The 114509-nt window shown below is 68.0% G+C and carries 103 protein-coding genes and 2 pseudogenes; 29 read left to right on the top strand and 76 right to left on the bottom strand.

Annotated elements, in window-relative coordinates:
- Positions 1–255: 255 nt before the first annotated feature.
- From HNQ52_RS15935 to HNQ52_RS15900, 8 genes are all read right to left on the bottom strand, one after another.
- The gene (locus HNQ52_RS15935) at positions 256–666 is read right to left on the bottom strand and encodes a hypothetical protein (RefSeq protein WP_183962178.1); all 411 of its coding nucleotides are present in this window, start codon (positions 664–666) and stop codon (positions 256–258) included.
- 102 nt (positions 667–768) lie between these two features.
- Positions 769–1308 carry an anthrone oxygenase family protein gene (locus HNQ52_RS15930; RefSeq protein ID WP_183962177.1) on the bottom strand — a complete coding sequence of 180 codons (540 nt, stop codon included), beginning with the start codon at positions 1306–1308 and terminating at the stop codon, positions 769–771.
- A gap of 297 nt (positions 1309–1605) precedes the next feature.
- Positions 1606–1920, bottom strand: a complete 315-nt coding sequence (locus HNQ52_RS15925) for a hypothetical protein (RefSeq protein ID WP_183962176.1) — start codon at positions 1918–1920, stop codon at positions 1606–1608.
- 197 nt (positions 1921–2117) lie between these two features.
- The gene (locus tag HNQ52_RS15920; RefSeq protein ID WP_183962175.1) at positions 2118–2627 is read right to left on the bottom strand and encodes a hypothetical protein; all 510 of its coding nucleotides are present in this window, start codon (positions 2625–2627) and stop codon (positions 2118–2120) included.
- Positions 2628–3182: 555 nt separating this feature from the next.
- Positions 3183–6362: an anti-phage protein gene (locus tag HNQ52_RS15915; protein ID WP_183962174.1), complete on the bottom strand. Its 3180-nt coding sequence runs from the start codon at positions 6360–6362 to the stop codon at positions 3183–3185.
- On the bottom strand, positions 6287–7153 hold the full coding sequence (locus tag HNQ52_RS15910) for a TSCPD domain-containing protein (RefSeq protein WP_183962173.1): 867 nt from the start codon (positions 7151–7153) through the stop codon (positions 6287–6289). The genes HNQ52_RS15915 and HNQ52_RS15910 overlap by 76 nt, the downstream gene beginning before the upstream one ends.
- Positions 7154–7602: 449 nt before the next feature.
- Positions 7603–8199 carry a hypothetical protein gene (locus HNQ52_RS15905; RefSeq protein WP_246387901.1) on the bottom strand — a complete coding sequence of 199 codons (597 nt, stop codon included), beginning with the start codon at positions 8197–8199 and terminating at the stop codon, positions 7603–7605.
- Between the two features lie 200 nt (positions 8200–8399).
- Positions 8400–10547 carry an adenosylcobalamin-dependent ribonucleoside-diphosphate reductase gene (locus HNQ52_RS15900; protein ID WP_183962172.1) on the bottom strand — a complete coding sequence of 716 codons (2148 nt, stop codon included), beginning with the start codon at positions 10545–10547 and terminating at the stop codon, positions 8400–8402.
- A 1192-nt stretch (positions 10548–11739) separates the two neighbouring features.
- On the opposite strand from HNQ52_RS15900, the gene HNQ52_RS15895 reads away from it, so the two are divergent.
- From HNQ52_RS15895 to HNQ52_RS15845, 11 genes are all read left to right on the top strand, one after another.
- On the top strand, positions 11740–13167 hold the full coding sequence (locus HNQ52_RS15895; RefSeq protein ID WP_183962171.1) for a Do family serine endopeptidase: 1428 nt from the start codon (positions 11740–11742) through the stop codon (positions 13165–13167).
- A gap of 242 nt (positions 13168–13409) precedes the next feature.
- A complete protein-coding gene (locus tag HNQ52_RS15890; protein WP_246387888.1) occupies positions 13410–13805 on the top strand; it encodes a hypothetical protein in 396 nt (131 codons plus the stop codon).
- Positions 13806–13819: 14 nt separating this feature from the next.
- Positions 13820–14335 (top strand): phage holin family protein, encoded by a 516-nt coding sequence (locus HNQ52_RS15885; RefSeq protein ID WP_183962170.1) that lies wholly within the window; start codon positions 13820–13822, stop codon positions 14333–14335.
- A complete protein-coding gene (locus HNQ52_RS15880; protein ID WP_183962169.1) occupies positions 14332–14676 on the top strand; it encodes a hypothetical protein in 345 nt (114 codons plus the stop codon). Before HNQ52_RS15885 ends, HNQ52_RS15880 begins: the two co-directional genes overlap by 4 nt.
- Before the next feature lie 6 nt (positions 14677–14682).
- Positions 14683–15843 (top strand): AI-2E family transporter, encoded by a 1161-nt coding sequence (locus HNQ52_RS15875; RefSeq protein WP_183962168.1) that lies wholly within the window; start codon positions 14683–14685, stop codon positions 15841–15843.
- Positions 15844–15855: 12 nt separating this feature from the next.
- Positions 15856–16599: an HAD family hydrolase gene (locus HNQ52_RS15870; protein ID WP_425486511.1), complete on the top strand. Its 744-nt coding sequence runs from the start codon at positions 15856–15858 to the stop codon at positions 16597–16599.
- A complete protein-coding gene (locus HNQ52_RS15865; RefSeq protein ID WP_183962167.1) occupies positions 16596–17993 on the top strand; it encodes a leucyl aminopeptidase family protein in 1398 nt (465 codons plus the stop codon). Before HNQ52_RS15870 ends, HNQ52_RS15865 begins: the two co-directional genes overlap by 4 nt.
- A gap of 186 nt (positions 17994–18179) precedes the next feature.
- Positions 18180–19424, top strand: coding sequence for an efflux RND transporter periplasmic adaptor subunit (locus HNQ52_RS15860; protein ID WP_183962166.1), 1245 nt, complete (start codon positions 18180–18182; stop codon positions 19422–19424).
- Positions 19425–19728: 304 nt separating this feature from the next.
- Positions 19729–20418, top strand: coding sequence for an ABC transporter ATP-binding protein (locus HNQ52_RS15855; RefSeq protein ID WP_221282121.1), 690 nt, complete (start codon positions 19729–19731; stop codon positions 20416–20418).
- 28 nt (positions 20419–20446) lie between these two features.
- Entirely contained in the window at positions 20447–21610 is a 1164-nt protein-coding gene (locus tag HNQ52_RS15850; RefSeq protein ID WP_183962165.1) for an ABC transporter permease, read from the top strand.
- A 19-nt stretch (positions 21611–21629) separates the two neighbouring features.
- A complete protein-coding gene (locus HNQ52_RS15845; protein ID WP_183962164.1) occupies positions 21630–22811 on the top strand; it encodes an ABC transporter permease in 1182 nt (393 codons plus the stop codon).
- Between the two features lie 23 nt (positions 22812–22834).
- Here the strand turns inward: HNQ52_RS15845 and yedA are convergent, their stop codons facing one another.
- The 24 genes from yedA to HNQ52_RS15725 all read right to left on the bottom strand — a co-directional run bounded on the left by yedA (position 22835) and on the right by HNQ52_RS15725 (position 43859).
- Positions 22835–23719: a drug/metabolite exporter YedA gene (gene yedA / locus HNQ52_RS15840; protein ID WP_183962163.1), complete on the bottom strand. Its 885-nt coding sequence runs from the start codon at positions 23717–23719 to the stop codon at positions 22835–22837.
- A gap of 370 nt (positions 23720–24089) precedes the next feature.
- A complete protein-coding gene (locus HNQ52_RS15835) occupies positions 24090–26267 on the bottom strand; it encodes a carboxy terminal-processing peptidase (RefSeq protein ID WP_183962162.1) in 2178 nt (725 codons plus the stop codon).
- A gap of 159 nt (positions 26268–26426) precedes the next feature.
- Entirely contained in the window at positions 26427–27440 is a 1014-nt protein-coding gene (lipA, locus tag HNQ52_RS15830) for a lipoyl synthase (protein ID WP_183962161.1), read from the bottom strand.
- Between the two features lie 5 nt (positions 27441–27445).
- Positions 27446–28228: a lipoyl(octanoyl) transferase LipB gene (gene lipB / locus HNQ52_RS15825; RefSeq protein WP_183962160.1), complete on the bottom strand. Its 783-nt coding sequence runs from the start codon at positions 28226–28228 to the stop codon at positions 27446–27448.
- Positions 28216–28506, bottom strand: coding sequence for a DUF493 family protein (locus HNQ52_RS15820; RefSeq protein ID WP_183962159.1), 291 nt, complete (start codon positions 28504–28506; stop codon positions 28216–28218). The genes lipB and HNQ52_RS15820 overlap by 13 nt, the downstream gene beginning before the upstream one ends.
- Positions 28507–28568: 62 nt before the next feature.
- Entirely contained in the window at positions 28569–28973 is a 405-nt protein-coding gene (locus tag HNQ52_RS15815) for a PIN domain-containing protein (RefSeq protein WP_183962158.1), read from the bottom strand.
- Complete coding sequence (locus tag HNQ52_RS15810) at positions 28973–29200, bottom strand: CopG family transcriptional regulator (RefSeq protein WP_183962157.1); 228 nt, start codon at positions 29198–29200, stop codon at positions 28973–28975. Before HNQ52_RS15810 ends, HNQ52_RS15815 begins: the two co-directional genes overlap by 1 nt.
- 77 nt (positions 29201–29277) lie before the next feature.
- Complete coding sequence (locus tag HNQ52_RS15805) at positions 29278–31224, bottom strand: MacB family efflux pump subunit (RefSeq protein WP_183962156.1); 1947 nt, start codon at positions 31222–31224, stop codon at positions 29278–29280.
- Complete coding sequence (locus HNQ52_RS15800; RefSeq protein ID WP_183962155.1) at positions 31221–32393, bottom strand: efflux RND transporter periplasmic adaptor subunit; 1173 nt, start codon at positions 32391–32393, stop codon at positions 31221–31223. Before HNQ52_RS15800 ends, HNQ52_RS15805 begins: the two co-directional genes overlap by 4 nt.
- An 89-nt stretch (positions 32394–32482) precedes the next feature.
- Entirely contained in the window at positions 32483–33001 is a 519-nt protein-coding gene (locus tag HNQ52_RS15795) for a periplasmic heavy metal sensor (RefSeq protein WP_183962154.1), read from the bottom strand.
- Positions 32998–33456, bottom strand: a complete 459-nt coding sequence (locus HNQ52_RS15790) for a hypothetical protein (RefSeq protein WP_183962153.1) — start codon at positions 33454–33456, stop codon at positions 32998–33000. The genes HNQ52_RS15795 and HNQ52_RS15790 overlap by 4 nt, the downstream gene beginning before the upstream one ends.
- A gap of 61 nt (positions 33457–33517) precedes the next feature.
- Entirely contained in the window at positions 33518–34084 is a 567-nt protein-coding gene (locus HNQ52_RS15785; protein WP_183962152.1) for an RNA polymerase sigma factor, read from the bottom strand.
- Between the two features lie 58 nt (positions 34085–34142).
- Positions 34143–34604 (bottom strand): EF-hand domain-containing protein, encoded by a 462-nt coding sequence (locus HNQ52_RS15780; protein WP_183962285.1) that lies wholly within the window; start codon positions 34602–34604, stop codon positions 34143–34145.
- A gap of 115 nt (positions 34605–34719) precedes the next feature.
- Complete coding sequence (locus tag HNQ52_RS15775) at positions 34720–35919, bottom strand: D-alanyl-D-alanine carboxypeptidase family protein (RefSeq protein WP_183962151.1); 1200 nt, start codon at positions 35917–35919, stop codon at positions 34720–34722.
- A 92-nt stretch (positions 35920–36011) separates the two neighbouring features.
- Positions 36012–36974: a septal ring lytic transglycosylase RlpA family protein gene (locus tag HNQ52_RS17495; RefSeq protein WP_183962150.1), complete on the bottom strand. Its 963-nt coding sequence runs from the start codon at positions 36972–36974 to the stop codon at positions 36012–36014.
- Positions 36971–37966 carry a lytic murein transglycosylase B gene (mltB, locus tag HNQ52_RS15765; protein ID WP_183962149.1) on the bottom strand — a complete coding sequence of 332 codons (996 nt, stop codon included), beginning with the start codon at positions 37964–37966 and terminating at the stop codon, positions 36971–36973. The genes HNQ52_RS17495 and mltB overlap by 4 nt, the downstream gene beginning before the upstream one ends.
- A gap of 59 nt (positions 37967–38025) precedes the next feature.
- A complete protein-coding gene (locus tag HNQ52_RS15760; protein ID WP_183962148.1) occupies positions 38026–38325 on the bottom strand; it encodes a hypothetical protein in 300 nt (99 codons plus the stop codon).
- Between the two features lie 280 nt (positions 38326–38605).
- Positions 38606–39535, bottom strand: coding sequence for a patatin-like phospholipase family protein (locus tag HNQ52_RS15755; protein ID WP_183962147.1), 930 nt, complete (start codon positions 39533–39535; stop codon positions 38606–38608).
- Complete coding sequence (locus HNQ52_RS15750) at positions 39519–40496, bottom strand: helix-turn-helix transcriptional regulator (protein WP_183962146.1); 978 nt, start codon at positions 40494–40496, stop codon at positions 39519–39521. Before HNQ52_RS15750 ends, HNQ52_RS15755 begins: the two co-directional genes overlap by 17 nt.
- 77 nt (positions 40497–40573) lie before the next feature.
- Positions 40574–41359 (bottom strand): twin-arginine translocase subunit TatC, encoded by a 786-nt coding sequence (tatC, locus tag HNQ52_RS15745; protein WP_183962145.1) that lies wholly within the window; start codon positions 41357–41359, stop codon positions 40574–40576.
- On the bottom strand, positions 41356–41754 hold the full coding sequence (gene tatB, locus HNQ52_RS15740; protein WP_183962144.1) for a Sec-independent protein translocase protein TatB: 399 nt from the start codon (positions 41752–41754) through the stop codon (positions 41356–41358). The genes tatC and tatB overlap by 4 nt, the downstream gene beginning before the upstream one ends.
- A 15-nt stretch (positions 41755–41769) precedes the next feature.
- The gene (gene tatA / locus HNQ52_RS15735; RefSeq protein WP_183962143.1) at positions 41770–41991 is read right to left on the bottom strand and encodes a Sec-independent protein translocase subunit TatA; all 222 of its coding nucleotides are present in this window, start codon (positions 41989–41991) and stop codon (positions 41770–41772) included.
- 141 nt (positions 41992–42132) lie between these two features.
- On the bottom strand, positions 42133–42816 hold the full coding sequence (locus tag HNQ52_RS15730; protein ID WP_183962142.1) for a lipid-binding SYLF domain-containing protein: 684 nt from the start codon (positions 42814–42816) through the stop codon (positions 42133–42135).
- A 116-nt stretch (positions 42817–42932) separates the two neighbouring features.
- Entirely contained in the window at positions 42933–43859 is a 927-nt protein-coding gene (locus HNQ52_RS15725; protein ID WP_183962141.1) for a DUF6923 family protein, read from the bottom strand.
- A 138-nt stretch (positions 43860–43997) separates the two neighbouring features.
- Between HNQ52_RS15725 and hemH the strand changes: the two genes are divergently transcribed.
- Both hemH and HNQ52_RS15715 read left to right on the top strand, forming a co-directional pair.
- Entirely contained in the window at positions 43998–45050 is a 1053-nt protein-coding gene (gene hemH, locus HNQ52_RS15720) for a ferrochelatase (protein ID WP_183962140.1), read from the top strand.
- Positions 45047–45892 (top strand): alpha/beta fold hydrolase, encoded by an 846-nt coding sequence (locus tag HNQ52_RS15715; protein WP_183962139.1) that lies wholly within the window; start codon positions 45047–45049, stop codon positions 45890–45892. Before hemH ends, HNQ52_RS15715 begins: the two co-directional genes overlap by 4 nt.
- A gap of 2 nt (positions 45893–45894) precedes the next feature.
- On the opposite strand, the gene HNQ52_RS15710 is transcribed toward HNQ52_RS15715, so the two are convergent.
- The 3 genes from HNQ52_RS15710 to ttcA form a co-directional block, all read right to left on the bottom strand.
- The gene (locus tag HNQ52_RS15710) at positions 45895–46683 is read right to left on the bottom strand and encodes a M48 family metallopeptidase (RefSeq protein WP_183962138.1); all 789 of its coding nucleotides are present in this window, start codon (positions 46681–46683) and stop codon (positions 45895–45897) included.
- Positions 46684–46777: 94 nt separating this feature from the next.
- Positions 46778–47689 (bottom strand): recombination-associated protein RdgC, encoded by a 912-nt coding sequence (locus HNQ52_RS15705; RefSeq protein WP_183962137.1) that lies wholly within the window; start codon positions 47687–47689, stop codon positions 46778–46780.
- Positions 47690–47791: 102 nt separating this feature from the next.
- Complete coding sequence (gene ttcA / locus HNQ52_RS15700) at positions 47792–48709, bottom strand: tRNA 2-thiocytidine(32) synthetase TtcA (protein ID WP_183962136.1); 918 nt, start codon at positions 48707–48709, stop codon at positions 47792–47794.
- Between the two features lie 99 nt (positions 48710–48808).
- Here ttcA and HNQ52_RS15695 point away from each other — a divergent pair, with 99 nt between their 5' ends.
- Positions 48809–49015 carry a DUF465 domain-containing protein gene (locus HNQ52_RS15695; RefSeq protein ID WP_183962135.1) on the top strand — a complete coding sequence of 69 codons (207 nt, stop codon included), beginning with the start codon at positions 48809–48811 and terminating at the stop codon, positions 49013–49015.
- A gap of 219 nt (positions 49016–49234) precedes the next feature.
- Here the strand turns inward: HNQ52_RS15695 and plsB are convergent.
- From plsB to HNQ52_RS15670, 5 genes and pseudogenes are all read right to left on the bottom strand, one after another.
- Positions 49235–51742 (bottom strand): annotated as a pseudogene (plsB, locus tag HNQ52_RS15690) (glycerol-3-phosphate 1-O-acyltransferase PlsB); the annotation flags it as partial.
- Positions 51743–51855: 113 nt separating this feature from the next.
- Entirely contained in the window at positions 51856–52836 is a 981-nt protein-coding gene (locus tag HNQ52_RS15685) for a hypothetical protein (protein ID WP_183962133.1), read from the bottom strand.
- A gap of 189 nt (positions 52837–53025) precedes the next feature.
- On the bottom strand, positions 53026–54486 hold the full coding sequence (gene wsfD, locus HNQ52_RS15680; RefSeq protein WP_183962132.1) for a glycan biosynthesis hexose transferase WsfD: 1461 nt from the start codon (positions 54484–54486) through the stop codon (positions 53026–53028).
- Between the two features lie 4 nt (positions 54487–54490).
- Positions 54491–55366 carry a 5'-nucleotidase, lipoprotein e(P4) family gene (locus HNQ52_RS15675; RefSeq protein WP_183962131.1) on the bottom strand — a complete coding sequence of 292 codons (876 nt, stop codon included), beginning with the start codon at positions 55364–55366 and terminating at the stop codon, positions 54491–54493.
- Between the two features lie 68 nt (positions 55367–55434).
- Positions 55435–57411, bottom strand: a complete 1977-nt coding sequence (locus tag HNQ52_RS15670) for a UvrD-helicase domain-containing protein (protein WP_183962130.1) — start codon at positions 57409–57411, stop codon at positions 55435–55437.
- A gap of 225 nt (positions 57412–57636) precedes the next feature.
- Between HNQ52_RS15670 and HNQ52_RS15665 the strand changes: the two genes are divergently transcribed.
- The 5 genes from HNQ52_RS15665 to HNQ52_RS15645 all read left to right on the top strand — a co-directional run bounded on the left by HNQ52_RS15665 (position 57637) and on the right by HNQ52_RS15645 (position 62301).
- Positions 57637–58374, top strand: coding sequence for a sel1 repeat family protein (locus HNQ52_RS15665; RefSeq protein ID WP_183962129.1), 738 nt, complete (start codon positions 57637–57639; stop codon positions 58372–58374).
- A 134-nt stretch (positions 58375–58508) separates the two neighbouring features.
- Positions 58509–59135, top strand: coding sequence for a thymidine kinase (locus tag HNQ52_RS15660; RefSeq protein WP_183962128.1), 627 nt, complete (start codon positions 58509–58511; stop codon positions 59133–59135).
- 93 nt (positions 59136–59228) lie between these two features.
- Entirely contained in the window at positions 59229–60836 is a 1608-nt protein-coding gene (locus HNQ52_RS15655) for an ExeA family protein (RefSeq protein WP_183962127.1), read from the top strand.
- Positions 60837–60846: 10 nt separating this feature from the next.
- Positions 60847–61599 carry a general secretion pathway protein GspB gene (locus HNQ52_RS15650; protein WP_183962126.1) on the top strand — a complete coding sequence of 251 codons (753 nt, stop codon included), beginning with the start codon at positions 60847–60849 and terminating at the stop codon, positions 61597–61599.
- An 18-nt stretch (positions 61600–61617) separates the two neighbouring features.
- Entirely contained in the window at positions 61618–62301 is a 684-nt protein-coding gene (locus tag HNQ52_RS15645) for a rhomboid family intramembrane serine protease (RefSeq protein WP_183962125.1), read from the top strand.
- A gap of 42 nt (positions 62302–62343) precedes the next feature.
- On the opposite strand, the gene HNQ52_RS15640 is transcribed toward HNQ52_RS15645, so the two are convergent.
- Positions 62344–63813: a S41 family peptidase gene (locus HNQ52_RS15640; protein WP_183962124.1), complete on the bottom strand. Its 1470-nt coding sequence runs from the start codon at positions 63811–63813 to the stop codon at positions 62344–62346.
- 131 nt (positions 63814–63944) lie between these two features.
- Here HNQ52_RS15640 and queD point away from each other — a divergent pair, with 131 nt between their 5' ends.
- Together queD and HNQ52_RS15630 are read left to right on the top strand one after the other, a co-directional pair.
- Positions 63945–64313, top strand: coding sequence for a 6-carboxytetrahydropterin synthase QueD (gene queD / locus HNQ52_RS15635; protein ID WP_183962123.1), 369 nt, complete (start codon positions 63945–63947; stop codon positions 64311–64313).
- 161 nt (positions 64314–64474) lie between these two features.
- On the top strand, positions 64475–64858 hold the full coding sequence (locus tag HNQ52_RS15630; protein ID WP_183962122.1) for a phasin family protein: 384 nt from the start codon (positions 64475–64477) through the stop codon (positions 64856–64858).
- A gap of 214 nt (positions 64859–65072) precedes the next feature.
- Here HNQ52_RS15630 and HNQ52_RS15625 read toward each other — a convergent pair whose 3' ends face one another.
- The 20 genes from HNQ52_RS15625 to HNQ52_RS15530 all read right to left on the bottom strand — a co-directional run bounded on the left by HNQ52_RS15625 (position 65073) and on the right by HNQ52_RS15530 (position 84764).
- Positions 65073–65363 (bottom strand): hypothetical protein, encoded by a 291-nt coding sequence (locus HNQ52_RS15625; protein WP_183962121.1) that lies wholly within the window; start codon positions 65361–65363, stop codon positions 65073–65075.
- The gene (locus HNQ52_RS15620; protein ID WP_183962120.1) at positions 65363–66313 is read right to left on the bottom strand and encodes an FHA domain-containing protein; all 951 of its coding nucleotides are present in this window, start codon (positions 66311–66313) and stop codon (positions 65363–65365) included. The genes HNQ52_RS15625 and HNQ52_RS15620 overlap by 1 nt, the downstream gene beginning before the upstream one ends.
- A gap of 26 nt (positions 66314–66339) precedes the next feature.
- On the bottom strand, positions 66340–67128 hold the full coding sequence (locus HNQ52_RS15615; RefSeq protein ID WP_183962119.1) for a cyclic nucleotide-binding domain-containing protein: 789 nt from the start codon (positions 67126–67128) through the stop codon (positions 66340–66342).
- Positions 67129–67214: 86 nt separating this feature from the next.
- A complete protein-coding gene (glmU, locus tag HNQ52_RS15610) occupies positions 67215–68612 on the bottom strand; it encodes a bifunctional UDP-N-acetylglucosamine diphosphorylase/glucosamine-1-phosphate N-acetyltransferase GlmU (protein WP_183962118.1) in 1398 nt (465 codons plus the stop codon).
- A 408-nt stretch (positions 68613–69020) separates the two neighbouring features.
- Positions 69021–69443 (bottom strand): F0F1 ATP synthase subunit epsilon, encoded by a 423-nt coding sequence (locus HNQ52_RS15605; protein WP_183962117.1) that lies wholly within the window; start codon positions 69441–69443, stop codon positions 69021–69023.
- A gap of 128 nt (positions 69444–69571) precedes the next feature.
- The gene (gene atpD / locus HNQ52_RS15600; RefSeq protein ID WP_183962116.1) at positions 69572–71005 is read right to left on the bottom strand and encodes a F0F1 ATP synthase subunit beta; all 1434 of its coding nucleotides are present in this window, start codon (positions 71003–71005) and stop codon (positions 69572–69574) included.
- Between the two features lie 87 nt (positions 71006–71092).
- Positions 71093–71530: a DUF5339 family protein gene (locus tag HNQ52_RS15595; RefSeq protein ID WP_183962115.1), complete on the bottom strand. Its 438-nt coding sequence runs from the start codon at positions 71528–71530 to the stop codon at positions 71093–71095.
- 85 nt (positions 71531–71615) lie between these two features.
- A complete protein-coding gene (gene atpG, locus HNQ52_RS15590; protein WP_183962114.1) occupies positions 71616–72479 on the bottom strand; it encodes a F0F1 ATP synthase subunit gamma in 864 nt (287 codons plus the stop codon).
- Between the two features lie 118 nt (positions 72480–72597).
- The gene (gene atpA / locus HNQ52_RS15585; protein ID WP_183962113.1) at positions 72598–74145 is read right to left on the bottom strand and encodes a F0F1 ATP synthase subunit alpha; all 1548 of its coding nucleotides are present in this window, start codon (positions 74143–74145) and stop codon (positions 72598–72600) included.
- A gap of 54 nt (positions 74146–74199) precedes the next feature.
- Positions 74200–74730 (bottom strand): F0F1 ATP synthase subunit delta, encoded by a 531-nt coding sequence (locus tag HNQ52_RS15580; RefSeq protein WP_183962112.1) that lies wholly within the window; start codon positions 74728–74730, stop codon positions 74200–74202.
- A 10-nt stretch (positions 74731–74740) separates the two neighbouring features.
- Positions 74741–75211: a F0F1 ATP synthase subunit B gene (locus HNQ52_RS15575; RefSeq protein WP_183962111.1), complete on the bottom strand. Its 471-nt coding sequence runs from the start codon at positions 75209–75211 to the stop codon at positions 74741–74743.
- A 106-nt stretch (positions 75212–75317) separates the two neighbouring features.
- On the bottom strand, positions 75318–75590 hold the full coding sequence (gene atpE / locus HNQ52_RS15570) for a F0F1 ATP synthase subunit C (protein ID WP_183962110.1): 273 nt from the start codon (positions 75588–75590) through the stop codon (positions 75318–75320).
- Positions 75591–75669: 79 nt separating this feature from the next.
- Entirely contained in the window at positions 75670–76512 is an 843-nt protein-coding gene (gene atpB, locus HNQ52_RS15565; RefSeq protein WP_183962109.1) for a F0F1 ATP synthase subunit A, read from the bottom strand.
- Positions 76513–76527: 15 nt separating this feature from the next.
- On the bottom strand, positions 76528–76893 hold the full coding sequence (locus HNQ52_RS15560; RefSeq protein WP_183962108.1) for an ATP synthase subunit I: 366 nt from the start codon (positions 76891–76893) through the stop codon (positions 76528–76530).
- A 349-nt stretch (positions 76894–77242) separates the two neighbouring features.
- On the bottom strand, positions 77243–78553 hold the full coding sequence (locus tag HNQ52_RS15555) for a sensor histidine kinase (RefSeq protein ID WP_183962107.1): 1311 nt from the start codon (positions 78551–78553) through the stop codon (positions 77243–77245).
- Positions 78554–78599: 46 nt separating this feature from the next.
- The gene (locus HNQ52_RS15550) at positions 78600–79949 is read right to left on the bottom strand and encodes a sigma-54-dependent transcriptional regulator (RefSeq protein WP_183962106.1); all 1350 of its coding nucleotides are present in this window, start codon (positions 79947–79949) and stop codon (positions 78600–78602) included.
- Between the two features lie 99 nt (positions 79950–80048).
- On the bottom strand, positions 80049–81272 hold the full coding sequence (locus tag HNQ52_RS15545; RefSeq protein WP_183962105.1) for an ABC transporter permease: 1224 nt from the start codon (positions 81270–81272) through the stop codon (positions 80049–80051).
- 18 nt (positions 81273–81290) lie between these two features.
- Complete coding sequence (locus HNQ52_RS15540; RefSeq protein ID WP_183962104.1) at positions 81291–82604, bottom strand: ABC transporter permease; 1314 nt, start codon at positions 82602–82604, stop codon at positions 81291–81293.
- Positions 82605–82615: 11 nt separating this feature from the next.
- On the bottom strand, positions 82616–83341 hold the full coding sequence (locus HNQ52_RS15535) for an ABC transporter ATP-binding protein (protein ID WP_183962103.1): 726 nt from the start codon (positions 83339–83341) through the stop codon (positions 82616–82618).
- Between the two features lie 148 nt (positions 83342–83489).
- Positions 83490–84764, bottom strand: a complete 1275-nt coding sequence (locus HNQ52_RS15530) for an efflux RND transporter periplasmic adaptor subunit (RefSeq protein WP_183962102.1) — start codon at positions 84762–84764, stop codon at positions 83490–83492.
- Between the two features lie 291 nt (positions 84765–85055).
- On the opposite strand from HNQ52_RS15530, the gene azu reads away from it, so the two are divergent.
- Positions 85056–85505 carry an azurin gene (azu, locus tag HNQ52_RS15525; RefSeq protein ID WP_183962101.1) on the top strand — a complete coding sequence of 150 codons (450 nt, stop codon included), beginning with the start codon at positions 85056–85058 and terminating at the stop codon, positions 85503–85505.
- A gap of 133 nt (positions 85506–85638) precedes the next feature.
- Positions 85639–86271, top strand: coding sequence for a 2-hydroxychromene-2-carboxylate isomerase (locus HNQ52_RS15520; protein WP_183962100.1), 633 nt, complete (start codon positions 85639–85641; stop codon positions 86269–86271).
- Positions 86272–86277: 6 nt separating this feature from the next.
- On the opposite strand, the gene HNQ52_RS15515 is transcribed toward HNQ52_RS15520, so the two are convergent.
- Both HNQ52_RS15515 and HNQ52_RS15510 read right to left on the bottom strand, forming a co-directional pair.
- Entirely contained in the window at positions 86278–88161 is a 1884-nt protein-coding gene (locus tag HNQ52_RS15515; RefSeq protein ID WP_183962099.1) for a GAF domain-containing protein, read from the bottom strand.
- Positions 88158–88727: a biliverdin-producing heme oxygenase gene (locus tag HNQ52_RS15510; RefSeq protein WP_183962098.1), complete on the bottom strand. Its 570-nt coding sequence runs from the start codon at positions 88725–88727 to the stop codon at positions 88158–88160. The genes HNQ52_RS15515 and HNQ52_RS15510 overlap by 4 nt, the downstream gene beginning before the upstream one ends.
- A gap of 571 nt (positions 88728–89298) precedes the next feature.
- Here HNQ52_RS15510 and HNQ52_RS15505 point away from each other — a divergent pair.
- Complete coding sequence (locus HNQ52_RS15505; RefSeq protein WP_183962097.1) at positions 89299–90672, top strand: NHL repeat-containing protein; 1374 nt, start codon at positions 89299–89301, stop codon at positions 90670–90672.
- 60 nt (positions 90673–90732) lie between these two features.
- Here the strand turns inward: HNQ52_RS15505 and HNQ52_RS15500 are convergent, their stop codons facing one another.
- Together HNQ52_RS15500 and HNQ52_RS15495 are read right to left on the bottom strand one after the other, a co-directional pair.
- Positions 90733–91398 (bottom strand): SGNH/GDSL hydrolase family protein, encoded by a 666-nt coding sequence (locus HNQ52_RS15500; RefSeq protein ID WP_183962096.1) that lies wholly within the window; start codon positions 91396–91398, stop codon positions 90733–90735.
- A complete protein-coding gene (locus HNQ52_RS15495; RefSeq protein ID WP_183962095.1) occupies positions 91398–92483 on the bottom strand; it encodes an ABC transporter ATP-binding protein in 1086 nt (361 codons plus the stop codon). Before HNQ52_RS15495 ends, HNQ52_RS15500 begins: the two co-directional genes overlap by 1 nt.
- Before the next feature lie 167 nt (positions 92484–92650).
- Here HNQ52_RS15495 and HNQ52_RS15490 point away from each other — a divergent pair, with 167 nt between their 5' ends.
- The 5 genes from HNQ52_RS15490 (at position 92651) to HNQ52_RS15470 (ending at position 98537) form a co-directional block, all read left to right on the top strand.
- Positions 92651–94003, top strand: a complete 1353-nt coding sequence (locus tag HNQ52_RS15490; protein WP_183962094.1) for a GH1 family beta-glucosidase — start codon at positions 92651–92653, stop codon at positions 94001–94003.
- 176 nt (positions 94004–94179) lie between these two features.
- Positions 94180–95217 carry a glucokinase gene (glk, locus tag HNQ52_RS15485; protein ID WP_183962093.1) on the top strand — a complete coding sequence of 346 codons (1038 nt, stop codon included), beginning with the start codon at positions 94180–94182 and terminating at the stop codon, positions 95215–95217.
- Positions 95217–95969: a 6-phosphogluconolactonase gene (pgl, locus tag HNQ52_RS15480; protein ID WP_183962092.1), complete on the top strand. Its 753-nt coding sequence runs from the start codon at positions 95217–95219 to the stop codon at positions 95967–95969. The genes glk and pgl overlap by 1 nt, the downstream gene beginning before the upstream one ends.
- A 113-nt stretch (positions 95970–96082) precedes the next feature.
- Positions 96083–98002, top strand: a complete 1920-nt coding sequence (edd, locus tag HNQ52_RS15475) for a phosphogluconate dehydratase (protein ID WP_183962091.1) — start codon at positions 96083–96085, stop codon at positions 98000–98002.
- Positions 97995–98537 carry a DNA-deoxyinosine glycosylase gene (locus HNQ52_RS15470; protein WP_183962090.1) on the top strand — a complete coding sequence of 181 codons (543 nt, stop codon included), beginning with the start codon at positions 97995–97997 and terminating at the stop codon, positions 98535–98537. Before edd ends, HNQ52_RS15470 begins: the two co-directional genes overlap by 8 nt.
- Here the strand turns inward: HNQ52_RS15470 and HNQ52_RS15465 are convergent.
- The 11 genes and pseudogenes from HNQ52_RS15465 to HNQ52_RS15415 form a co-directional block, all read right to left on the bottom strand.
- Positions 98500–100041, bottom strand: coding sequence for a cryptochrome/photolyase family protein (locus HNQ52_RS15465; RefSeq protein ID WP_183962089.1), 1542 nt, complete (start codon positions 100039–100041; stop codon positions 98500–98502). The two genes, HNQ52_RS15470 and HNQ52_RS15465, sit on opposite strands and share 38 nt — an antisense overlap.
- A gap of 475 nt (positions 100042–100516) precedes the next feature.
- A complete protein-coding gene (locus tag HNQ52_RS15460) occupies positions 100517–100663 on the bottom strand; it encodes a DUF2256 domain-containing protein (RefSeq protein ID WP_343059391.1) in 147 nt (48 codons plus the stop codon).
- A 5-nt stretch (positions 100664–100668) separates the two neighbouring features.
- Positions 100669–103875, bottom strand: coding sequence for a discoidin domain-containing protein (locus tag HNQ52_RS15455; RefSeq protein WP_183962087.1), 3207 nt, complete (start codon positions 103873–103875; stop codon positions 100669–100671).
- Between the two features lie 261 nt (positions 103876–104136).
- Positions 104137–104970, bottom strand: coding sequence for a carbohydrate ABC transporter permease (locus HNQ52_RS15450; protein WP_183962086.1), 834 nt, complete (start codon positions 104968–104970; stop codon positions 104137–104139).
- Entirely contained in the window at positions 104967–105845 is an 879-nt protein-coding gene (locus tag HNQ52_RS15445; RefSeq protein ID WP_183962085.1) for a carbohydrate ABC transporter permease, read from the bottom strand. The genes HNQ52_RS15450 and HNQ52_RS15445 overlap by 4 nt, the downstream gene beginning before the upstream one ends.
- 6 nt (positions 105846–105851) lie before the next feature.
- A complete protein-coding gene (locus tag HNQ52_RS15440; RefSeq protein ID WP_425486510.1) occupies positions 105852–107135 on the bottom strand; it encodes a sugar ABC transporter substrate-binding protein in 1284 nt (427 codons plus the stop codon).
- A gap of 22 nt (positions 107136–107157) precedes the next feature.
- Complete coding sequence (locus HNQ52_RS15435; protein ID WP_183962084.1) at positions 107158–108699, bottom strand: glucoamylase family protein; 1542 nt, start codon at positions 108697–108699, stop codon at positions 107158–107160.
- 150 nt (positions 108700–108849) lie between these two features.
- The gene (locus HNQ52_RS15430) at positions 108850–111828 is read right to left on the bottom strand and encodes a TonB-dependent receptor (protein ID WP_183962083.1); all 2979 of its coding nucleotides are present in this window, start codon (positions 111826–111828) and stop codon (positions 108850–108852) included.
- A 93-nt stretch (positions 111829–111921) separates the two neighbouring features.
- A complete protein-coding gene (locus tag HNQ52_RS15425) occupies positions 111922–112962 on the bottom strand; it encodes a LacI family DNA-binding transcriptional regulator (protein WP_183962082.1) in 1041 nt (346 codons plus the stop codon).
- A gap of 112 nt (positions 112963–113074) precedes the next feature.
- A pseudogene (locus HNQ52_RS15420) lies at positions 113075–113251 on the bottom strand (IS3 family transposase); the annotation flags it as partial.
- Positions 113252–113307: 56 nt separating this feature from the next.
- Positions 113308–114509, bottom strand: a 1202-nt coding sequence (locus tag HNQ52_RS15415) for an RHS repeat-associated core domain-containing protein (protein WP_221282120.1), incomplete at its 5' end; no start/stop codon positions are given.

The raw sequence follows: 114509 nt of genomic DNA, 5'->3' as shown, positions 1-114509 counted from the left end.
GGCGCGGCGTAGAAGCTTGCGTATGGCTTGGCGAATTCGAGTGCGCGCGAATCGATCCCCACGATCAAGACAGCGCTGATCGCGAATCCTACATGCGGCAGTCGCCTCCAGATCCGATGCAGCCTCCATGCTCGCGAGTATGCATCCATGAGGTCTAACACCTTGGTTGAGCCACGCCGAAGGGAAACGGGGACCGTTCGCTTGCCAGCGCCGGAGAGCGGTCCGACCCCGATACTCGATTGACCCGGCTTTTTTTTAAAGGAGATCCATGAGGTCGGGTGGCGGAGGTGGTGGCGGGTTCTTTTCCAAGCTCTGTCTGTGCCAGGCCTCCAAATGGTCGCACCAAGATTCGGGTCCGTGACACATGATCCTGTAAAAGTCAGCGATCTCTCCTTCCACGAGGCCCGTGCGGCTGCGAATGATGGCGCGCCTGGCTCCGCCTGGCTCCTCAAGCAGCAGCCATGTGTGAATCTTCTCATCGTCAAAGTAGGCGGTTATGCCATCTGCAGCGGACTCGCCTTCGAATCGCTCCGCCAAGTATTCCTTTCCGCGGTCGACATCCTCAAAGGGAAACGGTGCATCATCTCGCACCGGATTCCCTGATCCGCCCGCGTGAACTGAGGTGGGCAAGAACACGATCAGGGCAACAATTTTGCTGAAGCGCATCGAATTCTCCTCCCTGTCAAGCCGCGTCTGCATCAATTACGCAGCCATTATTCACTCTGTCACAGCATTCGGCTCGAATCGATGGCATCCAGATCAACGTCTTCATTCCGGCAAAGTTGAACTGACCCCGATTTCGTTTTGATGCAACGCCGTACCGAGCGAGATTGCCCGCACGGACGCGACGAATCCGAGCGCGATCAGGCACACGCGGAACCAGTCCCACGCATACCAGCGGGCGGTGAGCGCCGTCGCTTCGGCGACGCTCGCCGTGAGCTTGCCGGTCGCAATGTCGTACTGCTGGTTGATCATGGGCCAGAACACGGTTGGGGTGATTGCCCAGATGGCCACGAAGGACAACGTTCCGATCCACAGCCACACCCGCATCGGTCGCGAATGCCCCCAGCCCGCAATCAGCGCGCCGACGATGCTCACCGCCATCACGATGGACAGCGGCTGGAAGAAGGCGCCCGGATTCAACGGATAGGCCGGTCCGTACGGCAGGAGCGCGAACGACGCCGGCGGCGAAGCGCCCCATGCACCAGCCACCACCAGCAGATCGAAGAGCTTGGCGCCCAGGCCAACGCCCCACGACAGCGTTGCGATCCACAGCAGCCACGTGAAGGCAAACATTCTCAAGGCCATGGCAGTCTCCATGCGGGGGCGGTCGTCGACGAGAGGCGCAAGGTAACCCATCTGAACGCAGCGTCCACGCGGATGTTGCGTCGCAGGAAATGCGCCTCCCAACTGCGACGGCATGTGCCGGGAACGGGTTCGGGTCCACTTTCGAGCACCGCCGCGCGGACCTGCCCCCGTTTCCGAGGGGATCAGGTTGATCCAAAACTGCCTCTGGATGCAAAACCGGGGTCAGAGTGGAATTCTGGCTGGTCGCCGAAACTGAAATTCGACTCTAAACCCGGTTTCGGTTTTGGCTGTGAAATGTCACTCTGACCCGGGTTTTGACCCGGGTTTTCTTCGCGCCGTGCTCAAAAACCTTACTCTGACCCGGGTTTTCGGATTTTGGAGAGGCTGACGGTCAATAAATCTTACTCTGACCCCAGTTTCGTCCGGCTTGTCCGAGATGAAGAACGCGAGGAACGCCGCCTTGTCCTTCTTGAGGATCGACAGGCGGTAGGCCTCCACGACCTCACGCAGTGCCGCCACGTCGTCGGGGGCGCTCCTGGCGGCGAGCACAGGTTGCGGATTGGCAGACAGCACAAGGATGGATACGAGTGCGAGCGTTTTCAGAAGTGCCATGTCGAGTCTCCTTGAATCTTCGGCGGACGTTGCACGAGCGCGGCGAAAGGTTAGATGCGCGCTTTCCTGCTGTGAAAACCTACACTGACTCGCGTTCTGCAAATAGTTGTCGAAAAATTACGGGATAAACTTACTCTGACCCGGGCTTTGGACGTGGGTTTTGCTCAGACCCGGGTTTTGGTCTTCAATCCCGAAGTCTACGTCCGACGAATCCGCGATGCCGCCGCGACTGCAATGAGAACGATCATCCCCAACAGCCAGGATGTGCCCGACGCCGGGATGACCGCCGGGGTCGGCACTGGGATCGAAGGCGCGATCGTGACTTCGCCCGACGCGATGGGAAAGGAATTCGCCGGACCGCCTTGCTCGTTGTACCCACGCAATTCCACTTGGTAGATTCCGGAATTCAGCGGCCCTATGCGCCATCGATAGGATGGCGCATAGGGCTGACCGCCGAGGCAGAGTTGCGAGGCATAGAGTGCGGTGACGCGAATCGCATTCCCCACCACTTCCACCGTCCTATTCGATGGAGTGTCTGCTGCGAAAATGTCTCCGCAGGATTCGAGGGTATAGACCAGGTCAAACTGCTGGTGGGCGCGTGGCTCCGCCGGATCGGTGGACAGTAAATCGGGAGTGGGAATCCCGGCCCGGACGCTCGACGCCACCGCGAGCAGCATTACTGGGAGAAAAATTCCAAAGCGGTTCACTCGAATCCATCCTTAAACCCGACGGGGTCAGGTTGATTTAAATACTGCTGCTGAATTAACCCGCACCCTTCGCGTCGGAACCGTTCTTCCCACGCGAAGAGCGGCTAACTCAAAAATAATCGCACTCTGACCCGGGTTTCTCTTGTACATCCTAGGGCTCGACACTTCGGACAAGCGCAGATTTATTTCACTCTGACCCGGGTTTTCGACTCTAAACCCGGTTTCGGTTTTGGCTGTGAAATGTCACTCTGACCCGGGTTTTGACCCGGGTTTTCTTCGCGCCGTGCTCAAAAACCTTACTCTGACCCGGGTTTTCGGATTTTGGAGAGGCTGACGGTCAATAAATCTTACTCTGACCCCAGTTTCGGGCAGGTCAGCTATGCAACAAAAGCCCAACGCATTGAATTTAATTTGTACTCATGAACCAAAAACCGAGATCAGAAGTGAACCCTTGCTAGTAAACTTAGTTCGATTCTCGCCCGAGTTCTGTTACTCTGACCCGGGTTCTTGGCGAAATGCCACTCTGACCCGGGTTTTCTGACCCGGGTTTTCTCGTTAACCACGATAAGACAACCCTTCTAAGCCCTTCCGCCCATGCGGAATGTATCGAATCTCCAGCCCAAGCAGGTCGCAGTACTTGCGCTTGATCGAAGGCTCCGGTGGAGATAGGTAGAATCGGCGCTTGACTAACTCACGCACCACAATACGGGGCAGCACCTCCCCTTCTTTAGTCTCATGCAAGAATTTGTCTACGGCCGCAACGGGAAAATCCTTATCGGCGAGGATGGATGCACCAAGCCAAAAAAGACCCTCCGTAACTCCTTTTTTCAATTGGCGCATCTCATTAACTAATGGTCTAAGTTCAGTAGAACCTACTGCCGACGAAACTCGCGCAACTGACGCGAGAGTTAGCTGAGAGATCAGCATAGCAAGCAATCTGTTCGCGAGCTGGCGAGCTCGCTCCGGGTCCATCGCAAGCACCTCCTCGAGCGCACCAGACATTTGGTGAGCAATTTCAGCTCCGTGGTTGTCTACAAGCTCAAATATTAGTTTCATGAGCCTACGGGCGAGCCGACTGCAAGCAGTCACCGCCTTCTTTTTAAGCTCACCATCTAGATTACCCGCACGGCTACGAATCACTTGACCAAGAATCTGAATGGTCTTGAACGCCGCGCTCACGTTGCCAGGATCATCCGTAAACTGTTCTGATGCCCCCCCCCGCCCTCGATCGAACTCGTCTGCACGTTGTGCCAAGTGGTCGCTGACGTCGGAGGGCCGACCGTCGAAGAGTACGCTTCTTTCAGCAACTGTGCGGAATCTTGCAAGCAGCTTTGATCCCTCGGAGATCTCCGCCTCGTCGAGCCCTTCGAAAATTGTGTCAGCGTGCTTACAAACACGCTCGATCACGCCCTCGTCGTGTCCCAAATGTGCTAGGAATGTCAGAACATTTGCACTTCGCTCAGTGTGAATGTAGGACACCAGTTCGTCTAGGACGCCGCCGCCGTCGCCGCGCTTTCTATCCGAGCTAATACTTAAGGCTAGGAAATAGAAGTAGTAATAATTATGGCGAAATCGAACAGCACCGCCATACACTAACAAAATCTGCGCGCCTGTGACCTCCTTTGTGAACAAGTCGAAGTCAATATGTACTTTTCGACCCGAGAGAAATTCATCAAAAAAATCGCGAAACTCTTCAGAAGAGAGAGATTCGCCTGGCTCCTTCGAGAGTTTTCTCGCAAGAGCGGAAAGAACCGCAAAAACGATCTCAATCTTGAAGCTTTTGACCCGATCGTCAACAGTTCGAGTTATTAGCTCTTCAAAAAGGTAGCCGTGACTTCCGTTAGCAACTATCGAGTTTGCATCTGAGGCCAACTCGAGCTGCTGCAATATCAGCAATACATAAACCGGGTATCTCGGAATTATATTTCGCGAGAACACTTCATCGACAAATTTTTTCAATTGCCGACAGCGCGCTTCGAGCTTGGACTCTGAGTATGAACCTCCGTCACCCAATGCAACCCATCGTCGAATTATTTCTGATCGAAGCTTGTGGCTCGTCGGAGGAATCTCAAACAGTTCTGCATCTCGCCACACATTGGAGCGCCCGCTTGACAAGTCCTCTACGATGCCGGCAACCGCCGAAAATTCGCCAGTAAATCCAATAATCCGACTGTGGTGATTCCGCAGCCTTTCCAGGACGCGAGATAGACCGTCGTGACCGCCGGGTAACTGATGGATGTTGTCGAGCAACGCAACTCGCTTCGAGGGAATCGCTTGTTCCACTTTCTCGCGACAGTCCTCCGGAAATTGTTCTGCAATGCAAGTATTGATCCAAGCCGTTATCTCTCCGTGGAAACTGCTCGGCAGCTTGCCCGCATCGAGATATAAAGGAACCTCACCGCGCCGCAAAATATCTCGCGTCAAATATTTTGCCAGCGACGTTTTGCCTGCCTGCTCGACTGCTGAGATTAGCGCAGTTTCACACCTAGATAACCTCAAGAGCACGTCAGTGCGATCCACGATATCCTCTACGGTCGCACCCCCACCAGACTGCATCGCGGACCGCAAATCTGGCAGGACATAAAGATCATCTAGTTTAAGCTGGCGGCTGACTTTTCCGTGCTTGAACGGAATTCCGGGGTCGTTTAGAAATTCTTCGAAGGATTTGGAGAACCTAAGCTGTCCGTTCTTTCGAGCCGAATTCCCAATTGGTAGCTCTACGCCGCTGCGCGGAACTCTGGAATAATATTCACCCTTCCAAGAGAAATCGCTCGAACGAGCCATTTTTTGTTTGAGATCTAGACAATGAACAGAAAAACCTTCGTCTATTGCATTCGCTTCGTGGAACGCGGGCCCAAAGATCATCAACAGTTGCGCGTCGACCTCACGCCGCACCCTCTCTACCGACTCACGTTGATGCTCGTGCCCCAAAAATACACCATCAAAATGCTCATCCAGCCAGCGAAGCAGTGCTCGTTGATTCCAAGGCTCAAACCAGTTTGGCGGATGATGCATTACAGCGAATGCTACTCCACTCTCGGACGGGGGTTCCAGTTGAGGCACCGGCAAGACCATCTTCCCTGGCTGCTCATCCAAACTCGATGCCCAAGCGGAGTTTATTATGTCGATAGTTATCGAGGCGTTCTCTCCAACTTGCAAGGTGCAACGACTTTGGAGTGACGAAATGCGCGTCATTGACAACGAGGCGCGCTCGGAATAGGTGCGGAAGGCGTCTTGCACAGACACCAGCTCTTCTGCAATGTCGGGATCAAAATGAGTCTGGGAGCTCGCAGCTAGTTGTAGGGCTGCTCTGACGCTTTTCGGCTGCTGCGAAAAGTCGCAGTCGTGGTTGCCTGGCGTCAAAATGACTCCGCGAAAGTCTAGATTCCGTCTTGCGAGCTCTCCACGAAACTCGTTAACGAAATTTTCGAATATTTCGTATTGGGCTGCTGTTCCCGAATATGCGATGTCTCCGCCCACCAAGAGAACGACGGGGACTTGGGCTTCTAAAGCGGAATGAACTGCGCCTGCGACGAGTCGTCCGCGAAGCGCATCAAAATCCTGTCCCTTCACGTGTATATCTGTAAGAAATACAAAGGCGACAGATGCGTCAAATGTATCCGCATTCCCGTCATTCAATCTTGTTACCCCGCGCTCGGTTATCCGCACTTCGAATACCCACACGACAAACACGTCGCGCAGCCATCCATGATGATCGACGCCTTCGTACTGCACTTGCTGCACATCGTCGCGCCCGGCGGGTAGCTGCCGGCGGATTCGGTGTCGGCGGGGGACGAGGCCGAGGAAGACGAAGCGGAGGTGCTGCCCCCTCCCCAGCCCTCACCCGCTGTCGCAGGAGAGGGAGTGAGAGCGGCGGCAGGGATCGCGGGTGCGGTCGGGGACGCGGCCGGGGCGCTTACATCAGAGTTTTTTTTTGCGCGCGCGTCGTACGCGGCGCGCTTCTCGGCAATCAGGCGCTTCTGCTCGTCGGAGAGTTCATCGCCGACGATCATGCCGATCTGTTTGAGGTGGTCTTCGACCACGGCGCCGATCTCGGCCACGATGCTGGGCATGTAGATGCCGCCGGCCTTGAAGTAGCCGCCGCGCGGGTCGAAGACGGCTTTCAGTTCTTCCACGAGGAAGGTGACGTCGCCGCCCTTGCGGAAGACGGCGCTCATGATGCGCGTGATGGCCACCACCCACTGGAAGTGGTCCATGTTCTTGGAATTGATGAAGATCTCGAAGGGGCGGCGCGATTCGTATTCGGTGCCCTGGTTGAGGACGATGTCGTTGATGGTGACGTAGAGGGCGTGTTCGACCAGGGGGCTCTTGATCTTGTAGGTGCTGCCGATGAGCACTTCCGGGCGCTCGACGCGCTCGTGCATCTGGATGACTTCGGCGGTGGGCAGGTCGAGGGTGTCGCTGTGAGCGGGGGTCTTGACCTGCAGGGCGGCGGTGGCGGCGGCGTTGTCGTCGGGTTTGGCGACGGTATAGGCCTTGATTTTCTTGTTGATCTTGATGGTCATGAGGGGGCTCGGTGGTGGGGCGCGCGGGGCGCGGCCGGGGGGTGGGTTCGGGGTGTGGTGGTGGTGGCGGGTGTGGGGTGGGAACGTCGCTGGGTCCCGGCGTTCGCCGGGACGACGGTGAGGGTGGGTGGCGGGCGCGCGGGCTGACGGGTGGGTTGTCGGGTCGCTGCGGGGTTCGCCGGGTGGTGCGGTGGGGCTGGGATGCGGGGGGCTGGGGTGCGGAGGCTGTGGTGCGGGGGCTGTGGTGCGGTGGTGGTTGGGTGCGGGGTGCGCTGGTGGTCGTTGCGCGATGGTGCTGCGGCGGTAGTCGGGGTGCGGTGGCGGTGGTGGTGGCGTGTTGCGGTGGCGGTGTTCGGCGGCGGGGCTGACTCCTTGCTGCCGGTGGGGTGCGGGTTCTCTCACCGCCGGCGGTGGACCCTCTCCCGCGCGGACGCGGGAGAGGGTGCGGCTCAGCGTTTTGCGGACGTCTTTGCGGCCTTTTTCGCGGGCGATTTGCGGGCGGGTGCCTTTTTCGCGGGCGACTTGCGGGCCGTGGTCTTCTTCGCTGCGGATTTCTTCGCGGCGATTTTCTTCGTGGCATTCTTCGCCGCGGACTTCACGGCCTTTTTTGCTGCCGTGGTCTTGCGTGCGACCTTCTTGGTGGCCTTCTTCACGGCCTTCCTGGCGGGCGCTTTCTTTGCGGCGGCCTTCTTGGCCGGCGACTTCTTCGCCGCAGCCTTCTTGGCGGCCGGTTTCTTCTTGGCCGGGCCCTTGCGTGCGGCGGTGACGCGTTTCTTGGCGTCGCCGACGGCGCGGGTGACGGCCTTCTTGGCGTTGTCGGCGGTCTTGGCGATGGATTTCTTTGCCGCGGCCGCCTTCTTCTTCACCGCGGTGGCGGCGTTTTCGACGGCCGCTTTCGCGCCCGCAGCCACTTCCTGCGCTTTCTCCGAGACGCTTTCCATGGCGTTGGAAAGTGTCGCGCTTACACCGTTGCCATTGCTCATCGTGAAGCCCTCCTCGTCGGTTGATTGCGTGGTGAATCTGCGCTTTGGACTGCGTGTGCGCAAGAGGCTGGGGGCTTCGTGCGCGGGTGGTGTTGGGTCGGTGTGGTGCGTTGCCGGTGGCGTTACGACCGAGGCGGTGGAGCACCCCCTCCTGCCTGCCGGCATCCTCCCCCGCTTCGCGGGAGAGGAATGTTTCGGTGTGGGGTGTGCGGTGCGCGGGTGGCGGGGTTTCGTTCGGTGGGCGAACGATGACCGCCGCGGGGTCAGAACTTGCCGTAGTAGCCCTCTTTCAATGCGTCGAAGAGGTTGGCGGCGGTGTGGAGTTCGCCGTCGTATTCGATTTCCTCGTTGCCGCGGGCTTCCACCACGCTGCCGTCCTCGAGTTCGAAACGGTAGGTGGTGTTTTCCAGGTCCGATTCCTTCACCAGCACGCCCTGGAAGGCGGCGGGGTTGAAGCGGAAGGTGGTGCAGCCCTTGAGTCCCTGTTTGTGGGCGTAGAGGTAGATGTCCTTGAAATCTTCGTACGGGTAGTCCGTCGGGACGTTGGCGGTCTTGCTGATGGACGAGTCCACCCACTTCTGCGCGGCGGCCTGGATGTCGACGTGGGCTTTCGGGGTGATGTCGTCGGCGGCGACGAAGTAATCCGGCAGCTTCGTCGCGGCATCGGTGGAGAACGGCATGGCGTCGGGGTTGACGAGGGTGCGGTAGGCGAGCAGCTCGTAGCTGTAGACCTCCACCTTCTCTTTCGACTTCTTGCCTTCGCGGATGACGTTGCGGCTGTAGTGGTGCGCGAAGCTCGGTTCGATGCCGTTGCTGGCGTTGTTGGCGAGCGACAGCGAGATGGTGCCGGTGGGCGCGATCGAGCTGTGGTGGGTGAAGCGCGCGCCCACGTCCGCCAGTTCCTCGACGAGATCCGGCGCCACTTCGGCCACGCGCTGCATGTAGCGCGAGTATCTGGTGTGCAGCACGCGGCCGGGAATCTCCTGGCCGAGCGTCCAGCCGTCGGCGGCCATTTCCGGGCGCTTGCGCAGCATTTCGGCGGTGACGGTGAAGACCTCGTCCATGATCGGCGCGGGGCCTTTTTCCTTGGCGAGACTCAGGCCCATTTCCCAGCCGGCGACGGCCATGTCGCGCGCGACGCGTTCGGTGAATTCGCAGCTCTCGGGGCTGCCGTAGGCCATCTTGAGCATGGTGACGGTGGAGCCGAGGCCGAGGAAGCCCATGCCGTGGCGGCGCTTGCGCAGGATTTCGGCGCGCTGCTGTTCGAGCGGCAGGCCGTTCACTTCCACCACGTTGTCGAGCATGCGGGTGAAGACGCGCACCACTTCCTTGTATTCCTCCCAGTCGAAGCGGGCCTGGTCGGTGAAGGCGTCGCGCACGAAGGTGGTGAGGTTGATGGAGCCGAGCAGGCAGGCGCCGTACGGCGGCAGCGGCTGTTCGCCGCAGGGGTTGGTGGCGCGGATGGTTTCGCACCACCAGTTGTTGTTCATCTCGTTGACGCGGTCGATGAGGATGAAGCCCGGCTCGGCGTAGTCGTACGTCGAGACCATGATCATGTCCCACAGGTGGCGGGCGCGGATGTGGCTGTAGATCTTGCAGGCGACGAGGCCGTCGTCGCGGGTGACGTAGTTTTTCGACGTGGGCCATTCGCGCCAGACGATCTGTTTCGGGTCGGCGAGGTCGACGTCGTCCTGCTCCTTCACGTTCACGGGAAAGACGAGCGGCCAGTCGGTGTCGTTCTCGACCGCTTCGATGAAGCCGTCGGTGATGAGCAGGGAGAGGTTGAACTGGCGCAGGCGGCCGTCCTCGCGCTTGGCGCGGATGAATTCCTTCACGTCCGGGTGCGCGACTTCGAAGGTGCCCATCTGCGCGCCGCGGCGGCCGCCGGCGCTGCTGACGGTGAAGCACATCTTGTCGTAGATATCCATGAAGGACATCGGGCCGGAGGTGTACGCGCCGGCGCCGGAGACGTACGCGCCGCGCGGGCGCAGCGTGCTGAATTCGTAGCCGATGCCGCAGCCGGCCTTGAGCGTGAGGCCGGCTTCGTGGACCTTTTCCAGGATTCCGTCCATCGAGTCCTCGATGGTGCCCGAGACGGTGCAGTTGATGGTGCTGGTCTTGGGCTTGTGCGCCTGGGCGCCGGCGTTGGACGTGATGCGGCCGGCGGGGATCGCACCGCGGCGCAGGGCCCAGAGGAAGCGTTCGTACCAGTATTTCTGCGTTTCGGGCGTGGGCTCGGCGTCGGCGAGTGCGCGCGCGACGCGCTGGTAGGTGTGGTCGATGCTGAGGTCGACGGGCTCGTTCTTCTTGGTCTTGAGCCGGTATTTCTTGTCCCAGATGTCCCACGAGGCGGGCTGCATCGGGATGGCGGCGGGGTCGGCCTTGACGGCTTCGAGACGGACGGTGCTCATCGGTGGTGCTTCCTCCATCGCACCGCCGCGTGCACGCGCGGCAGTGCCTTGTTGTGGTGACGCTGTTTTTATGGCGGACGGCGCGGCGCGGGCCGGGCCGTCACGGGGCCGTACCGCGGCGGGCGCGGACGGCAGCGGGGTCGGGTGTGGATGCAGGTCCAGTGGTCATGGTCGGTCGACGAACGGTCACGACGCGGGCTCCCCTCGGAACGCTGTGCACTGGGCGTTTTCCCCGGAACGCACCCCATGTGTGGGGTTCGTCCCCGGACTGTCACACAAGATGTTGTGCAGTCGCGGAGGGCCAAACTACGCCTCGCCGGGGAGGGTGTCAACGCCTTGCGCGGGGTTTTTCGACGCGCTAGCGGAGGGCGGCCGGGGCGGTTGCAAAGGGCGGGTTGCGGGGGTTCGCGGTCGGGCGGATGGCGGTGTCCGGGCGCGCGATTCGGGCGGAATGCACAGCGCTGCCGGGCGATCGCGCAGGGCCGATCAGCGAGGCCATCCGTTACCACGACGCCTATCGAGGGACCTCCTCTCCCGCGCAGCTGGGGAGGATGCCGGCAGGCAGGAGGGGGCGGGCCGTCGGCATGACTTGTCGACGCGGCCCCCCTTCCGCCTGCCGGCACCTTCCCCCGCTGCGCGGGAGAAGGGAGCTCCGGTTGGCGGTGTCGTGGCGTGGGGCGCCGGCAACCTGCGAATGTTGTCGGTACCGCACTTTATCGCCCACGACGCCCACCGAAGAAACTCCTCTCCCGCGCAGCGGGGGAGGATGCCGGCAGGTAGGAGGGGGCTCCGGTTGGCGGTGTCGTGGACGTAAGGCGCCGGCAACCTCCGAATGTTGCCGGTACCGCACTTTTCGCCCACGACACCCACCGAAGAAACCCCTCTCCCGCGCAGCGGGGGAGAGTGAGGCTGGTTACCACCAGCCGAACGGCAGGCAGGAGGGGGCGCTGTCGGGACGCTTTCGAAACGGCCCCCTTCCGCCTGCCGGCCCCTTCCCCCGCTGCGCGGGAGAAGGGGCTCCGGTTGGCGGTGTCGTGGACGTGAGGCGCCGGCAGCCTGCGAATGTTGTCGGTACCGCACTTTTCGCCCGCGTTGCGGTCTTCCACGCGGTTCGGGCGATGCGGATCGCCATTGCGTCGCCAGCCCGGCAACCCTAGATGCCAAGGCATCGCTTTCCACCGAGGACCCTTCCATGCGCCGAGTGTTGCTGCCCCTTGCCCTGATCGCCGCCGCGTTCGCCGGCGGCTACGCGGCCCAGCGCGTGCTGCCGGTCGCCACGCAGGACGCGATGCTCGCGCACGCCCTGCCCGCCGCGCGCGCCGCGCTGCCCGCCCAGGTGGACGGCACGCCGTTGCCGTCGCTGGCGCCGATGCTGGAGCGGGTGACGCCGGCGGTGGTGAACATCCACAGCAAGACGACCGTGCGGGTGCGCAATCCGTACGCCAACGATCCGCTGTTCCAGTATTTCTTCGGGCTGCCGAACGCGCCGCAGGAACGCATCAAGCAGTCGCTCGGCTCGGGCGTGATCATCGACGCGCAGGCCGGGCTCGTGTTGACGAATTACCACGTGATCGAGGATGCCGACGACATCCAGGTGACGCTCGCCGACGGCCGCACGCTGACCGCCGAGGTGGTGGGTGCGGACGAGGACACGGACGTGGGCCTGATCCGGCTGCCTGCGCAGGATCTGCAGGCGGTGCCGCTCGCGAACGGCGACGCGCTGCGCGTGGGCGATTTCGTGGTGGCGGTGGGCAATCCGTTCGGGCTCGGGCAGACGGTGACGTCGGGCATCGTGTCGGCGCTGGGCCGCAGCGGGCTGCCGGGGCTGGGCTACCAGAATTTCATCCAGACCGACGCCAGCATCAATCCGGGCAACAGCGGCGGCGCGCTGGTCAACCTGCGCGGCGAGCTCGTGGGCATCAACACGGCCATCTTCAATCCGGGCGGCAGCGGCGCGGGCAATATCGGCATCGGGTTCGCGATTCCGGTGGAGCTGGCGCGCGACGTGGTGCGGCAGCTGCAGGACTACGGCGAGGTGCGGCGCGGTTCGCTGGGCGTGGAGACGCAGGAGATCACGCCGGAAATCGCGCAGGCGCTTGCGCTTGCGACGCGCCGCGGCGCGGTGGTGACGCGGGTGCAGAGCGGGTCGCCGGCTGCCGCCGCAGGGCTGCGCGCGGGCGACGTGATCACCGCGATCGATGGCCGGCCGGTGGCCTCGCGCCTGGACCTGCACAACGCCGAGGGCCTGCTGCCGGTCGGCAAGGCGATCCGCATCGACGTGCTGCGCGAGGGCAAGGCCACCAGCGTCTCGGCGGCGCTCAAGGCGCGGCCGAAAGACCTGCCCGGCGAAACGCTCGATCCGCGCCTGGCCGGCGCCACGTTCTCCGAGCTGCCCGAGCGCTACCGCAGCCAGGGCGTGGCGGGCGTGCTGGTGTCGGAGGTCAAGCGCGGCAGCCGTGCGGCGGCGAACGGGCTGCGCGCCGGCGATCTGATTTCGGGCGTGAACCAGGGCGAGTTCGCGGATCTGGCCGGCATGCAGGCGGCGTTCGCGCGCAAGCCCACGCAGTTGCTGCTGACACTGACGCGCGGCCGCGGTTCGTATTTCGTGCCGATCGAGTAAGCGCACGCGCCCGGCACGAAGCGCGCAGATTGCAGGGCGGCGTGCGGGCGCGGCATGCGCCGTGCACAGTGAATCGCGGTTCATCGCTGCGTGGTACGGTGCCTGCGTTGGTGTTGCGGGGGACTGCGCGGGGACACCGCGCCGGCACGGTGCCGCAGGGCTGGATGCCACGGTTGGTCGTTCGCGACACGCATCATCCCGTCCGTTGCGGACGGGCGCCGCCATCCGAACCGGAGACCATCATGGCAAGACAGGACAAGATCGCGGGTTCCGACCCGCTCGACACGGCCGCCTCCGCGGTCGGCCATCTGTACGAAGCCAAGGAGCGCCTCAAGGACGCAGCCGTCGCCGCCACCGATGCGGTGCGCAGCGCGGCGTCGAGCGCAGCGAGCGCGGCGCGCGAGGATTTCTCGCACGGTCGCGAGCAGGTGCGCGAGCCGTTGTCCGACGCCGCCGCCGCCGGCCGCACCGCGGCCTACGAGGCGCGCGACGCCGCGGCCGCCGAATTCGACGTGCTGGTCAACAAGGGCAAGGATCTGCTCGGCAGCGCCGAAGGCATGATCCGCCAGCATCCCGTGGCCGCGTTCGGTGCCGCATTCGCCGTGGGCTGGCTGATCGCCAAGCTTTCGCGGCGCTGATGTCGGGCGGCGCGATGCCGCCTGACGCCGGTCGGCGCGACGGACCGCAGTCCGGTCCGTCGGGCGCGGCCCATGGTCCGGGGGACAACGGGGAACGCAACGGGGGTGCAGCGGCGCCGCCGATCGACGAGGCCGCGCGCCGCATCGCGGCCGAAGGTGCGGCGCTCGCGGGCGAAGCCTGGTCCACGTTGAAGGCGTTCCGCGCGCTGATGGTGGCGGATCTTGCGCTGTCGCGCAGCGCGGCCGGCCGCGTGCTGGTGCTGGGTGCCGTCGGCACGGCGCTCGGCGCCTCGGCGTGGCTGTTCGGCATGGGATTGCTGGTGGTGATCCTGCGCGCGGTCGGCCTGCCGTGGTGGGGCGCGATCGCCATTCCCACCGCGATCTCCGCACTCGGTGCCGGGCTGTGCGCCTGGTTCGGACTGCGCGCCTTCGAGCTGACCCGCTTCCAGGCCACGCGCCGGCAACTGGCGCGGCTCGGCATCGGCGACGATCCGGACACCGTGGAGCGCGATCCGGAGCACCTGCCTTGAAGCACGAAGCTCTCCGCCGCCGCGTGGTGGCCGCCGAACTGCGCGTGGCCACGCAGATCGACACGGTGCGCGCCGGCGCGCGCGCGCTGCGTGCCGACACGCGTGCCGCGGTGACGCCGCTGCGCATCGTGACGGGCGGCTTCCTCGGCGGCTTCGCGATCGGGCTCGCGGCGCCGATGAGCCAGGTGGCGCGGCTCGCGAACGTGCCGAAGCTGCTGCAGTTGGCGACCGGGATCGTCGGTTTCGTCAACGCGCTGCGCGTGCAGCAGGCGGCCGAAGCCACCGAAGCAGCCGCGGACGAGGTCGGCGAAGCCTCCCAACGCATCGACGAAACCCTATGATGCGCCATGCCCGACACGCCACCCGTTGACACGCTGACCGCGCCGCAGCCGGGGGCGCCGGCCGCCCCCGTGGCGACGCCCGAACCGCCGCCGTCGACGACGCAGGAGCTGTCGCCCCGGCCGTTCGCACGCAGCCGCAGCGCGATCGTGTTCATCGCCGTGCTGCTGGCGCTGGCCACCTGCTACGTGGCGCGCGATCTGATCGTGCCGGTGCTGATCTCGGTGTTCCTCGCGCTGTGCGGCAATCCGATCGTGGCGCGGCTCAATCGCATGCTGGTGCCGCGCTGGGTCGGTTCGCTCGCGGTGGTGAGCGGCGGCCTGGCGGCGGCGCTCTTCCTCGGCAGCATGATGCTCACCCCGGCCGCCGACTGGCTGCGCGAGGCGCCGAGCGAACTGCGCCAGCACATCCCGAAACTGCGCGCGCTGGCCAAGCCCCTGCAGGATGCGACCCGCGCCACCGAATCGCTGCAGCACATCGCCGACGACGCGCCGCAGCAACCGGCCGTGCGCGTGCTGGAGCGGCCCGGCTCGGGCATGCTCGAACTGGTGACGGGCGCGCCGCGCGCGCTCGGCACGGTGCTGGCGGTGACGATCCTGTGGTTCTTCTTCATGGTCTACGCCGAGGATCTGCTGCGGCGCTTCGTGACCGTGGTGCCGGGCTGGCGACGCAAACGCGTCACCGTCGACATCCTGCGCGCGATCCAGCTCGACATCTCGCGCTACGTGCTCACCGTGAGCGTGATCAACACCTGCCTGGGCATCGCCACCGGGCTCGCGCTGTGGGGCATCGGCCTGCCGTGGCAGGACGCGCTGCTGTGGGGCGCGGTCTGCGGGCTGTTCAATTTCGCCCCCTACATCGGACCGCTGCTGGCCGCGGTGGCGCTTTGCGTGGTGGGACTGGTGCAGTTCGACACCATCGGCGAAGCGTTGCTGGCGCCGGGCGCGTTCCTGTTCCTGCATCTGATCGAAGGCCAGATCGTGACGCCGCTGATCCTCGGCCGGCGCATGGCGATCTCGCCGGTGATCCTGCTGCTGTGGCTGTTCCTGTGGGGCTGGATGTGGAGCATTGCCGGCCTGCTGCTGGCGGTACCGATGCTGGTGTGCTTCAAGATCTACTGCAGCCGGGTGGAATCGCTGCGCAGCTGGGCCCTGATGATGGAGCCGTAGTGGTATGGTTGCGTGCTGTCTTCCGCCGCCGTGACCGACGTGCCGATCCGCGCCCTGACCCTCGATCTCGACGACACGTTGTGGCCCATCTGGCCGGCGATCGAGCGCGCCGAGGCGGCACTGCACGCGTGGCTCGCGCAGCACGCGCCGGCCACCGCGGCACGCTACCCGATGCACGCGATGCGCGAACTGCGCGACCGCATCGCGGCGCAGAATCCCGAGCTCGCGCACGACTTCAGCGCCCAGCGCCGCCTCTGCCTCGACCACGCACTGCGCGAATGCGACGACGACGCGGCCTGCGCGCAAGCCGCGTTCGACGTGTTCTACGCCGCGCGCAACCAGGTGGATCTGTACGAGGACACGATCGAAGGGCTGACGCGGCTGGCGCAGCGCTTTCCGCTCGCGGCGCTGACCAACGGCAATGCGGACCTGCGCGTGATCGGATTGCAGCAGCATTTCGTGTTCCAGCTCGGCGCACGCGAACACGGTGCGGCCAAGCCCGATCCGGGCATCTTCCACGCCGCCTGCGCGCGCCTGCAGTGCACGCCCGACGAGGTGCTGCACATCGGCGACGACCCGGAGCTCGACGTGCTCGGCGCGCACCGCGCCGGCCTGCGCACGGTGTGGATCAACCGCCGCGACGAACCCTGGCCGCATCCGGAGCAGCCGGACTTCATCGCCCCCGACCTGCACGCGCTGGCCGATTGGCTCGATGCGCTGCAACCGCCCGCCGCTTCGGACCGATCGACCCCATGAGCACGATGAACTGTTTCAGCGCCCCCGACGCCGCCGTCCGCAGCACGCCGATCGTGGCGTTGCGCGCCGGCGACTTGGCCGCCTACCTGGCCACGGCCGCGGACACCACGCGGGCCTGGGTCGGCGCCGCCGGGTTTCTCGCCGCGCCGGCGACGGCATTGCTGGTGCCCGGCGCGGACGGACATCCGGCACTGGCACTGGCCGGCATCGGCGACGCGGACGATCCGCTCGCGCTGGCGCATCTTCCGCTGGCGCTGCCCGAGGGCGTCTACCGGCTGTCGGACGACGCCGGCAGCGCGATCGATCCGTCGCTCGCGCTGCTGGGCTGGGGCCTGGGCGCCTACCAGTTCGACCGTTACCGCAAGCCCGCGCGCGCGCCCGCACGCCTGGCACTCGATGCGCAGGCGGCGTCGCTCGCCGATGCCTACGCGCAGCTCAAGGCCAGCCGCCTGGTGCGCGACCTGGTCAACACGCCGACCGAGGACATGGGGCCCGACCAGCTCGAAGCGGTGGTGCATCGCATCGCCAGCGCGTACGGCGGCACGGTGGAGACCGTCGCCGGCGACGCCCTGCTGCAGCGCAATTTTCCGACCATCCACGCCGTCGGCCGCGCCAGCCACCGCGCGCCGCGCCTGATCGAGCTCACCTGGGGCGACGCAGCGCATTCGCGCCTGGCCATCGTCGGCAAGGGCGTGTGTTTCGACACCGGCGGGCTCGACATCAAGCCCGCCGACGGCATGCGCTGGATGAAGAAGGACATGGGCGGCGCCGCGCATGCGATCGCGCTGGCGCAGCTGGTGATGTCGCGCAAGCTGCCGGTGCGGCTGCAGCTGCTGGTGCCGGCGGTGGAAAACGCCATCGGCCCGAACGCGTTCCGGCCCGGCGAGATCATCGCCACACGCAAGGGCCTGCGCGTGGAGGTGGACAACACCGATGCGGAAGGCAGGCTGGTGCTGTGCGATGCGCTGACGTATGCGGCCGAAGCCGAGCCCGCGCTGATGCTGGACTTCGCCACGCTCACCGGCGCCGCGCGCATCGCGCTCGGCCCCGACCTGCCGGCGCTGTTCTGCAACGACGACGCGCTGCGCGACAGCTTCGCCACGGCCGCACGCGCCGTCCGCGACCCGCTGTGGCCGATGCCGCTGTGGCAGCCATATCACAGCTACCTGCGCAGCCACGTGGCCGATCTTGCCAACTCCGGCCCATCGCGCATGGCCGGTGCGATCACCGCCGCGCTGTATCTGGAGCGCTTCGTGCCGGCGAGCGTGCCGTGGGCGCACGTCGACACCTATTCGTGGAACGACGTGGAGCGTCCGGGCAAACCTGCCGGCGGCGAAGCGCAGTCGCTGCGCGCGGCGTGGGCCATGCTCAGGCAGCGCTTCGGGGTAGCCTGACGGCTCGGCTCCAAAGCGCCACGTCGGGGGCTGATTCATGGACGCGACGCGCCTCTCGATCCGGTCACACATCGCCCGACGGCCTGTCCTGCATCCACACGACTGCTTCGACAAGGTGACAGTCGACACCTTGGCCCGCCGCCATCGCTGGCGCACACTTGCGCCCGCCACGAACGATCTGTGCCGATGAACGACTCCAACCAGCTGCTTAACGAACTTCGCATCAACCGCGGCGCCGCGGCGGCTCCCGCGCCGCGCGCGCGCTGGCCGTGGATCGTGCTCGCGCTGGCGGTGCTGGCGGGCGCCGCCATCGCCTTCGCGCTGCTGCGGCCGCAGCCGGTGTCGGTGCGCACGACGACGGCGCAAGCGATCGAGACCGGCGCCGGCGGCGCACCGGCAGCGGCCTCGGTGCTCGACGCCACCGGTTACGTCACCGCACGCCGCCAGGCAACGGTTTCGGCCAAGATCACCGGCAAAGTTGAAGCGGTGTACATCGAGGAAGGCCAGCGCGTGGAAGCCGGCGAAGTGCTCGCGCGGCTCGAACCCACCGACGCCGACGCGCAGCGCGCCCTCTCCGACGCGCAGCTCGCGGCCGCACGTACGCAGGTGGCGCAGGTGGAAGCGCAGCTCAAGCTCGCCGAAGCCACGCTCACACGCAATCGGGAGCTTGCCGCGCGCAAGCTGGTCGCCGCCTCGCTGCTCGACCAGGCGCAGGCCGAGCGCGATGCGCTGGTGGCGCAGCTCGCCAGCGTGCGGCGCAATGTCGACGTGGCGAGCGAGGCGTTGAAACTGTCGGACATCGGCGTCGACAACACCGTGGTGCGCGCGCCGTTTGCCGGCGTGATCACGGTGAAGGCGGCGCAGCCGGGCGAGATCGTGTCGCCCATGTCGGCCGGCGGCGGCTTCACCCGCACCGGCATCGGCACCGTGGTCGACATGGATTCGCTGGAAGTGCAGGTGGACGTCAACGAAGCCTTCATCGGCCGGGTGAAGCCGAAGCAGGCGGTGGAAGCGGTGCTCAACGCCTACCCGGACTGGAAGATCCCGGCCGAGGTCATCGCCATCGTGCCGACGGCCGACCGCAGCAAGGCGACAGTGAAGGTGCGCATCGCATTCAAGGAAAAGGATCCGCGCATCGTTCCGGAGATGGGCGTGCGGGTGTCGTTCCTGGAGGATGCCAAGCCTCTGGATGCGACAGTTGCGGCTGCGCCGGTGGGCGTGCGCGTCCCGGCCGAGGCCGTGGTGACGCGCGACGGCAAGACGGTGGTGTTCGTGGTGCGCGAGGACATCGCGAAGCTGCGCGAGATCGTCGCAGACGACGCACGCAACGGCCAGCGGCGCGTGACGCGCGGCCTGGGTGTCGGCGAGACGGTGGTGATCGCGCCGCCGGCGGAGCTGGTGGATGGGGGTACGGTGGTGCGGGAAGGTTGAGTGGGTTGCCGGTGCGGGAAGACCCCCTTCCGGCTGCCGCCACCTTCCCCCGCTGCGCGGGAGAAGGGAGCATTAGGAAAGCCGCGGGAATGTTTTTGGAATTGCGGAATAGGAGTTCGGCCGCGATGTCGATCCAGGTTCCGTTGAAGCGTCGGAAGGACTGACGCACTTCGAAGCCGGCGCCACTGCAATACCAAGCGACGCAAGCTGGTGGAACCCTTCTCCCGCACCGCGGGGGAAGGTGGCGGCAGCCGGAAGGGGGCAACCCGCCGGCAACATCACACACACGCAGAAGGCCAACCACATGTCCGAGTCCCTGGTGCAGATCCGCGACCTGACCAAGAACTACACGCGCGGCAAGCAGACCGTCGAAGTGCTGCACGGCATCGACATCGACATCCCGAAGGGCGATTTCGTCGCGCTGATGGGACCGTCCGGCTCGGGCAAGACCACGCTGCTGAACCTCATCGGCGGGCTCGACACGCCGAGCACGGGCAGCGTCGCGATCGCGGGCCAGCGTATCGACCAGTTCGCCACGGCCCAACTCTCGAAATGGCGTGCCGACCACGTCGGCTTCGTGTTCCAGTTCTACAACCTGCTGCCGGTGCTCAGTGCGCAGGGCAACGTCGAGCTGCCGCTGCTGCTGACGAAGATGGGCAAGGCCGAACGCGCGCGGCGCGCGCAGATCGCCCTGCAGCTGGTGGGCCTGGGCGACCGCGCGCATCACAAGCCGCGCGAACTGTCCGGCGGCCAGGAACAGCGCGTGGCGATCGCGCGCGCCATCGTCACCGACCCGACGCTGCTGGTCTGCGACGAACCCACGGGCGACCTGGACCGCAAGACCGCCGACGAGATCCTCACCCTGCTGCAGACCCTCAACCGCGAGCACGGCAAGACCATCATCATGGTCACGCACGATCCGAAGGCGGCCGAATTCGCCAACCGCACCGTGCACCTGGACAAGGGCCAGCTCGTCACCGAGGCGGCGCACTGATGCGCGCCGGACACGGGAGACAGACGCCATGACCAGAACCGGATTCGTCGTTGCCAACCTGTTCCACAAGAAGACGCGCACCTGGCTGACGCTGCTGTCGGTGGTGATGGCGTTCCTGCTGTTCGGCCTGTTGCAGGCAGTGAACGTGGTGTTCAGCGCGGGCGCGGATTTCGTCGGCGCGACGCGCCTCGTCACGCAATCGCGCGTGTCGTTCACCAGTTCGCTGCCGATGCGCATGGTGCCGGAGATGGACGCGATTCCGGGCGTGCAGCATGTGATGTACCAGCAATGGTTCGGCGCGGTGTTCCGCGACGATCCGCAGATCTTCGCGTTTGCGGTCGATCCGATGCGCCTGCACGCGGTGTATCCCGAATGGGTGATGCCCGAAGAGCAGTGGCAGGCCTTCGCGCAGACGCGCACCGGCATGATCGCGGGCCGCATGCTGGCCGACAAGTACGGCTGGAAGGTGGGCGACAAGATTCCGCTGCAGTCCAACATCTTCCCGCAGAAGAACAACAGCAAGGACTGGACCTTCGATCTTGTCGGCATCTACGACGGCAAGGACGAACAGTGGCAGCGCCAGACCGCCGGCGGCATGTACATCAACCACGCGTACTTCGCCGAAGCCGCGCTGTTCGGCGGCGGCATGGCCGGCATCTTCGTGCTCCGGCTCGACGATCCGGACCTCGCAGAATCCATCGCCACCACGGTCGACACCCGCTACGAGAATTCGTCCGACGAAACCAAGACCCAGACCGAAAAGGATTTCCAGATCGGCTTCGTCAAGCAGATCGGCGACATCGGCCTGATGGTGCGCTGGATCCTGTTCGCGGTGTTCTTCACCCTGCTGCTGGTGGTGGGCAACACGATGGCGCAGAGCGTGCGCGAACGCGTGCCGCAGTTGGCGGTGCTCAAGACGCTGGGCTTTTCCGACAATGCCGTGCTCGGCTTCGTCATGGCCGAGACGGTGGCGCTGTGCGCGATCGGCGGCCTGATCGGGCTGGGCCTCGCGACGCTCGCCGGCGCGGGCCTCAGCGCCGCCGCCGGCGGCTTCCTGCCGCCGATCGCGGTCGATGCGCAGGTCTGGACCGCGGGCCTGATCGCGATCGTGGTGCTGAGCCTCGTGGTCGGCCTGTTGCCGGCGCTGCGGGCGCGCAGGCTGCGCATCGTCGACGCACTGGCCGGCCGCTGACACTCGGGAGATCACGCACATGCTCAGCCAGATCGTTGCCATCACCGGCCTCAACCTGCGCAGCGTGCCGCAGCGCTGGGGTCCGTCGCTCGTCATCGTCATCGGCCTCGCCGGCGTGGTGGCGGTGTTCACCGCGCTGCTCGCGATGGCGCAGGGATTCCAGACCACGCTGCAGGACGCCGGCCGCGCCGACAACGCGATCATCCTGCGCGGCGGGTCGGGCGCCGAACTCAATTCCGGTTTCGGCGGCGACACCGCAGACCTCATCCGGCTTGGCCCCGGCATCCGCAAGGGCGCGGACGGGCGCCCGCTTGCCTCGGGCGAACTCATCGTCATCAGCGAGCTGCTGAAAAAGGGCGAGACGCGCAACGGTGCCAACGTCACGCTGCGCGGCGTGGAACCGGCGGCGTTCGAACTGCGCCCGCAGCTGCGCATTGTCGAGGGGCGGAAGTTCGAGCCGGGCCTGCGCGAGATCATCGTCGGCACCGGCATCGCGCGGCAGTTCGCCGGCGCCGGCGTCGGGGAGACGATCCGCATGCGCGGGTCGGACTGGACCGTCGTCGGGCATTTCGAATCGGGCGACGCCAACGACAGCGAGATGTGGACCGATGCCGGCACCGCGCAGTCCGCGTTCAACCGCGGCAACGGCTTCAGCGCGGTGCGCGTCGGCCTGGAATCGCCGGCCGCGCTCGACACGCTGAAGGCCGCGCTCACCTCCGACCCGCGCCTGACCGTGGAAGTGCTGGACGAGCGCGAGTACTACAGCGCGCAGACCAAGCAGTTCCGCCAGACGATCTCGGTGCTGGCCGGCGTGGTCACCTTCATCATGGCGCTCGGCGCGATCTTTGCCGCGCTCAACACGATGTACGCCGCGGTCGCCACGCGCACGCGCGAGATCGCGACGCTGCGCGCCATCGGCTTCGGCGCGTTGCCGGTGCTGGTGTCGGTGATGATCGAGGCGATCGTGCTGGCCGCGATCGGCGGGCTTGTCGGCGCGGGGCTGGCGTGGCTGCTGTTCGACAACCTGTCGGTGTCCACGCTCGGTCAGAACTTCACCCAGGTGGTGTTCGCGTTCCAGGTGTCGGGCGCGCTGGTGCTGGCGGGCTTCGTCATCGCAGTACTGATCGGTTCGATCGGCGGGCTGCTGCCGGCGATCCGCGCGGCACGGATGAAGGTGACGACGGCGCTGCGCGAGCAGTAGGCCGTGTGCCGTGCGCGCGGGCGCTAGCGCCTGCGCGCCTTCGACAGCGTGATGATCACCACGCCGAGCAGGATCACGGCCATCGCGCCCAGATCGTGCGCGGTGAAGCGTTCGCCGATCAGCAGGACGCCGAACAGCACCGCGATCGGCGGGTTGACGTAGGCATAACTCGTCGCCAGCGCCGGGCGCACGTTGTGCAGCAGCCAGATGTAGGCCGTGAACGCGACGATCGATCCGAACACGATGAGATGGGCCAGCGCGAGCGTCGCTTCGACCGCCGGCAGGGCGTGCATGCGTTCGCCGAACACCAGGGCAGCGAGTGCCATCCAGACGCTGCCGCACAGCATCTGTCCGGCGGCCGACATGAACGGCGCCGGCAGCGGCTGGCCGCGGCTCCAGATCGAGCCCCACGCCCAGGCGATCGGCGCGATCAGCAACGCGATCATGCCCTTGGGCGATCCGGTCAGCGAGCTTTCCGCGTTGAGCCACAACACCCCGGCAAACCCCACGACCAGCCCGATCCACTCGCCGCGGCTCGGATACTCGCGCCGCAGCAGCGAAAACGCGGCCGCGAACAGCGGCATCGAGGCCACCGCGATGGCCGCCAGCCCGGACGACACCTCTTGCTCCGCGACGTTCACCAGGCCATTGCTCAGCAGCACCATCCAGATGCTCAACACCCACAGGATGCGCCACTGTCTCGGCGTCGGCGCCGGCACGCCACGCAGGCGCAGCACGACGTACATGAGCAGCCCCGCGATCGACATGCGAATGGCGCCGAGCAGCAACGGCGGGTAGCTCTCCAATGCGATCTTGATGCCGAGATAGGTCGACCCCCAGAGCACGTACACGGCGGCGAGCGCGGCCGCGACGGCCCAGAGATTGCGTGCGACGGTGGGGTTGGACATGGACGATCCGGACAAGCGCGGCGCACTGGACGCCGCGCGGGGTGGGCGGGGACGTGATTGTCGCGTGTTCCGCTGCGGCGCCGACAGGTGTTTTTCTCGCAACTCGCGCATTTTCCTTCTCCCTGCGGGAGAAGGTGCCGAAGGCGGATGAGGGACGGACGCTGCGGCCTCCCTGGCCTGAGTTCGAAGCGCGAAGCAGGCGTGTCGAGCTTGCCTGTGCGGCGGGTCCCTCATCCGCCCTGCCGGGCACCTTCTCCCGACGGGAGAAGGAAAGCTCCGCTCGACGCTCGGGAGGCTCCACGCCCGCGCGCGCTACGAAAACGGGCGCCATGCGGCGCCCGTTCGTGTCCACCTGATGCGACAGCGACGCTCAGTCCGTGCGCGCGTCGTCCGATCCCATCGGGTGCACGCGCGCCGCGAGGCTGCGGTCCGTGCTGAGCAGATCGATGGCGTCGGCCAGCACATGCGCGGCCTCGCGCAGGAGCGCGTCAGGCTTGTCGTCCTCGCGCGCCTTCTGCTCGCGTTCGGCCTCGGCCACGATGTCGCGCTCGTCGGCCTGCAGGCCGTCGTCGCGCACGTCGTCGGCCACGGTATCGTCGTCGACCAGACCCGCCGCCTTGCGCTGCGCCTCGCGCTCCTTGCGGCGCGTTTCCTGCGCGGTGCGCTCGGCGCGACGCGTCGCCTCGTTGAGCGAGATCGACGTCTGCGCGCGCTGCTTGCGGTACTCGGCCACGTCCTCGCTCCACCAGCGGAATTCCGGATCGGCCTTGGCGCGGGTGTCGTGCTTGGCCTGCAACAGCGGCAGCAGCGGCTTGAAGTCGGCCTGCGTCTCGAACGTGGCCGGCTTGATCTGGGTCCACGGCAGCGCGTTGTCGAAGCTCGATTCGCCGTAGTCCTCGGCGTCGAGCGTCACGGGGAAGCCGATGTCCGGCGACACGCCCTTGTGCTGGGTGCTGCCGCCGTCGATGCGGAAGAACTGCGCCACGGTGAGTTTCAGCTGGCCCAGGCCCGGCTTCTCGCCGCGCGCAAACATGTCCAGATCGACGAGATTCTGCACCGTGCCCTTGCCGAACGTGGGTTCGCCGATGATGAGGCCGCGGCCGTAGTCCTGGATCGCGGCGGCGAAGATCTCCGAGGCCGACGCCGACGCGCGGTTGGTCAGCACGGCGAGCGGACCGTCCCACAGCGTGCCGGACTTCCCGTCGCTCTCCACCTGCACGCGCGCGGCCGAGTCGCGCACCTGCACCACCGGGCCCTGGTCGATGAACAGGCCGGTCAGCTCGATGGCTTCGGTCAGCGAGCCGCCGCCGTTGTCGCGCAGGTCGACGACGAGACCGTCGACCCTGTCGGCCTTCAGCTCCTCGATCAGCTTGGCCACATCGCGCGTGGCCGAGCGGTAGTCGGCCTCGTCGCGGCGACGGCCTTCGAAATCCTGGTAGAACGTCGGCAGTTCGATGATGCCGATGCGACGCATGCCGTCGCCGTCCTTCACCTCGACGATGGACTTCTTCGCGGCCTGCTCCTCCAGCTTCACCTTCTGCCGGATCAGCGTGACGATCTCGTGCGGACCATCGCTGCCGGCTTCGGCCGGCAACACGTCCAGGCGCACGTAGGTGTCCTTGGCGCCGCGGATGAGATCGACGACATCGTCGATGCGCCAGCCGATGACGTCGGTCATCGGACCCTGCTTGCCCTGCCCCACGCCGACGATGCGGTCGCCGACCTTGAGCTTGCCGGACAATCCCGCCGGGCCGCCGGGCACCACCTGGCGCACCACGGTCATTTCCTCGTCGTTGCGCTGGAGCACGGCGCCGATGCCTTCGAGCGACAGTCGCATCGAGATGTTGAAGTTCTCGGTGGTGCGCGGATTCATGTACGCGGTGTGCGGTTCGATCGCGTTCGCGTACGCGTTCATGAAGGTCTGGAACACATCCTCGGAGTTGATCTCGCGCACGCGGGCGTCGTAGTTGACGTAACGCTTGTCGAGCGTGTCGCGGATGGCGGGCAGGTCCTTGCCGGCGAGCTTCAGGCGCAGCACGTCGTTCTTGATGCGCTTCTTCCACAGCGCGTCGAGCTCGTCGCTGTTCATCGCGTAGGTGGCGTCCTCGCGGTCGTAGTCGTACGACTCGTCCGCGGTGAAATCGAAGTTGTCGCCCTTGAGGTACTCGCGTGCGAACGCGGTGCGCTCACCGACGCGCTGCACGTAGGTGTTGAACATGTCGAACGCCGGCTGCAGCTGGCGGTCGCGCAGTGCGTCGTCGAAGCTCTCGCGGTATTTCGAGAAGGCCTCGACGTCGGATGCGAGCAGGAAGGCCTTGTCGCCGTCGAGCGATTTCAGGTAGCGGTCGTAGATCTTCTCCGACAGCGCATCGTCGAGCGGCAGCGGCTGGTAGTGGAAGCGGCTGTTGCTGAGCAACTGCGCGACCCAGGCTGCGGTCTCGGCCTGTTTCTCGGTCGGCGCCGGCGTGACCGCCGGCTCCGGCGCGGTGCGCGCAAGGGCGACGCCGCCGACCAGCAGGAGGGAGAGGAGCGCGCGCTTTGCAAACATGTTCACCTCGCGGGAAGTGGGGGTTTCCCTGTGTCCGGAACGCCCGGACGGACTGTCGCTGCCGGAATCATCTTGTCGCCATGCTACCCGCGTTCACCCGTGCCACAGGTCCCGCGGTGGAACCGTTCATCGCCGCTTTGGCGCGCCGTGCCGACGCGTTCAGGCGACCTCCACGAAACCCGCGTCCGCCGCCATGCGATCGGCATGGTAGGACGAGCGCACCATCGGCCCGGATGCGACGTGGGTGAAACCCATCGCCATGCCGAGCGTCTCGAAGCGCTTGAACTCGTCCGGAGTCCAGTAACGCAGAACGGGATGATGGTGTGGCGTCGGCTGCAGGTATTGGCCAATGGTCACCATGTCGACAGCGTGGGCACGCAGATCGTTCAATGCGCCGATCACCTCGTCCTCGGTTTCGCCCAGGCCAAGCATGATGCCGGACTTGGTTGCAACGTCCGGGTGCTGCGCCTTGAAGCGCTTGAGCAGGGTCAGCGACCAGTCGTAGTCGGCGCCGGGGCGCACGTCGCGGTAGCGGCCGCGCACGGTTTCGAGGTTGTGGTTGAAGACATCCGGCGGCGCCTGCGCCAGCACCTCCAGTGCGCGCTCCATGCGGCCCTTGCCGCGGAAGTCGGGTGTGAGGATCTCGATCTTCAGCGCCGGGCTGAACTCGCGCGCCCGACGGATGCATTCGACGAAATGCGCGGCACCGCCGTCGCGCAGGTCGTCGCGGTCGACCGAGGTGATGACCACGTAGCGCAGTTTCATGTCGCGGATCGTGTGCGCGAGCTTGAGCGGTTCGGCGGCATCCGGCGGTTTCGGCCGGCCGTGCGCCACGTCGCAGAACGAACAGCGCCGCGTGCAGACCTCGCCCAGGATCATGAAGGTGGCGGTGCCGTGGCTGAAGCACTCGTGGATGTTCGGGCACGAGGCTTCCTCGCACACGGTGACCAGCGCGTTTTCGCGCAGTTTCGACTTGAGCTGCGCCACCGCGTTGCCGCTCGGAATCCGCACGCGGATCCACGAGGGTTTCCGCAGCACCGGCGCCGCATCGAATTTCACCGGGCTGCGCCCGATCTTGTTCTCGCCCAGTTGTTTTTCGCCCGCCACGAGCGCCGGCGGGGCGGCGTCGGCCAGCACGGTGAGCGGGATGGATTTGGCGTCGGTCGGGGACATGGGGCTCACACGGAGACGGGTGCGGGCAGGTCGCCCGCAGCGGCGATCGGATCGAGCCCGAGCTGCGCCGCGAGGTTCGCCACGAGGACGGTCTTGAGCTCCGCCATCAGCGCACCGGTATCGACGGCGGCTGCGGACGAAGGCGCGGAATCGACCGAATGCAGCGTCGATTCTAGCGCGGAATGCGCAGGCACCCGCGCCAGCAGATCCGCGAGCTGGGTGACGTGCAGCCCCGCGAAGCCGCAGGGGTTGATGCGGTGCCACGGCGCCAGGTCCATCGCCACGTTGAAGGCCAGGCCGTGGAAGGTGCAGCCGCGGCGCACGCGCAGGCCCAGCGCCATCACCTTGGCGCCGTCCACGTAGATGCCGGGGGCGCCGGCCTTGCGTTTGCCGTCGATATGCCAGTGCGCGAGCGTGTCGATGGTGGCCTGCTCGATGCGGCACACGAGCTCGCGCACGCTAAGGCTCAGGCGCCGCAGGTCGACCAGCGGGTACGCGACCAGCTGCCCCGGGCCGTGGTAGGTCACCTGCCCGCCGCGCTCCACGCGCAGCACCGGAATGTCGCCTGCCGCGAGCACGTGTTCGGACTTGCCGGCCTGGCCAAGGGTGAAGACCGGCTCGTGCTCGACGAGCCACAGCTCGTCGACGGTGTCCGGGCCGCGGCCGTCGGTGAACTGCTGCATCGCATGCCACACCGGCTCGTAGCCACGGCGGCCGAGATCTCGGATCTGCCAAGGCGGGGCGGCGTCGACCGGGGCGGGCTCCGCGACGGCCGTCAGATCGTCCATTTCACTTCGGGGTGCGAGCGCAGAGCCTCGTGGGCGGCGTCGTACTGGGCGCGGTCGGCGGCGTCGAAGGCGATGCGGACCGAGACGTAGTTGCCGGCGCGGGATTTGCGCACGCTCACGTCCTCGGGCCGCACCTTGACACCGGCCGCTTCGAGCAGCCGCGGCAGCTCGGTTTCGAGCGCGGACTCGGCCGTGCCCATGGCGCTGAGCTCGAAGGTTCCGGGGAACTGGAAGCCGTGGTCGGGGTTGTCGCTGATGGGATCGGTAGGGGCGGTCATCGGGCGATTATCGGGGCAGTGGGCGTGAATCCCAACCCGACAAGGCGTCGACCCGGTGGACGCTAGTGCGGATGCCAGCTCACCACGGACAATCCGGACACGCGGGAAAACTCCCGAACGTTGCGTGTGACGAGCGTGGCGCCGGACGCACGCACCGTCGCTGCGATCATCACATCGTGCGCGCCGATAGGCGTGCCGAGCACCTCGAGATCGGCACGGATCGCGGCGGCGTTTGCAGCGCACCCCGCATCGAACGGCACGATGCGCAGCGGCATCAGGAACGCCTCGAGTGCCTCCAGACGCGGGGCGGATGCCTCGGGCGGCAATCGCCGGAGTCCATACCGCAGCTCGTAAGCCACGACGGTCGGGATGACGATGTCGGACGGCGAGAGCGCCAGCATGCGCGGCACGACGTGTGGATCGTCGCGAAAGAAATAGCTGACCGTGTTGGTGTCGAGGGCAAGCATCAGAAACCGACGCGCGGCACATCGTCCGGCAACGCGAGCGCGTCCTCGCGCAGCGGAAAATCCGGAAACCTGCCGGCCAGCAGACTGAGTTCCACCGGCCACGCGGCAAGCGCGTTGCGACGGATCAGTTGCGCAACCCAACGGCTGTTGGACAGACCGGCGGCCTTCGCCCGATCACGGACGATTGCCTCGGTTTCCTCGTCGAGATAAAGCGTCAGCTGGGACATGGCACCTCCGGAATTATAATTTATATTATACTTTTCCCCTGTGAGGTGCAAGCTGCAGCCCGTCCCGCGCCCATCAATCACTCGTACGCCAGCGCCGCCACCGGATCCATCCGCGCGGCCTTGCGCGCCGGCAGGTAGCCGAACACCACGCCGGTCAGGAACGCGCAGCTGAACGCCATCAGCGCCGGGCCGGGCGAAAACGCCACCGGCAGGCCGAAGCTCCGCGCTGCAAGGCCGATGCCCAGGCCCAGCGCCACGCCGATCAGACCGCCGATGCCGCACACCACCAGCGCCTCGATGTTGAACTGCAGCAGGATGTCGCGCATGCGTGCGCCGGTGGCCATGCGGATGCCGATCTCGCGGGTGCGTTCGGTCACGCTGACCAGCATGATGTTCATCACGCCGATGCCGCCGACGATCAGCGAAATCGCGGCCACCGAGCCCAATAGCGCAGTCATCGTGTCGGCCGTGGCCGACACCGCCTCCTGCAGCGACGCGGTGTTGCGCACCTGGAAATCCACCGTGCGGTGCCGCTCGGTGAGCAAGGCGTTGAGCTCGGATTCGGTTTTGCCGATGCGCTCGCCGTCGGCCACCTTCACCGTGATCGAGCCGAGGAACTGCTGGCCGAAGAGACGCATGAAGCCTGTCGACAGCGGCACGAAGGCGATGTCGTCCTGGTCGCCGCCCCAGCCCGACGCGCCCTTGGGTTCGAGCACGCCGATGACCTCGAACGGCACGTTGCGCACCAGCACGAATTGGCCCACCGGATCGCTGCCGGCACCGAACAGGTTGGTCGCCACCGTGGCGCCGAGCACCACGACAGGGGCGTAACCGGCGACGTCCGCGTCGGTGAGGAAGCTGCCGGCGGTGGTGTTCCATTCGCGCAGCGTGGCGTACTGCGGCCACACGCCGGACACCGTGGTGCGGTAGTCCTGGCTGCCGGCACGCAGGATCATGCCCATGCTGCGTTCGGGCGAGACGATGGTGACGTTGTCGATGGCCTTGATGGCCTCGGCATCGGCCACGGTGAGCGTGGCGACGTCGCCGGCGCCGCGCACGCCGGGCGCGCCCGGGCGGATGCTGAGCTGGTTGCTGCCCATCGCGGCGATGCGGTCGAGCACGTCCTGCTTGCTGCCGTCGCCGATGGCGAGCATCGCCACCACGGCGGCGACGCCGATCACCACGCCCAGCAGCGTGAGCGCGGTGCGGAACAGGTTGCTGCGCATCGAGCGGCCGGCCATCTTGATCGCCTCGGCCACTTCCGCGAGCCACACGCCGCGGCGCGCGTCGCCCAGTGCACGCGGCACGGCGGCGACGGTGCCGCTGGCGGGTTTGCGTTCGTCGCGCACCACCCTGCCGTCGCGCAGCTCCACGAGGCGCTCGGCGTGTGCGGCGACGTTTGCATCGTGGGTGATGAGGATCACGGTGCGGCCTTCGCGGTGCAGGTCGCCGAGTAGCGCAAGCACGTCGGCGCCGCTCTGGCTGTCGAGTGCGCCGGTGGGCTCGTCGGCGAGGATCACCGGCGCGTCGTTCATCAGTGCGCGTGCGATCGCGACGCGCTGCTGCTGACCGCCGGAGAGTTGCGTCGGGCGGTGCCCGGCACGATCGCGCAGACCGAGCCTGCCGAGCAGATCGAGCGCGCGTTCGTACCGCACGCGCTTGCTGCTGCCGGCGTAGGCGGCGGGGATTTCGACGTTCTCCGCCGCGCTCGCGTCCGACAGCAGGTTGTAGCGCTGGAACACGAAGCCGAACGCGTCGCGGCGCAGCGCGGCCAGTTCGTCCTTGTCGAGCGTGGCGACGTTGCGTCCGAGCACCTCGTACGCGCCGGACGTGGGCCGGTCGAGGCAGCCGAGGATGTTCATCAGCGTGCTCTTGCCCGAGCCGGACTGGCCCATGATGGCGACGAACTCGCCGCTGGCGATGTCGAGCGTCACGCCATCGAGCGCGATCACCTGCGCCTCGCCGCTGGCGTAGCGGCGGCCGACGTCGGTCAGGCGCAGCAGCGGTGCCGCGGACGGCGTCATCGACGCGGCCCGAACATGCCGAAGCCGCCGCGCGTCCCCTGCTGCGTGGCGGCCACGGCCGCATCCGGCACGACCACGCGTTCGCCCGCCGCAAGCCCGGACAGGATCTGCGCGCGATCGCGATCGCGCAGGCCCACCTGCACCTCGCGCCGCTGCGGCGCACCGTCCTCGCCGATCACCTGCACGTGCGAAACGCCGGCCTGCGTGGCGATCGCATTCACCGGCACGGTGACGGCGTCGGAGGCTTCGGCCACGGTGAAGAACACCTGTGCCGTCATGTCGGGCAGCAGTGCGCCGTCTTCGTTGCCGACGTCGATCAGCACCTTGTAGAGCACCACTTCGTTGACGATGTCGGGCGTTGGCAGCAATTGCCGCACGGTGCCGCGCCAGCGCCGGTCGGGCTGACCGAGCGTGCTGAAATATGCCGGCGTGCCGACGACGATGCGCGGGATGTCGGCCTCGGCCACCTGCGCGGTGACGGTCATGGTCTGCAGGTCGGCGATGCGCAGCAGCGTCGGCGCGGTCTGGTTGGTGTTGAGCGTCTGGCCTTCGAGCACGGTCTGCGACACGACGGTGCCGGCGATGGGTGCGTACACCTTCGCATAACTCAGGCTCGCGACATCGCCGTCGAGCGTGGACTGCGCCTCGCGCAGCTGGGCGCGGATCGATCCGAGCTGCGCCTGCGCCTGCTTGAGCGTGGCGCCGCTGGTGTCGACCAGATCCTTCGCGATGAGCCCGCGCGCGGCGATGGACGTGTTGCGCTCGTGCGTGGTGCGCGCGAGCGCGAGCGCGGCATCGCGTTCGGCGAGCTGCGCCTGCAGGCTGTCGACGCGCGCGCGGTCAGCCTCGACGCGACTTTCGTACACGCGCGGATCGATCTCGGCCAGCAGCTGGCCCTGCTCGACGCGTTCGCCGATCTGCACGTGCACCACGTCGAGCTGGCCGGACACCTGCGCGCCGACATCCACGTAGGTCTTCGGGCCGATCTTGCCGAGCGCCGACACGGTGATGGCGATATCGCCGATCTGCGCGGTGGCGGTGCTCGGCGGACGCGCCTTGCCGCCGCCGCCACCGAGCATGACGACGGCGCCGACGGCGAGGCCACCGATGACGAGGGCGGACGCCCAGGCAAGCCAGACGGGAAAGCGGCGGCGGGACGTGGTGGGCATGCGGCGGTCCTTGGCGATCGGTTCATGGGAATCGAACGGCGCGGCGGCGGCGATCCGTTGCGGCGTCGGCGCGGACGTTCGGCCACGCTTCAGTCTTGCGTGCGCGGCGCGCGGTCACGGCCGCGGTCGCGCTCGCGCCCGCCGTCACGCGCCCGGCCGGGCCGCCGCTCCAGCCGTTCGGCGAGCACGCGACGCTCCTGGAGCGTGGTCTGCGCCAGCACGTCGCCGAGCATGGCCTGTGCCTGCGTCGCGGTGGCGGTTTCGGCCGTGCGCAGGCGCTCGAACGCGGCGTCGAGCGCGGCGCGATCGAACGTCGGCGCAAGCATCGCCTCGCGCACGCCGCGGCGCGCGTCGAACAGGTCACCCAGGCGCGCGCGGATCGCGCCACGATGCACCTCGAGCGCGCCATCGACGACGGCGCGGCGCTCGGGCGGGAGTGCATCGCGCAGTGCGCGCGGGTCGAACATGCCGGGCAGTGCCGGCGCGTGCCGGCGCGGCGGGTCGCGTTCGCCGTCGCGCACCGCGAGCACCAGTGCCACCGCCAGCAGCACGTTCAACGCGAGCGACGCCAGCACCACGATCCGCGCCGTGCGCGACAGGCCGCTCACGGCGCGAACTCCGTGTAGCGGTCGTCGATCTGCGCGAGCGCCAGCAAGTCGTCGGCGTCGTCGTCGACCTCGAACGTGCTCGGTTCGAGCGCGAGTCCAAGCCCGACGCCGGCGGCCAGTGCCATCGCGAGTGCGGGCGCGGCGAGGCGTGCGCCGCCCAGGTCGAACCACAGCGCCCGCAGCGTGGCGACGAAGCCCGGCCGCCCGCCTGCAGACGCGCCGTGCGGCTGCGACGCGGCCGCAACGAGGATGGCGTTGCGCAATGCCGGCGCTGGCGGCGGAACCGCATCGAGCCAGGCATCGAGTGCCGCGGCATCGCGCAGCATCGCCTGCGCCGCGGCATCGTCGCGCAGCGTGTCGGCGAACGCGCGCGCCGGCGGCGGCCAGCGCGCGGAATCGGCGCCATGGCGATCCAGCAAATCGGCGAGGCGGGCGTGGGCGTCGGAAGCGGTCATCGCGGCGATCTCTCGGGTCGGAACACGTTAATCGGGCAGCGGGTGGCGGACATCGTGTGGCTCAGGCGTCGGCAAGGCTGGCGCGCAGTTGGCGGCGTGCGCGCGCGAGCAGGGATTCGAGTGCGTCGACCGACACCTCCAGCGTGAGCGCCGCCTGCGCGTTGCTCACGCCTTCGTAGTGGCACAACAGCAGCGCGTCGCGCTGGCGTTCTGGCAGCGCCTGCAATGCAGCCTGCAGCCGGTGCTCGCGCTGTTCGGCGAGGAGCGCGTGCTCGGGCTGCGGATCGTGGCTGTGCAGATCGACATCGTCGATGGGCACCTGTTCGCGGCGGCGGCGCAGGCGGTCGTTGGCAAGATTGAGCGTCACGCGGTGCAGCCACGTGGACAGCAGCGCTTCCCCTTCGCGCCATGCGGGCAGCTGCTTCCAGGTGCGCAGGAACGCGTCCTGCACAACCTCTTCGGCCTCCGCGACCGAGCCCAGCGCGCGGTAGGCGAGCGCGTGCACGCGGGCGAGATGCCGGTCGACGATGCGCGCAAACGCCGCGTTGTCGCCGCCCGCGGCGCGTGCGATGTCGTGCCGGTCCGGATCCACCCGGACCGGCGCGTGCTGCGGGGATGCGGACGTCATCGACGCCCGCTCCCCGACTGCCTGCAGTGCCGTCGCATGCACCGACGTTACCAGACGCTTACTCGACCGGCGTCGGCGCGCCCGGGCCGCGACCGCGGCGGTCGTGGCGACCGGCACGGAACTCGTCGCGCGAAATCACGCCGTCGCTGTCGGCATCGAGCTTGGCGACGCGGTCGCTCTGGCCGCCGGCGAACTCGTCGGTGCTGACAACGCCGTCGCCGTTGCTGTCGAGCTTGGCCAGACGCCGCTCGGCCATGGCCAGGCGCTGCCTGTCCTGGTGGGCGAGCACTTCGGTGGCCGTGATAGTGCCGTTGCGGTCGGTGTCGATATCGGCCGCGCGCTTGGCGGCATTGGCCTCGACGTCGGCGACTTCGATCTTGCCGTCGCCGTCGGTGTCGAGCTTGGCGGCCATGCCGGCGCGGTCGTGGTCGCGATGCGGCCCGGCAACCGCCGTGCCGACCACGGCGAACGCCAGACCCGACGCAATGAGGGCGGGAAGGATGCGGTGACGAAGGGACATGATGGAACTCCTGTGAATGGTCGAAGCTGGGGTGCTTCACAGGGTTCAACGGCGCGACCTGCCGAATCCGTCGCGCCGCGATCCGGCGGCGCGGCGTTCGTTCAGACTCGGGAACCTACTCGGACTCCCACCACATCCAGAATCCGTCGCTCACACGCGTGAAGAAGCCGCCCTCCGGTGCATCGGCCAACGCCACCAGCGGGCGTTCGACGAGCGTCCTGTCGCCCAGCGTGAGGCGCAGCGTGCCCACTTCCTGCCCGCGCGCGATCGGCGCCACGAGCTGGCGAGGCAGATCCATCGTGGCCTTCACCTGCTCGTACTTGCCGCGCTCCACCGTCACCAGCAGCGGCGCGGCAAGACCGAGCGGCACGGTGTCCGTCTCGCCTTTCCACAGCACGGGCGCGGTCACTTCCGCGCCGGCATCGTAGAGCTTGTGCGATTCGAAAAAGCGGAAGCCCCAGTTGAGCAACGCGAGGCTGTCGTCGGCGCGCTGCTTTTCGCCGGTCGAACCCATCACCACGCTGATCAGGCGCTGGTCGCCGCGCTTGGCCGACGCGGCAAGACAGAAGCCCGCGCCCGAGTGATGCCCGGTCTTGATGCCGTCCACCGAGGCGTCCTTCCACAGCAGCGAATTGCGGTTGTACTGGCGGATGCCGTTGAAGGTGAATTCCTTCAGCGCATACTGGGCGTACTCCTCGGGGAAGTCGCGGATCAGCGCCTGCGACATGCGGGCGATGTCGTGCGCGGTGGTGTAGTGGTCCGGCGCGCTCAGGCCGTGCGAGTTGACGAAGTGGGTGTCGCGCATGCCGATGCGCTCGGCGTAGGCGTTCATCAGGCTCGCGAACGCGTCCTCGCTGCCGGCCACGTGTTCGGCAAGCGCGATCGACGCATCGTTGCCCGACTGCACGATCATGCCGTGCAGCAGGTCTTCGAGCTTCACCTTCGAATTCACCGGCAGGAAGCTGGTCGAGCCGTCGGTGCCGCCACCGCCGCCGCGCCAGGCGTTTTCGGAGATCAGCACCTCGTCGTCGAGCTTGATCTTGCCGTTCTTCAGTTCCGCCGACACCACGTACGACGTCATTACCTTGGTGATGCTGGCGGGCTCCACGCGCTGTTCCTCGTTGGACCCGGCGAGCACCTGGCCGGTGGCGTCGTCCATCAGCAGCCATGCGGTGCCGGTGATGGCCGGCGGCGGCGGGGTGGGCGCGGCCTGCGGCACCGGCGCGGCCGGCTTCGGTACGGGCTGGGGCGTGGGAACTTGCGCAGTCGCGGCGCCCGCGAACAGCAGGGCGAGGGAAACACCGAGGAACTTCATCGGAAACGGCACTCCAGGAAACGGTACGTGTGGCGTGGAACGAGGGCGGAACGGTCTCGGGTGCGACCCGATGTGGTGTGGTTATGTCGTGGTCAATGCGTCACGAAGGCAGGCGAACCCAGGCCGAGCGCGCGGACCTTGTCGGCCACCGCCGCCGCCGCATCGCGCGAATCGAACGGGCCGATGCGCACGCGGTACACGCGGCGATCGCCCGCCTGCGCCTTCTGCACGTCGACGCGGCGGATGTCGGCGTCCTGCAGACGATCCTCCAGCCGCTTGGCGTTGGCGCGCTCGCCGAAGCTTGCTACCTGCAGCCAGACCCTGCCTGAACTTCCGGCAACGGGCGCGTGGATCGATGGCGATTCGCGGGCGGGCGGCGCCGACGCGCTCACCGGCGGAGGCTCCTCGCCGGGCGTCAGCGCACGCACTTCGACGCGGCCGGTGCCGTGCACATGGATGCCGAGCTTGATCGCGGCGGCGTACGAAAGATCGATGATCCGGCCCGCGTGGAACGGGCCGCGATCGTTGACCCGCACCACCACGCTGCGCCCGTTGTCGAGGTTGGTCACGCGCGCGTATGTCGGCAGCGGCAGCGACTTGTGCGCGGCCGTGAACTGGTACATGTCGTAGGGCTCGAGGCTCGAGGTGGCGCGGCCGTGGAACTTGGTGCCGTACCACGACGCCGTGCCGCGTTCCACGTAGCCCGCCGCGTTCGGCAGCACGTGATACACCTTGCCCAGCACCGTGTAAGGCGAGCGGTTGCCGTAGCGTGCGCGCGGCTCGGCCTTCGGCACGGGCTCCGGCAGGCGACTGATGTCCGGCGGCACCGGCGGCCCGCTGTCGGGCACACCCGGCCGGTAGAGCCCGCCGGCGGTGTATTCGCCGGGCTTGTCCGGGCGCGCACCGGTGATGCGCTCGGGATAACCCGTGCCGCGCTCGCCGGGGCGGTGGGCGGATGCGGACCCGGCGCCTGCCGGTGGCTTGTTCTTCACCGGCGCACCGGTGCACGCCGCCAGGCACAGCAGGGCCAGCAGCAGCGCCAGCGTGCGGATCACGGCGTGACGGCGGTGTCTTCGCGGTCCGCGATCGCCTGCGATAGCTGGTAGACGGCCAGCGAATAGAGCGGCGAACGGTTGTAGCGCGAGATCACGTAGAAGTTCTTGAACGTGATCCAGTGCTCGCGCCCGTCCGCACCGTCGAGATTGAGCACGGTGGCGTTGGCGGCGTGACCCACGGCCTCGCGCGGCCGGTAGCCCTTTTCGGCAAGGTCGGGCAGCGAGTACTTCGCTTCCATGCCGTCCGGGACGAATTCGGCACCGGCGCCGCTGCGCATGGCCGGCAGCGCGACCGGTTCGCCCGGCTCCCAGCCGTGCGCGACGAAGTAGTTGGCGATCGAGGCAAAGATGTCCGGCAAGGATCCGAACAGGTCGCGCTTGCCGTCACCGTCGCCATCCACCGCATAGGCGCGGTAACTCGACGGCATGAACTGCCCCCAGCCCATCGCGCCGGCATAGCTGCCCTGCAAGGCGGCAAGATCGAGCGATTCCTCTTCCGCAAGCTTGAACACCTGTTCGAGCTCGCCACGGAAAAAAGCCTCGCGCTTGGGATAGAAGAAACCGAGCGTGTACAGCGCGTCGAGCACCTTGTACTTGCCGGTGATCTTGCCGTAGCTGGTTTCCACGCCGATGATCGCGACGATGAGCTCGGCCGGGACGCCGGTCTCGGCTTCGACCTTTTTCAGCGCGTCGCGGTGCTGCGCGAGGAAGGCGCGGCCGCCGTCGATCCGTGCGGTGTTCATGAAGATCGGGCGGTAGGCACTCCACGGCTTGGCTTCGGCCGGGCGCGTGATCGCATCGATGATGCTCTGCTGGTACTTTGCCTTTGCCAGCAGCGCCAGCACCGTTTCCGGCGCGACCTGGTACTTGTCCTGCACCGAGCCGACGAACGCATCGCGCTGCGCGTCGGTCAGCGACCGCGGTTGTGCGTGCGCGGTGACGGCAAAGGCCAGCGGCAGCAGAAAGGGGGCAAAACGACAGATCGGCGGCATCGAACACGGCACGTGGGAACAATCGCGCGCATCTTACATGCCCACGCGCCGCGTGCGGTTCAGCCGGCGATACGCACCGCGCGACGTGCCTGCGCGCCGCGGAAACGAATGCGGCGACGCCGGCTTCTGACGAGGAAGACGGACAGCGCCGCCGCAAGACGGTCGCGATGCACGAGCATCAGCAGCACGATGGGTGCAGCCAGCAGCCAGAACGGCAGCCAGCCGACATAGACGTTGTAGCCGCGCAGTGCCGGCGACAGCAGGGCGCCGACGGCGCCGAACGCGAGCCAGCGCAGCAGCCACGGCGTGAGCAGGCGTGCGCTGTCGCGGCGCACGCGCAGGACGGGGGATGGGAGCATGGGCTGGCGTGGCATGGGCGACTCCATCGGATCGATGGGCGCAGGATGCGGCCGATGTCTCTCACGGACTGAGACTGTGCTTGCCGTTCCTTCTCCCCTCGGGAGAAGGTGCCGAAGGCGGATGGGCGCCACGTCGCGGGCTGCCGACGTCCCGCGTCGCGTTCGGGACGCATTCGGGTGGCCTGAGCGCCAACGGCCATACCTCACGTGGCGCCCTCATCCGCCCTGCCGGGCACCTTCTCCCGGGGGGAGAAGGACAGCCATTGCCCGCATCGGCAGGTCAGTGCGTGCCGCCGTCGAGCGCGCGTTCGGCCGCCTCGCGGCCCAGTCGGATCAGTTCGTCCGCGCGCCAGAACTCGTAGAAATCGCAGGCGTCGCGCGGCACCCGGATCAGCAGATCCGGCGGATCGAGCGCGAGCTGCAGGCGCGAGAGCGCGGCCTGCATGGTGTCGATCGAACGCGCCATGAGATCGAGCATGCCCGGCGCGGCCGGCACGGGCGGCGGGGTCGGTGTCCGGCTTCCCCAGCCTTCGAAGAAGCCGCTGATGCGGGCCCGCAGGCTGGCGGCGTCCTCCGGCACCACGAGCGGTTCGGCATGTTCGGCGTCGCGATCGGGCTCCGGATCGCCAGGCGTCACCAGGCCTTCGGGGCAACGCGCGTTGACGTCCACCGCCACCACGCGGTCCGCCATCGCGAACCGCGTGGCGGCAATGGGGATCGGCGCCAGCAGGCCACCGTCCATGAGATTGCGTCCGGCCCAGCGTTGCGGGGTGAAGATGCCGGGAATCGCGATCGACGCGCGGATCGCATCGAACAGCGGGCCGCGATCGAGCCATACCTCGCGCTGCGCATCCAGATCGGTGGCCACCGCCGTGTAGCGGATCGGCAGTTCCTCCATCTTGAGGTCGCCGATCAGGCCGCGCAGCGCGCCGATGAGCTTGTCGCCGCGGATCAGGCCCGGGATGCCGAGGCCGAAGTCGAGCAGCCGGAACACGCCGGTCTTGTCCAGGCCGCGCGCCCACTGCGCGTAGGTGTCGAGCTGGCCGGCCGCGAACACGCCACCGATCAGCGCACCCATCGACGACCCCGCGATCGCGACGATGTTGTACCCGCGCTCCCGCAGCACCTCCAGCACGCCGATGTGCGCGAGCCCGCGCGCGCCGCCGGCGCCGAGCACCACCGCGATGTCGTGCCTAGGCTTGACGGCCATAGTTCGCCATCGCGAGGTTGAGCATGATCTGCATTTCGCTGCGCAGGCTCGGCGGATCGAGCACTTCGGCATCGGCGCCGTAGCGCAGCACGTCCATCAGCAGCTCGCGCGGGTTGCTGTAGGGAATTTTCAGCTCGTAGCTGCCGTCGGGCAGGAAATGCCCTTCCTGCTTCGAATGCCAGCGCTCGTCCGCCACCCAGCGCGCGGCGTGCGGCGAAAAGCGGATGGTGGCGACGGCCTTCGGCGCGCCGGAAAAGATCCCGTAACTCGACGCCAGGTGCTGGTCGAGCTCGGCCTCACCGAGGTCGCGCGCCACGCCGTCGACGATGCGCGGCTGCCGGATGCGGTCGAGCGCAAAGCTGCGCAGGCCCTCGCGCTCGTGGTCCCAGGCATCGAGGTACCAGTTGTCGCGATAGTGCGTGAGGCGCTGCGGCGAGACCGTGCGGCGCGTGGGGGCATCGGTGGAGCGCGCGCGATAGTCGAAGGCCAGCACCTGCCGCTCCAGCACAGCGGTGGCGATGTGGCGGAACGCCGCTTCGTCGAGCCGGCGCGTGCCGCTGGCGATGACGCGCAGGCGCTCCATCGGGAAGCGCTTGCCGCCGGCCTGCTCGGCCAGCAGCGAATCGATGCGCGTCTTGAGCGGTGCCAGCGCCGACGACAGCACGCCCGGACCGGTGCGCGCCAGCAGCTGGTGCGCGGCGAGCAACGCGTGCAGTTCGTCGGAGGTGAGCCACAGGCCGGGCAGCTCGAACCGCTCGGCCTCATCGGCCGAATAGTGGAAGCCGGGCGGGTCCTCGCTTGTCTCCACCGGCGCGCCGAGACCGTCGCGCAGGAAGGCGACATCGCGGTAGACGGTGGCGCGCGAACAGCCGAGCTCGTCCATCAGCCGCGGCAATGCGACCGGATAGCGCGCGCTGCGCAGCAGGCGGTGCAAGGTCAGAATGCGTTCGTAACGGTCCATCGCGTGATTATGGCGCAGTCGCGGGGCCTTCTCGTGGCGTTCCGACGCGCGGCGCGCGAGGACCGCCCACCGCCGGCTCAGCGCGAGCCGCGCGTCTCGCCATCGGCTTCCGCCTGCGCCCGTCCCTCTGCCGCACGGCGGCCGAGCGGGCGCGCGGCGATCAGGCCGATCTCGTACAGCAGGCACATCGGAATCGCGAGCATCAGCTGCGACACCACGTCCGGCGGCGTGATCACGGCCGCGACGACGAAGGCGCCCACGATGACGTAGGCGCGCCCCTGCTTGAGCTGCTCGATGCTGACCCAGCCCAGCACCACGAGGATCACCACGGCCACCGGCACCTCGAAGCTGAAACCGAACGCGAGGAACAGCACGAGCACGAAGTCGAGGTACCGGCTGATGTCGGTCATCACCGCCACACCCTCGGGCGCGACGCCGGTGAGGAAGCCGAACACCACCGGCAGCACGAGGAAATACGCAAACGCGCAACCCAGGTAGAACAGCAGCGTGGCCGATGCCAGCAGCGGCCGCGCCAGGCGTTGCTCGTGCTTGTACAGGCCGGGCGCGACGAAGGCCCACAACTGGTACAGCACCATCGGCATCGCCACCATCAGCGCCACGAAAAAGGCAAGCTTGATCGGTGCAAAGAACGGACTTGCGACATCGATCGCCACCATCTGCGCGCCGTCGGGCAGCTTGGAAAGCAACGGTTCGGCCAGCACCGCGTAGATGCGCTTGGCGAACGGGATCAGACACACGAACACCAGCAGCACCGCGATCACCGCGCGCAGCAGGCGCGCGCGCAACTCCACCAGGTGCGAGAGGAAACTCTGCTCGCGCGCTTCGTCGGCGGAATCGGTCATGCGCGCGGCGGTGTGTCGGCGGTGGATTGCATCGACGGCGTCGGCGCCGGATCACCGTCGATCGTTTCGGGCGGTGCGTCGACCGAGGGTTCGGTCGCCGCCGCGGTGGCGGCGGCGGACTGCGCGGGCAGCCGCTTGCGGCCGGTGATGTCCTCGCGCATGCGGTCGATGCCGATGGAGTCGCGCAGCTCGTCTCCACTGCGCTTAATGCTGCGCTTGAGTTCGTCGGCCGCCAGCTCGCGCTCGATGTCCGCGCGCACGCTGTACCAGCTCGCCCGCGCCTTGCGCACATACAGGCCCACGGTGCGCGCCGCGCGCGGCAGGCGTTCGGGCCCGAGCACCAGCAGCGCCACGAGCGCGATCACCGCCAGCTCGATGAGACTGACGTCGAACACGGATGCTGTCGCCGCTTAGTCGGCCCGGTCGCGCGTGGTGTCGCGCGCGGTGGCCGGATCGATCGGCTTGCCGTCGCTGTCGAGCTTGGCCGGTTCGTCGTTGTCGTTCAGGCCCTTGCGGAAGCTCTTGATCGCGCTGCCGAGGTCACCGCCGACGTTGCGCAGCTTCTTGGTGCCGAACAGCAGCACGACGACCAGCAGCACGATCAGCCAATGCCAGATGCTGAAACTGCCCATGTTGATGACACTCCGGAACGATCAGACCGCGAGCATAACGCGGCGAGATGACAGCGCGCGAGCGCCAGAGGTCAGGGTTCGCCCGGCCATCTGCGCGAGCGCCGGGGCCGTCGGTCCCAGCGGACGCGGTCCCGGCCCGACTCAGCCCGCGCCGTATTCCTCGAGCTTGTCGCGGAAATCGACCACCGGCGTCGGAACGGTATCGACGCGGCCCTCGAACACCGCGCGCGGCGTGGTGTTGGCGCCGTAGGTCTGGGCGTTGGCATCGTTGTCGATCGAAAGCACGGCGCCGTCGAGCGCCACGCCGGCAAACAGGCCGCGCGAACGCGAGTAGGAGTAGATCTCGGCCTTGAGCTGGCCGTCGGTGGAGGCCGTCGCCATGCGGCCGACCGGCCCGGCAGCGACCGCCGCGTCGGCGCCGAGCGTGAACTTGCCGTGCACGATGGAATCGACGCCACGCGCGCTGCGGAACACCAGCACCACGTCGGTCGACTGCACGCCAGCCTGGAACCCGACGCTGCCGCCGGTGAGCTTGACGAAGCTCGGGTTGCTCCAGGTGCCGTCGGGCGACCGCACCGAAATCAGGCCCCGGCCGTGGCGCCCACCGACCACGAGGCCCGCCTTCACCACGCTCGGGATGACGGCCACGGCATAGGCGTCCTGCAGCATGCGGCTCGGAATCGCGCTGTCCGGCGCCTGCATGATCTCGTCCAGGACGTCCGCGGCGTTTTTCGCCCGCTGTTCCTCCTCGACACCGGCGGACGCGGGCGCGGCAACAAGCGCGGACAGGAGCAGCGAGACGAGGAACAGGGGAAGGCGAGGCATGCGGTGGGGTACTCCGGACGAGGGGCAGCCGCGTGCCGCGGCAGAGCCGCAGTATCGGCCGCGCCGAATGAATCCCGTCTTAGCCCGGCCCGGGCGAGCGATCAGCGATCTTGCAGTCAGGCGATCAGCGCGCGACGGCCCGCGAGCGCGAGTACCGCGCCGAGAACCAGCAGCAGCGGCAGCGACGGACCGGGAATCTCGTTCGGCTGCGGCAGGAAGCGCGGGCCGCAGCCCCCGGGCGCCGCGACCGCGAGCCCTTCCATCTGCACGGTGTCGATGTCGGTGCCGGCACCGTTGACGATGCGCAGTTCGAGCACGGCGCCGGTCATCGGGTCCAGGCGCGCGATATCGTTGCGCAGCGGCGGGATGCCGGTGGGCGGGGTCAGGTAGTCGATCGTGGCCCACAGGCGACCGGCGCCGTCGAAGTCCAGGCCCGCGTCGAAGACGCGGTCCGGCAGGCCGATCGGGCCGATCGCGGTGGCCTGTGCGGTGGCCGTGCTGATGCGGTACAGCGTCTCGTTGCCATCGATGCTCAGGCCGTACAACGCGTCGCCGCGCCCGGCGAGACCGCTGATCGCGGCACCGATGGTGCCGACGGGCCGCGTCTGGGCGGTGTCGGGATCCACCTCCCACAGCTGGCCCGTGGTGTCCGAGGAGAGCCACAATTGGCCGCTGCAGGTGAACGCGAGGCCGTAGTCGAGTTCGCCGAAGGTGCCGGTGCCGGCGCCTGCCAGCGCGGTCATCTGTCCCACGGCGGTGGCGGTGCCGGTGGCCGGATCGATGCGCAGCAGGAAATCGGTCTGGTCGTTCGCCGGCGGCACCGCGCCGGCATCGGCCACTGCAAACAGTTGTCCGCCCGGCGAGATGGCGAGGCCTTCCACGTCGATGTACCCGAGCGGCCCGACCAGCGTGGCCTGGCCCGTGCCCAGGTCGATCCGGTACAGCGAATCGAACCCCACGGCGTATCCCACGGGCTCGGCCAGCGCCGCCGTGGACACACACGCAAGGAGGCCGGCGAGGAGCCGACCGTGCAGGGGACGCATCGAACGTCGTCCTTCTAGTAGTATGGCAATCGTCATGCGCCTCGTCGGGCGCTGCCTCCAGAATGCCTCAGGATTCGCACTGGATCAAGGCCTTAGCGGCCTGATTTGGGTGCCGGTCGGGGCCTGCCGACCGGACCCATGCCCGCCCCGAATCCCACGCCCGCCACCGTGTCCGTGACCGCGTCGCCCGCCGGGCGCGAATGCGCCGTGCTGCTGGTCAACCTCGGCACGCCGGATGCCCCCGACACCCGTTCGGTGCGCCGTTACCTGCGCGAATTCCTCGGCGATCCGCGCGTGGTCGAACTTCCGCGTGCGCTGTGGCTGCCGATCCTCTACGGCGTGATCCTGCCACTGCGACCGTCGCGCTCGGCCAAGGCCTACCGCGCGATCTGGACGCCGGCCGGCTCGCCGCTGCGCGTGCTCAGCGACGCGGTCACCGCCGGACTCGGCGCCGCGCTGCGCGCCGATGCGCCGGAACTCACCGTTCGGCTCGCCATGCGCTACGGCAATCCGTCGGTGGCAAGCGTGCTGCGCGAACTGCGCGACGCGGGCCTGCGCCGGCTGATCGTGCTGCCGATGTATCCGCAGTATTCGGCATCCACGGCCGCCTCGGTGTTCGACGCGGTGGTCGACGAACTGCGCCGCTGGCGGCGCGTGCCGGAATTGCGCTTCATCGCGGACTACCACGCCGAGCCGGCCTGGGCCGATGCCGTGGCCGCGTCGATCCGCGAGCACTGGGCCACGCACCCGCGCGGCGAGAAATTGCTGTTTTCGTTCCACGGCATTCCGCAGCGCTATGTGCGCCGCGGCGACCCGTACGAAGACCAGTGCCGCGCCTCGGCCGCCGCCATCGTTCAGCGCCTGGCGCTGCCGGACGACGCCTGGCAACTAAGCTTCCAGTCGCGCGTCGGCCGCGAGCCGTGGCTGCAGCCGTACACCGACGAAACGGTGAAGGCGCTGGGCCGCGCAGGCGTGCGGTCGCTCGACGTGGTGTGCCCCGGATTTGCCGTCGACTGCCTGGAAACGCTCGAGGAAGTCGCGATGCAGAACGCGGAGTTCTTCGAGGAAGCGGGCGGCGAACACCTGCGCTACATCCCGGCGCTCAACGACCGCGCCGACCACATCGCCACCCTCGCCCGGCTGATCCGCCGCCACGGCGGCGGCTGGCCCGAATTCGCGCCGCACGGATGACCGGACACGCGCTGCGGCTGGATCCCGACGGCCGCGATCTTGCCGCCGTGCGCGGCGGCACACCCGGCGGCCGGCGCGTGCTGGCCCTGCATGGCTGGCTCGACAACGCCGCGAGCTTCGCGCCGCTCGCCGCCCAGCTGCCGCAGTACGACTGGGTGGCACTGGATTTCGCCGGCCACGGCCAGTCCGCACATCGCCCGCCGCACGGCTGGTATCCGCTTCTCGACCACCTCGACGATGTCGCCGCCGCGCTGCGCGACCTGGGCTGGGACCGCTGCACGCTCGTCGGCCACTCGATGGGCGGCGCCGTGGCCAGCGTGTTTGCCGCGGCCTGGCCGGAGCGCGTGGAGCGGCTGGTGATGATCGAATCGGCCGGTCCGGTGTCGCGCCGCCGCACCGGCGCGCTGGAGCAGCTGCGCACCGCGCTGCGCGAACGCGAAGACTACGATCCGCAGCGCCGTCGCGTGTTTCCGGACGCGCGGTCCGCGATCGCCGCGCGCCGCCAGGCGGGCGGCCTGTCCGAACCGGTGGCGCGGTTGCTGATGGAGCGCAACCTCGTCGACACCGCCGACGGCGTCGCGCTGCGCATCGATGCACGCCTGCGGATCAGCTCCGCCTCGCGCTTCGAGGAGGACACCGTGCTCGCCTGGCTGCGCGGCATCGCCTGCCCCACGCTCGCGATCGCGGCCGATCCGCCCTTCGTCGCCTTCGATCCGCAGGTCCGGGCGCAACGCCTGGCCTGCATCGCGGACATCCGCGTGGTGGAGCTGCCCGGCAACCACCACCTGCACATGGAAAACCCGGCGCCCGTGGCGGCCGCCATCCGCACCTTTCTCGACTGACGCTACGGTCCGACCAGCCGCTTCATCTCGGCCTTGAGCGCGAGCCCGTCGCCGCGAAACCACGCGCGCAGCGCGCGCCACTGCGGGCAGCGCAGTTCCACCTCGCGCCAGAACGCGCGCGAATGGTTCGGATGGATGAGGTGACACAGCTCGTGCACCAGCACGTACTCGAACGCCGCAGGCGGACCGAGCACCAGCGCAAGATCCAGCGACACCGCGTCCGAGGGGCTCAGCGATCCCCACAGCGAGGACAGCGGCCGGAAGCGCACCGAGCGCGGCGCGCGCGGCAAGCCCGGCATGTACGCCGGCAGCCAGCGGCCGACATCGCGGCGCGCCTGCGCGATGTAGAAATCGCGCAGTGCGCGGCGGACCATCGCGTCGCTTGCCGCGGGCGGCGCCTGGATGACGATGCTGCCGTCGCGCTCCTCGATCCGCAGCAACCGCGCCTCGCGCCATTCCAGCGGACGCAACTGCCCGCGCAGCGGCAGCGGGCCCGGATCGCCGCGGCCGAACGCCGGCCGCACATCGCGCGCGGCACGCCGTGCCAGCTGCGCCGCGAGCCACGGCAGGTTCACGTCGAGGAACTGCTGCGCCTCGCGCTGCGACGCACGCAGCGGCACGGTCAGGCGCGCACCGCGCTCGGACACGAGCAGGCGCAGGCGTCGCGCGCGCGGATCGCGCACCCAGAGCACGTCCACCTCGTCGCCGCCCGGCAACTCGGTGGCGACGGCCACGCGCGCCGCGGTGCGGGGCGGCGGGGGGCGGGCGATCAGGCGTTGCAGCAGCGACATGGGCCGGCAGCTTGCCGCAGCCGCGGCCCGAAAAACAGCCCGGCCGGCGGCAGCGTCGGCGCGCGACGCCGCCACGCGCGCTCAGCCGGCGGCGTCACGCATCCGCGGCACTGAACGACAGCTCGGTTTCGAGCCGCTGCAGCAGCCGCTTGAGTTCGCCGGTCATGAGCGCGAACGTCGCGTCGATCTCGGCCCGCAGCGAATCGCGTTCGTCGCGCTCCAGCGCCTCGGTGGCGGTTTCGAGGAAACGCAGCTTGCGGATGACGAGGTCCTCGGACAGCACGAAGCCGAGCCGGTCCTCGAACGTGAGCCCGAGCTGGAAGCCCTGCTTGCCGGCCTTCAGGTGCTCGCGGATCTCGTCGCTGTCGAGCTCCTGGTTCTTGCACTTGACCACGGCGCCGGCGTCGACCGGGTCGCGCAGCTCGCATTCGTCGCCGAGCAGGAATCCGTCCGGCAGCGGTTCGCCGCCGATCCAGCCGGTGAGCAGCGCACGCGGGCTCGATTCGGCGTTCACCGGCAGCGCCGGAAACGAACCGAGCGCTTCGCGGATCGCGGTAACGAAACCTTCGGCCGACTTGCGGCTGGACGTGTCCACCACCAGCCAACCGAGGCCGAGATCGATGTAGCCGGCGAGCCGCGACGGCCGCGCGAACGCGCGCGGCAGCAGGTCGGTCAGCACCTCGTCCTTGAGCCGCTTGCGTTCGCGCCCGCCGGGATTGCGGCCTTCGCGCTCGCGGACGGCGTCGAGCTTCTGCGCGAGCGCTTCGTTCACCACCGCCGCCGGCAGCAGTTTGTCCTCGCCGCCGAGCGCCAGCAGGATGCAGTCGCCGACACGGTGCGAGAGCTGCTCCTCGCCGCGGCCGAACGGCGAGACGAAGCCGCGCGTGGAGAATTCGAGCGCGCCGAGCGGTTTGAGCGCGGCGTTCGGCAGCTGCTCGTCGAGCGATTCGAGCGTTGCACGCAGCGACGACGGAAAGCGGAACAGGGTCAGGTTCTTGAAAAGCATGGGATCCGGGAGCCGAAAACGGAGAGGAAAAGGCGGGCTGCGGCGTCGGGCCGTTTGACGCGCCGCGATCGCCGCATGCGGCAGCGCGCGCCGAGAAACGAACTACACGAGTGTCGCGTCGAGGATTCGCAGAGGTTGCGACGCGATCGACGCCGCATCGTTCGCGCCATCGTCGCCGTGCGGCTCGCCGGCGAGCCAGGCGTGCACGTCCGGCGACGGCGCATCGCTGCGACGGCCGAGCGCATGGAAATCGAACAGCGTGCGGTCCGCGAGCTGCGACGGCCGCACATCGCCGAGCGCGCGCACGATCTGGTCGATGCGGCCGGGTGACTCGCGCTCCCATTGCTGCAGCAGCTTGCCGACCTGCTTGCGCTGCAGGTTTTCCTGCGAGCCGCACAGCGTGCACGGGATGATCGGGAATTCGCGCGCGCCGGCGTACGTCGCGATGTCGCTCTCGCGGCAATACGCCAGCGGCCGGATGACGACGTGCCTGCCGTCGTCGCTGAGCAGCTTCGGCGGCATCGACGCGAGCTTGGCGTGGTGGAAGAGATTCATCAGGAACGTCGCGGCGATGTCGTCGCGGTGGTGCCCGAGCGCGATCTTGGTGAACCCGTGTTCGGCCGCGTGCGTGTACAGCGCGCCGCGCCGCAGGCGCGAGCACAGCGAGCACATCGTCTTGCCCTCGGGAATCACGCGCTTGACCACCGAGTAGGTGTCCTGCTCGATGATGGTGAAGCGCACCCCGCGCGACTGCAGGTACTGCGGCAGCACGTGCTCGGGGAAGCCCGGCTGCTTCTGGTCGAGGTTCACGGCGACCAGCTCGAACGGCACCGGCGCCTTCGCCCGCAGTTGCAGCAGGACATCGAGCATCACGTGGCTGTCCTTGCCGCCGGACAGGCACACCATCACCTTGTCGCCGGCCTCGATCATGCCGAAATCGGCGATCGCCTGCCCCACCTGCCGGCGCAGCCGCTTGGCGAGCTTGTGCTGTTCGAATTCGAGTTTGCGGGCGACGGTCATGGCGGACGGGGGCGCTGCGACGGCGGCGAGTCGGCCATTGTACCGCTTACCCGCACCCCGGCATCCGGGCTAAGCTGGTGCGGCCACCGCGGAGGCCGCATGCAGACGTTGGACACCGGCGACATCGCGCGCCAGCTCGCCGATCTGAAGCTCGAACACCGGGATCTGGATGTCGCCATCGAGAAAATCTCGGCCGATATCCGCACCGACGAGCTGCAGCTGCGGCGGCTGAAGAAGCGCAAGCTGCGGATCAAGGACATGATCGCGGTGCTCGAGAGCCGGCTGATTCCGGATCTGGATGCCTGAGCCGGAAGGCCGCACCCCTTCCGCCTGTCGGCACCTTCCCCCGCAAGCGGGAGAAGGGAACTCCGATGAAGTTGGCGATCGCGATGGCAGATCATCGAATCGCGGCCCACGGCGCCAGCGAAACGCAGACCGAAGCAGTCCTTCTCCCGCGCAGCGGGGGAAGGTGCCGGTAGGCGGAAGGGGGTGCTCTCCCTCCCACCAGCCTGGCCCAACACCCCGCTACTCGCGCGGCTCCACGCCCTCGACCGGCAGCGCCGGCGGCTCCGCCACTTCCCGCGCCATGTCCGGCGTGATCTTGAGGATCGCCTGGCGCAATTCGCGCGAGAGGATGATCTTCGAATCCTTCGCCCAGGCCTCCAGCCGCTCGCTGTAGACGAGCTTGCCGTTCTCGCCCACGCGCACGAATTCGAGTTCGCGCAGCGTGGCGATGAATCCGCGGAACAGCGAGCGGTCGAAGAACTCCGGCGCGCTTTGCGAGTACAGCAGCGACAGTCGCTGCGCGGTCAGATGGCACAGATTTTCGAGCTCGCCCGCGCTGACCGCGCCCGAGCCGTTCTTCACCAGCACGGCGATCGCGATGTAGTACCGCTCGAACGCCTGCAGCAGCGAATGCGCGATGGCGCGCAGCTGGAAGACTTCGTCGGTCTGCCCCGGACCGCGCTGCAGCTGGCCCGATTCGGGATCGAACGCGATCAGCCCGCGTTCGGCGAGCACGGCGATCGTCGCCTGCAGGTGCTCGCCGAACTGTTCCTCGTTCCACGGCAGGAACAGCTCGCGCTGGATGAACGGATACACGAGCTTGCCCAGTCGCAGGATGCCGGCCTGGCTCATGCGGCGGCTGTTCTGGAAGCAGCACGCCACCCACGCGGCACACGCGAACAGGTGCAGCACGTTGTTGCGGAAATAACTCTGCAGGACCGCCTGTTCGCCGTCCAGCGACAGCACGTCGCCGAGCGGATGGCGGGTGCGGGTGAGCACCTTCACCTCTTCACCGTAGGCGACGATCTCCGCCGGCGACAGCGGCGTGACGGTCACGCGATCCGAATACGGCACCGCTTCGAGCAATGCCTTGGACAGCTCCAGTTGCGCAAGCAGGTCGCTTTCGGCCATCGCGTACTTGGGCGTGGACAGCAGCGCCACCGCGAGCAGGTTGATCGGGTTCACGTCCGCGGCGCGGTTGATGTTGACCTGGATGCGCTGTGCGAGATCGTCCACCGCATCGCCGAACCACGGCGGCTTGGCGTCGAGTTCGCCGCGCCGCTCGCGCCAGTCCGGCGCATGCGTGGCGAGGATGTCGTCGAGCAGGATCGGCTCGCCGAAACTCACCGCCACCTTGCCGTAGTTGTGCCGCAACACGCCCGCGACGCCGCGCAGCAGCGCCCAGATGGTTTCCTTCTGCTTTGGCCGGCCGCTGAGTTCGTCGAGGTAGCTCTTGCCTTCCATCAGCTGCTCGTAGCCGATGTACACCGGCTGGAACAGCACCGGCCGGCGCGGCTGGCGCAGGTAGGCGCGCAGCGTCATCGCCAGCATGCCGGACTTGGGCGCGAGCAGGCGACCGGTGCGCGAGCGGCCGCCCTCGATGAAGTATTCGATCGAAACGCCCTGCCCGATCAGCGTACCGACGTATTCGCTGAACACGGCCGAGTACAGCGCGTTCGACTTGAAACTGCGGCGCAGGAAAAACGCGCCGCCGCGACGCAGCAGCGAGCCGACCACCGGCAGATTGAGGTTGACGCCGGCCGCGATGTGCGGCGGCACGATGCCGTTGACGTAGAGCAGGTACGAGAGCAGCAGGTAGTCGATGTGGCTGCGATGGCACGGCACGTAGATCACTTCGTGCCCGGGCGCGTTCTGCTTGAGTCCGTCGAAGTGGTGCGTGGTGACGCCGCGGTAGATCTTGTTCCAGAACGGCGTCAGCACGAACGAGAGCGAGCGCACCACGGTGTGCGAATAGTCCGCCGCCACCTCCATCGCGTCGCGATGCGCGCGGCGCCAGGCCTGCGCGTAGTTGGTGTTTTCCTTGCGCGCGAGATCGGCGATGGCGCGGCGCACCGGATCGGACGCGAGCACGCCGTCCACCAGCGTGCGGCGGTGCGACAAGTCCGGGCCGATGACGGCGGTGCGGATGCGGCGGAAGTGCGCACGCAGCACGCGCGCGATCTTGCGCACGTTGCGTTCCGGCGTGAGGTCGTGCTGCAGCACCTCGCGCATCGACACGGGCGGCGAGAACTGCACGATGGTGTGGCGGCCGTTGAGCACGATCGCGAGGAAGCGGCGGAACCGTCCGACCACGCCCCAGTTCTCCGCGAACAGCACGCGGAACCAGCCCGACTGCCGGTCCGGCGCGCGCCCGACGAAGATCGAGACGGGCACGATCTGCACGTCGAGCGACGGATCGTCGTTGAGCCGCGCGACAAGGCGCGCGAGGCCTTCGGAATGGGTGCGGTTGCGCGGCCGCCCGAACCAGTAGCCCTGGCGGCGCGACAGCGCGATCAGCGCGCGGCGGCGGCCGACGAGGTCGCCGACCGGCATCGCGACCAGCGGCGACGGCAGTCCGGCCTCGCGGCACGACTGTTCGAGGATCAGCGCGTTCGAGAGCCCGTAGCGCTCGATCACGTAGCAGATCGGCAGGTCCGGACGCACGAGATCCGCGCCCGCACCGGGCGGCTCGCGGCGGATGGCAAGCCACGGCGCGGCGAGCTTGCCGAGCACGCGGAACAGCCAGGGCGGCGGCGTGCGGCCGTCGGAGGGTTGCATCGTCATCGGTCACCCGCGTCGCGCGTTGCGGCGCGCGACGTCCGTGGCACGCGCCGGGCGGGGCCCGGCGGGCGCCGTCGGGCTTACTCCTGCGTTGCGGCGTCGGCCGGCGCGGCCTCGGGCTGGCCGTCGAGCGGCGCGGCGTCGTCCATCGGCTCGCCCATCGCGTCGGGCGCGGCGTCGGCCGGCGCCGGAGCAAGCTCCTTCTCGATCTGCGCGATGGTGTCCTTGCCGTACCAGCGGTCGTCGATCTTGACCATGTCCGACACCGTCGACAGCTGCTGTCCGAACAGCGTGTAGTCGACCTTCACCTTGGCCGTGTCGCCGGTTTCGGACACGACGCTCGCCTTGACGCTGTCGAAAGTCTGGTTCAGATCGAGGCCGTAGACCTTGAGGATGTCCTTGACGCCCTCGAACGCGATGCCGAACTTCGCCATCGCCGGCTCGAATTCGAGTGCGCGGGCTTCGTCGAGCGTCTTGAGATCGATTGCACGCGCGGTCTCCACCGCCTCGCCGATCGCCTGCTTGACCAGCGCGCGGTCGCTGAGCTTCACGCCCTGCAGCCACGCCACCATCGCGGTGATGACGTCGCTGGCCTGCTTCTTCTGCTCCGGCGTCATGTCGGCGTTGGCGTTCACCGACTGCATCGCGAAGCCCTGGCCCATGCCGATCCACATCGGCAGCTGCGGCGCGATCTCGGTGTCGAACTTGGCGAGCTCGGGCTCGGCTTCGGCCATCAGGGTGTTTTCGGCGTCCGGCGCGGTGAGCTTGGTCATCATCGCCTGGAATTCGAGCTTGTCTTCCTCGCTCGGCGGATCCTCGGCCATCTTGGCCTTCCACTCGGTCTTGAGCTTCTCGTAGCGCGCCGGCGGCACCGAGAGCTGCACCACGGCGAGCACGTCGCCTTCCTTGAGCTTCTGCGCGGCCGCCGTGATCGCGTCGGCCGGGTTGGAGGTGGCCTTGGCCTGCGCGGCGGGACTCTCGCCGGCGGCGTCTTCCTTCTGGCACGCGGTCAGGGCGAGGGCGAACAGGCTGGCGCAAGCCAGCACGGCATAGCGTTTCATCGGAAACTCCCGGGAAGACAGGTGGCAAAACGCCCACATGATGCAGGAAAGCGGCGCCGGAAAAAACTCGGGAGGCCGAAGCCTCCCGCAGTGCCGGCCTTTCGCCGGAGTCGATCTTGTGGTTGTGGGCGCGTGTGGACGGTAATCGCCGTCTGATGCGGCAGCACGATCATATCGACGGCAAAAAACTTAAGCAAGCGTCGAGATGTTTTTTGCAAAATTCTGTTTTAGAACGATTTTTATTCCGAAAACCATGGCACCGACGAGCCAGAACGCCACGGCCGCCGTCAGCGCCAGATGCGACTGCTTGGCCGGATCGGCCAGCCCGTCGCCGAAGGTCACCACGCCCAGCGACAGCCACGGAAACAGTCCCAGGGCGAGCAGCAGCAGGCGCTGGGCGGGTTGCAATGCTGCGCGGCGTCGCAGCGCGACGAGCGCCAGCACGCCGGGCGCCAGCAGCCACAGCGCGAACAGCGGCGTCGGCATGGCGACGATCAGCGGATCGAGCGTCGGCTGGCTGGCCGGCAGCGGCGCGAGCACCCGGCCTTCGACCTTGCCCAAGACCGGCGCCACCCAAGCACGCATGCGTTCGAGCGTGGTCCACGCCATGCGTGCGAGGGTCTGCGGATCGCGCCACAGCAGCGCCACGATGCGCAGGCGAGACGCCGTCAGCACCGCGGGGCACGGATGCGCGTCCGCGACGCCCGGCGAAAACCAGCTCTTGCCCGCATGCGCGGCGCACGAGGGCGGCAGCCCGAGCGCCTGCGCGGTGCGCTCCGGGTGCGCGGACAGGCCCAGCGCCGCATAGAGGAAGGTGTTGGTCTGGTTGGCCTCGCGGATGGTGCGCGTCTGCGGCGATTGCATGTGCCATCCCTGCACGCAGGTGGCGAGCGCGGCGGACACGGCCACGGCGCCCAGCAATCGGCGCGGCGCGCGCTGGCCGGCGGCATGCAGCAGCACGAGGACGCCCAGCAGAAATGCCCCGAGCACCACGTGCTGGATCTTGCTCAGGATCGCGAGCGCCAGCACGGCCGCGACGACGACGCAGCCGAGGACGCCGGCGCGCCCGCGCGTCCACGCCAGGGCCACGGCGGCGAGCGTCGCGTACCAGAAGGTCACCGCGGCGAACTCGGCGTAGAAGGTGTTGGCGTACACCGTCACGGCCGGATCGGCGAGCACGAGCGCGACGACCGCGGCATTGCCGACCGCCCAGCCGCGTCGACCGTCGCGCCACCACAGCCAGCAGAACAGGGCGCCGAGCGACCACAGCACGCCCGCCTTCAACGCGCCGACGATCCGCAGCGGAAAATGCCCCGCGTCCGACCCGTTCGCCCACAACGCCAGCACCGGCCATGCGCCGAACGCGAACAGCGCCTCGCTGGTGAGGAAACACGGCGCACCGACGCCGTGGATGAAACGGTAGTGCGGCAGCGGTGCGTTGTAGCTGTTGCTGCCGGGCGGAATGTCGGCCGGGCGATCGGGATATGCGTCGATGCAGGCCTGCACGCGGATCATGTCGTAGTTGTTGGCGACACCGATCAGCGGATCGTGCAGCACCAGCGCGCCGATGCGCAGCGCCGCGAGCGCGAGCAGCGCGGCGAGCAGCCATGCGCCGCCGCGCGGGTGCGCCGCCGGTGTGGCCGCGGCCACGGGCTCAGTCGTAGCGCAGCGCGTCGCGCTTGCAGCCGGTGGGATCGGTGTCGGCGCGTTCGCCGCAGTCCTTCATCACCGCACTTTCCCACGAGCCGTACGACGGGTTGGGCAGCATGAACCAGCGCTCGCCCCACCACGCCGCGTAGGGCGCCATCACGTTGCGGCGTTGCTGCGTGCCGGCGTTGATGCCATCGAGGAAATCGCCGAGGTTGTCGCCGAGCAGCAGCAGCACGCGGTGTGTCTGCGCGACCAGCTTGCGGCGTTCGCCCTTCTCCTTGCTCGGCGCGCGCGGCGTGCCGCGCAGCAGCACGTTGCCGGCGTCGTCGGCCACCGGAAAGCCTTGCGCGCGCAGGTTGGCGACGGTGGATTCGTACTCGGCCGGGTAATCGCGGTTGGTGACGTAGAAGATCGTCACGCCGCGACTCGCGACGTACTGCGCGAAGTCCACAGCGCCGGGCAGCGCCGTGGCCTTGCGCTCGTTCGTCCAGGCCAGCCAGCGGTCGTAGTCGAAGTCCTTCACCGCGTCACGGATGACACGCGCCTGGAACGGTTCGTTGCTGATGAAGGTTTCGTCCGCATCGACGATGATCGCCGGCGGCAGCGACTCGAAGCCGAGCGGGGCTTCGCCGCGCGGCAGCGCGTGCCACGACGGGGTGGCGAGCGCGGTGTCGAGCGAGCGCTTCGCGGCGGTGTAGGCGCCGCGCACGGCGGCTTCATATTCGGCCGCGCTCTCCATCCACAGCGTGGCATTGAGATTGTCGTGCGCCGCGGCCGCCGCCGGCCTGTCGGCGGGTGCGGTGTCGCGCACGGGGGTGCTGCCGCAGCCGGACAGCGCCGCAATGAGGAACAGCACGAAAGACAGCGGAAACGTACGCATCGTTGAAATCCCCGGAGGCCGAACCCGCAGTCTATCCGGCCCTCATGACCGCCGCATCACGGCGCCGGTCAGTCGCCGAGCAGGGCCGAGAGGCTTGCGATCGTGGCACCCGCGCGCTCCTTCGTGCGTTCGGCGTCCTGCTCGGCATCGCGGCCGATCCAGTGCAGTTCGGCCTTCGGCAATTCATCGAGGAATCGGCTCGGCGTGACGCGTTGCAGTTCGCCGTAGCGACGCGCGTGGCGCGTGTAGCTCAGGTGCAGCAGTGTCTTGGCGCGCGTGATGCCGACGTACATCAGGCGGCGCTCCTCGTCGAGGCGATTCTCGTCCAGGCTCGCCTCGTGCGGCAGCAGGCCGTCCTCGACGCCGACGATGAACACGTACGAGAACTCCAGGCCTTTCGACCCATGCAGGCTCATCAGCCGCACCGCATTGCCCGGCTCGTCGCGATCGGCATGCGTGAGCAGCGCGAGCTGCGCGGCGAGTTCGCCCGGTCCGCCCTTGCCGGCGGCGTCGAACCAGTCTGCGAGTTCGTCGAGGTTGGCGCGGCGGCGCGCGAACATTGCATCGTCGCGCGTCGAGGCGCGAATCGCGGCGATCTGCCCGTTTTCCTCGACCAGTCTGCGGCACAACGCGCCGGCAGGCTCGGCGTGCGCGAGCTGGCGCAGGCGCTTGACGAGCGTGACAAAGGCGTCGACCGCGCCGGCCGAGCGCGTCGGCAGCTGCCTGAGCACATCGAGTCGCTCGGCGGTGCGCGACAGGCTGAGGCTGGTCTTCGATGCGAACTCGCCGAGCTTCGCGAGCGTGGTGCTGCCGATGTCGCGCTTGGGCGCACCGACCGCGCGCAGGAACGCGGCGTCGTCGTCGGGATTGGCGATCAGGCGCAGCCACGCGAGCGTGTCCTTCACCTCCGCGCGTTCGAGAAACGCGGTGCCGCCGCTGAGGTGGTACGGGATGCGCTGCAGCTGCATCGCCTTTTCCAGCGCGCGCGACTGGTGGTTGCCGCGGAACAGCACGGCGAACTCGTTCCACTGCGCCTTGTGCTTGTCGGCGATGAAGCGGATCTCGGCCGCGACGCGCTCGGCTTCGTGCTCGCTGTCGCGGCACTCGAACACGCGGATCGGTTCGCCGTCGGCATGGTCGCTCCACAGCTGCTTGGGATGCAGGTGCGGATTGTTCGCGATCAGCGCGTTCGCCGCGCGCAGGATGCGGCGCGCGCAGCGGTAGTTCTGTTCGAGCTTGATCACGCGCAGCGTCGGGTACTCCTTGCCCAGGCGCACGAGGTTCTCAGGGTCCGCGCCGCGCCAGGCGTAGATCGACTGGTCGTCGTCGCCGACCGCGGTGAACGCGCCGCGCGGGCCGGCCAGCTGCGCGAGCAGGCGGTACTGCGCGGTGTTGGTGTCCTGGTATTCGTCGACCAGCAGGTAGCGCAGGCGTTCGCGCCATGCGGTGCGCAGCGATTCGTGCTCGTCGAGCAGGGTCACCGGCAGGCGGATCAGGTCGTCGAAGTCCACCGCGTTGAACGCCGCGAGGCGACGCTGGTACTGGGCGTAGATGTCGGCCGCTTCGCGTTCGCGCGGGCTGCTCGCAAGCTCGGCGGCGCGCTCGGGCGAGAGCACGTCGTTCTTGGCGCGCGAGATCAGGCCGCGCACCGAATCGAGCACGTCGTTCTTCGCGCCCTTGGGCAGCAGTTCCTTCAGGACGCCGGCCGAATCGTCCGTATCGAAGATCGAGAAGCCGCGGCGCAGCCCTGCCGCCTCGTGTTCGATCTGCAGGAATTTCAGGCCCATCGAGTGGAACGTCGCCACCGTCAGCCCGTCCGCATCCTGTCCGCGCAGCAGTTTCGCGGCGCGCTCGCGCATCTCGCGCGCGGCCTTGTTGGTGAAGGTGATCGCGGCGATCTTCGAGGCCGGAAGGTGCTTTTTCGCGATCAGGTACGCGATCTTCTCGGTGATCGCGCGTGTCTTGCCGGAACCCGCGCCGGCAAGCACGAGCAGCGGACCGTCGCAATATTCGACGGCGGCGCGTTGGTAGGGGTTGAGGCTCATCGGTTCTGTCGTGCGGGTGACTGCATAGTGTGACGCGTGCCGCCGCCGCGTGCGACGGCGGCATACCACCGAGCAGGCGGTGGCTTGCACCCGGCGGATCGCGCAATGCGCGTCGCGGGATGCGCGTCACATTTCGCCGGCTCGGGATTCTTTTCTTCGCGCAGCGTCGGAACTCGTTCCCTTGCCGGCCTGTCGCATGAGGCACTCCAAGAAGGACCCGAACGCATGAGCATCACACGCCCCGTTGCGCGCTGGTGGCGCGCCGCGAGCCTGATCTGCATCGCGCTGGTGGCCACCGCGGCCGTCGCACACGCCCAGGCGCCCGATGACATCGCACCGGAAGCGGTGCAGAGCCAGTTCGAGAAATACCATCCGGACCTCAAGTTCCGCCGCATGGGACTGGAGGCCTACGAACGCGGGGACCATGCCGACGCATTGCGATTGTTCCGCAAGTCGGCGTACTACGGCGACAAGGCGTCGCAGGGGATGGTCGGCCAGATGCTGTGGAAAGGCGAAGGCAGCGATGCCGATCCGGCACTGGCCTACGCCTGGATGGATCTTGCGGCCGAACGCGGCTATCCCACGTTCGTGGGGCTGCGCGAGCATTTCTGGATGCAGATGGACGCGGCAACGCGCGAGCGTTCGATCGAACAGGGCCAGGCCGTGTACGCGCGCTACGGCGACGCGGTCGCCAAGCCGCGCATGGAGAGCCAGCTGCGGCGCGGACGCTCGAAGGTGACCGGCAGCCGCACCGGCTTCGTCGGCAACCTGACGATTCTGGTGCCGTCGGCGACCGGCTGGACGCGCATGCGCGGCGAGGAGATCCACGATCCGCGGCTGTGGAAGGAATACGAGTACTGGCAGTGGCAGGACGAGACCTGGCGCGCGTCGCCGCGCGGCGTGGTGGAAGTGGGGCCGCTGTCGAGCGGCGACGCGCCGCGGTCGGACATCGAGAAGGACTGAGGAGCGCGCCACGTGCGCCGCCGCGCGACGACGCACGGGAGCGGCCACCGACGCGTACGCCGCGACTGTCGCCGCGTGCGCCGTCGGGATTCCGTGCCGCCTCGATTACCATGGTCCCCTCGCGCGGGGGACCCATGGCCAAGCTCTACTTCTACTACTCGGCGATGAATGCCGGCAAGACCACCACGCTGCTGCAGAGCGCGCACAACTACACCGAACGCGGCATGCGTACGCTGATTCTCACGCCGAAGCTGGACAACCGCTTCGGCGAAGGGGTGGTGGCGTCGCGCATCGGGCTGTCGTCGCGCGGCCGGATCTTTGGAAAGGCCGACGACCTCGAACAGATCGCGCGCGACGACATCGCGCAGCACGGCGCACTGCACTGCGTGCTCGTCGACGAGGCGCAGTTCCTGGGCAAGCGACAGGTGTGGCAGCTCACGGACATCGTCGATCGCCTGCGCGTGCCGGTGCTCGCGTACGGACTGCGCACCGATTTCCGCGGCGAGTTGTTCGAAGGCAGCCAGTACCTGCTGGCCTGGGCGGACTCGCTGACCGAGATCAAGACCATCTGCCACACGGGCCGGAAGGCGACGATGGTGGTGCGCGTGGACGAGCACGGCCGCGCCATCACCGACGGGCCGCAGGTGGAGATCGGCGGAAACGATCGCTACGTGTCGGTGTCGCGCGCGGAGTTCAAGAAGATCATGGCGGGCGAAGGGCGGCTGGAACTGCAGCAGCCCGAACTGCCGTTCGGCGGATGACGCGGCGCGGGCGCCCGCCCGCGCCTTAACGATTCCGTAACGCTCCTTCCGAGCGCCAGCCGCTACAGTCATCGGCGACTTCCGGGCCAACCGATGTACCTCGATTTCTACGGACTGCGCGAGCCGCCGTTCTCCATCACGCCCGATCCGCGCTTCGTGTTCCTGAGCGAACGGCATCGGGACGCGCTCGCGCACCTGCTGTACGGCATCGGCCAGGGCGGCGGCGGCGGGTTCGTGCAACTCACCGGCGAGGTGGGCACGGGCAAGACGACGCTGTGCCGGCTGCTTCTGGAGCAGCTGCCGGAAAACGCGCGCGTGGCGCTGGTGCTCAACCCGCGGCTGTCGCCGGTCGAACTGCTGGAGAGCATCTGCGAGGAACTGCGCGTGGATCTCACCGGCCGCCGCGGCAGTCTCAAGTCGCTGGTCGACGGGCTCAACGCCTATCTGCTCGACGCGTACGCCCAGGGTCTGCGCGTGGTGCTGATCGTGGACGAGGCGCAGAACCTGAGCACCGAGTCACTCGAACAGATCCGCCTGCTCACCAACCTCGAAACGCCGACGCAGAAGCTGCTGCAGATCATCCTGCTCGGCCAGCCGGAGCTGCGCGAGATGGTGGCGCGGCCGGAGTTGCGCCAGCTCGCGCAGCGCATCACCGCACGCTACCACCTCACGCCGCTGGATCCGGACGAAACCGAAGCGTACGTGCGCCACCGGCTCGCCGTCGCAGGTTCGACGCGGCTGCCGTTCACCCGCCTCGCGCTGCGCCGGCTGCACCAGCATTCCGGCGGCGTGCCGCGCCTGATCAACACCATTGCCGACCGCGCGCTCACCGCAGGCTACGTGCAGGATCACGCCCAGATCGGCGAGGGCACGGTGAATCGCGCCGCGGCCGAAGTGCTCGCGTCGCCGCTCAGCCGCTGGCGACTGCCGCAAATGGGCTGGTTCGCGGGGGCGCTGATCGCGCTCGCGGCGCTGGTGCTGTGGCAGTGGCCGCGGCAGGCGGCACCGCCGCCGCCCGCGCCGGTGGCCGCGGTGGAACCGACCCCGCCGGCCCCGCCGGAAACACCCGTCCTCGACGCCTCCGAACTGGCGCAGATGATCCAGCCCAACGCGGCGGACGGCCCGGCCGCATGGAACCGTCTGCTGTCGCTGTGGACGCTGCGCGCCGACGAGGTGAATGCCGCCACCGCGGCGCGGTGTCCGCCGGTGGTGGCGCCCGGCGTGTACTGCCTGCGCAGCAGCGGCAGCCTCGCCAAGCTCTCGGCGCTGCGCCGGCCGGTAGTGCTGCGCCTGTCCGACGATGGTCGCCAGACCTGGGCCGTGCTGCTGGGCATCAGCAAGACCCGCGCGCGACTCGCGATCGGCGGCGATACCGTCGATGTGACGCGCGCCGATCTCGAGCGCGTCTGGCTGGGCGAATATTTCGCGTTGTGGCGCGCGCCGGACTATGTCCCGCCGTCGCTGCGGCGCGGCGACAGCGGTGCTGCGGTCGAGTGGTTGCGCGAACGCCTCAACGCCACCCAGGAAGCGCGCGTGGACAGCGACGGCCCGGCCTACTTCGACGCCGGCATTGAAGCCGGCGTGCGCCGCCTGCAGAGCGCACACGGCCTGCTGCCGGACGGGATCGTCGGCCCGGAAACGCTGCTGGCGCTGACCGCGCGCGACAAGGACGGCCCGCGCCTGCGGCGCCGGCTGCAGTGAGGGCCGCGCGATGTCGCTGATCCTCGAAGCCCTGAAGAAGTCCGAAGCCGAGCGCCGCCTCGGACAGGTGCCCGGGCTGATGACGCCGGTGCAGCGCACTGCGACGCGCCGGCGTCCGACATGGCCGCTGCTGCTGGCGTTGCTCGTGCTGCTGGCGTTGGCCGCCGCGCTGGCATGGTGGTGGCTGCGCGGTGCGCCGTCCGCGCCCGAACCGGCCGCCGCGCCGGCTCCGTCTGCTGCGGCACCGGCGCCCGCCGCCCGCGATGCGGCGCCGACGCCCACGACGCCGACGACGCCCGCGCGCGCTACCGCGCCGCCCCCGCAGACGGCCGAACTGCCGAGCGACCCGGACTTCGTGTCGACCGAACGCGAGTCGCGACCGGTACCGGCGAACTCGGCCCCGCCCGTCGATCCGGCCCCGGCAGCGTCGCGACCGGCGGCGCCGGCGCCGGCGCCGCCGGTCGCGACGGCACCGCCGGTCGCCGCGCCGCCCGCGCCCGCGATCCCGGCCGTTCCCGACGAACCGCTCGACATGCTGCCCCGCCTCGTCGACCTGTCCGCCGCCGAACGCGACGCCCTGCCGCCGCTCAAGCTCACGATGCACGTCTACGCGGCGGATCCGGCCGCACGCTTCGTGCTGATCGACGGCCAGCGCCTGCGCGAGGGCGACCGCCTGTCGCGCGCGCTCGCGGTGTCGGAGATCCGTCGCGATGGCGCGGTGCTCGAGTTCGACGGCCGCCGCTTTCTCATCCCGCGCCTCTGACGGCGCGGACGCGCATCGATGTTCGTGCACGTGCCATCGCGACGAAAGCCTGCCCCGAGCTGGGCGACGCCGCTGCTGGTCGCGGCCAACATGGCGCTGTTCGTCTGGCTGGCGGTGGGCGATCCTGCGGCGCTGCTGCCGTTCCTGCAGCGCTGGGGCGCGGTGCCGGAAACGCTGTTCTCCGATCAGGGCGCGTTGCGCGCGCTGGTCGACGGGCGCGTGCTGTCGCTGTTCACCGCCATCTTCGTGCACGCCGACTGGCTACACCTCACCGGCAACCTGCTCTTCCTCGTGATCTTCGGCATGCCGGCCGAACGCGCGCTCGGACCGTGGCGTTTCCTCGCCGTGTTCCTCACCTGCGGCGCCATCGCCAACCTCGCGGCTGCATTCTCGCTGCAGGATTCGCAGGCCACCGTGATCGTCGGCGCAAGCGGCGCGATCTCCGGAATCATCGGTGCCTATCTCGCGCTGTTTCCGCGCGCGCATCTGGGTTTCGTGCTGCCGCTCGGCCTGTTCCTCGAGTTCGTGCGCACGCCGGCCAGCCTGCTGATCGCGATCTGGGCGCTGTTGCAGGTCGCCTTCATGTGGGTCGGCCCGGAGTTCGGCGCGGTCGCGTGGTGGGCGCATCTCACCGGGTTCGCGATCGGCATCGTGTTTGCGCTGATCGCGCGGCCGGCCATCGCGCGCCGCTTGCGCAACTAGCGCGCGCGTCTGCCGCCGTCCGCCCGACCCGTCGTGCGGGGATCAGCCGCCGGCGGGCTTTTTACGTTCGCCGAACACCGCCAGCCCCTTGAGCAGGTTCAAGGCCTCGCGCACGGCGCTGTCGTCGAGCTCGACGATCGCCGGCGGATCCACCGGAATCGATTCGAAGCCGTCCGCCGGCTCCGGATCGAGTTCGTTGTCGCCGCGCAGATGGCCCGGCAGATCGCGCTCGCGCACCGTCGGCGGCTGCTCGGTCGCGCGCGCCTGCGCCTGCGCGCCGAGCGGCACGTCCGGTGCGATGCCGGCGGCCTGGATCGAGGTGCCGTCGGGCGTGTAGTAACGCGCGGTAGTCATCTTGATCGAATCGCCGTTGTCCATCGGCAGCACGGTCTGCACCGAGCCCTTGCCGAAAGTCGGCTCGCCCATCACCAGCGCGCGCTGGTGGTCGCGCAACGCGCCGGCAAGCACCTCGGCGGCGCTCGCGGTGCCGCTGTCGGCGAGGATGGTGATCGGGGCGCCGTCGAGCAGATCGCCGTCGCGCGCGCGGAACTCGGCGTTGGCGTACGGCAGCCGCCCCTTTGTGGTGACGATGATGCCTTCGTCGAGGAAGGCGTCCGCCGCTTCCACCGCCGCGTGCAGCAGGCCGCCCGGGTTGCTGCGCAGATCCAGCACCAGACCGCGCAGCGGCGCCTTGTTCTGGGCCTGCAGCGCCTTGAGCTTCTTCGTTATCTCGATGCCGGTGTCGGCCTGGAACGTGGCGATGCGCAGATAGCCGTAGCCCGGTTCCAGCAACTCGGTGCGCACGCTCGCCACGCGGATGGTTTCGCGCGTGAGGGTGAACTGCAGCGGCTCGGCGGCCGTCTCGCGCATCACCGTGAGACGGATCTTGCTGCCGGGCTCGCCGCGCATCGAATCGGCGGCGGCGTCGGTGTTGTCGGCATCGATGGCCTTGCCGTCGATCGCGGTGATGATGTCGCCGGGCTTGATGCCGGCACGCGCTGCGGGGGTGTCGTCGATCGGCGAAATCACCAGCAGCGAGCGGTCCGGCTGCTGCAGCACTTCCAGGCCGAGGCCGTCGTAGGCACCGCTGGCCTGCTCGTTGAGCGATTGCGATTCCTCGCGATCAAGATACGCGCTGTGCGGATCGAGGTCGATCAGCAGGCCGCGGATGGCGGCGCGCATCAGGGTCTCGTCGTCGATGGGATCGACGTAGGCCTGCTTCACCGCGCGGAACACGGAGACGAAACGGCGGATCTCGTCGAGGCTGACGCGTTCTTCCGCCGCCGTTTGCGCCGCGGCGTCCGGCGGATCGCGCAACGCCGGGCTGTCGGCCTCCACCGGCGGCAATCCGGCCGGCGCGAGATCCGGCGGCGCCTCGGGTCCCGAGCGGTCGCCTCCGGGCGCGTCATCCGCCGGCGTGCCTTGGGCAAATGCGAGCGGCACCGCGCCCAGCAGCAGGACCAGCAACGCCGCGCGCGCGCGCGGGACAGCGTGAATGCGTGCGTGTTTCATGCCGCGATTATCGCACGACCGGCCGGTGGCGATGCCGGCGCGGCTGCATGCCGGTTGGATTCGGAGTCACGCAACCGGGTCCCGCGCCGCGGGTAGACTGTACCTGCCCTTTTTCTCACGATCCGCCACGCATGCCGCTCACCATCTTCAAGGTTTTCCAGCTCGAGGCCGCGCACCGCCTGCCGCACGTGCCGCCCGGCCACAAATGCGCACGGGTGCATGGGCATTCGTTCAAGGTGGAGGTGCATGTCGGCGGTCCGCTCGATCCGACGCTGGGCTGGGTGATGGACTTCGCCGACGTGAAGGCGGCCTTCGCGCCACTGCACGAACAGCTCGATCACCACTATCTCAACGACGTGCCCGGGCTCGACAACCCGACCAGCGAGCGGATCGCGCAGTGGATCTGGGAGCGGCTGCAACCGACGCTGCCGGGGCTGGCCCGCGTGGTGGTGCACGAGACCTGCACCTCGGGCTGCGACTATCGCGGCCCCACCGCCTGATGCTGCAACGCCACAACTCTCCGGATTTCCAGATATTCTCTTTCAAAACAACTCATTGGATCTGAATCAGAGAGTCGAGCCGGGCGCGATTCAGCCCGGATGTTGCAACGCAACAAAACTTCTGGTAGCGTGCGCCCACACACTCTGCCGGAGGGCAAACCATGTTTGAGCAGTACAGCAATCCGTTCGCTTCGATGACCCAGAATTTCGCCGCGACCACGCTCAAGGCCAACAACCTCGCGTTTCAGAATTTCGAGCGCGTCATGGGCCTGCAGCTCAAGACCTTCCAGGACACGCTCAACGCCACCGTCGCCTTCATGGGCGAAGCGGCCGAGGTGCGCGACATGGACGGCGCCAAGGCGATCTGGCCCAAGGGCGTGGCGCTGGTGAAGGAATCGACCGAAACGCTTTATTCGACCGGCCAGGAAGTGCTCGGCTCGACGCTCAAGACGAGCGAAGCGATCGGCCAGATCTACAAGTCGCAGTTCGAGGACGCGGGTCACAGCGTCGTGAAGACCGCGAGCAAGGCTGCCAAGGCCAAGTAATCGGCATCCGCGCGACGCACCGGCTGCGGCCGGCGCGTCGGCGATGCGCGGGAGCAAGCACGTCGTCGTCCTCCCTCCCTTTAGCGGCGACGTTTTCAAAACCGACGGTCCACCGGGCCGTCGGTTTTTTTGTCTCGGGACGACGGCGGTGGCCAGCCCCCGGACCGGCAATGCGGATGCACGCCGCAGCCGCATGCTGCGGATGCGCCGGCGGTCAGCGCCTGCCGAACAGTCGCTGCAGCCACGACACCTTGCGCGATGGAGCGCGAGCGGTGCAGTCCTCGGACGCAGGCCGCTTCGACGCGCCGGTCGGCCTGTCGTCCGGCTGCGGTGCCCGCGGCGGCTCGGCGGGCCCGCCGGGCGCCGGCGGATCGGAGGGTCGTGCCCGGTCGCCGAGCAGGTCGGCGGCCGCTGCAGCCAGCTCGCCGACATCATCGCGTGGGGCCGCGGCGGTAGCGCCGAGCAGACGCGCCGCTTCACGCGCGATCGCAGTGGGCGCGTGCATCACAGGTCGCGGAACACGTACTGCGTGCCGGCGATGTCGATGACATCGTCCTGACGCAGCAGATGCTGCTCCACCGCGACGCCGTTGATGCGCACGCCGCCGCCGTGGTCGGTGAGGGTGAAGCCGGCCATGCTGGCGCGAATTTCGGCGTGGTGTGCACGCGCGCCGGCGATCTTCACGTCGCAGTCGCTGCCGCTGCCGAGCAGCAGCGGCTTGAGCGCCACCACCACCGGCTGGGCGCCGGTGTCGCCGCCGCGTGGCAGCAGCCGCGCGGTGCGCATGATCAGGGTTTGGTCCGAGCGCGGTGCGGTGCCGTCGCGCTTGAGCGTGCGCATCACCTGCGTCGCGCCCGCGGCGTCCGCAGGCGGGATCTTCATCGCGACCGTCGCGGCGCCGCCCGCCTGCGGCGGCGGCGGCGGCGGCGGCGGCGACGCGGGCTGCGTGTCGTGCTCGCCGAGGGTGCGCAGCTGCACGGTCGGTGCATCGGCCGCGCCGGCCTCCAGATCCTCCTGCGACGCGAACGCCGCGAGAAAGCGCTGGTGCAATGCCTCCGCCCGCTCGCGCGCCGCGCCCGTCTCGGCGAGCCGGCGATCGATCTCGACCAGGCGCGTCTGCTGCTCGGTCGCGTCGAATTCGCCGAGACTGAAGCGGAATTCGATTTCCTCACGGTCCAGACGCGCGGCCTCGTGTGCGTTGCCGGCCTGCGCCAGCTGCTGCCGCAACGCGGCATGGCTCGCGCGCGCGGCTGCCTTCAGCGGGCGCGCGTCCGCGTCCAGTGCGTCGCGCCGCCGTTCGTAATCGTCGCGGACGCGCGCATACACCGCTGCGGCGACGCTGTCGCGCCGCGACTGCATCGTCTGCAGGCGGCCCTCCAGCAGGTCCAGTTCGGCGCGGATGCGCAGCAGCGCGTCGAGCGGAGAGGTGTCGATGCGCGACAGGGGATCGTCCACGGCGGGCTCCGGCGGGCGGTGGCGGCTCATTCGCGGTCGAGCTCCACTTCGATCGCGCCGAAACGCAGTTTGTCGCCGCAACGAAGCGTCGCGGTCTGGCCGGCCGCAAGGCGCGCGCCGTTGACCCAGGTCCCGTTGGAGACGCCGGGTTCCTCGCGCAGTGCGACGCCACCGGCGCCATCGAGCACCATGCGGGCATGGCGGCGGCTCAGGCTGCGGGCCAGATCGAGCGGGCCGAGATTCACCTCCGGAATCGCGCCCGTGGCCGGGTCCGGCCGACCGACGAGCCAGTCGCCCTGCGCCGGCAACGCGATGCGACCCTCGGCGTGGCGCAGCACGAACGCACCGGTGCGGGTGTCGGCGTCCACGGGTGTGCTCGGCGCCCGGATGCCGGGCGTCGCGCCATTCGGCCCCGGACGCGCCGTCGGCGATGGCGTGATCGAATGCGCATCGGTCGCGTCGACGTGCTCGGTCGCATGCGTCGGGGACGGATGCGCGCGCCGCGCGAGCTGCCGCAGCAGGTGCATTGCGACGCCAGCGTCGCTGGCGAGCACCGCCGGCAGGAGTTCGATCGGAACGCGCAGGGCGCGGACCGCCGTGCGGGCGCTCGCACGCAGCGGCACGGCGCCGTCCAGCAACGCGGTCTCCCCGACCACCTCTCCCGCAGCCGCGGTGTAGGCCGGTGCGCCGGGCGGCTCGACCAGCACGGTTCCGCTCTCGACGATGTACAGCGCGTCCCCGGCCGTGCGGCCATCGACGATGGTCGCACCGGCTGCGAACTCGACGTACGGACGCTCGTTGCGACGATCGCTCATGCGGACCGAGGGCACATCGCGGCGGACGCCGCGGACTTCCGATTATGCCGACGCGCCGGACGCAGCCGCAACCGAGCCCGCCGGCGTCAGGACGTGGTGTCGTGCGGCGCTTTGCGCGGGCGTTGCCAGCGGTCGCTGGTGACCTGCGGCGCGCGCGTGAGCGTGAGCTTGCCGGCGGGCGCATCCGTGCCGATGACCGAGCCGGCGCCGATGGTCGCGTCCGCGCCGACCGTCACCGGCGCGACCAGCGAACTGTTCGAGCCGATGAACGCGCCGTCCTCGACGCGCGTGGTGGCCTTGTTCACGCCATCGTAGTTGCAGGTGATGGTGCCGGCCCCGACGTTGACCCGGGCCCCGATCACGGCATCGCCGAGGTAGCTCAGGTGGTTGGCCTTCGACCCGGCGCCGATGTCGGCGTTTTTCGTCTCGACGAAATTGCCCACGTGCACACCCTCGCCCAGGCGCGTGCCGGGGCGCAGGCGCGCATACGGGCCGATGATTGCGGCACCAGTGGTGGTGGCACCGTCGATGTCGCAGTGCGCGCGCACCTGCGTGCCGGCGGCGAGCGTGGTGTCCGCGATGCGCGTGAATGGGCCGATGCGCACGCCGTCGCCGAGCACGACCGTGCCTTCGAGGATGACGTCGACGTCGAGCTCGACATCGCGCCCGACGGTCACCGTGCCGCGCACGTCGACGCGTGCCGGATCGGCGACGCGCACGCCCTCGGCGCAGAGCCGGCGCACGGCCCGGGTCTGGAACGCACGTTCGAGCGTGGCGAGCTGCCAGGGATCGTTGGCGCCCTCCACTTCCACCGGATCCTCGACGTGCGCCATCTCGGCCGCGGCGAACTCGGCCGTGGCCTGCGCGAACACGTCGGTGAGGTAGTACTCGCCCTGCGCGTTGTCGGCGCGCAGGGTCGCGAGCCACTCGCGCAGCTTGGCCGCGTCGGCCGCGATGATGCCGCTGTTGACGGTGCGGATCAGGCGTTGCGAGGCATCCGCGTCCTTGTGTTCGACGATGGAATCGACGCGGCCTTCGGCATCGCGCACGATGCGGCCGTAGCCGGTGGGATCGGCGAGGTCAGTGACGAGCACGGCGAGTGCGGCATCGATGCTCAGCAGATGGCGGAGCGTGGTCGCCGTGATCAGCGGCACGTCGCCGTAGAGCACGAGCACGCGCGCCGTGTCGGGGATGCCCGGCATCGCCTGCTGCACGGCATGGCCGGTGCCGCGGCGCTGCGCCTGTTCGACCCATTGCAGGTCGGCCTGCGCCGCGAAGGCCGCGCGAACCTGGTCGCCGCCGTGGCCGAACACGACGTGGATCGCCGCCGGTTCGAGCGTGCGCGCCGTGGCGATGACGTGGCCGAGCATCGGCACCTTCGCGATCGGCTGCAGCACCTTCGGCTGCGCGGAGTGCATGCGCTTGCCCTCGCCGGCGGCGAGGATGACGACGTGCAGCGGGGCGGTGGTGCGGGAGGGCGTCATGCGGGGTCCGGGCGCGCGGGCGGACGGGGATTATCGGTCAGCTGCGCGAGCGTCGCACGAACGCGCCTGCCCTTCTCCCCGTGGGAGAAGGTGCCCGAAGGCGCTTACCCTCTCCAATGCGATAAGGCGCCCAAGGCGCTTGCTCTTCTCCCTGTGGGAGAAGGTGCCCGAAGGGCGGATGAGGGTCCGGTCGGAGGAGTGCGTGGAACGCTGGGACGAGAGTCGGCCCGTATGAGGCCGCACGCGGTTGACGTGCGTCCCCTCAGGTGCGCCGGAACACGCGGGGCAATACGCTCGGATAGTTCGAGTCGAGGTGGATCGTCCGGGCGTCCCGGACCCTCTCCCCAACCCCTCTCCCACGGGGAGAGGGGCTTTGGGTGTCGTGGCGTGCAGGGCGCTGCGGGAACCTCAGTGCTTGAGGTTCTTGCGCAACCGCTCCAGCGCCTGCAGCTGCGCCATGGCTTCGGCAAGACGCTGCTGCGCCTGCGCGATGTCCATCGCGTCGCCGCGGTTGGCGAGCGCGCGTTCGGCCTCTTCCTTGGCGCGCTTGGCCACGGCTTCGTCGAGATCCGCGGTGCGCGCGGCCGAGTCGGCCAGCACTGTCACCACCTGCGGCTGCACTTCCAGGATGCCGCCGGAGACGTAGAACTCCTGCTGCTCGCCGCCCTCCAGCGTGACGCGCACGTAGCCGGGCTTGAGCCGCGTGATGAGCGGCGCATGGCGCGGCGCGATGCCGAGCTCGCCGAGCTCGCCCGTCGCCACGACCAAGGTGACGGTGCCGTGGAAGATCTCGTCTTCGGCGCTGACGATGTCGCAGCGGATGGTGCTCATTTGCTCTCGCTTTGCTCGATCAATGGGATTCGGGATTCGTGATTCGTGATTCGAAAGAGCAATCGCTCCGGCGCCCGCGAACCTGCTTGTGCGAATCCCGAATCACGAATCCCAAATCACCGCCGCCGTTAAGCGGCGAGCTTCTTCGCCTTCTCGACCGCTTCCTCGATGCCGCCGACCATGTAGAACGCCTGCTCGGGCAGGTGATCGTATTCGCCGTCGCAGATCGCCTTGAAGCCGCGGATGGTGTCCTTGAGCGAGACGTACTTGCCCGGCGAACCGGTGAAGACTTCCGCCACGTGGAAGGGCTGGCTGAAGAAGCGCTCGATCTTGCGCGCGCGCGACACGGCCAGCTTGTCGTCCTCGGACAGCTCGTCCATGCCGAGGATGGCGATGATGTCCTTGAGCTCCTTGTACTTCTGCAGCGTGGCCTGCACGCGGCGCGCGGTCTCGTAGTGCTCGGTGCCGATCACGTTCGGATCGAGCTGGCGCGAGGTGCTGTCGAGCGGATCGACCGCCGGGTAGATGCCGAGCGCGGCGATGTTGCGCGAGAGCACGACGGTCGCGTCCAGATGCGCGAACGTGGTCGCCGGCGACGGATCGGTGAGATCGTCGGCGGGCACGTACACGGCCTGGATCGAGGTGATCGAGCCGGTCTTGGTCGAGGTGATGCGTTCCTGCAACACGCCCATTTCCTCGGCCAAAGTAGGCTGATATCCCACGGCCGACGGCATGCGGCCGAGCAGCGCCGACACTTCGGTACCGGCCAGCGTGTAGCGGTAGATGTTGTCGACGAAGAACAGCACGTCGCGGCCCTTGCCGGTCTCGTCCTTCTCGTCGCGGAAGTACTCGGCCATCGTGAGGCCGGTGAGCGCGACGCGCAGGCGGTTGCCCGGCGGCTCGTTCATCTGGCCGTACACCATCGCCACCTTCGACTCCTTCATGTTGTCGAGCTTGATGACGCCCGCTTCCGACATTTCGTGATAGAAGTCGTTGCCTTCGCGCGTGCGCTCGCCGACGCCGGCGAACACAGACAGGCCGGCGTGTTCGGTCGCGATGTTGTTGATGAGCTCGAGCATGTTCACCGTCTTGCCGACGCCGGCGCCGCCGAACAGGCCAACCTTGCCGCCCTTGGCGAACGGACACATCAGGTCGATGACCTTGATGCCGGTTTCCAGCAGCTCGTTGCCCGAGGACTGCTCGTCGTAGGCCGGGGCCGAGCGATGGATTTCCCAGGTCTCGGCGGTTTCGATCGGACCGACTTCGTCGATGGGTTCGCCGAGCACGTTCATGATGCGGCCCAGCGTGCCCGCGCCCACCGGCACCGACACGGCACGGCCGGTGTTTTCGGCGATCAGGTTGCGCTTGAGACCGTCGGTGGAACCGAGCGCGATGGTGCGCACGATGCCGTCGCCGAGCTGCTGCTGCACTTCGAGCGTGATCGCGGTGCCGGCGACTTTCAGCGCGTCGTACACCTTCGGCACGCTCTCGCGCGGGAATTCGACGTCGACGACCGCGCCGATGATCTGGACGATCTTGCCCTGGGTATTGACCGTGTTCATGACGTTCCTTGCAACTTTTCGATAGGAGTTCGGTACTGGGTTGCGACCGGCGGATGCCCTGCGGGCACCCGTCGACGCATCAGGAAATTATTCGCACTTGAGCATCGCGACCGTCTGCGCGAACTGCTCGGACGCCATCGTGCACGCCGCGCCCAGCTGTGACTTGTCCGGCACCGCGGCCCACTGCGTGCGGACCTGCTCCAGACCCTGCTGCATCTGCGCGACGGCGGCGGGGTTGGCGGCGGCGGCCTTCTCGTAGCAGGCGGCGGCGCGCGTGAGATAGGTTTCGCATTCGGTGGGCAGGCCCAGCGCATCGGCCGAGGTCGCGGCGGCGGGCGCTGCAACGGCCGGCGTGGACGCGGCCGGTGCCGGCGCGGCCGGTGCATCCGTCGCGGGTGCCGGCGCGGGTGCGGCGGCCGGCGCGGTGGTGGCGGGCGTGGCCGGAGCCGCGGGCTCGTCCTTCTTGCCGCACGCGGCGAGCGACACCACGAGGACCGCCAGCAGCATCTTGTTCGTGAGCTTCATTGTCGACTCCTGGAAACGCGGTGACGGGGAAACGCGGTGACGGGACGGGGATTGCCGCAGCAACGGACGCGGGCGACGCAGCGGATCAGACCGCCGCGGCACCGCCGACGATTTCGGAAATTTCCTGCGTGATCGCGGCCTGGCGCGCCTTGTTGTAGATCAGCTGCAGCGTGCCGATCAGCTTGGTGGCATTGTCGGACGCGGACTTCATCGCCACCATGCGCGCGGCATGCTCGGACGCGAGGTTTTCCAGCACGCCCTGGTACACCAGCGACTCGACATACCGCGTGAGCACCTGGTTCAGCACCGTCTCGGCGTCGGGCTCGTAGATGTAGTCCCAGTCGTGGCGCGTGTCGAGCGCATCGCTCGGCGGCAGCGGCAGCAGCTGGTCCTGGCGCGGCTTCTGCGCCATCGTGTTGATGAAATCGTTGTAGCACAGGAACACGCGATCGAGCCGCGATTCGCTGAACGCATCGAGCATCACCTTCATCACGCCGATGAGCTGCTCCACCTGCGGCTTCTCGCCCAGGTGCGTAACCGACGCGACGAGGTTGACCTTGAGGCGACGGAAGAAGGCGGTGGCCTTCTGCCCGACGCACACCACGTCGATCTCCACGCCCTTCGACTGCCATTCGCGCATGTCCGCCAGCACGCGGCGGAACAGGGTGGAATTGAGGCCGCCGGCAAGGCCGCGATCGCTCGAAATGACGATGTAGCCGACGCGGCGGATGTCCTCGCGCTGCGCCATGAACGGATGCACGAACTCCGAGTTCGCCTGCGCGACGTGCCCGATCAGCTGGCGCATGAGGCGCGCGTACGGGCGCGACGACTTCATTCGGTCCTGCGCCTTGCGGATCTTGGAGGCCGAGACCATTTCGAGCGCGCGCGTCACCTTGCGGGTGTTCTGCACGCTCTTGATCTTGGTTTTGATTTCTCTGCCGCCTGCCATGGTTTGCTCGCTTTGCTCGCGCGGGAATCGGGAATGGGGAATCGGGAATCGTCAGGAGCGGGGTCGGTGCTGTTGCTCTACCGATTCCCTATTCCCGATTCTCGATTCCCGGCTTCGCTCACCAGCTACCCGTCGCCTTGTAGTCCGAGATGATCGTCTTGAACTGGGCTTCGATGTCCTTGTCCCACGCGCCGCTGGCAACGATCTTCTTTTCCAGCTCGCCGGCGGTGTTGGACAGGTGCGCGTGCAGGCCTTCCTCGAAGGCGCCGATCTTGTTGATCGCGACGTCGTCGAGGTAGCCCTCGTTCACCGCGTAGATCGACAGCGCCATCTGCGCGATGCTCATCGGCGCGTACTGCTTCTGCTTCATCAGCTCGGTGACGCGCTGGCCGCGCTCGAGCTGCTTGCGGGTGGCTTCGTCCAGATCCGACGCGAACTGCGCGAAGGCCGCGAGTTCGCGGTACTGCGCGAGCGCGATGCGGATGCCACCCGAGAGCTTCTTCATGATGCTGGTCTGGGCCGCGCCGCCGACGCGCGACACCGAGATGCCGGCGTTCACCGCCGGACGGATGCCGGCGTTGAACAGATCGGTCTCGAGGAAGATCTGGCCGTCGGTGATCGAGATCACGTTGGTCGGGACGAAGGCCGAGACGTCGCCGGCCTGCGTTTCGATGATCGGCAGCGCGGTCAGCGAGCCGGTCTTGCCCTTCACTTCGCCGTTGGTGAACTTCTCGACGTAGTCCTCGTTGACGCGGGCCGCACGTTCGAGCAGGCGCGAGTGCAGATAGAACACGTCGCCCGGATACGCCTCGCGGCCCGGCGGGCGGCGCAGCAGCAGCGAGATCTGGCGGTAGGCCACGGCCTGCTTGGAGAGATCGTCGTAGATGATCAGCGCGTCTTCGCCGCGGTCGCGGAAGAATTCGCCCATGGTGCAGCCGGAGTAGGCGCTGATGTACTGCATCGCGGCCGATTCCGACGCGGTGGCGGCCACGACGATGGTGTGCGCGAGCGCGTCGTTTTCTTCCAGGCGACGCACGATGTTCGCCACCGTGCTGGCCTTCTGGCCGATGGCCACGTACACGCACTTGATGCCGGTGCCCTTCTGGTTGATCACGGCATCGATCGCGAGCGCGGTCTTGCCGGTCTGGCGGTCGCCGATGATCAGCTCGCGCTGGCCGCGGCCGACCGGGATCATCGCGTCGACGGTCTTGTAGCCCGTCTGCACCGGCTGCGACACCGACTTGCGCGCGATCACGCCCGGCGCGACCTTTTCCACCGGCGCGGTCATCGTAGCGTTGATCGGACCCTTGCCGTCGATCGGCTCGCCGAGCGCGTTGACCACGCGGCCGAGCAGTTCGCGGCCGACCGGCACCTCCAGGATGCGGCCGGTGGTCTTGGCGTTGTCGCCTTCGCGCAGGTTCTGGTAGTCGCCGAGCACCACGGCGCCGACCGAGTCGCGCTCCAGATTCAGTGCGAGTGCGAACGTGTTGTTCGGCAGCTCGATCATTTCGCCCTGCATCACGTCGGCGAGGCCGTGGATGCGCACGATGCCGTCCGACACGGACGTCACCGTGCCTTCGTTGCGGGCTTCCGCGGCGAGCTTGACCTTCTCGATGCGGGACTTGATCAGTTCGCTGATTTCAGACGGGTTGAGCTGTGTGGACATGGCATTTCCTGAGCGGACGGCGGTGTGCCGTCCTGTTGGTTCAATGTGGATTCGTCAGTGCGTCAGCGCAGCGTCCAGGCGCGCGAGCTTGCCGCGCACCGAGCCGTCGATCACCACGTCGCCGGCATCGATCACCGCGCCGCCGATCAGGCTTGCGTCCACCGCGCGGGTCAGCACGATGTCGCTGCCGAAGCGGCGCCGGAGCGCGGCGCTCAGCGATTCGATCTCGGCCGGCGCAAGCTCGGTGGCGGACGTGACGCGCACCTGCACCACGTGTTCGGCCTCCGCGCGCAGCTGTTCGAACTGCGCCGCGATGTCGGCGAGCAGGTCGAGGCGGCGGTTTTCCGACAGCACGGTAAGGAACTGGCGGAAGTTCGGATCGACGTCGCCGTCGGGCAGCAGCAGCACGAGGGCGTCGTCGCCGCTCAGGCGCGGGTGGCCCAGAAGGGCGGCGATGCGCGCATCGGATGCCATCGCCGCGGCGAACCCGAGCAGGGTCGACCACGGGGCCAGGCGGCCGTGCTCGCGCGCCAGCGCGAACGCGGCGCGGGCGTAGGGACGGGCCAGCGTGAGGTTGCTGCTCATGGCGGCGCCGTCAGAGCTGCGCGGCGAGTTCGTCGAGCAGCGCCTTGTGGGCGTTGCCGTCGATCTCGCGGCGGATCAGCTTCTCGGCACCGGCCACGGCGAGCGCCGACACGCGTTCGCGCAGCTCTTCCTTGGCACGCTGCGCGGACGAGGCGATTTCGCCCAGCGCGATCGCCTTCTGGCGGTCGGCTTCGACGATGGCGTCGTTCTTGGCCTGCTCGATGATCTGGTTGGCGCGTGCGTGCGCCTGGTCGATGATCTCGTTGGCCCTGGTGCGCGCATCGCGCATGGCTTCGGCCACCTTCTCCTCGGCCTGCGCAAGATCGCGCTGGCTGCGGTCGGCGGCGGCAAGGCCCTCGGCGATGCGCTTCTGACGCTCTTCGATGGCGCCCATCAGCGGCGGCCAGATGAACTTCATCGTGAAGAAGATCAGGATCGCGAAGCTGAGGATTTGCAGCGGAAACGTAAGATTCAGATCCATCTCGGACTCCCGGAAACTGCGAACGCGTCACGGCCGCGCACTGGTGCGCACGGCCGCGGCACGGCAACGACGGGCGCGGCGACCGCGCCCGGACGTGTGCGTTCGATCAGCCAGCGGCCGTGACGGCGGACAGCAGCGGGTTCGCGATCGCGAAGAACATGGCGATGGCGAGGCCGATGATGAACGCGGCGTCGATGAGGCCGGCGAGCAGGAACATGCGGGCCTGCAGCATCGGAACCAGTTCCGGCTGGCGCGCGGCCGATTCGAGGAACTTCGAACCCATGATGCCGATGCCGATACAGGCGCCGAGCGCACCCAGGCCGATGATGAGACCGGCGGCGATGGCGGTGAAGCTCTGGACGTTGGCGATGAATTCCATGACTGACTCTCCGGGGTAAATTCAGAACGAAAAGGAAAAACGCTGGGAAACCGGTGCGGCGAAACGGGTGCGCGGGCGCTCAGTGCTTCTCGTGCGCCATCGCGAGGTACACGACGGTCAGCACCATGAAGATGAAAGCCTGCAGCAGGATGATGAGGATGTGGAAGATCGCCCACGCGGCGTTGAACAGCACGCCCGGCACGAAGGTGACCCAGCTCGCGGCAAGGCCCGCGATCAGCATGAAGACGAGCTCGCCGCCGTACATGTTGCCGAACAGTCGCATCGCGAGCGACACGGGCTTGGACAGGTATTCGACCAGGTTGAGCCCGAAGTTCGGCAGTGCCAGCGCGGTCTTGGCGCCTGCGCCGTGGGCGTGGAACGGCGCGGTGAAGAGCTCCTTGGTGAAGCCCCATCCACCCTTGGCCTTGATCGAGTAGAAGATCGTCAGGAAAAACACCACCGTCGACATCGCGAGCGTGGTGTTGAGGTCGGCCGTCGGCACCAGACGCCAGTAGGTGTGGTGCGCGGCTTCGGCGCCGGCGATGTGGTGGATGCCGAACGCCACCGCGTCGAGCGGGATCAGGTCCATGGCGTTCATGAAGAACACCCACATGAAGATGGTCAGCGCGAGCGGCGCGATGAAGCTGCGGTCGCCGTGGAACACGTCCTTGACCTGGCCGTCGACGAATTCGACCACGAGCTCGACGAACGCCTGCCCCTTGGACGGAACCCCGGGGGTCGCCTTGCGCGCCATCGACCAGAACCACAGGCAGAACAGCAGGCCCAGACCCAGGCCCATCGCCCACGAATCCAGATGCAGGCCGTCGCTCGGCCCGCCCCAGATGCGGTTGTGTCCCAGGTGATGCTGGATGTATTCGGTCAGACCGCCCGAGGCGCCCGATTCGCCGGATTCAACTGCCACGTGACCACCAATGCTTTACTTGATTCTGTAGGCCAACAGCGAAGCGATCAGCGCGGCGCACAAGCCGGTCACGACAGGCACCGGCGGCAGCTCGAGGCGGGCCAGCGCCAGGTACAGCGCGCCCGCGATCACCAACCACTTCAACGCAATTCCACCGGCGAGGCGGCCCAACACGGCGGCCGCGCCGATCGTTCGATCCGGCAGGCTGCGCCAGGCCATCAGCGCACTGCCCAACGCCACTCCCGCACCCGCGAGCCCCGCGCCTGCGGCCGACGGAACGCTGTCGACCAGGAACGCCAGCGCCACCAATGCGGCGGTGACCGTCTGCACGATCACCACCTGCCTTGCCTGGCGCCGGCCGGCGGCGGCGGAATTGAGCACGCTGCGGGTTCCGGTGGGCTGGAGTCGGCGGAGAGGGCGATCGCCCCGACTTAGGTTGGAGATTGTAGCAGTGGGGGGAAAAGCGCCGCAACCGAGGACGGTCCGGGAGATTTGGATGGACGGGGGCCTGCACTGCGGCGCGCCTGTCCGCGTAGGTCGGAGAGGCCCGACTCGCGGCCGATGAACACGGATGTTGCATGCGCACTCTCATGGTAGCCGCCGTCGCGGCCACGTTACCGCGCGAACGCACTCGTCATGCAGGGCGACCGCCCCGTACTCGGCGGATGGCGCGACACGCAAGGCGCCGGCGCACGCGACTTCCTCGTCACGCGCCTGCAGCCGTGAACGCTCAGGCCTGCGGCAGGAACAGGCTCACGGCGAGTCCGCCACCGTCGCGGTTGCTGAGCCCGATGCGACCGCCGTGCGCCTCGACGATCTCGCGCGCGAGCGCGAGGCCGAGCCCGGTGCCGCTGCGCTTGGTCGAATAGAACGGCACGAGTGCGTTGGCGAGCACCGCATCGCTCATGCCGGGACCGCGATCGGCGACATCGATGCGCACACCGCCGCTCGCGCGCCGCAGCGTGAGCGTGACGTCCGCCGGATCGGTGCCGGACTCGTGCGCGTTCTTGAGCAGGTTGATCAATGCCTGCTGCAGCTGGGCGGGGTCGAAGCGGCCCGGTGTCGCGAGCGCCTCGCCGTCCAGCGCGAAGTCGTAGTGGCTGCGCAGGTGCTGCAGGAACGGCATCCAGTCGACCTGCTCCAGGCGCGGCGTCGGCAGCTTGGCGAAGCTCGCGTAGCCGCCGATGAAGCGATCCAGATGGCGCGCGCGTTCCTCGATCGTGGCGAACACGCGCTGCATGCGTTCGCTGTCGCCGCGGCGCAGCAGTTCCTGGCCCGAATGCGCGAGCGAGGCGATCGGGCCGAGCGAGTTGTTGATCTCGTGGCTGATGACGCGGATCACCTTCTTCCAGCTCGCCACCTCCTGCCGGCTCAATTCGGCGGTGAGGCGGCGGAACAGGTACAGCTCGTGCGGGCGCCCGTTGAGGCGGAACCCGCGGCGCGCCAGATGATAGGTGTCGTCCTCGGTTTCGCCGCTCACGGTGAACAGCCGGTCGCCGCCCTGGTCGAGCGCATCGCGCAGGCTCTGCGGCAGCTCCGCCATCACCTCGTCGAACAGCAGGCCCTCCAGGCGCCGGCCGCTGTTGAACAGCTGCCGCGCGGCGAGGTTGCCGTACACCACGTGGCCGCGCGGCTCGGTCAGCACCATCGCGACCGGCGTGTTCTGGATCACGGTGTCGAGCAGCAGCTCGCGCTGGAACAGGTTCTGCCGTTCCTCGCGCAGCACGGTGGCCAGTTCGTTGTGCGAGGCGACGAGATCGCCGAGTTCGTCGTCGGTCGCGTGCACGATGCCGAAGCTGAAATCGCCGTCGCGAAAGCTCGCCACCGATCCGGACAGCGCGCGCAACAGCGACACCATCGGCGCGCTCCACCAGCGCACCAGGAACGCCGTGGCGACGAAGGCGATCACGAGCGCCAGCGACCATTCCGCCCAGCGGTTCTCGACCCACTCGCTGAGCAACAGCGCCACGATCACCGCCAGCATGGCGGCCATGCCGGTGATCAGCACCAGCCGGGTCTGGAGGGAGAGTCGCAGTTTCATGGCGGCAGCTTAGCGACCAGGCGGGCACGCCGCCGCGCAGGACCGCTCAAGTCCGTGCAATGCCGAGCTTGTCCATGCGCCGGTACAGGGCCTGGCGGCTCAGCCCGAGTTCCGCCGCCGTCTGGCTGACGCTGCCGCTGGCGCGCGCCAGTGCGGACACGATCTGCTCGCGATCGGGTTCGATCTCGGTCTCGACCGGCGGCAACGCACCCGCACCCTGCCCGACCGGCAGGCCGAGATCGGCCGGTTCGATCGCCTTGCCCGGCGCCAGCAACTGGGCGCGCTGCAGCACGTTCTTGAGCTCGCGCACGTTGCCCGGCCATCCGTGCCGCAGCAGGGCATCGCGTGCCGGCGCGGTGAGCGGCTTGCCGCCCTGCAGGAAGTGGTCGGCCAGCGGCAGGATGTCGCCGCGGCGTTGCGCCAGCGGCGGCAGGCGGATCTCGATCAGGTTGAGGCGGTAATACAGATCCTCGCGGAAGCTGCCGGCACGGATCATGGCCGGCAGGTCTGCATTCGTGGCGCTGATGACACGCACCCGCACCTGCCGCTCGCGGTTGCTGCCCAGGCGCTCGAAGCGGCCGGTCTCCAGCACGCGCAACAGTTTCATCTGGCCGTTGAGCGGCAGGTTGCCGATCTCGTCGAGGAACAGCGTGCCGCCGTCGGCGGCCTCGAATTTTCCTTCGCGCGCCTTGTTCGCGCCGGTGTAGGCGCCTGCGTCGGCGCCGAACAGTTCGGCCTCGATCAGGTCCTGCGGCAGCGCGCCGCAGTTCACCGTCACGAAGGGCCCGCTTTTCACGCTTGAATTGGCCTGGATCACCTCGGCGACGCGCTCCTTGCCCGCGCCGTTCGGGCCGGTGACGAGCACCGGGACGTCGGCGCGCGCCACCTGGCACGCAAGCGAGAAGACGCGCTCGGTGGCGGGGTCGGCGAACACCGCGCCGCGCAGGTCGTACTGCGCCGCAAGGCCGGTGAGCGCCGCCTGCTGCTGCGCGCGCAGGCGGCGCACCTCGCGCGTGGATTCGCCCAGTTCGATGAGGTTTTCGACCGCGGTCAGGAGCTTGCGGTCGTCCCACGGCTTGGCCATGTAATCGGCTGCGCCGTGCTTGACCAGATCCACCGCGGATTCCAGATGCGTCCACGCCGTGAGCAGGATCACCGGCAGATCCGGATGCGCGGCGCGAATGTCCCGGAACAGCGCCTCGCCTTCCTCGCCGGAGGTGGTGTCGGCGCGGAAGTTCATGTCCTGCACCACCAGGTCGACGTGCTCCCGGGCCAGCAGCGCGATCCCCTCTTCCGGCGAGGTCGCGACCAGGGTGCGGATGTCGCGCAGGCCGAACAGCACGTCGAGCGCGGTGCCCACGGCCGGATTGTCGTCGATGACGAGGATGGTGCGCATGACTCTGCGTGGCTTGGTCCTGGCATTCGATCGGCACATGGTCCGATCGGATGCACGAAACTGTCAAAAGGTTGCGTGCGGCCCGGCCGCACGCACACGTCAGGCACTGCGCGTGGCCACCGCCGGCGACACCTTGGCCGCGCGCGAGGCCGGACCGAACACCGCGATCTGGCCGAGCACGATCACCGTCAGCGCCCCGATCGGCAGATAGAACCACGGCAACCGCTCGGCGTTGTACTCGCGCATCAGCCACAGGTTGAAGCCGTAGGTCAGCAGCGCGCCCAGCACCACGCCCATCGTCACCATGATCCCGTTCTCGGTCTGGAAGTAGCGCAGGATGTTGAACTTGCGCGCGCCGAGCGCACGGCGCGTGCCGATCTGCTTGATCCGGCGCGTGACCCAGAAGCTCGCGAGGCCGACGATGCCGAGCCCGGTGATGATCACCATGCCGCCCATCACCGCCATCAGGATGGTCATCATCGCATTGTCGAACTGGTAGCTCTGCGCGCGGATGTCCTGCACCGTCTCGCGACCCCGGATCAGACGCCCGGTGTTGGACGCCTGCAGCTTTTCCTCGACCTCGGCCATCACCTGATCACGCTGACCAGGTTGCGTGCGGATGAGATAACGGCTCTGCGGGCCGCCGACGTTGTAGCCGGGGACGAAGGTCGATTGCTCGACGAAGCGCGAACGCGACCACGGCTGCTGGAGCCGCTCGACGACGCCGACCACGGTCACCGCCTCGTTGTCGTTGGCAAGGCCGAACACCTGCTTGCCGACCGCGCTCTCGTCCGGGTACAGCGCCTCGGCCAGGGCCTTGGAGATGATGATCGACTGCGCCAGGATGCCCGAGCTGTCGGTGTTGTCGGTGACGTCGGCGGCGCGGAAGTCGCGGCCTTCGATCAGCTTCACGCCGAAGGTCTCCAGCCCGCCCTCGTCGACGAAATACAGCGCCGAACTCTGCCCGCGACGCGTGCCGGTGCGATCGACGGGCTGGGTGTCGAAGCCCGCGCCCCAGCCGCCGCCGCTCATCGGCAGGCTGTTGACCGTGGTGGCCGCGACCACGCCGGGCAGGGCGCGGATCATGTCCAGGTCGTCGCGGATCGTCGCCTTCACGTCGAAGTTGCTCGCGAACCCGAGGCTGTTGATCACGAAGGTGTCGGCCTCGTTCATGCCGCTCGGACGACCGACGCGCTCGTGCCGCTCGAGGATGATGAACAGGCTGTTGCAGACCACCGCCAGCGTGATCGCCACCTGCAGCACGATCAGCACGAGGCCCGGCTTGTTGCGCATCAGCGCGGAATAGATCGGACGGATTTCCATGAGTCGATGTCCTCGTGCTCAGTTCGATTTGAGCTGGGTGGCGGGAGTGATCTGGCAGGCCTTCCAGGTCGGGTACAGGCCCGCCAGCAGGCTGGCCACGAGCGCGACCGCGACGGTGATGCCGATCATCCCCGGCTCCAGTTGCGCCATCTCGCCGCTGGCGGTGTCGGCGTACAGCACGCGCAGCCCGGCCAGGCCCAGCGCGGTGAGCACCAGGCCCACGACGGCGCCGAACACGCCCACCATGCCGGCCTCGGTCAGGTACTGCGTGAACACCTGGCGCTTGCTCGCGCCCACCGCGCGGCGCAGACCGATCTCCGGCGCCCGCGCGAGGAACTTCGCGAGCAGCAGGCCGATGGTGTTGACCAGGCACACGATCAGGAACGCGAACGACATCCACACCTGGGTGCGCACGTCGCGCGGCACCACACGCTGTTCCTCCAGCCATTCGGCGACCGAGCTCAGGCGGTTGTTGAGCGGCCGCTCGAAGCGCCCGAGCTTTTTCTGCTCGTTGACGTAGCTTGCGAGGAAATCGCTGTAGCGCGCGCGCTCCGATGCGCTGCCGACCTGCACCCAGGCATCGATCCAGATGCATTCCGAATCCAGCCACGCCTTGTAGCCGTTGCCCGGATCGGCCCAGCAGTTGTTGTTGTCGCTGGACTGCAGCTCGCGCTCGATGCCGTTGCGGAACGGCACGTACAGGTCCTCGTGTCCGCCGAACGCGCCGCTGGAGATGCGGTAGAAGCGCGGCGTCGGCGCCCACGGGCCGAGCACGCCGACCACGCGGAAGGTCTCGCCGCCGAGGCGGATCTCGCGGCCGACGCTGTTCTCGCCCGAGAACAGGCGCTGGTTGGTGTCGTGCGACAGCACCGCGACGCGCGCAGCGGCCTCGTCCTGCTCGGCATTCCAGCCCTCGCCGAACGCGAACGGCGTATCGAACATGGGGAAAAAGTCGCCGCCGGTGAACAGCACCTCGAGCATGTACGGCTTGATCTCGCGGTTCTCCGGCTCGATCGTCAGCACGTTCGGAAACATCGCCGCCTGGTAGGTGGCCTGTTTCGCGGCGACGATGTTGGTCGCATCGCGGTAGGTGAGCAGGTTCGGCGGCGAACCGTCCTCGTCGTACGGCCGGCCGGGAGACCAGTTGTCGACCTGCGGCCGCAGCACCAGGCCTTCCTTGCTCGGCAACGGATTGCCGGACATCGCACGCAGCACGGTCAGCGAGGTCATCGAGGCGCCGATGCCGAGCGCGATCGCGGCCACCATCAGTCCGGTCAGGATGGGATTGCGGCGCAGGCTCTTGAGCGCCAGACGCAGATAGTAGGCAAACATGGTGGCGGCCCTCAGACGGACGCTTGCACGGACGCTGGCGCCGCCGGCACCCGCGCGATGTGGGGGCTCGCGTCGAGGTCGGTCACGCAGCCGTCGATGACGTGCACGTTGCGCTGCGCGCGCGCGGCCAGTTCCGGGTCGTGCGTCACCATCACGATGGTGGTGCCCTGCGCGTTGATTTCCTCGAGCAGCTCCATTACCCCGCGCGCCATCAGCGAATCGAGGTTGCCGGTGGGCTCGTCGGCGAGCAGCAGGCGCGGCTGGCCGGCCAGTGCGCGCGCGATCGCCACGCGCTGCTGCTGCCCGCCCGACAGTTCCGCCGGGTAATGCTTCATGCGCGAGGCCAGGCCTACGCGCGCCAGCGAGTCCTCGATGCGCTTCTTGCGGTCGGCGGCGGCGAAACCGCGGTAGCGCAGCGGCACATCGACGTTGTCGAACAGGTTCAGGTCGGGAATCAGGTTGAAGCCTTGGAAGATGAAACCGATCTTCTCGTTGCGCAGCTTCGAGCGCGCGTTGTCGTCGAGGCCGCGCACCGAGACGCCGTCGAGCAGGTAGTCGCCGCCGGTGAATTCCTCCAGCAGCCCCGCGATGTTGAGGAACGTGGTCTTGCCGCTGCCGGACGGGCCCGTGACCGCGACGAACTCGCCCTCGCGCACGTGCAGCGTGAGCTCGCGCAGCGCATGGGTTTCGATCATGTGGGTGCGGTAGACCTTGGCGAGTTGCTTCATCTGGAGCATTGGGGGTTCCTTGGGGCGCGGTTGTCTTGCTGGGGATTCGTGATTCGGGATTCGGGATTCGCAAGAGCCCGAGCACACATCGCGCCGCGGCCTGGCTTTTCGAATCACGAATCACGAATCACGAATCACGAATCACGAATCCCGTCTTCTAGTCCGAGATCAGGATCGTTTCCGAATCCTCGAACGCGTCGGTGCCGGAGATGACGATGCGGTCGCCTTCGTTGAGGCCCGCGACGATCTCGACCGCGGCCAGACTGGCCGAACCGATCTCGATCGGGCGCCGGGTCGCGATGTCGCCGTCGACGACATAGGCGTAGCGGCCGCCGCTGCTGTCGACGAACGAGCCGCGCTGCACCAGCAGCACATCGGGCTTGGCTTCCATCAGCACGCGCGTGCTGACGCGCTGGTTCTGGCGCATGCCCGGCGGCAGGCCGCCCTCGAAACGCACGCGCGCGGTGACCTGGCTCTCGACCACCTCGGGCGAGATCGCGCTGAGCTTGCCGGCATAGGTCTGGTTGCCGTAGCGGATTTCCGCGTCCATGCCGATGCCCAGATCGTCGGCGTAGCTTTCCGGCACGTCGATCTCGACTTCGAGCTGGCTGAGATCGACGACGATCATCAGCGCGGTGTTGGCCGCCACCACCGCGCGGTCCGCGATCGCCACCGTGCCGACCACGCCGGCCACCGGCGAACGCACGTTGAGTTCGTCGACGCGGCGCTCGAGGTCGGCCACCACCAGGCGCTGGCGTGCGAGCTGGTGTTCGCGCGTCTGCAGTTCGAACTGCACCGCCTTGATCTCCAGCCCCGCGTCGCTGCCCGCATGCGCGGCGCCGATCTGTGCGGTGCGCAGGGTGTCCTTGGCACGCTGGTAGTCGACCTGCGACATCGCCTGCTTGGCCCAAGCCGCTTCGGCACGGTCCATCTCGCGCTGCGCGGCGCTCAGCGCCACCTGCGCGTCGTCGGCGGTGCGGCGCGTGGTGAGCTTCTGGCGCTCGCTCGCGATGCGCTGGCGCTCTACTTCGACTTCCAGCTCCTGCAGCGTGGCGCGTTCGCGTTCCAGCTCGTTGTTGAGCTCGGGCGAATCGATCAGTGCGAGCGGGTCGCCCTGCTTCACGGTTTCGCCGGCGCGCGTCTTCAGCGTGACGGTGCCGGCGACCGGCGCGTACAGCGTCGGACTCACGGCCGCCACGATGCGCCCCTGCACCGACACATCGCGCAGCAGATCGCCGCGTTCGACGGTGGCAAAGCGCAGGCTCTGGGCGCCGACCGCGCGCTCGGCGCCCACCCAGCGCCCGAGCGTGGGCAACGCGACGAGCAACAGCAGCACCGCCAGCGCGATTGCCCCGATGAGCAGATACCGCCGCGATTTCGACGCGGGCGTGGCGGCGATGACGCGGTCCTGGGCGGAAGTGTCGCGGATCATGGTGCGGTCCGAAGTGGGCTGGACCGGAGAATGCGAAGAGTGTGCCAGTTCCATCGACCTCGCAAACATCTGATATGCATACTGAAATTTCTCTCGCCTCGATGTCCGGCGTGTCCGTCGGACACGCGCGCGCGGGTGCGGACAGCCCGTTCATGCCGCCTCCGGCACACGGTCCGCGCACGTACTCCGGACGTGTCGCAATCGTTTCCGCGGCCGTTGCTTCCGGGCGCACCGCCCCCATGCTGCGTCTCGACCCATCCGACGATTCCAACCAACGCAACGAGGTGTTCCATGCTCCGCCAGATCCTGCTCACAAGCGCACTCGCGCTGTGCTCCGCCCCGGTGTTCGCCGCCGGCGAATGCGCCGCCGACATCAGCGGCGACGATGCGATGAAGTTCGACACGGCCAGCATCGAGGTGCCGGCCACGTGCAAGCAGTTCACCGTCACGCTCAAGCACACCGGCGTGATGGCGAAAAACGTGATGGGCCACAACTGGGTGCTGTCGAAGACGGCCGACGTGCAGGGCGTCGCCACCGACGGCATGACCGCCGGCCTTGCCTCGGCCTACGTGAAGCCCGGCGACACGCGCGTCATCGCGCACACCGACGTGATCGGCGGCGGCGAAAGCACCAGCGTGACCTTCGACGTGGCCGGGCTTGCCGCGGGCGAGGCCTACACCTACTTCTGCTCGTTTCCCGGGCACTGGGCGCTGATGAAGGGCACGCTCACGGTCAAGTGACGCACCGCGGACGTCGCGCGTCGCGCGGCGTCCGATTGCGGGCGCCGGACGTGACGCGGACCGCAGGAGTGCGGTCACCGGGCGGCGGCGCCACGCATCGATGGCATGATGGCGCCTGTTTCCGGAGGCCCGCATGCAAGCCACCTGGTACTTCGATTTCATCTCGCCGTTCGCGTACATGCAATGGCGTCGCGTCCGTGCGCTGGCGCAGCATCGCGTGCAGTTCGTGTTCCGCCCGATCTTGTTCGCAGGCCTGCTGCAGAAGCACGGACAGAAGGGGCCGGCGGAGATCGCCGGCAAGCGCGAATTCACCTATCGCTTCGTGCAGTGGCAGGCCCGCCGCGACGGCATCGGCCTGCGCTTTCCGCCCGCGCACCCGTTCAATCCGATCGCGGCGCTGCGCCTGTGCGTGGCCTGCGGTTCGAGCATCGAGAGCATCGACGCCATCTTCCGCTGGATCTGGCACGACGGCCACGCCGGCGACACGATCGACGCATTGCGCCCGGTCGCGCGGCAGCTGGGCATCGCCGATGCCGAGGCTGCCGTTGCGGATCCCGAGGTCCGGCAGACGCTGATGCGCAACTTCGATGCCGCCCTGCGCGACGGCATCTACGGCGTGCCGAGCGTGGTCTGCCGCGAGCAGGTGTTCTGGGGCAACGACGCCACCGCGATGTTCGAGGAATTCCTCGACGATCCGGCCCTGTTCGACGATCCGGAAATGCGCCGCATCGCGCGCCTGCCCGAGGGCGTGCGGCGCGAGCCCTGAGCCACGTCAGCCCGGCTCCGCGCCCAGCAGCGACGGTTCCAGCAACGCCATCCAGCGCCGCCCGCCGTCGCCGGCCGCGATGGGCTGCAGTTTCAGGTCCAGGCGCTGGCGCTGGCGGCCCACGTCGCGGTTGGCGGCAAGCTGGAACGGCTGTGCCAGCGCCAGCCGCATCTGCACCGCGGTGCTGTCGAGGTTCCACGCGCGCGTCACGTCGCTCGGGGTGTGGAACCCGGTCTGCTCGATGAAGGCGTCGTTGATGTAGGTGACCTGCACCGCACCGCCGCCGGGCTGGGCCTGCAACAGGAACAGCGGTGCGTCGAGGCGGTCGAGGGTGGCGGCGAGCACGCCCGACTCGAGCTGGAAATGCTTGCGGTCCATGAGCTCGACCAGCACCCGCAGCGAGCGCGCCGATTCCACGTGGATCGGGTCCCAGGCCCGGGCCCGGCCCTTCACCGTCTCCTGCCAGAGACTGAAGCTCTGCCGCGGCGACAGGCGCGCGCCGGGATAGGCCTGCAGCTTGGCCAGATGCGGATTGCCGCCCCATTTCACCGTCTGCACCTGCTCCACGCGCGTCCACAGGATGGCACTGCGCGCGTTCGCGTCGAGCGGGATGTAGAGCACGCCCGCGGCGCGCGCGGCGAGGTGCGCGAGGTCGGGGAAGACGCCGCCGAGCGTATCGGTGTAGAGCACGCCGGCGAGGTCGCGCTGCATGCCGGTGCCGCCGCTCTCGACGATGCGGCGACGGATCGCGAGCAGGTCGCCGTCGTCGGGCAGCGTGCCGTAGCGCGCATGCACGTCGCCGTCGAGCAGGGCCACGCCGTCGGCCTCCACCACCTCCAGCAGTTCGTGCGCGTAATTGCGCAGCAGCGCGGTGTCGATCGTCTCGGCCTGGTTGAAGCGCGCGATGAGTTTCTCGCGCGTGGTCAGCAGCCGGCTTTCCGCCCAGACCGCATCGAGCTGCTCCAGCGCGCCGATGCGCGCGGCCAGCGCACGCGTCAGATCGTCGGCCACGGCGCGCATGCGACGGTCGCACGCACGCTGCGCGTAGTGGTGGCACGAGACCAGACCCCACAGCTTCTGCTGCACCACGATCGAGGTGACGAGCGTTGCCGTCACGCCCATGTTGGACAGGTATTCGATGTGCACCGGCGAGACGCTGCGCAGCGACACGTCGCTCAGGTCGGTGGGCTGGCCGGTGTGCGGATCGAGCACCGGCACCAGGGCGGCGGCACGGTAGCCGATGTCGGCGATCGCGCGCACGCGGTTGCGCAGGTAGAGCGCACGCGCCTGCGCCGGGATGTCCGTGGCCGGGTAGTGCAGGCCCAGATAGGGCTCCAGCTGCGGCTCGCGGACTTCGGCGATGACCTCACCGTGCCAGTCGCGATCGAAGCGGTAGACCATCACGCGGTCGTAGCCGAGCAGCGACTTGAACGCGGCCGCGACGCGTTCGGCCGCGTGCTGCACGGTGCCGTCGTCCTCGACGCGCCGCACGATCGGGTACGCGTCGTCGCGCGACGGTGCATCGTCGGCGGCGTCGGGTTCGATCTCCAGCAGCCAGCGCGTGTCGTACAGATGCCAGCAGCCGACGTGCGGCGCGGCGTCCGGGTTGGCGGGAAAGCTCGCGCTCGCCCAGGCCAGGTGCAACGGCCGCTCCGCCGCCGCCGCGGACGGATCGCGCGCGATGGCCACCGCGTCGCGCCAGGGCAGGTCCGCGAGCTGCGCCTGCGCGATGCCGAGCAGCGCGGCCGCGTTGTCGCTCGCCTGCACGATGGTCTGCGTGGCCGCATCCACCACCAGCAGGATGCCGTGCGGCTGGATCGAGCCGGGAATGTGGATCGGCTCGCGCGCGCACTCGTCGAGCGACATCGGGGTGGCGACGGGATCGGTCATGCGTCGGTGCGCTCCAGCGCGCGGGTGATGTCGGCAAAGGCGCGCGATGCGCCGTCGATGGCCGCAGCGTGCGTGGCAGGATCGGCGAGCGCGCGTTCGAGCGTGCGTTCGAAGCGCGGCCAGTGCGCAGGATCGTCGCTGCCGAACGAGAAGTATGCGCGCGGTGCCTCCGGCAGGATGTCGCGCAGGCGCCGTGCAAGGAGACGTGCGCCGAGGGTGGAGCCTTCGATCACGTAAAGCTCGCCCCACGCGTGCGCGGGCTCGGCTCGCGGCCATGGATCGGGAAGCGCGGACCGCGCCGGCGCCGGGATCTGCAGATCGTCGGCCAGCAACGCTGCGCGCGAGGCATAACACCAGCCTGCGGCTGTCCCGGCGCCGCGCAGGAAGGCGCCGCGCTCGCGCTCCCAGCGCACGAAGTGGCGATGCAGCGACGCCAGCAGCCTGCGATACCGGTGCGCATCGAGCGTGCCTGTCAGCAGTGCGGCCATCGCCGGCGCGGCCTCGGCGCGCGCATGTGCGTCGCGCGTCGCCGCGCGCAGTGCCCGGCGCGCGGTGGTCGGCAACATGGCGGAAGCGGACGCGGACAACGGCGGCATGCGGCACGGAGCAGGGAATCCGGCGACAGAGAATAGCCGAGCGCCCGCTGCGGCAAGTGAACTGCCGCGGCAACGCGACGGATCAGGCATTTCGCAATCCCGCGACGCGTTTCTGGCACGCGCGTGCCGCGCGGCAGGCGGAGTGGATCGCGGTCGCAATTGACCACGCGACGTTCTTCGGCGCGACGGCGCCTGCCTGTTGCCCACGTCAGACGTGCCCATGCGGGACAACCCGATCTCTGCGTGCCACCCGGATCGTCGTGCCGGCGAACGCCCCACGACGACGCGACGGGTGCGGTGCCGAACCCTGATCCAGACCCTTACTGCGGGCAGCGCCGCCGGCAACGAGCTGTCCTGGCGGAACGGAACCGCGACTGACGACGCCTGTTGTTCCCCAAGTCTGGCGCACGCAGTTCGGATGGCAGACCGCCCCGACGGCACGAGCGGTGGCAGTCATCCATCCATTGCGCCCTGAAGCCTGCCGACTGCGTACATGACACCAAAGCCGAAGCCGGAACTTCGGCCACTTGAGGGACCCGCAATGCGCGCACCTGTCACCGCATTATTGTTTGCAACTTCCGTCTCGACCGTCAGCGCCGCGCCGCCAACTTGGCAGCCTGACCCGTCGTTCGGCAACGATGGCGCAACCACCTTGACGGTGGCTCCCGGCACCGGCGACGTCGACACGGCATCTCTGCTCGTTTCCGATCAGCAACGACGTCTCTACACCATCGGGCAATCGCTCAGCGGGGAAAATCCCTGCCTTGCCCTGGCGCGCCTGCTGCCCGATGGGGAGATCGACACGAGCTACGGGGACGATGGCCACCGTTGTCTGGGAAACCTTTTCGAAGGCGGCGGCGTGCTGTATCCGACAGACGCTTACGTGGATGCCGGCGGAGAACTCGTCGTGGCCGGATACGACATGAAATTTCGCTGGCCGGTCGTATGCAGGTTCGACGCCACCGGCGAACTCGACATCGGACGATTCGGCTCGCTCGCCACCCCCGGCTGCCAGGTGCTGGACGATATGGCGATTTCGGATTCCCAGATTCCTGGCGAACCGACCGATGCCCCGATGCACGACGTGACGATCGTCCCGGACGGTGACCGGATCCGGGTCGCACTCAACCACAGCAGCCTCGCCATTCACCTCGCCCGTCTGACATCCGGCGGTGACGTCGTTCCTTTTGGGCAAACATCGAGCATCGAGCTGTTCGGGGACAAGTACAATTTCGTGTCCGACACACTCATGACCGACGACGGCAGGCTGGCACTCGCTGGCATCATCTTCCTGAACGGAAGTTTCGACTTCTTCGCCGCGATCGTCGATCCGGATTCGGGCGAAGTCGATGACGAGTTCAACAACGGCACCCCGCTTATCTTCACCTCGACATCCAGCCACAGCGTGTCGACCGCCCTGACGCTCGACGCCGAGGGCCATCTCGTCGTGGCCGGTGTCAGCGCGAACGATCCCGATGCGACGCGTCCGACCGTCGCCGTCGTGACGAGACAGGGTCAACTCCTGCCCACGTTCAACGAAGGCTCCCCGATGAACTACGACCCGTGCATGCTCTACGTTGGCAAATGCGCAATCTATGCCACTGCCGTCGAAACGCTTGCAGACGGAAAGATCCTCCTGGGCGGGTATGCGGTGCAGGACGGGTATCAACGCGCATTCACGATGCGTCTTGGCGTCGGCGGATCACCGGACCCGGACTACGGCCCCGATCTCCCGGGTCAGCAGGGGTACGCTGCCCTCGCCGACGGGCTGCCGCAGGTTGCGACTTCGATGCTGTGGCAGAACGGGAAGACGATCCTGGCAGGCTGGCGCGATGTCAGCGATCTCAACGGCATCGACATCTTGGTCACGCGGCTCAGCGACGGCGCACTCTTCGGCGACGGTTTCGAGCAGTAGTTTGCCCGGCAACGGTTGGGCATCAAGAGCGTGGCACCGCGCACGGCAGTGACGCGCAGATCAGCGCAGATACGGCGCGATCAGCCGCGTCCACAGTCGGTAACCCTCGGCATTGAGATGCAATCTGTCCTCGACGAAGAGATCGGCGCGCGGCTCGCCGTCGGCGTCCAGCATCGGGGTGAACACGTCGATGAAGTCCACGCCCTTGAGCGTGGCGGCGGCGCGTTCGATGCGGCGGTTGGTGTTGCGCATGGCGTCGAGCAGTTGCGCGCGTGCCGGGCTCGGCTTGATCGCGATGAAGGCGATGCGCGCGTCGGGTGTCAGCTGTCGCACGCGTTTGACGAAGGCGACGAAGTCCTTCTCTACCTGGCGCGGGGTGCGGCCGTTCATCAGGTCGTTGTCGCCGGCGTAGAGCAGCACGAGGCGCGGGGCGTGCGGGGCGACGAGGCGGCTGGCGTGGCGCGTGGCGTCGCGGATTTCCGAGCCGCCGAAGCCGCGGTTGACCACGTCGATGCCGGGGAAATCCTGCGCCAGCGTGGTCCAGAACCGGATCGACGAACTGCCGACGAACACCACGCCGCCGCGCGACGGCGGCTTGGCCGCGTCCTGCGCCTCGAACGCGGCGATGTCGGCCGCCCACGGGTCCGCCGGCGCCTGTGCGGCGGCCGGCTGCAAGAACGGCACGTGCGCCAGCAGCGCGACAAGCACAAGCAGCATCCGGCGCATCAGGCAATCCTCGTTTCGGTGGCGGCGTCGAACGCGTGCAGGCGCGCGGGGTCGAAGAACAGGCGCAGCGCGGCGCCCGGCTCGGGCAGCGTGGCCGGCGGCACGCGGGCGACGAGTTCGTTGCCGCCCAGGCGCAGGTTGAGGAACATCTCGTTGCCGAGCGGCTCGACGGTTTCGAGCACCGCATCGATCCTGGCGCGCGTATCGGCGCCGGATTCGAGCTGCAGATGTTCGGGGCGCAGACCGAGCACGAGTTCGCGCCCCGGTGCCACGCCCGCCGGCAGGCGAGCAACGTCCCCGAGCGCGATCGTGCCGGCATCGCTGTCGAACACGCCGTCCGCACCGACGCGTCCGCGCAGGAAGTTCATCGCGGGGCTGCCGAGGAAGCCAGCCACGAAGACGTTGGCGGGACGTTCGTACAGCGCCATCGGCGTGTCGATCTGCTGGATCTGTCCATCGCGCAGCACCACGATGCGCTGCCCGAGCGTCATCGCCTCGATCTGGTCGTGCGTCACGTAAATCATGGTGGTGCCGAGCGTGCGATGCAGGCGCGCGATCTCGGTGCGCATGGTCAGGCGCAGCTTGGCGTCGAGGTTGGAGAGCGGCTCGTCGAGCAGGAACACCTTCGGCTCGCGCACCAGTGCGCGGCCCAGCGCCACGCGCTGGCGCTGGCCGCCGGACAGTTCCTTCGGCTGGCGCTGCAGCATCGCGTCGAGCCCGAGCATCTGCGAGGCCTGCGCGATGCGCGCCTGGATCTGCGCCTTCGGCATGTTGCGCAGTTTCAGCCCGAACGCGAGGTTCTCGGCCACCGTCATGTGCGGATACAGCGCGTAGTTCTGGAACACCATCGCGATGTCGCGGTGCTTGGGCGCCACGTCGTTGACCACGCGGCCGTCGATCGAGAGCGTGCCGGAGGTGATCGATTCGAGCCCGGCGATCATCCGCAGCAGGGTCGACTTGCCGCACCCCGACGGCCCCACCAGCACCAGCAGTTCGCCGTCGGCCACCTCGAAGTCGGCCGCGTGCACGGCCACGTGGCCGTTGTCGTAGCGCTTGTGCACCTTGTCGAATCGAACACTCGCCATCGCGTGTCCTGCGGAATGTGGGTGGGCTTTTCGCCGCCGGTCGAAGTATCGCGGCACGGACGCGCCGCACCTGCCGCGATGCAGCATCGATACCTGCTGCAAACCGCCGGCGGGCACGGTATTCTGCCATGTAAACGTTTCCAACCCCCTGCCACAAGACCCGATCGATGAAGCCACTGCCGCCGTTTCCGTCCGATTTCCTCTGGGGAGCCGCCACGTCCGCGTACCAGATCGAAGGCTCGCCACTGGCCGACGGCGCCGGTCCGAGCATCTGGCAGCGCTTCGCGCACACCCCGAAGATGATGGTGGGCGGCGACACCGGCGATGTGGCCTGCGACCACTACCGCCGCTACAAGGACGACGTGGCGCTGATGCGCGCGCTCGGGCTGCAGAGCTACCGCTTCAGCATCTCGTGGAGCCGCGTGCTGCCCGAGGGGCGCGGGCGGGTCAACGAGAAGGGCCTGGATTTCTACTCGCGCCTGGTCGACGAACTGCTCGGCAACGGCATCGAACCGAACGCCACGCTGTTCCACTGGGATCTGCCCGCCGCGCTCGACGACCGCGGCGGCTGGCTCAATCCGGACATCGCCGACTGGTTCGCCGATTACGCCAGCGTGATGTACCGCAAGCTCGACGGCCGCGTGAAGATGTGGGCCACGCTCAACGAACCGTGGGTCGTGACCGACGGCGGCTACCTGCACGGTGCGCTCGCGCCGGGGCACCGCAATTTCTACGAGGCGCCGATCGCCTCGCACCATCTGATGCGCTCGCACGGCCGCGCGGTGCAGGCCTACCGCGCCGAAGGCAAGCATCGCATCGGCCTGGTGGTGAACATCGAACCGAAGTATCCGGCCTCGCAATCGCCCGAGGATCTCGCCGCCACCAAACGCGCCGAGGCCTACATGAACCGCCAGTACCTCGAGCCGGCGATCCACGGCCGCTACCCGCCCGAGATGCAGGAGATCTTCGGCGATGCGTGGCCGGACTGGCCGCAGGAAGACTACGACCTCATCCGGCAGCCGATCGATTTCCTCGGCCTCAACTACTACACCCGCAACGTGGTGAAGCACGATCCGCAGGCGTGGCCGCTGTGGGGCTCGCCGGTGAAGCAGACCCAGGCGACCTACACCGAAACCGGCTGGGAGGTGTTCCCGCAGGGGCTCACCGACACGCTGGTGTGGATGAAGCAGCACTACGGCGACCTGCCGATCTACATCACCGAAAACGGCTCGGCGTTCTACGATCCGCCCAAGGCGCACGACGGCGTGATCGACGATCCGCTGCGCGTGGACTACCTGAAGAAGCATCTCAACGCCGTGCGTGCCGCCATCGGCCAGGGTGTGGACGTGCGCGGCTATTACGGCTGGTCGCTGCTGGACAACCTGGAGTGGTCGCTCGGTTTCTCCAAGCGCTTCGGCATGGTGCACGTGAATTTCGAAACGCTCGAACGCACGCCCAAGGCCAGCGCGAAACTGTATTCGCGCATCATCGCCAGCAACGGTGGCGTGCTGGACGCGTGACGCAGACGCGCGGGGGCGCGCGACGGCCTCGCATAACGGGTTCTTTCGCCGGCACGTGCAACACTGCGGCGACGGAAGCCGACGATCGGGGAGTTGGGCATGGTCTTGCATCGGGCTGGACTCCGCGACGCCGCTTGCGCGGGCCGCGATCGCGTCGACCCGCGGCGCAACGCGCGATGACCGCCTCGGCACCCACGTTGCTGGCCGAGGTCGGAGGCACCAATGTCCGCTTCGGACTCGCGTGGCCGAACGCGCGGCAACCGCTCGACGCCGACAGCGTGCGTTCGATGCTCGTGGTGCAATTCGACACGCTCGCCGATGCCGCCGCGACCTACCTGCGCGAGCTGGACATCGATGCCCGTCCGCAACACGCCGTGTTCGCCGTCGCCGGGCGGCTCGACGGCGACGACGCGCGTCTGACCAATCACCCCTGGACGATCTCGTTCGCGCAGACGCGCCGCGCGCTCGGACTCGCAAGCCACCGTGCGATCAACGATTTCGCCGCGATGAGCCTGTGCCTTCCGCTGCTCGCGCCGCACGACAGCGTCGCACTCGGCGCGCCGCCCGCGGCGACGCTCGGCAGCGAGCCGTCGCAGACCTTCGCCGTGCTCGGACCCGGCACGGGCCTGGGCGTCGGCGCGCTGCTGCTGCGCGAGGGCCGCATGTTCGCGCTGCAGACCGAGGGCGGGCATATCGGCGTCGCGCCGTGCAATGCGCTGGAGATCGAGGTGCTCAAGGTGCTGCAGCGGCGCTTCGGCCGGGTGTCGGTCGAGCGCCTGCTGTGCGGGCAGGGGCTGGTGAATCTGGAAGCGGCGCTGGTGGAGATCGAGGGCCGCTCGAACGGCGCCGACGCGCCCGACACGATCGCCGCGGCCACCGAACCGCGCCACCGTCGCACGCTGGAAGTGTTCTGCGGCATCCTCGGCGCCACCGCCGGCGATTTCGTGCTCGGCTACGGCGCCTGGCACGGCGCGTGGATTGCCGGCGGCCTCGTGCCGCACCTGCTGCCGTGGCTGCGCGCGCCGGGCTTCCGCACGCGCTTCGAGGACAAGGGACGGTTCGCCGACGCGATGCGCCGCGTGCCGGTGCGCGCGGTGGTGCATCCCCACCCGGCCTTGCTCGGCGCGGCGGTGCAGTCGATGCTCGACGCCGGGCACGCGCCGTTGCCCCGGCAGGCCCGTCCCGTGCCCGTCGACGAGGAGATCGCCCCCTGATGCCGACCGTGCCCGACAACGCCCATCTCGACGCCCGCATCGACTGGCGCAGCGCCGACGATGCGGCGCACTGGATCCAGACCGCAGTCGACACCATCGCCGGCGCGCTGGCGCGCGACCTGGACGCGCAGCCGCGCGCACTGCTGCTGCTTTCCGGTGGCGGCACGCCCGGGCCGGTGCATCGCGCGCTGGCGGACGTGGCACTGGACTGGTCGCGGGTCGACGTGTCGCTGGTCGACGATCGCTGGGTGCCGGCCGACGACGCCGCCAGCAACGCCCGCCTGGCACGCGAGACCTTGCTGCACGGGCGCGCCGCGGCCGCGCGTTTCCTTCCGCTGGTGCCGGCGATCGATCCGGCCGAAGACACCGCAGACGCAATGACCGCGGCCGTCGACGCCGCCAATGCGCGCTGGCGCGAGCAGGGCCTCGTCCCCGCGATCGCCGTGCTCGGCATGGGCGACGACGGCCACACCGCCTCGCTGTTTCCCGGCGCGCGCGGCGTCGACCACGCTCTCGCCACGCCCCTGCCCTACGCCGCCATCGATGCGCACGGCTGCCCCGGCGCCGGCACGCTGCCGCTGCGCATCTCGCTCACCGCCGCAGGTCTTGCCGCCGCGCGCCAGCGCCTGCTGCTGCTGCGCGGCGACACCAAGCGCGAGGTGCTCGCGCGCGCCGCGGCGCCCGGCCCCGTCGCGCAGTATCCGGTGCGCGCCGCGTTCGCCGACACGCTCGATGTGTTGTGGTGCGCCTGAGCCCTCGGCGCTGACGCACGTTCCTTCGCCGCGGCAAGCGGCCTAGAATCGATCGCTTCACTCCGCCCGCGGCGCGCCGCGGCGCCGCCCGCCTCCGCCACGGAACCGCCGCCATGCCCCTGCACCCCGCCATCGCCGCCGTCACCGACCGCATCGTCGAACGCAGCCGTCGCTCGCGTGCGGCGTATCTGGCGCTGATCGAAAGCTCTCGGCGCCGCGGCCCGAACCGGCAGGTGCTCAGCTGCGGCAACCTCGCGCACGGCTTCGCCGCCTGCGGTCCGCACGACAAGAACGCGCTCAAGCGCGGCAGCGCGGCCAACATCGGCATCGTCACCGCGTACAACGACATGCTCTCCGCGCACCAGCCGTTCGAAACCTACCCGGCACTGGTGCGCGAGGCGGCGCGCGCCGCCGGCGCGACCGCGCAGGTGGCCGGCGGCGTGCCGGCGATGTGCGACGGCGTGACGCAGGGGCGCGTCGGCATGGAGCTCTCGCTGTTTTCGCGCGACGTGATCGCGCAGTCCACCGCCATCGCGCTCTCGCACGACATGTTCGATGCGGCGCTGATGCTGGGCGTGTGCGACAAGATCGTGCCGGGGCTGCTGATCGGCGCGCTGTCGTTCGGGCATCTGCCGACGATCTTCGTCCCGGCCGGGCCGATGACGCCGGGCCTGCCGAACAAGACCAAGTCCGAAGTACGCGAGCGCTATGCCGCCGGCGAAGCCACACGCGAGGAGTTGCTCGAAGCCGAATCGGCCTCCTACCACGGCCCGGGCACGTGCACCTTCTACGGCACGGCGAACTCCAACCAGATCCTGCTCGAAGCGATGGGCCTGCAATTGCCGGGCACGTCCTTCATCAACCCCGGCACCACACTGCGCGACATGCTCACCGTGGCGGCGACGGAACGCGCCGTCGCGATCACCGCGCTGGGGGACGACTACCGCCCCATCGGCCGTCTGATCGACGAGCGCGCCATCGTCAACGCCATCGTCGCGCTGCTTGCCACGGGCGGCTCCACCAACCACGCGATCCACTGGGTGGCAGTGGCGCGCGCGGCCGGCATCGTCGTGGACTGGAACGATTTCGACCGCATCTCGCACACCGTGCCGCTGCTCTCGCGCATCTACCCCAACGGCGAGGCCGACGTGAACCGCTTCCACGCGGCCGGCGGCATCGGCTTCGTGTTCCGCGAACTGCTCGATGCCGGCTTCATGCACGAGGACATCGACACCATCGTCGGCACGCGCGGCCTGCGCGCCTACACCGAAGAGCCGGGGCTGCGCAGCGGCACGCTGCAGTGGCAGCCGGCGCCGATCGAAAGCGCGGACAGCGCCGTGCTGCGCCCGGCCGGCGATGCCTTCGAAGCGCATGGTGGCCTGCGCCTGCTCACCGGCAATCTCGGGCGCGCGCTGATCAAGGTCTCGGCGGTGAAACCGGAGCATCGGCGCGTGCAGGCGCCGGCCGTCGTCGTCGACGATCCGCAGCAACTGCGCGACCGCCACAAGGCCGGCCTGCTGCCGCGCGACTTCGTCGCCGTGGTGCGTTACCAGGGCCCGCGCGCGAACGGCATGCCGGAAATGCATGTGCTGACGCCGCTGCTGGGCATGCTGCAGAACCAGGGCCGGCGTGTGGCGCTGGTGACGGACGGCCGCCTGTCCGGCGCCTCGGGCAAGGTACCGGCCGCGATCCATGTCACGCCCGAAGCCGCGCGCGGCGGCGTGATCGCCAAGCTGCGCGACGGCGATCCGCTGCTGCTCGATGGCGACACCGGCGAACTGCGGGTGCTGCTCGACGATGCCGACTGGCTGTCGCGTCCGTCGGCGCCGAACACGATGCCGGCGGCGCAGGACATCGGCCGCGCCCTGTTCGCGGTCAGCCGCGCGGTGGCCGGCACGGCCGAGGAAGGTGGCCTCTCGATTTCGTGCGGGCCGCAGATGGCGCCGGCGTCCGACGACGAACCGCCACGCGATCCCGAATACGATCTCGGCGCCGCCGCCGCGCTCGCCCCGCACGAAGAAAAAGATGCGTGACCCCGCGCGCGGCGATGTCGCGCGCAGCTTTCCTCCGATCGCGGCGCGGCATGCGCATACGCTGATCCTCGGCAGCATGCCGGGACGCGATTCCCTGCGTGCGGTGCGCTACTACGCCCATGCACGCAACGCGTTCTGGCCGATCGTGCTGACGCTGCTCGACGCGCCGCCCGATCTGGATTACGACGCACGCATCGCGCTGCTGCGCGAGCGCGGCTTCGCGCTGTGGGACGTGCTCGCCGAGTGCGTGCGGCCGGGCAGTCTCGACGCGTCGATCGATCCGGCCAGCATCGTGCCGAACGACATCGCCGGCTTCCTCGCGCGGCATCCACACATCGGCCGCATCGCGCTCAACGGCGGCAGCGCGGCGGCGCTGTTCCGGCGCCACATCGCGCCGATGCTGCCGCCCGATCGCGACATCGAGATCATCTTGCTGCCGTCGACAAGCCCGGCCCACGCAGGCATGCCGTTCGCGGCAAAGCTCGACGCGTGGCGCGTCATCGGTCCGGCGACGGCGTCAGCGACGCGCGGATGAGGCGTGCCTGTTCGGCGATGGCGGCACGTTCGTCTCCGGATTTGCGCAACAGGTTCGCGACCTGCAGTTTCAGCCGCGGATGTGCGCCGAAACGACGCCGGTGGCGATCGAGGAAATCCCAGTACAGCGTCGTGAACGGACACGCGTCCGCGCCGGTCGCCACGGCAGGATCGAAGCGGCAGCCGTCGCAGTAGTTGCTCATGCGCTCGATGTACTTGCCGCTCGCGATGTAGGGCTTGCTGCCCATCACGCCGCCGTCGGCGAACTGGCTCATGCCGATGGTATTGGGCAGCTCCACCCACTCGACCGCATCGACATACACCGCGAGATACCAGCCGTGCACCTCGCGCGGCCGCACCCCGAGCAGCAATGCGAACAGGCCCGTCACCATCAGGCGCTGGATGTGGTGCGCGTAGCCATGCCGGAGCGTGTCGGCGATCGTCACCGCGAGACAGCGCATCGTGGTGTCGCCGGTCCAGTAGAACGCGGGCAGCGGCTGCTGCGCATCGAGCGCGTTGTCGTCGAGATACTGCGGCATGCGGTGCCAGTACAGGCCGCGCACGTATTCGCGCCAGCCCAGGATCTGCCGCACGAAGCCTTCCACGGCCGCGAGCGGCGCCGCGCCGTCGGCATACGCGGCCACGGCCGCGTCGACGACTTCGCGCGGGTGCAACAGCTTGAGGTTCATCGCCGCCGATAAGCGCGCGTGGTACAGCCACGGTTCGCTGTCCCACATCGCGTCCTGGTAACGGCCGAACAGCGGCAGGCGGTGCACGACAAAATCGTCCAGCGCCAGCAGCGCGTCGTTCCGCGTGACGGGCCAGTCGAAGGCGTCGAGCGTGCCCGGGTGATCGGCATAGCGCGCGTGCACAAGGGCGATGACCTCGCGGGTGATCGCGTCGGGCGCGAATGCGCGCGGTGCGGGCAGCAGGCCGGGGCCGCGCGCGTCGAAGCTGTCGCGGTTGTCGTGATCGTAGTTCCACGCGCCGCCCTCGGGGGCGTCGTCGCGCATGAGGATGCCGCTGCGCTGCCGCATCCAGCGGTAGAAGTGCTCCATGCGCGGCTGCGTGCGGCGCGCCATCCACTGCGCGAAGTCGTCGCTGCGGCACAGGAAATGCGTGTCCTCGCGTTGCACCAGCGGCGTGCCGGTGGCTTCACAGACGCGGCGCAGATCGTCCGCCAGCCGCCATTCGCCCGGCTGCACGGCGACCACGCGCTGCGGCCGACTGGCCTGCAACTGCGCCTGCAGCGCATCGGCCAGCGTGGCGTGGGGGTGCTCGCCGGTGGCGCGGTACAACACATCGAACCCGCGCGCGCGCAGCACGTCGCGGAAATGCCGCATCGCGGACAGGAACGTCACGATCCGCGCCTTGTGGCTCCACGCGTACCTGGCCTCTGCCGGCGCCTCGCACATCCAGACCGCATCGCGCGCGGGATCGAAGCCGGCCAGCGCGGCCGAGTCGCCATCGAGCTGGTCGCCGAGCACCACGACGAGATTGCGCATGCGACGGTCATCCTTCGCCGCGACGCGGCCACGATTCGGAACGTACGCATCGGGCTGCCGCGACGGATGCGCTGGCCGGCCGGTCAGCAAGACCGGTCTGGCACGATCGACACACCCCACCAAATCGTCATCCGCCGAACGCACGAGTGGCCGGAGCAACGCCGTACCTCCACTCCGTCGTCCCGGCGAACGCCGGGACCCAGTGACGTTGCTCGATTTGCTCTGTGTCTGCGGCACTCACCGGCAAAAGTCGCTGGGTCCCGGCGTTCGCCGGGACGACGAGGTTGGGATTACGCGGCAATCGACTCGTGCGCCCGCGTCGCCGGCCCTAGCGCATTGCACGAGCTGCCACTTCATGCGCCGACGAATTGTCCTCGACCAGCAATGGGCGAACACCGGGACGACGGGATCGAGAACCAATACATTCCATGAACCGTTCCGACCAACCCACACCGGTTGAGCGTTTCGAACGCGGCTAGGACGACGCCGGACGGATGCGCCGACATCGCTCCGAGCAATACCGCACCTGCTCCCAGACCTTTTCCCATTTCTTGCGCCAGGCAAACGGGCGGCCGCACGCCGCGCACGTTTTCGACGGCAGGTGCGGCTTGCTGTGTGCCACCGCCGTCAGCGCTCCAGCGTGAGCGTCAGTTCCACCGGCACGCTGCCGATGCGCAGCTCGCCATCCGCCCATGTCGCCTTGTCGGCCAGCGCTGTCGGAATACGCGGCGGATGCGCGAGCGGCCACGCGATGACGACACCGCCAGGCGGCAGCGTCAGGCCGTCGCCGATGCGAAGCGTCACGCTGTCGGCGTCGCGACGCAGCGTGTACGACAGCGTGCCGTACGGCGTGCGCAGGCCGTCGATACCGATGCCGTCGCCGCCGAGCCAGTCCGCCGGAATGCCTGCGGCAAGCACCAGGCTGCGGTCGCTGTCGCGCTCGAACGCAAACAGGTCGAGCGCGGCGCGGATGAAGTCGGACGCGACCCAGCCGTGCGGCATGTCGCCGATGAAACGAGATTCGCGCGGCAGTCGCCCGACCACTTCGGCCCAGTGGTTCCATGCCGCGGGACGGCGGTCGTCGAAGAAAAACGCGATGGCCTCGTGCGCGCGCTCGCGCCAGCCCAGCCGCACAAAAGCCGAGACGTTGCGCCATTCGTACGGCGTGTAGTCCTTCCACGCACGCGTGCCGTCGCGGCGTGCGACGAACTCGCGCCAGTAGCGTTCGAACGTGTTGCGCAGCAGTTGCGGCGGCAGATGTTCGATCTCGCCGCCTGGCGACAGCGCGATCGTGGTCGAGGTGGCATCGAAATCGCCGAGGTCGGCCGCACCGGGAATGAAGTCGATGTCGTGCTTTTTCGCACTCGCCGCGAGCGAGGCGAGGATGTCGGCGCGGAACGCCGCCACCTCGCGCGACAGTCGCGCCGCGTCGTCGTCGCGTTCGAGCATCTGCGCCAGCAGCACGGCGTTCTTGTATCCGATCAGACCCCAGAAATTGTCCCAGTGCGAATAGGCCGGTTTGGCCGAGTAACCTTCGTGGCTGATCGACGGTGGCAGCAGCCCGAAACGCTCGGTGCCGCGGTTGGCATCGGTGCGTTCGCTCGCGCGCAGGCGGTCCATGTAGCGCGTGGCGGCGTCCACGGGCGGCCACATGCGCTGCGCGAGCGCGGTGTCGCCGGTGTAGCGCGCCACCTCGGTGGCAAGAAAGACGAGTTCGCCGTGGCTGTCGTTCTCGGCCACGGGATCGGAGCCGCGCGCATCGACGCAGCACGGCACCTTGCCGTCGTCGAACTGGTACGGCGCATACCAGTCGAGGAAGTCACGTGCGGCGTCGTCGCGGCCCAGTCGCAGCAGTGCCTCCGATGTCATCGCGCCGTCGCGGATCCATGAGCGCGCGTACGAACGCGTGCCCGGACGGATCGCATCGCCGTCGCGGTTGACGAGGATGTAGGCAAGCGAGGTGCGCACCGTGTCGGCCAGCGCCTGCGCGTGCGGCGGCACGGTCAGGCGCACGCGGTCGAGCTCGTTGCGCCAGCCGTCGGCAACGGCGCGGCGCTGCGTTTCGAACCAGTCGGCATCGCGCGAGACACGTGGCGGCTCGCCCGACAGCGGGATGTCGAGCGTGATGCTGCGTTCGCCGTGCGGCGGCAGGTCGATGCGATACAGCAGCGCGCCGGACGCGAAGCCGGTCGCGTCTTCGACCGCGGTGGTCGTCGGCGGGTCGCGCAGGCGTTGCGCCGCCATGCCGGCATCGAACGCGGTGACGAATGCCTGTGTCGGCGCATCGAGCGGCCGCACGCGCTCGCGGCCGTCGACCGACAGCGCAGCGCCGCTCCACGCTAGCGCATGGATCGGACTCACGCCGCCCGGCGTGGTCAGGAACTGCACCGGCGGATTGACCTGGAACGGCTGCACCGCGAGCGCGAGCGTCAGCGTGCGCGGCGAGTCGCTGTCGTTGCGTACGGTGTAGCGCGCGGCCAGTCGCGACGTGTCGCGGCTGCCCTGCGCGAAGGTCTCGATGTCGAGCGACCACGGCGGCGGCGCGTCGCTCCGTGCAGCGACACGCGTGCTGCCGCAGGCGGCCGGCGAAACCGCGCCGGTGCTCGTCCAGTGCACGCGCGGCATCGGCAGGTAGCCGTCGGGAAGACTCTGCCGGATTGCGACATTCGCCCAGCTGCTGACGCGTGCGTCGCCGGCGTTGCAGCCGGCCGCATCGAGCACGAACGGCATCACGCTGAATCCACCGCGCGCCACTTCGAGCGTGCCGTCTTCCGACAGCAGGCCGCTGTCGGCACCGCCGTCGATGCCGACCACGGTCCAGTACGTCTGCTCGCCGCCGAACGCGCGCGGAAACAGCGCCTTGCCCTCGGAGGCGGCGACGGCTTCGAAGAAGCTGTTGGCCGTGGCGCCGAACGCCAGATCGCGGATATCGAGACGGCGCAACGCGTAGTGGCTGTCGACGCCTTCGTGCAGCGTCAGGCGCAGGTAGCGCGCTTCGGATTCGGCGAGCTGCACGAAATCGCGTCCGCCGTTCGCGGCAACGACGCTGCGCACCTCGCGCCATGTGCGTGCATCGTCGGAGAGCGCGATGGCGTAGCGGGTCGCGTGCGCGCCGGGCGCCCAATCGAGCACGATGCCGCCGAACTCGCGCTGCAGCCCGAAATCGAGTGTCAGCGCCTGCTCGCCGCCGGCAGCGCTGCGCCAGGGCGCAACGGCGTCGGGCGCCAGCACGCGTCCGGGCATCTCGCCGGATGTGGCCGTCACGCGCGGCGTCGGCCAGGTGTCCGGCGGCAACGGACGCTCGCCGAACCGCAGCGAATCGACGCACAGCGACCCGCGCCCACCTTCGTTCGCGTACACGGTGAACTCGATCGACTGCGTGCGCCGCAATGTCTTGTCGAGCAGCGGCCCCCACGCCGGCCGGATGTGGCGCGCCTTGTAGCGCACGTCGCTCCAGTCCGACGGGAAGACCATCTTCGGCGTGTTGACCCACCAGACATTGTCGCCGCTGGCGTCGATGAGCTTGAACTCGAACTGGTTCGCGGGGCCGCTGCCGCGTAGCTTGAAATCGAAGGCGTAGTTGGCCGGGAAGTCGAGCGGCAGCGTGCGTCGCATCGCAGCGTGGCCGGAGACACCGTTGAAGTCGTAGTCCAGGCACAGTGCGCGGCCGGCGACGCCCTCGGTTTCGCGCAGTGATGCGGACACCTGGTTCGACGACAGCGCGGTCCACGGTGCGGCGGATTCGAAGTCGTCGAGGAGGCGTGGGGCTGACGCAGTCGGCGTTCTCGCCTCCGCAGCAACGCCGACAAGCAGCAGGAGCAGCCACGACACCATCGCAACCAACCTCGCACACCTTGGCCCAAAGCCCTTCCGCCTTGACGGGGAAAGGGTTGGGATGGGGGTGGCTGTTGATCTTGCGCTGATCGTTTTTGCTGCATCAGGCATGCAGATGAAGTTCTCGACCGTCGCCGGACCCGGAAGAGAGAAATCACGAGCAGGAGCCACCCCCATCCCAACCCTTCCCCCCTCAAGGGGGAAGGGCTTTTGAGCAGGAGCAGAGCGGGCTACGCAGGCGCGTTTCGAATCCAGCATCGATCAACCCTTCACGCTGCCGAGCAGCAATCCCTGCAGGTAGTAGCGCTGCAGGCCGAGAAAGAGCAGCAGCACCGGCAGGATCGTCAGCACCGCGCCCGCCATCATCATCTCGTTGTCCTGCACGTGTTCGCGCGAGAGGTTCGACAGCGCCACCGGCAGCGTGTGCAGCTCGCTGTCGGACAGCACGATCAGCGGCCACATGAAATCGTTCCAGCTCGCGAGGAAGGTGAACATCGCCAGCGTCACGAGGATCGGCGTCAGCAGCGGCAGCACGATCTGCACGAAGATGCGCAGCTCGCCGGCGCCGTCGATGCGCGCGGCTTCGAGCAGTTCGTCCGGCAGGCTGCGTGCGTACTGGCGCACGAGGAAGATGCCGAACACGCTCGCCATCGCCGGGATCACCACGCCGGCGTAACTGTTCACCAGCCCCATCCACTTGAGCATCAGGAACAGCGGCATCATCGCGATCTGCGCCGGGATCACGAGTGCGCCGAGCAGGCCGCGGAAAATGCGATCGCGCCCGGAAAACCGCAGCTTCGCGAAGGCGTAGCCCGCCATCGTGTTCAATGCGAGCGACAGCGCGGTGACCGCCAGCGCCACGCCGAAGCTGTTGAGCATGTAGCGCCCCACGCCCAGGCGCAGGAACACCTCGCGGTAGTTCTGCAGCGTCGGTGCGTCCGGCAGCAGTGGCGGCGGCAAGGTATTGGCCTCGCCCTGCACCATGAACGACACCGACAGCATCCACAGCAGCGGTGCCAGACTCACGACCGCGAAGCCGAGCAGTGCGCCGTTGACCAGCACCTTCTGCAACAGCCCGACGTTCGGCCCGCTCATATCGCCTGGCTCCGTCGGCCGATCCGCACGAGCACGAACGTGGCCGCCAGCATCAGCAGGAACAGCACGAAGGCCACCGCCGACGCGACGCCGAGATTCCACCACTGGAACCCGTCGTTGAACATCAGGTACAGCACGCTCATCGTGCTCTGCACCGGACCGCCTTCGGTCATCACGTAGGGTTCGGCGAACAGCTGGAAGTAACCGGTCATCGTGAGGATCGCCACCATCAGCAGCATCGGCAGCAGCGACGGCAGCGTGATGTGGCGGAACTGCTGCGGGCCGGACGCGCCGTCGATACGCGCGGCCTCGTACAGGTCGCGCGGAATCGCCTGCAGGCCGGCGAGCAGGATGATCATGTTGTAGCCGAAGTTCTTCCACACGGCGAACAGGATGATGGTCGGCATGGCCCAGTGCGGATCGCCGAGCCAGTCGACCGGATCGATGCCGACCTGCGCCAGCCAGTGGTTGATCAGGCCGTAGCGCGTATGGAAGAGATACCGCCAGATCACCGCGACCGCGACGATGGTGGTGACCACCGGCGCGAACAGCGCGGTGCGGAAAAACGGCGTGGCGCGCGCGGCGGCCGCATTCAGCAGCAGCGCGGCGGCCAGCGACACGGCGATCGACAGCGGCACGCCGACGGCGACGAAATACAGCGTGTTGCCCAGCGCCTGCCAGAACAGCGGTCGCTGCAGCAGGCCGATGTAGTTGTCGAGCGCGACGAAACGCAGATTGTCGAGATCGGCGAGTGCGTACAGGTCGAAATCGGTGAGGCTCAGGAAAAACGACGCCGCGGCCGGCAGCAGGAAAAACACTCCGATCGCAAGCAGCGCGGGCGCTGCGAACAGCCATCCGGTGCGGTTCGGGGTCATGCCGCGTCACTGCGCATCGGTCGTCTCCCGTGCGCGGTCGAGCATCCAGCGCCGCTTCTCGAGGATCCGGTCGGCGCGCGCATCGAGCACCTCCACGGCGCGATTAAGATCGAACTCGCCCGCCACCAGCCGCTCGGACACCACACGCATCTCCTGTGCGATCTGCTCCCATTCCGGCACTTTCGGCGTCGCTTTCACCCGTTCGAGCTGGGCGCGGAACGCCTGCGCGTACTTGTCGCCCGCAAGTTCCGGATCATCCCAGCTCGACCGCCGCGACGGCAGCGAACCCAGCTGCCGGTTGAGCTCGCGCTGGATGCGCGGCTGCGAAAGGAATTCGATCAGCGTCCACGCCGCATCCTGGTTCTTGCCGCGCACGTTCAGCACCATGCTCGACCCGCCCGCGGTCGATGCGCCGGGCCCGTCGGGGCCGGGCAGCATCGCGGTCGACCACGCGTCCTTGAGCGACTCCGGCAAGCGCTTCCTGAACTCGGCAATGTTCCACGGGCCGGAAATGTAGAACGCATAGAAGCCGCGCCCGAACTCGACCCACACGTTCGCGATCTGCGTGTTGGTCATCTTCGGCGCCCACGATTTTTCGAACATCTCGTGGTAGAAGCCGAGCGCGCTGCGGAACCCCTCGCTGCGGAAATTGCCGTAGCGGCCGCCGTCGCGCAGCAGCGGCTCGTCCTGCTGCAGCGCGAGTGCGAGCTGCGGTTCGAACTCGTTGAGGGGCAGCAGCACGGCGTAGCGGTCCGGCCCCACGTCGCGCTTGATCGCCGCCTGCATCGTGCGCCACTCGTCCCAGGTCTGCGGCGGCGCGTCGAAGCCGAGTTTCGCCAGCACGTCGGTGCGGTAGAACAGAAGGCGCGTGTCGACGTTCCACGGCACGCCGTACAGCGTGCCGTCGACGCGGTTGGTGTCGAGGATGCCGGGAAAGTAATCGTCGGCCCACATCGTCTTCGATGCGGACAGGCGCGCATCGAGCGGCGCCAGCGCGCCGATGGCGGCGAACTCCGGCAGCCAGGTGTTGCCGAGCTGGAACACGTCCGGCAACGCGTCGGACGCGAACGCCGTCAGCAGCTTGGCGTGCGCTGCGGTCCACGGCAGCGTCTGCACACGAACACGGATCTGCGGGTGTTCGCGCTCGAACTCCGGCAGCAGCGTGCTGACCAGCACTTCGCCTTCGCGCCCGATCACCCAGAAACGCAATTCCTGCACGTCGTCGCGCGGCGTGCCGCAGCCTGCGAGCAGCAGCAGCGCGCCTGCGACGAGACCGGCGACCGTTCTCACGTGCGGTGCGCGCCGGATCGCATCAGCGGTTCGTGTCCATCGCGGCGCGCGGCGTCGGCGCACCGAGCACCTTTCCCGTGCGCGACATCCGCGTCCCCACCGGCGCGTCGAGCCAGCCGCCGCTGAAACCCGCGCGTTCGAGCCCGAGGCGCAGATGCGGATTGCGCCGCATCACCTGCCACACGCGGCCGTTGCGGTAGTTCTGGATCATCAGCAGGATCGGACCCTGGTCGATGCCGATGTACTGGTCGGCGACCCAGCCCCAACCCGGAATGCGCTTGCCGTATTTGAGCGGCACGTCGTAGTCGAAACTGCGATTGAACGCGTCGAGGAATCCGTACTCGCCGTAGATCTGTTCCTTGTAGCGCTTGAGCAGCGTGCGCGTGGCAGGGATCACGATCTCCGGCGCGAACGGCAGCGAGCCGAGCGCCGCGGTCGGCGCGATGGTGCCGTCGTCGTAGGCATCCTTGCTGCCGGCGCCGCGGGCCGAATAGCCGCGGAAGATGCGCACGCCGCCCTCGCGCTGCTGCACGAAATGGCCGGGGCCATCGCTCGCGGTGAGGCCCCACACGTTCTTGCCATAGCTCTTGAAGCCGAGCGGGTTGGCGATGGCGTAGTTGCGCTGCGCGAGCGTGGCCTTGCGGCTGTTGATGAAGTAGTCGCTGTTGCGGTCGCGCATGTAGGCGTCGCGGATGCCGCGGAAATCCACCCACACGTGCGAGTACTGGTGGCCGAACATCGGTCCGAAGCCCAGATGGGTCTGGCCGTAGTACTTCGCCCAGCTGTCGTCGTAGGTGGATGCCCACTCGCGCCAGGCCTCCGGCCCCACCGGATGCGTCGGCGAGCCTAGCGCCAGCAGGTAGACGAGCATGGCCTCGTTGTAGCCGCCCCAGTCGTGGTCGATGAAACCGCGCTCCGGATACCAGCCCATCGAGATCAGCGCGCCGCGTTGCTGCATCCACGGCCAGTCGACGCGGCGGTAGATCGCGTCAGCGAGTTGGCGGATCTCCGCGTCGTCGGCCTCGTCGCGATCGAACCAGGTCTGCGCGAACAGCACGCCGCCGAGCAGCAGCGCCGTGTCGACCGTGGACAGTTCCACCCAGGCCTTGTAGCGGTGTCCGCTCTGCAGCTCCAGGAAGTGATAGAAGAAGCCGCGGTGGCCGGCGGTGCCGGTCGGCGCGTCGCCCTGCGGTGCGTCATGCAGGAACCGCAGCGTGGTCAGCACGCGTTCGCATGCCTGCTCGCGCGTGATCCAGCCGCGTTCGGACGCGATCGGATACGCGGTGAGTCCGAACCCCATCGCCGCGATGCTCGCGAACGGCTCGTCGTACGGATAACGATCGGGCACCAGCCCGTTGACCGGATTGGTGGTCTCCCAGAAGTAGTCGAACGTGCGTTTTTCGATGTCGCCGAAGAACGCCGGCAGCTCGCGCGAATGCGTGGGGGCGGGGAGCGGCGGGTCGGTGGGCTGCGCGTTGACGAGACCGCCCTGCCAAGCCCAACCGAGCAGCGCACAGGCCGCCCATCCCCACACTGCCGCTCGCACGTTCCGGAACATTCGCATCGTCCTGTCCGCGGCGCGGATCACCTCATGCGATCCGGGTTGGAAGAAGCGGACCGCCGCGCCGCGGGAGACGGCGGTCCGTGCGCCACCGCGCGACGATGCGCCGCGCGGCGGAACGGGAACGCCCGCAAGGAGCGTTCCGGTGAAGCCTTACCAGTTGAAGCCGACCGAAAGCTTGACCATGCGCGGCGGCCATGCGGTCGCAAGACCGTTGCGCGCCTGGAAGTTCGGGTTCGGTCCACCGAAGTTGCCGCGCCAGGTGTCGTAGTCGAGATAGTTGGTGTGGTTGAACACGTTCAATGCGTCGATGCGGAAGTTGGCCGAGTAGTCCTCGCCGAAGCGGAAGTCCTTGGTCAGCGACAGATCGACCTGGCGATGCCCGAACGTGCCGTCGACCTCGAACGCGTTGAACTGGCAGTAGTAGTCCTGCGGATGCGCGTTGGTGTAGCAGTCGACCGCGTCCTTGACCACCGGGCTTTCCACCGTGATCTTGCCCGACAGGCGCACGTCCCACGGCAGGCCGACGATGCCCGTCGCCACCAGGCGGCTGCGCGGCACGCCGACGGCGCGCTGCCAGCCGGCTTCGTCGAGATTCGGATAGTCGAACACGTAGTGCTCGTCCGAGGCCGCGGCGTTGGAGCGGTTTTCTTCCGCGTCCGTGAAGGTCAGCGCGATCGTCGTGCCCCAGTTCGACGCTTCGGTGAACGGCTTCTCGAGCGACACGAGCAGCGAGTTCGCACGCGTCTCGATGCCGTTGTCGGCAAGGATCAGCGTACCGAAGCCGGGAATCGGGAAGCCCCACGGCTGCCCGCCCCACGTCGAACCGGGACGGTTGGGATCGCGGAAGCCGCCGTCGGGCCAGCGGTTGCCGAGCGAGAAGATGATGCCGTCGTGGCTTTCCACGCGCGACAGCGTGACCGACGTGTTCCACTGGCCAACCGTGTTCCGCACGCCGAAGCTGAGCTGGTCGGAATACGGCGTCTTCAGGTTGTTGTTCATCAGGTTGATCTCGCCGCCGAGATTCGGATTGGCAGCGACGAGCGCGTACAGCACCTGCGGATCGAGATAGGAGTCGTTCCATTCGCCCAGGCAGTTGGCCTGGGTGGCGCAATCCGGATTGCTCGGCGCGGCGAAACGGTATTCGTAGGCCGGGAACGTGCCCTTGGACTGCTCGAGCGCGAGGTAATCCCACAGATTGCGGTCGTACGAGCGGCCGAGGCCACCGAAGATCACGTGCTGCTCGTCGCCGAACAGGTCGTACGAGAAACCGATGCGCGGCTGGAAGGCGTCCTTGAACGCGTCGCGGTTGTTGCCGTTGCTGATGTAGTCCTCGATGTCGTAGTCGGCGTTCTGCAGATTGCTCCAGCCGCGCAGCGCCGTCACGAGTTCGGGACGCGTGACGTAGTCGAGGTATCCCGGAGTTTCCTCGTAATCCCAGCGCAGGCCGAGGTTGAGGATCAGCTTGTCGTTCACTTCCCAGTCGTCCTGGAAATACAGGCCGTACTGCTTGTTCTTGCTCGTGATGTTGCGATCGTTGAGACCCGGCACGACGGCGCCGAACGTGACCTGGCTCGGATCGGTGTAGCCGGCGGCGATGTCCTCGACGCGGAACTGGTACTGCGGGTTGTAGGGCTGCTGCTCGAACGCGTTGATCTCCACGTTCTTGTACTTGACGCCCATCTTCAGCGTGTGATCGCCGGCGAAGATGGTGAAGTCGTTCTGGAAGCCGTAACCCTTCTGGCCCTTGTCCTGATAGTCGCGGCCGCCGCCCAGGTTGATGATGGCGTCGCGGTTGGGGCCGCCGACGAAGTTGTAGCCCGGGCCGATGGTGACCGGACGCGGCGCGAAGAACGAATCCTCGTGCGTGATGTGCATCTCGTTGAGGAAGCGCTCGTTGCTGTACTGCCAGCGCAGGTCGGCACGGGTTTCCTCGGTGTCCTTCGACGAACCGTAGCTGGCGGTATTGGCGCCGCCGAGGCCGGTGATTTCGGACTCGTTGCGGACCTTCACGGTGAAGTCGACGATGTTGTTCTCGTCCGGCGACCACGTCAGCTTGCCGAAATACAGGTCCATGTCGAACGGTGCGGTGACGCTGCCGAGCAGGTCGCGCAGGTCGTCGGGCACCGTGGCCGGATCGATGTTGGTTCCGAGCGTGATGTCGCGCGGGCTGACGAGTTCCTTGGCTTCGTACGAGACGAAGAAATGCAGCAGGTCCTGCACGATCGGACCGCCGAGGCTGACGCCGTACTGCTCGTCCTTGGTGTCGAGCTTGCCGGCGAGCGCTTCGCTCGGCCGCGTCGCACGCCACGAATCGGTGGTGCGGTCGTAGAACACGTTGCCTTCGAACTCGTTGGTGCCCGACTTGGTCGCGGCCACGACGGCGGCACTGCTGAGCTGGTCGAACTCGGCCTTGTAGTTCTGCGTGATGACCTTGTATTCGGAGATGGCGGACTGCGGGAACGGGCTGCCGCGGCTCGAATCCTGGCCGCTGATGCCGCCCTTGAGCACGTAATTCTTCTGTCCGACGCCGTCGATGTAGACGTTGATGCCGTTGGAGTTCTGCGCGCCGCCGCGCAGCCGGGTGGAGCCGTCCTGGCCCTCCTCGAACTGCACGCCCGGCACGATGTCGGCAAACGCGAGGAAGTTGCGCGACACCTGCGGCAGTGCGTCGATCTGCTGCGGCGTGATGAAGGTGGAAATCTCGGAGGTGCGGGTTTCCTGCACGCTGACGCCGATCACCTCCACCGATTCGAGCGTGGTCGCATCGGCCATCGCTGCGCCGTCGACACCCAGGTCGACGGTCGCGGTCTGCGCCACGGCCAGCGTGACGACCTGCTGCGTCATCCTGCCGCCCGCATCGACCTCGATGCGGTACGTGCCCGGCGGCAGACCGGCGATCGAATAGCCGCCGTCCTCGCGCGACAGCGTGCGGCGGGTGAGCCCCGTGGCGGTGTTGGTGACCACGACCTCGGCCCCGGGCGCGGGCGCTTCCTGCGTGGTAACCGTGCCGCGCAACGTGGACGACGTGCTCTGCGCGTGCGCGCCGGACGCCATCAGCAGGCAGCTCGCGAGCGCGGCGGCCAGGACATGGCGCTTGGCGCCGTTGATTCTAGGATTGCGGTACCGCATGGCGTCCCCTCCCGGGCAGATCGGTTCGGTGTTTGTGTTCGATGGTTGCGTGCAGCAGCAGCGGATGACGGTCGGAACAGCGTGTCGCGTGCATCAGGGGCGGGCGTCCAATGCCTCGGTGGTGTTGGTTGACGCGGTGGTACGGTCGCAGGACTGCCGCACCACGAGCTCGGCGCGCAGGGTCTGCGGCGCGGTGCGGTGGGCGTCGTCGGGTTGCAGCGCGGCCATCAGGCGCTCGAAGGCCTGCTGGCCCAGGTCGGCGATCCGCACGCGCACCGTGGTCAGCGGCGGCGAAACGAAACGCGCGATCGGAATGTCGTCGAAGCCGGCCAGCGCCACGTCGCGCGGCACCACGACGCCGGCCTCGTTGAGCGCGAACAGGCAGCCGATGGCCATCATGTCGTTGGCCGCGAAGATCGCGTCCGGCAGCGCGTGCTGGGCGAGCAGCAACTGCCCGGCGCGGTAGCCGGCCTCCTCGCTGAAGTCGCCGGCGACGACCTGCTCGCGCGTGTCCGGCAGCAGCTCGGCCAGTGCCTCGCGGTAGCCGCGCAGGCGCTCCTGCGCGTCGAAGTTGCGGTCGGGTCCTGCGATCAGCGCGATGCGGCGGTGGCCGCGCTGCACCAGGTGCCGCACCATCGCGTGCGCGCCCCAGTAGTTGTCGATGGTGATGGCGTCGTAGTCGCCGGTGTCGAGCGGCGTGTTCATCAGCACCACCGGCAGCGCGGCGGGCAGGTGCTCGTGCAGCACGCCGGCATCGATGTGCGGCGACATGAGCAGCAGGCCGTCGACGCGGCCGCGCATGGTGCGGATGGCGGCCACGGCTTCTTCGCTGTCGCCGTGCGAACTCGACACCAGCATGTGCATGCCGGCGCGGCGGGCGGCCTGGTCGATGCCGCGGATCAGTTCGGAGAAGAACTCGCCGTGCAGGTCCGGCAGCAGCACGCCGATGGTCTGCGTGCGTCGGGTGATGAGACTGCGCGCGGCACTGTGCGGAACGTAGTGCAGCTCGCGCGCGGCGGCGGTGACGCGCTCGCGCACGGCGTCGGACACGCTCTCGTGGTTGTTCATGGCGCGCGACACCGACGCCACGGACACCCGTGCGGCCTTGGCGACATCCTTGATGGTCACCGACATTGTTGCGCTGCTCTGTCCCCGGAACGGTGGCGCCCAGCCGCCGGAGCAGCGGGCCGGCGCGAATGTAAACGTTTCCATTTCGGCAAGTAAAGCCGCGATGCAGCATCGCTCAACCGAGTTCGATCTCGTGACGCTGCACCCACGACCGCAACGTCTGCGGCACGCAGTCAATCTTCGGGGCGATCGACTCCACCGCCAACCACAACGACGCGTGCTCACCGCGGTGCTCCTGCACCATCCGAATCGCACGTTCGCGTGTCTCAGGGGGAAACGTGTTCGACTTTTTCATGGCTCCATTTTTTCAAGAGTTGGAGCCTCCACGATTCCCCGGGGCGGTTCGCTTCATTATTTCCGCGAGCCACCCGGCGTCACCGTTACATACGTAGTTCCTTCGTCGTGTTCATATCTGACACCCGCGTTGTCACCAAAGAGACCCGTATTTACCATGGTCGCTCTAAAATCATCGACCTGTCTCGCATTGAAGAAAGTGAAGACATAGCTTGCCCCGCCGTGAGAGGTCAGACTGGAAACCCCATTCTCTTCGACGTAATTCATTAAATTGGACACTCGCGCAGCAGTAATTCTGATGTCCGGTTCGATCCAGACCTGCAAGCCGCTCTCATCGTCGAAGATGGCCTCACCCAACTTGTTCAGACCCTCCATTACTTTCATGCGCGGCTCAGTTTCCATCAGTAAGAGTCCAGTTTGGCCGGTAAATAAAATATCTCCAGCCACTTCTGTAACAGTATTTGCAGCCCCCGCTTTCGCACTGTCTTCAACTCGCCTCGCGAGCGCGTTTTGTATTATTTTCTCAAGTTGTCCGCCCTCCAAGGGTTTGAAAATATCGTCATCTGCCGAGGCGGCGGAATATCCCTCCGCCCCTGTAGCTTCGTTGCCCATGAATCGTTCAGCCGCCTTCTGAGCCCGCTTCGCCATCATTTCTAGAATCCGACTGTTGACACCCATGGCCTGCGCCTCACGCGACTGGTGCCTCCACGCTATGTATTCGTCAACATTATTAAATGGCGGAGATTTCCCAGCACGCTTGTAATTTTCAGCATCCCGGTAGAAGGCCTGATACCAGAATTTTTCTTCGCTCGTCATGTCCGCTACCGATTTGTGTTGGAGAGGACTTGTCTTGGTTGCCATGTGCGCGCCGGCGACCTTTCTGGCGCGCATGCCGGCAAGCAGATCGCCGGCCTGCGTGCCCGTCGGGGCGCTGCCGAGCCCGCCGCCGTTGCTGTAGCCGAAGCCGCGCTCGGCGGCGAAGGTGTCCAGTTCGTCGGCGTTGCGGTTTGCGGTCTGGGCCTGGGATTCCTGCAGCTGCGGGGCCATGCCGGTGGGGTCGACGTGTTCGGTCGGGCTGTTGTAGACGTAGGCGAAGCGATTCAACGCAAGCGGTTGGTAGACGTCGGGGACGATGCTGTCGGGCTGCAGGAAGCGCATCGCGGTCGGGTCGTAGTAGCGGGTGTGCATGTCGATGAGCCCGCTGATGCCGGCCGCGGTGGCGCCGAACTGTTTGCGTTCGTGGTGGCCGGTGTAGCCGG

The organism is Chiayiivirga flava (genome assembly GCF_014202825.1).
Lineage (GTDB): Bacteria > Pseudomonadota > Gammaproteobacteria > Xanthomonadales > Xanthomonadaceae > Chiayiivirga > Chiayiivirga flava.
Note: the sequence above shows the minus strand (reverse complement) of the source record. Positions and strands in the feature narration are given on the sequence as shown.

Excerpts from the sequence above, each read along its gene's own strand:
- yedA (WP_183962163.1), bottom strand. The coding sequence starts at position 23,719 with ATGTCCAACCCCACCGTCGCACGCAATCTCTGGGCCGTCGCGGCCGCG.
- HNQ52_RS15615 (WP_183962119.1), bottom strand. The coding sequence starts at position 67,128 with ATGAGCGATCGTCGCAACGAGCGTCCGTACGTCGAGTTCGCAGCCGGT.
- HNQ52_RS15675 (WP_183962131.1), bottom strand. The coding sequence starts at position 55,366 with ATGCGTACGTTTCCGCTGTCTTTCGTGCTGTTCCTCATTGCGGCGCTG.
- glmU (WP_183962118.1), bottom strand. The coding sequence starts at position 68,612 with ATGACGCCCTCCCGCACCACCGCCCCGCTGCACGTCGTCATCCTCGCC.
- HNQ52_RS15895 (WP_183962171.1), top strand. The coding sequence starts at position 11,740 with ATGCGCCGAGTGTTGCTGCCCCTTGCCCTGATCGCCGCCGCGTTCGCC.
- HNQ52_RS15465 (WP_183962089.1), bottom strand. The coding sequence starts at position 100,041 with ATGCGCAATCTCGTCGTGGTGCTCGGCGACCAGCTCGATGGCGACTCG.
- HNQ52_RS15495 (WP_183962095.1), bottom strand. The coding sequence starts at position 92,483 with ATGGCGAGTGTTCGATTCGACAAGGTGCACAAGCGCTACGACAACGGC.
- edd (WP_183962091.1), top strand. The coding sequence starts at position 96,083 with ATGCCCCTGCACCCCGCCATCGCCGCCGTCACCGACCGCATCGTCGAA.
- queD (WP_183962123.1), top strand. The coding sequence starts at position 63,945 with ATGCCGCTCACCATCTTCAAGGTTTTCCAGCTCGAGGCCGCGCACCGC.
- HNQ52_RS15530 (WP_183962102.1), bottom strand. The coding sequence starts at position 84,764 with ATGATCCGCGACACTTCCGCCCAGGACCGCGTCATCGCCGCCACGCCC.
- HNQ52_RS15845 (WP_183962164.1), top strand. The coding sequence starts at position 21,630 with ATGCTCAGCCAGATCGTTGCCATCACCGGCCTCAACCTGCGCAGCGTG.
- HNQ52_RS15540 (WP_183962104.1), bottom strand. The coding sequence starts at position 82,604 with ATGTTTGCCTACTATCTGCGTCTGGCGCTCAAGAGCCTGCGCCGCAAT.
- HNQ52_RS15820 (WP_183962159.1), bottom strand. The coding sequence starts at position 28,506 with ATGACCGCCCCTACCGATCCCATCAGCGACAACCCCGACCACGGCTTC.
- HNQ52_RS15780 (WP_183962285.1), bottom strand. The coding sequence starts at position 34,604 with ATGTCCCTTCGTCACCGCATCCTTCCCGCCCTCATTGCGTCGGGTCTG.
- HNQ52_RS15760 (WP_183962148.1), bottom strand. The coding sequence starts at position 38,325 with ATGCTCCCATCCCCCGTCCTGCGCGTGCGCCGCGACAGCGCACGCCTG.
- HNQ52_RS15875 (WP_183962168.1), top strand. The coding sequence starts at position 14,683 with ATGCCCGACACGCCACCCGTTGACACGCTGACCGCGCCGCAGCCGGGG.
- HNQ52_RS15660 (WP_183962128.1), top strand. The coding sequence starts at position 58,509 with ATGGCCAAGCTCTACTTCTACTACTCGGCGATGAATGCCGGCAAGACC.
- HNQ52_RS15605 (WP_183962117.1), bottom strand. The coding sequence starts at position 69,443 with ATGAGCACCATCCGCTGCGACATCGTCAGCGCCGAAGACGAGATCTTC.
- HNQ52_RS15855 (WP_221282121.1), top strand. The coding sequence starts at position 19,729 with ATGTCCGAGTCCCTGGTGCAGATCCGCGACCTGACCAAGAACTACACG.
- HNQ52_RS15650 (WP_183962126.1), top strand. The coding sequence starts at position 60,847 with ATGTCGCTGATCCTCGAAGCCCTGAAGAAGTCCGAAGCCGAGCGCCGC.
- HNQ52_RS15645 (WP_183962125.1), top strand. The coding sequence starts at position 61,618 with ATGTTCGTGCACGTGCCATCGCGACGAAAGCCTGCCCCGAGCTGGGCG.
- HNQ52_RS15580 (WP_183962112.1), bottom strand. The coding sequence starts at position 74,730 with ATGAGCAGCAACCTCACGCTGGCCCGTCCCTACGCCCGCGCCGCGTTC.
- atpE (WP_183962110.1), bottom strand. The coding sequence starts at position 75,590 with ATGGAATTCATCGCCAACGTCCAGAGCTTCACCGCCATCGCCGCCGGT.
- HNQ52_RS15785 (WP_183962152.1), bottom strand. The coding sequence starts at position 34,084 with ATGACGTCCGCATCCCCGCAGCACGCGCCGGTCCGGGTGGATCCGGAC.
- lipA (WP_183962161.1), bottom strand. The coding sequence starts at position 27,440 with ATGTCCCCGACCGACGCCAAATCCATCCCGCTCACCGTGCTGGCCGAC.
- HNQ52_RS15430 (WP_183962083.1), bottom strand. The coding sequence starts at position 111,828 with ATGCGGTACCGCAATCCTAGAATCAACGGCGCCAAGCGCCATGTCCTG.
- HNQ52_RS15500 (WP_183962096.1), bottom strand. The coding sequence starts at position 91,398 with ATGCGCCGGATGCTGCTTGTGCTTGTCGCGCTGCTGGCGCACGTGCCG.
- azu (WP_183962101.1), top strand. The coding sequence starts at position 85,056 with ATGCTCCGCCAGATCCTGCTCACAAGCGCACTCGCGCTGTGCTCCGCC.
- HNQ52_RS15925 (WP_183962176.1), bottom strand. The coding sequence starts at position 1,920 with ATGGCACTTCTGAAAACGCTCGCACTCGTATCCATCCTTGTGCTGTCT.
- HNQ52_RS15555 (WP_183962107.1), bottom strand. The coding sequence starts at position 78,553 with ATGAAACTGCGACTCTCCCTCCAGACCCGGCTGGTGCTGATCACCGGC.
- HNQ52_RS15805 (WP_183962156.1), bottom strand. The coding sequence starts at position 31,224 with ATGACGCCGTCCGCGGCACCGCTGCTGCGCCTGACCGACGTCGGCCGC.
- HNQ52_RS15505 (WP_183962097.1), top strand. The coding sequence starts at position 89,299 with ATGCGCGCACCTGTCACCGCATTATTGTTTGCAACTTCCGTCTCGACC.
- HNQ52_RS15595 (WP_183962115.1), bottom strand. The coding sequence starts at position 71,530 with ATGAAGCTCACGAACAAGATGCTGCTGGCGGTCCTCGTGGTGTCGCTC.
- HNQ52_RS15750 (WP_183962146.1), bottom strand. The coding sequence starts at position 40,496 with ATGGACCGTTACGAACGCATTCTGACCTTGCACCGCCTGCTGCGCAGC.
- HNQ52_RS15550 (WP_183962106.1), bottom strand. The coding sequence starts at position 79,949 with ATGCGCACCATCCTCGTCATCGACGACAATCCGGCCGTGGGCACCGCG.
- HNQ52_RS15685 (WP_183962133.1), bottom strand. The coding sequence starts at position 52,836 with ATGAAACGCTATGCCGTGCTGGCTTGCGCCAGCCTGTTCGCCCTCGCC.
- HNQ52_RS15860 (WP_183962166.1), top strand. The coding sequence starts at position 18,180 with ATGAACGACTCCAACCAGCTGCTTAACGAACTTCGCATCAACCGCGGC.
- atpD (WP_183962116.1), bottom strand. The coding sequence starts at position 71,005 with ATGAACACGGTCAATACCCAGGGCAAGATCGTCCAGATCATCGGCGCG.
- HNQ52_RS15885 (WP_183962170.1), top strand. The coding sequence starts at position 13,820 with ATGCCGCCTGACGCCGGTCGGCGCGACGGACCGCAGTCCGGTCCGTCG.
- HNQ52_RS15910 (WP_183962173.1), bottom strand. The coding sequence starts at position 7,153 with ATGACCATCAAGATCAACAAGAAAATCAAGGCCTATACCGTCGCCAAA.
- HNQ52_RS15425 (WP_183962082.1), bottom strand. The coding sequence starts at position 112,962 with ATGTCGGTGACCATCAAGGATGTCGCCAAGGCCGCACGGGTGTCCGTG.
- HNQ52_RS15710 (WP_183962138.1), bottom strand. The coding sequence starts at position 46,683 with ATGTCGCTGCTGCAACGCCTGATCGCCCGCCCCCCGCCGCCCCGCACC.
- HNQ52_RS15470 (WP_183962090.1), top strand. The coding sequence starts at position 97,995 with ATGCGTGACCCCGCGCGCGGCGATGTCGCGCGCAGCTTTCCTCCGATC.
- glk (WP_183962093.1), top strand. The coding sequence starts at position 94,180 with ATGACCGCCTCGGCACCCACGTTGCTGGCCGAGGTCGGAGGCACCAAT.
- HNQ52_RS15490 (WP_183962094.1), top strand. The coding sequence starts at position 92,651 with ATGAAGCCACTGCCGCCGTTTCCGTCCGATTTCCTCTGGGGAGCCGCC.
- HNQ52_RS15545 (WP_183962105.1), bottom strand. The coding sequence starts at position 81,272 with ATGGAAATCCGTCCGATCTATTCCGCGCTGATGCGCAACAAGCCGGGC.
- HNQ52_RS15445 (WP_183962085.1), bottom strand. The coding sequence starts at position 105,845 with ATGACCCCGAACCGCACCGGATGGCTGTTCGCAGCGCCCGCGCTGCTT.
- HNQ52_RS15890 (WP_246387888.1), top strand. The coding sequence starts at position 13,410 with ATGGCAAGACAGGACAAGATCGCGGGTTCCGACCCGCTCGACACGGCC.
- HNQ52_RS15715 (WP_183962139.1), top strand. The coding sequence starts at position 45,047 with ATGACCGGACACGCGCTGCGGCTGGATCCCGACGGCCGCGATCTTGCC.
- HNQ52_RS15510 (WP_183962098.1), bottom strand. The coding sequence starts at position 88,727 with ATGTTGCCGACCACCGCGCGCCGGGCACTGCGCGCGGCGACGCGCGAC.
- tatA (WP_183962143.1), bottom strand. The coding sequence starts at position 41,991 with ATGGGCAGTTTCAGCATCTGGCATTGGCTGATCGTGCTGCTGGTCGTC.
- HNQ52_RS15755 (WP_183962147.1), bottom strand. The coding sequence starts at position 39,535 with ATGGCCGTCAAGCCTAGGCACGACATCGCGGTGGTGCTCGGCGCCGGC.
- HNQ52_RS15815 (WP_183962158.1), bottom strand. The coding sequence starts at position 28,973 with ATGCTTGCCCTCGACACCAACACGGTCAGCTATTTCTTTCGCGACGAT.
- HNQ52_RS15435 (WP_183962084.1), bottom strand. The coding sequence starts at position 108,699 with ATGCGAATGTTCCGGAACGTGCGAGCGGCAGTGTGGGGATGGGCGGCC.
- HNQ52_RS15705 (WP_183962137.1), bottom strand. The coding sequence starts at position 47,689 with ATGCTTTTCAAGAACCTGACCCTGTTCCGCTTTCCGTCGTCGCTGCGT.
- HNQ52_RS15730 (WP_183962142.1), bottom strand. The coding sequence starts at position 42,816 with ATGCCTCGCCTTCCCCTGTTCCTCGTCTCGCTGCTCCTGTCCGCGCTT.
- HNQ52_RS15865 (WP_183962167.1), top strand. The coding sequence starts at position 16,596 with ATGAGCACGATGAACTGTTTCAGCGCCCCCGACGCCGCCGTCCGCAGC.
- HNQ52_RS15810 (WP_183962157.1), bottom strand. The coding sequence starts at position 29,200 with ATGTCCCAGCTGACGCTTTATCTCGACGAGGAAACCGAGGCAATCGTC.
- HNQ52_RS15455 (WP_183962087.1), bottom strand. The coding sequence starts at position 103,875 with ATGGTGTCGTGGCTGCTCCTGCTGCTTGTCGGCGTTGCTGCGGAGGCG.
- HNQ52_RS15790 (WP_183962153.1), bottom strand. The coding sequence starts at position 33,456 with ATGACCGCTTCCGACGCCCACGCCCGCCTCGCCGATTTGCTGGATCGC.
- mltB (WP_183962149.1), bottom strand. The coding sequence starts at position 37,966 with ATGCCGCCGATCTGTCGTTTTGCCCCCTTTCTGCTGCCGCTGGCCTTT.
- HNQ52_RS15665 (WP_183962129.1), top strand. The coding sequence starts at position 57,637 with ATGAGCATCACACGCCCCGTTGCGCGCTGGTGGCGCGCCGCGAGCCTG.
- pgl (WP_183962092.1), top strand. The coding sequence starts at position 95,217 with ATGCCGACCGTGCCCGACAACGCCCATCTCGACGCCCGCATCGACTGG.
- HNQ52_RS15640 (WP_183962124.1), bottom strand. The coding sequence starts at position 63,813 with ATGAAACACGCACGCATTCACGCTGTCCCGCGCGCGCGCGCGGCGTTG.
- hemH (WP_183962140.1), top strand. The coding sequence starts at position 43,998 with ATGCCCGCCCCGAATCCCACGCCCGCCACCGTGTCCGTGACCGCGTCG.
- atpA (WP_183962113.1), bottom strand. The coding sequence starts at position 74,145 with ATGTCCACACAGCTCAACCCGTCTGAAATCAGCGAACTGATCAAGTCC.
- HNQ52_RS15630 (WP_183962122.1), top strand. The coding sequence starts at position 64,475 with ATGTTTGAGCAGTACAGCAATCCGTTCGCTTCGATGACCCAGAATTTC.
- HNQ52_RS15520 (WP_183962100.1), top strand. The coding sequence starts at position 85,639 with ATGCAAGCCACCTGGTACTTCGATTTCATCTCGCCGTTCGCGTACATG.
- HNQ52_RS15935 (WP_183962178.1), bottom strand. The coding sequence starts at position 666 with ATGCGCTTCAGCAAAATTGTTGCCCTGATCGTGTTCTTGCCCACCTCA.
- HNQ52_RS15835 (WP_183962162.1), bottom strand. The coding sequence starts at position 26,267 with ATGTTTGCAAAGCGCGCGCTCCTCTCCCTCCTGCTGGTCGGCGGCGTC.
- HNQ52_RS15695 (WP_183962135.1), top strand. The coding sequence starts at position 48,809 with ATGCAGACGTTGGACACCGGCGACATCGCGCGCCAGCTCGCCGATCTG.
- HNQ52_RS15625 (WP_183962121.1), bottom strand. The coding sequence starts at position 65,363 with ATGCACGCGCCCACTGCGATCGCGCGTGAAGCGGCGCGTCTGCTCGGC.
- HNQ52_RS15575 (WP_183962111.1), bottom strand. The coding sequence starts at position 75,211 with ATGGATCTGAATCTTACGTTTCCGCTGCAAATCCTCAGCTTCGCGATC.
- HNQ52_RS15775 (WP_183962151.1), bottom strand. The coding sequence starts at position 35,919 with ATGAAGTTCCTCGGTGTTTCCCTCGCCCTGCTGTTCGCGGGCGCCGCG.
- HNQ52_RS15670 (WP_183962130.1), bottom strand. The coding sequence starts at position 57,411 with ATGAGCCTCAACCCCTACCAACGCGCCGCCGTCGAATATTGCGACGGT.
- HNQ52_RS15725 (WP_183962141.1), bottom strand. The coding sequence starts at position 43,859 with ATGCGTCCCCTGCACGGTCGGCTCCTCGCCGGCCTCCTTGCGTGTGTG.
- HNQ52_RS15800 (WP_183962155.1), bottom strand. The coding sequence starts at position 32,393 with ATGCCCACCACGTCCCGCCGCCGCTTTCCCGTCTGGCTTGCCTGGGCG.
- ttcA (WP_183962136.1), bottom strand. The coding sequence starts at position 48,709 with ATGACCGTCGCCCGCAAACTCGAATTCGAACAGCACAAGCTCGCCAAG.
- HNQ52_RS15930 (WP_183962177.1), bottom strand. The coding sequence starts at position 1,308 with ATGGCCTTGAGAATGTTTGCCTTCACGTGGCTGCTGTGGATCGCAACG.
- HNQ52_RS15515 (WP_183962099.1), bottom strand. The coding sequence starts at position 88,161 with ATGACCGATCCCGTCGCCACCCCGATGTCGCTCGACGAGTGCGCGCGC.
- tatC (WP_183962145.1), bottom strand. The coding sequence starts at position 41,359 with ATGACCGATTCCGCCGACGAAGCGCGCGAGCAGAGTTTCCTCTCGCAC.
- HNQ52_RS15535 (WP_183962103.1), bottom strand. The coding sequence starts at position 83,341 with ATGCTCCAGATGAAGCAACTCGCCAAGGTCTACCGCACCCACATGATC.
- HNQ52_RS15450 (WP_183962086.1), bottom strand. The coding sequence starts at position 104,970 with ATGAGCGGGCCGAACGTCGGGCTGTTGCAGAAGGTGCTGGTCAACGGC.
- lipB (WP_183962160.1), bottom strand. The coding sequence starts at position 28,228 with ATGGACGATCTGACGGCCGTCGCGGAGCCCGCCCCGGTCGACGCCGCC.
- atpG (WP_183962114.1), bottom strand. The coding sequence starts at position 72,479 with ATGGCAGGCGGCAGAGAAATCAAAACCAAGATCAAGAGCGTGCAGAAC.
- HNQ52_RS15655 (WP_183962127.1), top strand. The coding sequence starts at position 59,229 with ATGTACCTCGATTTCTACGGACTGCGCGAGCCGCCGTTCTCCATCACG.
- HNQ52_RS15900 (WP_183962172.1), bottom strand. The coding sequence starts at position 10,547 with ATGAGCACCGTCCGTCTCGAAGCCGTCAAGGCCGACCCCGCCGCCATC.
- HNQ52_RS15850 (WP_183962165.1), top strand. The coding sequence starts at position 20,447 with ATGACCAGAACCGGATTCGTCGTTGCCAACCTGTTCCACAAGAAGACG.